Origin of the sequence: Paenibacillus sp. FSL H8-0537 (genome assembly GCF_038051995.1) — a bacterium.
Classification (GTDB): Bacteria; Bacillota; Bacilli; order Paenibacillales; family Paenibacillaceae; genus Pristimantibacillus.
This window is the reverse complement of the sequence record NZ_CP150290.1, coordinates 6,766,200-6,881,542: the sequence shown is the minus strand read 5'-3', so window position 1 is coordinate 6,881,542 and position 115,343 is coordinate 6,766,200. Positions and strand designations below refer to the sequence as shown.

The following is a 115,343-nucleotide window of genomic DNA, read 5'->3' as shown; positions in this document are numbered from 1 at the left end:
GGTCAAGCGGCAATACCCACTGATGCAGCAGATGGTAAAGTAGTATCGATCTCTGCAAACAGGTCGACTGCAATGGCCCTGAAAGCGGATGGGACTGTTGTTGCATGGGGAGAAAATGGTGCAGGACAGGCGGATGTACCTGCGGGACTGAATGATGTGGTTGCAATTACTAACGGCTGGTTTCATTCACTTGCTCTGAAAGCAGATGGCACAGTCGTTGCGTGGGGTTCTAATGGGAATGGACAGAAGAACATTCCGGCAGGCTATGCTTCCCCCATTAAAGGAAGCAGAATTGCTGCGGGCGGGTCCCATACGCTCGCCTTGAAATCGAATGGAACTCTCTCCGCATGGGGAGACAATGGCGATAGTCAAAGTGCGATACCGGCTGGACTGGGAAGTGTGGAGTCGATCGCTGGAGGAGCTAGTCATTCGCTCGCGCTGAAATCGAACGGCACCGTCGCTGCATGGGGAAGCAACAGCGATGGTCAAAGTACCGTTCCTGTCGGACTTGAAAATGTAACATCGATTGCGGCAGGAGCCAATCATTCACTTGCGCTGAAAGTGGACCGCACGATTACCGCATGGGGCAGCAATGTTTATAGTGAAAGCACGGTCCCGATTGGATTAGATAATGTGTTTGCTATTGCCGGAGGAGAATTCCACTCGCTCGCCTTGAAAGCGGACCATACGGTCATTGCATGGGGAAGAGATAATGATGGTCAAAGCACGGTGCCAGCTGGAGTGGATCAAGTCATGTCCATTGCTGCTGGGGACAACCATTCGCTAGCCTTGAAATTGGATAGCACGGTCGTTGCCTGGGGGAATAATGATAGTGGTCAAAGCACAGTTCCGGCTGGAGTGGACCAAGTCGTGTCCATTGCTGCTGGAGCTGACCATTCACTTGCCTTAAAAGCGGACGGAACCGTCGTCGCTTGGGGAAGCAATGCTAGCGGTCAGATTAGCGTACCGGCTGGCCTCCAAAATGTGGTGTCCATCGCTGCTGGAGCTGAGCATTCACTTGCCATAAAAGCAGATGGAAGCGTCATTGCCTGGGGGAACGACGATTATGGGCAAAGCACCGTACCGGGCAAGCTGATTGATTTGAAGCTGCAAGAAGGGGATTTTACGGAAGCCTTTGACGTTTCCGTCACATCGTACACCTATTATTATGATGGGCAATCGATATCCAGTGCCCATATAACGCCAACGATGACAGATCCAGATGAAATTTTGGTCTATGTGAATAATCAATCTATAACGAGCGGCAATGCGGCAACAATCAATGTGGCGGGAGCAATAGCGTATACAATTATTCCTGTTCGCGTCGAGCCTTATTTCTATCCTAACCAAGCGTACAAGATTACGGTAGAAATCGATTCATCTCCACCAGAGGTAGCATTCAGCATAAATGGAGGATTAACGCCAGCAGGAAGCGCCTCAAGCAAAGTCACAGTGAGTGATACGCAAAGCGGCGTGGAGCCTTCCTCGCTGCTGTATGCGTGGACGCAAGGCACAGCTGTTCCGACCGGAGGCTGGACGGCTTTCAGCAACGAGGATACATTAAGCCAGACCAATGGTAATGGCGACTGGTACTTGCACATTCGAGCCTTAGACAAAGTAGGCAATGTGGTCGATGCCGTATCTAATCCCTTTATACAGGATAATAACTCGAAACCCGTCGTTGCATTCAGTGGCTTTAACGATCAGCAGTCATTCGTTGTGCCGCCAGCCCAAGTCTCCGTGACTGTGAGCGAGTCGGTATATTGGATCCGTGATGGCGCTCTGCTTACTTCTGCAAATGCGCAGCCTCTGATCAGCATGACGAAGGAAGGGCAAGCCTTTTCCTCTTATACGACAACGTATGATGAGTCTTTGCTAACCTACACGTTGACGTTTAACAGCACGCTTAACACTGGCTTGTACAGCGTGCATGTGGCTGGGGGCGAGGTGGAAAATGAATATGGAAATGTGCTTGATGCAGCAGCTGCAAGCTTTAGCGTAGTGAGCGCAGCAACCACACCAACGTCACCTACCTCACCATCCGTAACGCGCTCTAGCAATGCAAATCTGGCGTACTTAAACGTTTTTGCAGGCGGTAAGGCTGTAGAGTTATCGCCAATATTTGCACCCGTGACTACGGAGTATATAACGAGTACGAATGCCAAAGAAGTCGAGCTGCAGATGGCACCTGCTCATGCCATGGCAACAGCTAGGCTGCTGGGAGAACTCGTAATTAAGACAAAGACTGTTCCTTTAGCAGTGGGAGAAAATAGTATCGCCATCACGGTTCAAGCTGAGGATGGAACGATAAAAACGTATACGTTAAAGATTAATCGCATTTCCGATAATGGGAACGCAGGCAATTCATGTACCTTTGAAGATATTAATAATCATTGGGCTTCATCAAATATTTGCGAAGCAGCGAAGCTTGGAATTGTGGAGGGTATGAGTGCCGAAACCTTCGTGCCTAATGGCTACGTAACTCGGACAGAGTTTGCTCTAATGCTGCTTCGCACCCTTCAAATCCCAGTGGGCAATGAAACGATTACGATGCCCTTTAGCGATAAGGACAGTATTCCAGTCTGGGCCCAACAGGCGGTTCAGACAGCAGTAGCTGAGGGCATACTCGAAGGGTATTCCGACGGGACACTAAGGCCGCAGCAAACGGTAAGCCGGGCCGAAATGGCCGCCATGGTCTCCCGGGCAATGAAGTGGGAGATTGACACTCAGGAAGGTGCTTCCTTTACCGATGATGCAAGCATTCCGGCCTGGGTTAAAGCACATGTTTACAATGCCCGTGCGAATGGGCTGATAGAGGGCCGGGAAGGCAATAAATTTGTGCCAGCCGGTTTGACAACTAGAGCCGAAGCTACTGCCTTGCTGTTGCGGCTTTGGAACATTCTTTATTAATCAAACAAATCTTTATTTAATAGGCTGCAGTACTCATCCCCCGATGCTGCAGTGCCCATCCCCCGATTTATAAATTAGATTGGCTGGGCCTATCATTAATTAATGATAGGCTCGGCCAGTCTTTTTTTGACTTTCTATATACGCTGAGGCCTCAGACCCCATCCCGTGCTGTCGAATAATTGGTTTATTTGTTGAAATAGGAGACGGCATATATTGCGCTCTATGGTTTCGTATTCGTATACTGTATGAAGAGAGTAGAAATTCATTATTCTATCTATGTCAAATATAGAAGGAACTTCCATATGGATTCCACAATAGAGCTAGTCTCTATGATTGCTTCATTGATAATGATGGGAATTATTTTATTATCGGAGTATGGTTTTAGAAGAGTGCGCGGAGTGGGCTATCTCATCGGTTTGACGGTATGCCGAATGATTTACTCTGGTGCTATCATTTTGGAGCAGAACCGTTCCCTCTTACTGGAAAAGCTGGTTTTTCGTAATATTCAGCATACGATGCTTAATTTAATGGTGCCTTTCTTAGTTTTATTTGTGTATTATTTAATCGGCTCCGACAAGGTTATTAAGCTTCGATGGAAAATGCTGCTGTTCACGGTATTCGTGCTATGGTCGCTGCTGGTATGGTTCGACCCCGAGCTTCACTTGATTTTTCGCACGATTGAGCTCTATAATGGCGAATTAATAACGACAAAAACCATTTATTCCATCCTATTTACGCTCTTTTGTTACAGCATCGTGGCTGTATGTATTTATTTTTTAATTCATTATGTGCGAAATATTCGAGATGATTTTCGCAAGCCAGGCATGTGGGTTCTAGGTCTAGGATCATTGCCGCTGGTGCTTGAGATTATTAAATTCGTGAATCCGGAAATGTCGTCATGGCTGCTAAGGCTCTCGGTTTATTGTGGATTTACAGGTATGATCATGATGATCATTGCCATGCGGTATAAGTTTTTCTCTATTGTTCCTTATGCCAGGGATGCCGTGCTCGATACGCTTCAGGAAAGTATATTGATTGCGAATGCTTCAGGAAAGATTATCGACAGCAATAAAAAGGCTGTTCAGTGGTTTTTTGAGCTGGGTCATGCCGAGATTTATGACCGGGGAATGGCGGAGCTGCTAGCACCATGGCCGCAATGGCAGAAGTTATGCATGTCTATGCAGCAGGGCAGTGTGGAGATTGACACTTGGCTCAATGGCGAGAGGAGAATTTACAGCATAAACGTATATCCGCTGCAAAAGCAGAGCAAGCATACGCAGGGCAGTATTTCCCTTATCTTCGATATAACAGAGAAGCAGCGCCATTTGGAACAGATCGCACAGCTTAACCAGCTGAAGGATCAACTGTTTACAATCGTCTCGCATGATATTCGCAGTCCACTGGCCTTGCAATTTCAACTAGTGGAGCTTCTAGAAGAAGACAGAAGCAGAATGGAGAGCGATCACCGGGAAATCGTTGAGGCGCTGGGTGGCCAGATCCGTAATACACTCGGCATAGCCAATAATTTGCTGGAGTGGTTTCGCAGCCAGCGGGAAGACGTGACCCTCCGGCCACAGCTGCTGGAGCTGTCTGAGATTGTAGAGGAATGCTTCCATCTGCTGCATATTACTAGCGAGGCTAAACAAATAAATGTACATCACACCATTGCTGCAGAGACTTATGTATATGCTGATCAACAGGTGCTTGGCTTAGTTATCCGCAATTTGTTATCCAACGCAATTAAATTTACTGGGCTGGGCGGGTCCGTTCATATAGGGGCCGAGTTATCGGAGGATATGGTGATCATTTCAGTCCGCGATGATGGAGTTGGAATGGATGAGGATCAGGTTCACAGGCTGCTTAGTGAGCAGCAGCTGGACTCATTGACGGGCACTTTAGGAGAAAAGGGAGCGGGATTAGGGCTGCTTGTAAGCCGGCAGTTTGTCAAATTAGGCGGGGGAAACTTATGGGTGGATAGTAAATTAGGACAAGGAAGCCTATTTCAATTCAGCGTGAGAGGCGGAACAGAGCGATGAAGGTGGTTATCGTTGACGATGAGCCGGCCATGCTGCTTGCTATGAAGCGGCTGTTGTCTACTATGGACGACGTAGAGCTTGTGGGAAGCTTCCAGAAGGCTGCTGAGGCGCTGGACTTCGTTCGGGCAAATGACGTAGAACTGGCATTTTTAGATATCAGGATAGCTGGGGATGACGGTCTCGAGCTCGCCCATAGCTTGCGTTCGCTTCGTGCTAAGCTGGATATTGTATTTACGACATCCCACTCTGAATTTGCCATTGAAGCTTACGATGTTTATCCATTGGACTATATGGTTAAGCCAATTTCCCGAAAGCGCTTGGCCAAGACCATTACACAAGCGGCTAGAAGACAGGACGCTTCTTCCCATCCTGCGGAGGATCTTACGACTAATCAACTAGTGGTTCGCGGCTTAGGGTGTTTCGAGGTAAGCAGCAGGCAAGAAGGTGACGTAAGATGGATTTCTAAAAAGAGCATGGAATTATTCGCTTATTTGCTCATCAATCATGGCCGCAGCACCTCTAAAACCCGTATTTTAGAGGATGTGTTCCCGGAAATGCCTCTTAAAAATGCAGAAACGTATCTCCGTACAGCGGCATACCAGCTTAGAAAAGTCTTGTCACCGCATGGGTTGAAAGAGGTGGTCATCTCAGCGCAAGAGCAGTATCGGGTTGATTTGGATCATGCCGATGTCGATTTTATCCAGTTTGAGCAGCAGGCGAAGGCTTTATATGAAATTCATGCTTCCAATGCAGAGACGGCTATAGAGCTGGAGAAGCAATTTGCTGGCGATTTGTTTGATGATAAATCCTTTGAGTGGGCAGCTGTGGAGCGGGAGAGACTAGCCATTATCTATGATTCCTTGGCTAAGCGCCTTGCAAGCTGGCTGCTGGACCAGAAGCGATTTAGAGAAGCGGCGCAAATAACGAGAAGAATCGTAGCGCGCAATGAATTTGAAGAGGAATCAAATCTGCTGCTGCTGAAAATTCTCGTGGCTATGGGGGATCGGCAGTCCATAAGCAGCTATTATGAGCACTATACGCAATTGTTGTTTAATGAGCTTGGCCTGCAGCCTTCAGAGGAATTTCTTCAGATTTATAAATGGTATCAGTGATCGCCTCCTCATCTATTGAGGGGGTCTTTTTTTATGGAAAAATACACGTAAAAAAAGGGCTGCTGGAAAATATCCCCACAGCCCTCTCCTCCCGAAATTCCTCAAAACGAGCTTAAAAACATATTAGGCTTGCTTCCCCTTAGGGCTGTTCAGCCACTTGTAAGCGGCAACGGCCAGTACCGAGCCGGCAAGCGGGGCAATAAGAAACACCCACACTTGGGATAACGCTTCGCCGCCAAGCAGCAATGCCGGGCCCAAGCTTCTTGCCGGATTGACGGACGTTCCGGTTAAGGCGATGCCAAGAATATGCACAAATGCGAGCGTCAGTCCGATAACGAGGCCTGTTACATTTCCATTGCCTTCAGTGGAGGTGACGCCCAGTATCGTATAAATAAATACAAAGGTTAAGATGATTTCGACTATGAATGCCATCAGCGCTGAAATCCCGATTCCGTATCCAGGGCCAAAGCCATTCTGACCAAGCCCCGTTGTGGGCAGGCCTGCGGACACAATAATTGCGTACAAAATGGCAGAGCCAGCAAGAGCACCAGCGATTTGCGAAACCACATACCCAATGAAATCCGCCCCCGTTAGCTTGCGGCTAATAAGCATGGCAAGTGAAACCGCGGGGTTAATATGACACCCGGATATCGGACCGATGACATAGGCCATTGCCACAATAGACAGACCGAATGCCAATGCAATGCCCAAATAGCCAAGCTCACCTCCCGCTGTAGCGGCACTGCCGCAGCCGAACAGAACAAGTACGAATGTTCCAAAGAATTCGGCAGCATACTTTTTGAATGACGCGTTCATCAACTTACCTCCCAATGATTAAATATCCTTTTGATTATAAAGGAGGCATATTTACAAAAACTGAACATCGAGCGGGAAAGGCAGAGCTCCCTATTTTCTCATATACAACCAAAGACGGTGCCTTATTTCATCCATGAGATGGATTTGGAATACTCGGCAGTGGAGTATTATGGAATAGGGGATATTAATTGAGGAGGGCTTTAAATATCTGTTACCTACCTTGACAATAAGCTGGAGCTGCCCTTCTATTTTGATAAGTGGATGGCGGATACCTTTCTAAAGTTAGAAAAATAACGAATAGGCTCCCCTTGCGGCAGACAGGTTTGTCATAAAACCTGTTGCTGTAGGGGGAGCTAAAGTCATATTGCCAATAACGTCTAGCCTTTAACCGCTCCAGCGGTCAAGCCTTTCATGAACGTTTTGGAACCAAGGATAAATAAAATCAGGACGGGAATCGTCGTCATTGTAAGTGCGGTCATTCGTGCCGCGTAATCAGTCCGATGCACGATGCCTAAATTCGAGATGAAAATCGGGAGCGTGTACCATTCGGATTTGTTGATTGTGACGAGAGGCAGCAAGTAGTTGTTCCACGACCATAGGAACACCAGTGTTGCCAGCGTTGCCAAACCCGGCTTCATAATGGGCAGCACGATGCGGACGAAGATACCAGGCTCCGAGCAGCCGTCAATGCGCGCGCATTCCAGCAGGTCGTTCGGAATCGAATCGCGCATGAATTGGATCATGAAAAATGCACCGAACGGGAATGCTGCCCATACGAGAATGACCGGCCACAGTGTATTGCCGACGCCGAGATGTCTCATTTCGATAATATAACCGATCAATCCAACCTGGGTCGGCACCATCATGGTGATGATAACGAAGGTCTGGAGCAGCTTGCGTCCGCGAAATTCAAACTTCGCCACGGCGTAGCCGATCAGTGTGCTTGTAAATGTCGCTAGCACGACGGATACAATGGATACGATTAAGCTGTTTCCGTATACTTTGATAAAGTCGGCCTGCAGTACCGTCTTCAGATTTTCCCCCAAATAGCTGCCTGGAAGGATAGGAATCCCTTTGAATAGATCCTCGCTGTAATGGGTTCCCATTACGATCATAATATAGAACGGAAATAGCGAGAGCAGGGAGATGACAATTAGACAAAACCACATGCTGGCTGCTTTCATCGTTTGTCCTCCTTAGGTGCGGTAAGTTTGTAGCTTAGAATGGAGAATAAGACGATTAGCAAGAACAGCGAGTAGGCAATAGCTGAAGCGTAGCCGAAACGCGTATTGGAACCGAATGACTCATCCACAAATTTCCAAATAATGGTTAGTGCTGTATTGTCAGGACCACCGACCTGGGCCGAGCCTGACCATCCGCCATAAAGCAGCTTCGGTTCATCGAATAATTGCAAGCCGTTAATAACGGATGTAACGACGAGAAATACGATAATGTTCCGAAGCAGAGGCATTGTAATTTTACGGAAGGTATGAAGCCCTGTAGAGCCGTCCATCTTAGCGGCTTCGTATACGTCTTGCGGAATGACCGTCATGCCGGCCATGAAAATAATCATAAAATACCCGAGATTGCGCCATATGACCATTAGAGCGATAATCGCTCTGGAGCCCCATGGGTCCTGAAGCCAGTAAAACGCTTCGTCCAGTAGTCCGACTTTCGTAAGGAGCAGGTTCACGATTCCCGTTTGCCAGTCGAACAAATAAGAGAAAATAAAGCCGATGGCTACCGGTGTCGTAATATATGGTAATACATTGATTGTCTGAAATAATCTCTTGCCACGCGTCAAATGGAAAGTCCAATACGCCAGCGTGAGCCCTAGAATCAAGGTTACTGGAATAAACATAGCCATCATGATCAAGGTGTTCCACAAGGATTTAATAAACAAAGGGTCATTCGTCCAAAGCTGTACATAGTTTTTAAAGCCGACATACGTCTTCTCACCTATGCCATTCCAGTCATGCAGACTGAGCACGAATGAGTAAAGGACTGGATACAATTGAAATGCCGCATACGTCAGCACGAAAGGCAGGGCGAAAAGATAGGGCCACATGCGTGGCCCCCATCTGCGTTTGCTGGATGCGGCGGAAGTCTTAATTATGCGTTCCGCATTCACGGTCATCCCTCGTTTTCCCAAAGTTTACTTAACGGTCGCGTCGGACGCTTTATTCTTCGTTTCCTGGATGAACTTCTGCAGCGCGGAGTCGGCAGTAACCGATCCGTCCTTCATCCACAGCGGGTACAGAGCGTTAAATACAGAGTCTACGACGGAATCGTATTTGGATTGTGCCTCGCCTTTCATATCGGGAACGATATTTTCGACAAAATATTTCGCGAGGTTTTGGCCACCGAAAAACTCGTCGTAAGGTCCTGGCGCGTCGATGAGCGCTTTTTGAGTTTCATAGAATGACTTGGAGCTGGTCATATTGCCGAATGTCTTAAAATTGAATGCGGAGCCTTCTTCGGACAAGTAGGCGTATTGGATGAATGCCCAAGCCGCATCCTTAACCTTGCTGTCCTTGTAGATACCGATCGCTGTTCCACCGCGGGTGAATCCGCCTTCTGGCGCTTTGAGGAGACCCCAGCGTCCCGAACCATCGGGATCATTCGCTGAAATATGCCATTTGGCTCCCCATGGTGCCATTGGATAGAACATGAACTCGCCTTTCGCCATGGAAGCCGACCAAGCGGGTGTCCACAATTCATTTTTGCCAATAATGCCAGCGTCGCGCATCTCAAACAAGCGGTTCAAAGGCTTTTGCAGCTTGCTAGTCAAATCGATTTCTGTGCCGTTTACGTAGGAACCAAAATTCTGTCCTTTTAAAGCAAGAAAGGCGTCGCCAAGACCAGGGAACATGAGCACCTTGTCAGCACTCTTCTCTTTAAGCTCCTTGCCGGCAGCGATGAAATCATCCCAGGTTGAAATCTTTTTCTCTAGCTCAGCTGGGTCGTCCGTGCCCCAATATTGCTTCGCCAAATCTCTCCGGTAAGCGAAGCCTGCGGGCGTTAGCGATTGATCAACGGCAATGACTTCGCCCTTGGAATTAGAGACGTAAGGCACGACGTAATCTAAAATAGTGCTTTTATCGAAGTTATAAGGCGCCGCTTCAAGGTTGTCGAGCACACCAAGATCAAACAGCTTGCCGCGGTAGGCCGACTCTCCAAGAATGACGTCGGGAACGTCAGAGCCGGAAGCGATGCCGCTTTGCAGCTTCTGCAAGTAATCGTTCGGATTAACGACGGTTACTTCGACTTTGATGTTCGGATATTTTTTATTAAATTCTACGATCATGCCCTTCTGGAACGCTTCATCCCAATCCCAGACTTTAACGGTGCCGCTAATCTGCGTCGGATCGGTGCTGGCCGCAGTCGACGCCGCAGGAGCAGCAGTGCTTCCGTTGTTGCCCGTACCGTTGTCTACAGTGGTGTTGTTGCCGCCGCAGGCTGCGAGCAGCCCAGTCAGCATCATCACAGATACGAAACCGCCCACCCATTTGCTCTTCTTTTTGATGTTCACGTTGGTGAGTCCCCCTAAAATAATTTTGTAAGTGCTTACACTGCTATCGTAACTCAGGACCCTATTAGCCGGTAATCAGCCAAAACGGCGATTTCGTATAAAATCCGGTGATCCCCTCAATTTCTACACGAAACGGAAGCTGTGCCGCCAGAGGATGGCGACAGCCGTTTACGCTTGAAATATAGGAGAGGATATGATGATTCCATCCTTTCTCTATATTTCTACGCGAAACGGAAGCTGTGCCGCCAAGGGATGGCGACAGCCGTTTACGCTTGCTCCGTCCAAGGAAGCTTAATTCGTATAAGGGTGCCTTGGCCCCATTCACTAGATACTTCCAGACGCGCTGATGCGCCAAAATGGGTTTGCAGCCGCTCTTGGATATTGGACAAGCCAATTCCTCTTGTACGCTCCGGTTCTTGTCCCACCTGCCCCATGTGCATCCTCCAGCCTTCTTCGGGAACCGTCATGCCTTGTCCGTCGTCCTCCACTTCCAAGACAAGCTGTTCTCCGTCCCGGTAAGCCCGCACAATAATCGTGCCCTCCTCTAGATCCGACGGAATGATGCCGTGCACAATCGCGTTCTCCACGAGCGGCTGAAGCGCCATTCGGGGAACCGAACGGTCAAGCAGTGCTTCGTCGATCTCCCAGATGAGCCGGAATTGGCCAGGATAACGCGTCTGCTGGATGACCGTATATTTGTCGATGATCCGTTTCTCCTCCGACAGAGGTGCGCGTACAGCTCCTTCCCCCGTCTTAATCGTATTTTGCAAAATGGAGATGAGCGCCTGCGTCACTTCGGCCGCTTCGGTCCCGCGATTGGCATGGGACAAGTAAATGACCGTATTTAAGGAGTTGTACAAAAAATGCGGATTGATCTGGGCCATCAATAAATCGATTTGCATTTGCCGTTTCACGGTTTCGTTCTGGACGGCAGTGTCCATCAGGCCTTTCAAGTCTCTGACCATCCGATTGAAGCCTGTGCCTATAATCTCAAGCTCGTCCCCACTGCGAATATGGACGCTTGTCCCGAGATCGCCGACCGCGACGCGCTTCATCGCATTCGTCAGCCGGATCAATGGCTTCATCAGATTGACAATAATGGGCAGCATGACGACCAGTGTTACAATAATCGCGGTAACAATGATGATGATATAGAAAAAGAACACGCGATTAATTTTCATAAATAATTTGCTCTTAGACAGCAAAGCCGCCTGTTTCCAGCCCTGGTTCATAGCATCGTCCATCAACACGATCGTGCGGGCATCCTCCGCGAACGGCTCGCCAGATTGCAAGACGCTCGTCATGAATGACCGATCTGCCTCCGGCAGCTTATCATTGGCCTCAAGCAGCAGGGCGCCTGAGCCGGTGAACAGCTCGATTTGCTCGAAATCCTGCGCGCTTTGCAAAAAGACGTTTGCTAATTCGGAATAGGCGATATCGATGACAAGATAGCTTTCCGCGTCCAATTCCTGCCCGAGGGGGCGATATTTCAACACATAACTAAAGACCTGACGGTTGCCGCTAATAAAAAAGAACGGATGCGGCTCGCTGTAGGCAGCGCGTGAATTTTTCATTTTCACAAACCAATCCTGCTTCAAGTACTCGGAGAAATAGTCCTCGTAACCGCTATAGTTGGAATAGGTTTCCTCCTTCGGCGTAACGATCACGACGTTCAGAATGAAGTTGCTGAGCGCCACAAACCGCCCGAGCTTCTCCTGCACCGCTTGCTTGCGGAAGTAATTCACCTCAATATCCTCGCTTGCTGGCGCGTTAATGAGAGCTGTTATTTCCTCGTCGGATACGATGTACTCCGCTGTCTTAACGACCTGCTCTTGAATCTTATTGAGCTGAAACGAAATTTGCGCGAGCTTCGTCCGGCTGTCCTTGATCGACTGCTCGCGAATAATATCCTTGGCGTAGTCGTAGATAAAAAAGCCGCTAAGAATAAGCGAAATGGAAACGACGAGAACGGTGCTGGCGATTATCTTGGTGCGTATCCTCATGCGCATTGTAAGGTCACCTGCGTTTCTCCATATATTCGAGCGGGGTCATGCCCGTCAGCTTGCGGAAAACTTGGCTGAAATACTGCCCATTGCGGAAGCCGACCCGGTCGGCGATTTCATAAACCTTGAGGTTTCCCTCATCCAGCAGCTGCTTGGCCTTCTCCATTCGGATTTCTGTAAGTCGGTCGAGCGCTGTCTTGCCTGTCTCGAGCTTGAACAAGTGGCGGAAGTGGTCGCGTGAAATGCCGAGCTGCCTTGCAAGCGTATCTGCGTCGAGCTCGGGATCGCCGTAATGTCGCTCCATCTGCTCCAGCGCTTGGCGCACCTTGCGGGATACTGTGGGCAGTCCGGCTGACATTTGTGCAAGCGTATCCAACTCTTGCAAAAACCAATCGCGAATACCCGCAAGCGAGGACCAATCTGCTCTCGTGCCTGGGCCAGCCGCCCAAGTCTCCGTTAGAGATGGCAGTCCACAAGTTGCGCGATAGCGGTTCAGCAGGTTGACCAGCTGTCGACACAAGTCCGTGAATCCGCTGACATCCTTTGCCACCAATGCTAGCGAAAATAAGGCCGAAACCTCGCGCGCAGCTTCTTCATATTGGCTATCCGACAGCCGTTCCTTCGTCTTCCCGAGGCCTTCTTCCCACTCCAGATGTGAGGGGGGCTTCTCGTCTTCACGCTGAAGCTCGTTCAATCGAAACAGGTGATTAGGGCTATGAATATGAAACATCGCCTGTGACAGCCATTTCAAAGCTTCAGCCAGTTTTCCGGGAACATCCGCCCGATTTGGCAAACCGTACGCCATCGCCATGGATGCAGGGTGGCCCGTCAGCTGTTCGATCGTACGCCGTGCCTCGGCCGCCTTTTCCTCAAGCAGCTCTCGCATCTTGCTCTCGCCCTTGATGCTCTTATCCCCGTAAATGAGAACAAAGCAGCTTTCTAGAAAGGGGATCGCCGCTAGCAGGCTGGAATCTCTCATATCGGGCCACTCCGTCGGCCATTCCGGTTTAATCGGCATCACACCGGGCAGCAGGGGCATTATACGAACAGGCTCGAGCACCAGCAGATGAAGCCGATCAAACGCTTCGACCATGCCCGCTGTCGCCGTCCTCCACTGCGTTTCCGACAGAGGTCTTCCGCCGAGCCAATCAACGAGCAGTCTGCCGCGATCATTTTTCTGGAGCCGCCTATCGGTCTCAATGTCCTCCCTTAAGCCGCCGAGCTCTCGCTTGACCGTTTCCGCATCCATCTCATGCTTAATCCAATAGTTGGACACGCCCAGCTTGAGCGCTTCTTTGGCGTACTCAAATTCCTTATGGGAGGTAAGCAGCACGATTTTCAGCGCCAGTCCCTCTGCCAGCAGCTCCTTGCTAAGCGCCAGCCCATCCTTGCCGGGCATGACGATATCCAGAATAATCAAGTCTGGGCGATGCTCTCTCGCCAATCTTATGACCTGAGACGGCTTGTTCGCCGTGCAGACGATCTCGTAACCGAGCTGCTGCCACGAAATTAGATTTTTCATATGCTCAATCGCCAGTACTTCATCATCCACGAGCATCACTTTAACCCAGTTCATCTGCTTCGTGCCTCCATATTCTTATTGCTTTCAATTTATTATTCTTTTGCGCCATGTATCTAAATACAACTGAGCCGGTCTTTTTCAATAAATGACAGATGATTTGAGAACCCAAAGGTGTTCTTAGAGATGGACTAACTTTCGCCAAGTATACGACGAAAACCTGAATATTTGTATTTTTTATATGACCGTTCCTCACCTGATTCTTTTCTGTCACTACCATCTCCGACAAATAAACCAATGATACGTCTTATATTTTGTCGGCTAGCCGACTTTTTTTGTTTTAACCTATGATTTATAATTGTAAATACCGATAGGTAAACTTTGAATTAGCCAACAGCTAGAGAAGGGTGGAACGACGATGGACCAAGAGGGTATGTCCTCCTATTGGGAAGAAACCGTAACGGATAACGGTGAAGCCGAGCAACTCGCGTTAGCGAAGCTCTTCCAGGAATTTGGCTCTTCTCGTGGCATGAAGAAGAACTCCTTTATTTTCAGGAGCGAGGAAGAAAGTCAGGAGATCTATTTCGTCCAGGACGGACTGGTGAAGATCTCGCAGTTTGCGCAAGAGGGCCAGAGCATTACCTTGTTCCTGAGGCACAAGGGCGAGGTGTTCGGTGCGGCCGAGGTTCTGACGGGGCAGAAGAGACAACGCTATGCGCGATGCATCACGGACAGCTTGATTCTCTCGATTCCGACTTCCCAATTCACCAGCTTGCTGAAGAGACATCCCAATGCCCTTTACGCGCTAACGGTGGTCAACGCCCGTCGTCTGCTGCAGACACAGCGTTACGTAGAGACGCTCATCTCACGGCCGGTTGCCTGGAGGCTGGCTCAGCTGCTAATGCAGCTCGGAGTTCGTGTGGGGAAGGAGACGGTCGTCACGCTTTCGCTTACCCATGAGGAGATCTCCTATGTCATCGGCTGCAGCAGGCAGACGGTTACGGAGACATTGGGTCGATGGCGGGAGGAAGGCATCATTCGCTATGAGAAGAAAATAGTTGTCATTCACGATACCAACGAGTTCCAACAGCACTTGTAACGATGTGGAAAGCCATGGGGGGCGGGAGCATGATACGGGTAGAAGGAGTAGGTAAGACGTTCGCGCAACGGGGTAGAGCGGGCTATACTGCGTTGGAAGACATTGACTTCGAGATAGGAAAGGGAGAGTTCGTCTCGATCCTCGGTCCTTCCGGCTGCGGCAAGTCCACACTGCTTAACTTGGTAGCAGGTCTGGAGCGGGCGGATCACGGCCGAGTAGAAGCGAATGGCAAGGAAGTCGCGGCCCCAGGGCCTGATCGAATCGTCGTATTCCAAGACCATGCACTGTATCCTTGGCTTAGCGTGCTGGAGAACGTCGCATTCGGTCTCAAGCAAAAGGGAATCAAAAAGAAGGAGCGCCGCGAGCGAGCCATGGAGCAGATCCGGGCTGTCCATTTGGGGAAGTTTGCGGACCGCTACCCCCACGAGCTGTCGGGCGGGATGAAGCAGAGGGTGGCGATAGCGCGGGCGCTCGTTATGGACCCGGAGATTCTGCTCATGGATGAGCCGTTCGCTGCACTGGACGAACAGACTAGGCTGCTGCTGCATAAGGAATTGGAGCAAATATGGCTGAACACGCGGAAGACCATTCTATTCATCACGCATAATATCCGGGAGGCGGTCATACTGTCGGACAGAGTGCTCGTCATGTCTACACGGCCGGGGCGGATTAAGAAGGAGTTCCGCGTACAGGCGGCACGGCCGCGGGAGCCTGGCGATTCACTTCTGCACCATATCGAGAGTCAGATTATGGATACGTTGGCTGCTGAACTGGAGAAGGTGGCGAAGGAGGAATATGGCAATGACTACACTTTGGAGAAAAGCCCTCTTTCTCATTCTACTGCTAATAATCTGGGAGACGGCATATAGGACAATGCATTGGGGCTGGCGCTTTCCATCGGCGCTGCAGACGATGCAGACATTCTACGATGGGATGGCAAATGGGCAACTACTAGAAGCGACGCTTAGCAGCTTGAGGCGAATCCTCATCGCGTTCGTCCTCTCATGCGGCATCGGCATGACACTCGGCGTCTTGTTCGCTCGGAGCCGGCTGCTGGACGAGACGTTCGGATTTGTCGTCGTCGCTCTGCAGACGGTGCCGAGCATCGCATGGTTACCTTTCGCTATCATATGGTTCGGGCTGAACGACTTCGCCGTTGTGTTCATCACGACGATTGGGGCGACATGGACGATGACGATTGCGAGTCGGAGTGGGATCAAGAACATTCCTCCAATCTATCTGTTGTCGGCGGAGATGTTTGGAACAGGCCGCGGGTTCCGACTCTTTTACCAAGTGATGATCCCTGCAGCCATACCACAGCTCATTACGGGCATGCGCATGGCCTGGGCGTTCGCCTGGCGGGCACTCGTCTCCGGTGAGCTCATTGCGCGCGGCATCGGTTTGGGGCAGCTGCTGGAGGAGGGGCGAAGTCTCGGCGACACCTCTCTTATGCTCTGCATCGTACTCGTGATCGCGATTCTCGGTACAATCTCCGACCACCTCGTCTTCAAGCGCATAGAGGAACGGATCTGGACCCAGTACGGTCTGAATGCTGCCAAAACGTAAGCTTAACCAGGAAAAGGGGAATGATGCATGTTTAGAAAAGTGGCTTATTCGAGTCTTATGATCGTCTTGATTCTGACTCTGCTTTCCGGCTGCGGGACCTCTGGCTCGCGGAGTAACGGAAGCTCCAAGTCGGTCGACCCCATTACGGTGAGGATCGGCTTGCTCAAGAACGTGACCCATGCTCCGGCCTTCGTATCGATCAAGAAGGGCTATCTGCAAGACCGTCTTGGCGCTAATGTGAAGATCGAAGTACAGGGCTTTAACAACGGCTCGGATTTCTCGACTGCATTGGCGACAGGCCAGATCGACATCGGCTACGTCGGGCCAAGCCCGATAATCAACCAATATACAAGGAGCAAGAATATCAAGATTCTGTCAGGAGCGAACAACGGCGGCGCCGTGCTAGTGACGAGGAAGGGCTCGGGCGTGACGAGCGTCAAGGACTTGGCGGGCAAGCTGGTCGCCATCCCGACAAAGGGGAGCACGAATGAGATCTCTCTGCGTCTGCTTCTTCAGGAGCATGGCCTGGAGGTGTCGGCGGATAATAGCGGGGTTCAGCTTATTGCGATGGCTCCGGCGGATACGCTGACGGCCATGAAGCAAGGCCAGGTAGAAGCGGCGTTATTGCCGGAGCCATGGGGGACGCAGATCGAGAACGAAGGCATCGGTAATATCGCCGTCGAGTGGGATCAGATTCCGCCGAACAAGGGGAATTATCCACTTACAATTATCGTAACTAGCGACGACTTCCTGAAGGAACACCGGAATTTGGCCAAATCCGTTCTTTTGGCCAACGAGGACGCAATCAAGTTTATCAAGGATAGTCCAGGCGACACGTATTCTCTCGTTAGCGACGAGTTGAAGGAACTGACGGGCAAGGGCTTGGACACCGAATTGATCAAGGCCACACTGTCTCATCTAAATCTGACGATGAACATCGACCAAGATTCCTTGAAGATAATGGCGCAGGTGGCGGTCGATGCCGGCTATATTAAGGGAGTTGGAGCAGATGGCTTGGATCTGGCAGGCTTGTACGATCTGTCGCTGCTGAAGGAGACGCAGGAAGGCAAATAAAACGAAGATGAGAGGGTTGACAGCGATGTATATCCAGCCACAAATGAATTTGAGGCCAGACTACCACCCAGATCTGACCGTCGTTCTGCTTGGGACGGGTTCTCCCCGTGCCTTTTATGGGCGAGCGAAGCCCGGTGCCGCGGTGCTCGCGGGAGACAAGACGTTCCTCGTTGATTGCGGGGGCTCTACGGTGGACCAACTAATCAAAGCGGGCATCATGCCTCAAAGGATATCCGATGTCCTGTTTACCCATCACCATTACGACCATAACGGAGGATTCTTCGACGTGTTCATCACGAGTTGGCGCACGCATATTACCGCAGAACGTGTCTTCGAAGGTCGTTCAGTGCCCATGCAAGTGTACGGACCAGAGACGACGAAGGAGATTATCGGTAAAATGCGGGAGTCCTTCGAGTTCGACGTCAAGCTCCGAATCAGCTATAATCTGTCGGATGAAGCGGGCTCGCTAATCGAGTATACGGAATGCAACGAGGGTGTTGTGTACGACAAGGACGGCATCCGAATTACTGCCTTCGAAGTGGACCATCGCCCTGTCTATCCGGCTATCGCTTACAAGTTCGAGTATAACGGCAAGACGGTCGTTATATCAGGCGATACGATTCCTGTGGCCAATATGGAGAAGCAAGCGACCGGGGCAGATCTGCTCGTTCACGAAGCGTACAACAAGTCGTGGCTGGATTCCTTGACCGCGCAATATCCGAAGCACGAGAAGGCGCTGTCAAACCCCGCGAAGTATCATACGACGACGCTGGAAGCGGCTGCAATCGCGCAACGGGCGGGAGTCAAGCATCTCGTGCTCACGCATCACATTCCCGCGCCAGAGGCGAATCCAGAGGCCGAGCAAGCGTATATTGAGGGGATGGCTGGCATTTACGCCGGTCCGATCACAGTAGGTCGCGACTTGATGGTCTTTGAATTAAAGTAGCGGACAAAGGGCTCCCTACCGAGATTTAAAGAAAGTCGGACTTATTGAATCTGAATAATAAATCTATCCGTTTAGAGTGGGGCGCCGGTTTGGGCGCCCTTTTTTTGTATGACAATCGGACTATCGATTGTTGTTGTGGCTATTCCCTGAGCAGGTTGCAACGGCGTACTTGTAAGGGATGTGCTATCATAAAAAGGGATATTATGAAAATAAGTCATGTGCAGGCAAGTAAGCTGGCATACAACGTAACGCATTAACTTTCAGAAGGCAGGATTCATATAAATGACCGTTAACCACACACAGCGCTATCGCTTTAGTGAAGCTCCTATATGGCATCTCCAAAGGGAATATTTCGAAGAAGAAGGCATGAAGGCCTGGAATAATGATCAAGTCCCTCAGTATATAACGAGTAATCCCGTGATTGCTTCGGCCTATGCCGAAATGATATTTGGGCTGCTTCAAGATCGGGCAAATCAGGGGAATTGCTCAGAGCCTGTATTTATTGTGGAGCTTGGGGCAGGAGCGGGCCGTCTCGCCTACCATGTGCTGCATGAGCTGTGCCAGTTGAGAGACTATGCGGGGATATCCCTTCCCCCTTTCCGCTATATTATGACCGATTTGGCCATGAAAAATGTTCTGGCCTGGCAGGAGCATCCTGCCCTGCAAGCTTTTATCGCCGAGGGCTTGCTGGATTTTGCGCGATTTGATGCGGTTCATGATACGTCGTTAAGCCTCGCCGTGTCTGGTACAACCATTAGAGAACAGGAATTAGAGCAACCATTGATCATTGTCGCCAACTACTTTTTTGACAGTATTCCACAAGAGCTGATTTATGTAGGCGACGGCCAAATATACGAGGCGGATGTTTTTGTCGAATATCCTGACAATCGGGATGCCCTTAAACCAGCCGAGCTATTAGATCAAATCGCTTTGCATTATGAGCACAGGCGGGCGCCCGAGTATGAGCAAGCCGACTATCCTTACCGCGATGTCATTGCCGTATATCAGGAACAGCTGGAGGATTCGCATATTTTATTTCCTGCCGCTGGTCTAACCTGCTTGGAGCGCTTGAAGCAATTGTCTCAGGCAGGGTTTCTATTGATAACCGCTGACAAAGGCGACCACCTGCTCGATAACTGGAAATTTGCCGAGCCGCCGGAGCTGTTCCTGCATGGCAGCTTTTCATTGACCGCCAACTACCATGCGATTCAGCATGTTTTTGAACAAAGAGGGGCTCAGGCGTTATTTCCACCCCATCATTATAAAAATATAAATGTCGGCTGTATTCTCCATATGGATCAACCGCTGGCCTACTCGAATACCAGATTGGCCTACCGCCGTTTTGTTGAGCGTTTTGGCCCGGATGAGTTTTTCAGCATGAAAATGTGGGTCGACCGCAATCTCGCCAGCATGGAGCTGCAACCATTGCTCGGCTTTTGGCGTTTGGGTGGATATGATGCGGAGTTTTTCATTCAGAGCACGAAGCAAATAGCCAGCCTGCTGCCAGATGCGAATGATGAAGAAATGCAGGACCTGCTAAGAGGCATTCAGCTGATGTGGTCATCGTATTACGTCATGGAGCAGCGTTATGACCTGGCACTTGATGCAGGCTTGCTGCTGTTTGAGATGGAAATGTACGAAGAGTCCAAGCAGTTTCTAGAAATATCGGTGCAGCAAGAGCAGGATGAGGTTGTTTCGACCGTATTTTATTGTCTCGCTATTAGCTGTTTTGAGCTGGAGCTGGACGAGCAGGCATTGGGCTATATTCAGCAATTCCTGGAGCTTGAGCCGGATCATGAAGAGGCATTGGCGCTGCTGGGCAGATTTGAATAACACTGAACCATGGTGCTACAGACTTTTCATTAATGAGTTTTTAAACTGAAACGTACAATCTAACTTTATATTTGTTTAGGAGACATTGGATCATCAAGTGTAACTATAATATATTACTGGCGAGTTGATATTCAGTTTTTCGTATTAAATATCATTTCATAAACACTTCGATCAATAAGCAACATAACACTAAATAGTAAAACAAAAAGTAAGAAGAAGATAGTTTTTTTGATGAATGCTAATGTCTTTTGATACTCCATATCATCATAGTGAAAATAAGTGATCTTATTAGTTATTTGTATAAAGTTTTGTCTATTTTCTTTGTCAACACTACTGCTACTACGATTTTTAGGTAGTAATATAATGTAATTATTACCGGCGGAATAGCCTTTGTAGAGATTGAAAAAAAAGAAAATTATTGGATTGATAAGCAAATTCCCGCTCCTATATAGAAATAAAGTCAGCATAAGAAAAATAAAGGTTATTTCAACTAATTGTTGTTTTATAGAATTTGAAGAGGTTAAATTGAACGTGAAAAAAGGAAGTAAAAAAAACGAAAAGAATTCACTCATTGTGTTATTAGCCAAGTTATCTGATTCAATATGAATATTGGATGAAGGTCTTTTTTTTAGAAGTAGTCGATTCTTTGTGAAGAATAATAAAATTACTAGTAGAGAAATGGAGAGTATGAAAAGGTAAATAAAAAGAGTATATGTAGAGGAACTATTTCTAACTATTAAAAGTAGAAAAAGGGGGAATTGAGCAGCTATAAGATAAAAAAAGTAAAATATAAAGTACATATACTCTTCCCCCTTTAATCAATCTAAGTATATGTAATTATACCATGACTAGAAATCAATGCAACAAAAAAAGAACGTATGTTCTATTTGTTTAATTTTTGTTCAAACGATTGAATGTTTTATAGTAAACCAAATCTCCAAGTATGTTTTGTGCGACTCTTTCTGAAAAAAGGTAGGTAATAAAAAGAGGAGCAATTGTTTCATCTGTAACAGTGAAAGTGTTTGTAGAGGAGTCGAATGCTACTCCAACTTTAAAATCTCTACAATAACTTGATATGACTTTTTTGTTTCTAGAAATAAACTGGGGTATTTCGCTACCACTTAAAGCAATTTTAGCAACCGAACGAGCCATATAACCTTTGTTTAATTCAGGCACAATTTTTTCAAGACCAATAATTGTTTGTGATTCGAAAAGAGATTCCATAGCTTGTGCTTTTTTTAGTTTTGTGTAATTTTCAAATGAGAATATTTTTTCGAAATAGGATATGTCTATTATGAAGTAATTTTTAGGGGATATTATGAAAGAAATATTGTTGTTGATTTTATATAGTTTTTCTTTTTCGACTATGGTTAATTTGTTATTTAAAATTGTTTTTAATGAAGTTTTCGATAATGATGTTCTGAGTTGATTGCAGAATACTAAAAAATCGGACTTATAATAACTCAATTTATGAACTATTAAGTTAACCTCATCGTTTGGGGGATAGCTGCTCCCATCGTAATTTAAAATTTTTAGATCTGTATGTGGATTTTTATCCGTAGATTCAACTTGATTTGTAATTGGGGTTACTAAAATATCTTTACTACTAGACAAAGGTATGACTCCATTAATAAAATAATCATTTATTTGATTTGTGATGGGTAACAATCCCGCAATATTATATCTATATATAAACTCTGGGTCACGATCCTCTGTTTTGAATTCATCTACATATGTTTCAAAATGGGCTCTTAAGTTTTTAATTAAATCAATTTGATCTATATCGGCCATTTCAATATTCTTTACTGTCCATTTTGTATTGTTTTGAGTGAGACTTACAAAATACGAAGTGATATATTCTAATTGAGGTTTTTCCTGCTCAACAGAATCTAGTAAAACACTGCAATCAGCATGTAATTCTTGTATTAATTTTTCCATGGGTGCCCTCCAAGAGTATGCCTTTATTTCATATTACTTTGTAATTGTCAATAAATCTACTTTTTTATATATTTTTATAATCAATTAGAAATTTTTATTCTATCCTTAGAGGTAGTGATTACAATTTTGCAAATATGGAATATAAAAATTCTTATCTTTATTATAATAGAAGGGCAAGATACTCTGCTGATCTCAACAATAAAAGACTTTTAGTTTTGTTTAATGTTTTTTTGTGAATATAAAATAAATTGATTTCCAACTGTGTTAATTTTGTGGGAATATATCTAATTTGGAAAGCTACCTTCTAAGAGGTATTTGACCTTTTGGATTTTTTGTGAAAAAAGTTCTATTAACTTCTAGAAATGAAGAGAGTTCTTTTAATTAACGCTAATTAAAAATAATAATTATTGTTATACTGTAATTATGTTTTGGGTTTGTGCAATCTCATTCCGATAAAGTTTGGAATCAATAATGAAAATGTTATATTGATGTTCATTCCTTTCAGGCATAACAGTTAGGGGGAGAAGTTTTGAGGCGTATTACGATTTTGGTCGCAGATGATGAGGTGGAAATCGCGGATCTGGTGGCCTTGCACCTGCAAAAAGAAGGTTATTACATTATAAAAGCATCCGATGGGAAGGCAGCTATGCAAGCTGTGCAATCGCAGACGATTGATTTGGCTATTTTGGATATTATGATGCCGGAAATGGACGGGTACGAGGTGACTCGTAAAATTCGGGAGCAATACCATCTGCCGATTATTTTCTTGAGCGCCAAAACCTCCGATCTGGACAAGATCACAGGGCTTGTTATGGGAGCGGACGATTACATGACCAAGCCATTCAACCCAATGGAGTTGGTGGCGCGTGTCAATTCGCAGCTTCGCAGGTCGCTGCAATTCAATCAGCCAGCCGTCATGAATAAAGCGGTGCTGGAGCTAGGTGGACTCGTGATTTCACCCGACCAGCATAAAATCACCTTGTACGGCGAGGGCGTCGAATTAACGCCGAAGGAGTTCGACATTTTATATTTGCTAGCGAGCCACCCGAAGCAGGTGTTTAGCGCGGAAAGCATTTTTAAACAGGTGTGGGGCGAGGCCTACTATGAGAGCGGCAATACGGTTATGGTCCATATCCGTACCCTGCGCAAAAAACTGGGAGAAGATACGACCAAGCGGAAATTCATCAAGACGATCTGGGGCGTGGGGTACACGTTCAATGATTAAAAGCAGAAGAAGCTTTCGGACCACGATGATAATGCTGCTGGGCTTAAGCATGCTGTTATCCGGTGCGATTACATACGGCATTTATAAGCTGCTGCAGCTTTATTATGTCGATGTCCGCGAAGGGGATCGATTGGCCCTGTACCGGAGGATGATGAGGGAGGTGGGGGATATATATGTGTTCCTCATTATTTTTATCCCGCTGGCTATTGTCTTTTTCTTCTGGTTTACGAAGCGATATGGGACTTATTTCAATGAAATTTCCAAGGGAATCCGCCATCTGGCTAATGGGGAATTTGATAATCGGGTCCTGATATCCTCAAACGATGAGTTCAGCAGCATTGCGGAGGATTTGAATTTGGCCAGCGAAAAGCTGCAAGCGGCGGTTGAAAAAGGGGATTTTGCTGAAAATAGCAAGGATCAGCTGGTTGTGAATTTGGCGCATGATCTTCGAACGCCGCTTACCTCAATATTGGGGTATTTGGATTTGATGATGAAGGATAATCAGCTAACCGATGAGCAGATCAAGCATTACACCATGATTGCCTTCAACAAATCGCAGCGTCTGGAGAAGCTGATTGATGGACTATTCGACATTACGCGCATGAACTATGGCAAGCTGCCCGTTGAGAAAGAGCCTATCGACCTCAGCGAGCTGCTCAGGCAGCTGAACGAGGAGCTGTATCCTGTTTTTGAGAAAAATCATTTAGCAGCCCGAATGGATGTGGCTCCCGAGCTGTATATTTATGGCGACGGGGAGCTGCTGGCCCGAGTATTTGAGAACTTGTTGACCAATGCCGCCAGGCACGGCAAAGAAGGTCTATACGTGGATATTAATGGGCGACTTGATACGGGGCATGTGGTCATTCAAGTCGCTAATTATGGAGGAGAGATTCCTCCTGAGGATTTGCCGCATATTTTCGAAATGTATTATACCGGCGACCGATCTCGGGCGCATCAAGAGGGCGGCACGGGCCTAGGCCTGTTCATAGCCAGAAATATTGTAGAGCAGCATGAGGGAACCCTCACGGCCGAGAGCAATGTGGTGCGGACGGTATTTGAGGTGCGATTGCCTGTACGCTCATAATTTAAGAAAAACTTTAAATTTGTCCCACTTTTTTTTAACTAGTTTTCTCTATCCTAGAAGTATAAGGAAAGGGGAGGACGCGTTAATGACGAAGTGGGGCATTTTTATATGCTTGGTTCTGCTGGGCTATGCAGCGACGGACAGAGAGCTTTATAAATAGAACGGCGAGATTATGACGATAAAGGAGGATGCCATTTGGAACAGAGGGCAAATAAAACGAATAAGTGGGAGCTTTTTATAGGATCGGCGTTTGTTGTGTATTTGTTTTTATTATTCAAAATCATTTTGCTCAAATGGAACTCCATTGGTCTCGATGCTTGGTGGTATCATTTCAAAACGTTTTTGTACCACCCGTATCTTATTTACGAGCGCCAAGCGAATCTAAAGCTATTCGATGAAATTTCAAGGGGGATTGATGGATTAGCGATCTCTGGCTCGATGCTGTTTACCAATTTAATTGGCAATACGCTGATCTTTATTCCGTTGGGTGTTTTTATCGCGGAGTTAAGCAGATCCCGAGGGGGATTAGGCATAAAAATATTCGTGTTTTCCCTGCTGTTAAGCTTATTTTTTGAAGGCAACCAGTTTTTTCTCGGTATTGGCATCTTTGATGTGGATGATTTGCTGTTAAACACCGTTGGCGGAATGATCGGGTACATAGCTTGGAAAATGGTTACGGTTGGCGTGAGAGTACTCCAGCCCGCAACGGCGAGAGGATTAAAGAGCACTTCTCATACATGAGCTGGGAAAAGCCGGGGACCTACAGGGGTTCCTGGCTTTTATGCGTCGAATTTTGCTTAAGTAAGGGCTCGTGTTCTACGAGCTGTCTACATTTGATCGGAATGGAGCCATAAGCAATAGCTGCTTGGCAAGAAAGGCAGGCGTATAGGGCATATCGTTGCGCAGCCATAAAACAATCGTGCCAAGAAAGGCTGAGGAGCCATACCAGGCTGCAATATCATTCGGAATTTCCGGCGTAATGGCTTTGGATGACGTATGGTGACTACTCATTTTACTTTTAATATAGTCCATCATAAGCACAGAAAGACGCTCCGTAAATAGGGGCAGACGCCTGGAGCCGAGCAGTATTTTGTAGGAGGTTGAATGATCGGAAAAATGCTGAATAAGCTTGACCAGCTCGGGCCATTCATGATCAGTCGAACCGGACGGTTCATGATCATTTTCTAGCAGATTACGAATATGCGTGTTCATATTGTCCGCCATCTGATTCAGCATATCCGGGATATCCTTGTAATGAAGATAGAAGGTAACCCGATTAATGGTCGCCCGCTCCGCAAGTCGATTCACTGTGATTTTCTCTAAATCGTACTCCTGAATCAGCTCAAGAAAAGCTTCTCGAATCAATTGGCGTGTGCGTTTAACACGCGGATCCATTTTTGGTGATTTTGCCTGCATGCAAACACCGATCCTTTCCATTTTCAAATCAATTGTCTATACGACGGTTTTAAGTGGATTTGTAGATTATCACGAAGTAAAACGACAGATTATAGATAGTTGTAAACTAATAAACAGTAATGAAAAAGGTGTCGCTTGTAATCATAAAACGAGACGCCTATAATCTTTTACATTAAGTAAATTATACTACAGACTGTCTATTAGTTGAAGTCGAAAGGATTGAGTAAGATTAGTACAAACCCTGTATTTGACAGCAGCTCAATTAAGAAAGGACCCCTATTGTTCGTTTTAATCGTAGGGGCATTTGTCGCCGTATTAAATCAGACCATTATGAGTGTCGCGCTTCCCCATTTAATGGTCGAGTTTTCAATTGAGGCTGCCGTAGCTCAATGGCTGACCACCGGGTATATGCTGGTTAATGGCGTGCTCATTCCGATTACGGCCTATCTCATGCAGCGTTTTACGACACGCGAGCTTTTTCAATCGGCCATGGTTATTTTTCTCGGAGGAACCATACTGGCAGCGATAGCGAATTCGTTTGAAATATTGCTCGTTGGACGGCTGATTCAAGCGGCTGGGGCCGGTATTATCATGCCGTTGTTGATGAATGTAATCCTTACCATCTTCCCTCCAGACAAACGCGGGGTTGCGATGGGAGTCGTTGGTTTAGCTATTGTTTTTGCACCTGCTGTTGGCCCTGCTATCACGGGTTATGTAATGGAGGAATACAGCTGGCGCACGATGTTCCAGGCGATTATTCCTGTTGCTGCTTTAGTCATTATTCTTGCTCATTTTTATTTGAAAAATGTAGCTGAGCGCTTGTTCCCTAAGCTCGACATTTGGGGAATGATTTTCTCAACCATCGGTTTTGGAATGGTGATTTATGGGTTCAGCAAGGCGGGCAGCCTAGGGTGGTCCAACACGGAAGTTATGATTTCGCTAACAGTGGGGATTGTTTCCTTGGCCGTGTTTACGTGGCAGCAGCTGCGATCTAGCAGTCCGCTGCTTGATCTCAGGGCATTCAAATATAATATGTTTTCCTTAACGACCATTATCAATATCGCTGTCACTATGGTGATGTATGCTGATATGATGCTGCTTCCTCTGTATTTGCAAAATGCGCGTGGATATACAGCACTTGAATCGGGCATGCTTATGCTGCCTGGCGCTCTGCTTATGGCACTGATGATGCCCGTATCCGGGAAGCTGTTTGACCGCTTTGGTGCAAAGTGGCTGTCGATTGTGGGCATGATCATTACAATCGGAACTACGATTGGATTTGTGAATTTGACGGACGCAACCAGCTATAACTACTTGCTGCTGATGTCTACGGGACGACGGATCGGGATGGCACTGTTCCTGATGCCTATTACTACAGCGGGCCTGAACCAGCTTCCTGCCAGACTGAATGCGCACGGAACGGCTATCTCTAATACGATTAAGCAGGTGGCTGGCGCGATTGGTACCTCCTTGCTCGTAACCGTCATGACGTCGAGCACCAAAACCCATCTGACAGATACGATGGTGAGTAGCGGCACACAGACGGCTTCCAAGGAAATGATGATACACGCTAACATTCAAGGCATTAATGACGCCTATCTTGTTATCGTTGGAATTGGCCTCATTGGACTTGTGCTTTCGTTCTTTATTAAACGGGTCAAGCAAAGTGAAGAGGAAGGCGTTAAGTTGCCGGTAATGAATAAAGTGCCAGTTGGATTGGCGCACCCGAAAGAACTGAAAAACACCTAATAGAAGAGAAAATCTTCTTATGGGTGAGAGGCATGTCATGCAAAAAAAAGGCCGGGAACCCACTGAGGGGTTTCCGGCCTTTCTGCGTACATCTTGCTTCCATTAAATCTAAACTCCTGCAGGCTGATCAGGAGATGGCGTTGGTGCGGAAGGTACCGTTGGTGGCACAACTGGCGTTGGCATTAGAACGGCTGCCGAAGGATCGGACAAGGCATTCGCACCGCTATTGGCTGCGGAAAGCACATATACACGATAGTTGGTGTCAAACGCTAGTGGCTGTCCGCTCACATCGAGTGTGCTTTTGGATAGCGTTAAGATAGCTTCAGCTGGCGACAACGTATAGTTGCCCGATGCACTCGCCGCAGCGAGGTTGAAGCTGCCAGCATCAGCGTCTTTAACGATAAATACGCGATATTGTGAGATATTTCGCCCATCAGCTGGTTTTGTGAAGGATACTTGAATATCCTGACCGCTTGCGAGCAGGGTTGCATTAACCGCTGTTGCTGCTGCTGCCGGAGGCAGCGGTACAGGCAGTGTAATAGGCGCAGAAGCGGAAGACAGCGCATTGGTGCCTGCTGAGCTGCCGCCGCCAATGGACAATACAAACACTTGATAGCTGACGCCAGCTTGGATGAACTCCCCGCCTGTATCGCGTGTGTTGCGAGTAAGCACTTTGCTTGGTGTATCGCTTTTATTGACTGCTGTAAAATAATCAGGCTGAGTAATCCGGTTCGCCGTGGTCAGATCAAAACCGCCAGCATTCGCACTTTTGACGATGAAAATCCGGTAATGATCAATATTCGTTTCATCCGCAGGTTTTGCGAAATCAACCTTGATATCTTGACCGCTATTGTATTCAACTGCAACGACATTAGCTGCCGCAGATACGCTCTTAGTAGTCGTCAGGGTAATAGCTGCTGAACCGAGGGACAGCGCATTGGTGCCAGCAGAGCTGCCGCCGCCAACGGACAATACAAATACTTGATAGCTGACACTATTTTGAATGAGATCGCCGTTAATATCTCGGGCAGTTGCAGCGAGCACTTGGCTAATATTGCCGCCTGTCTTAGCTACGGTCGTGTAGTTATTGGCGTTGCTCACGGCGTTAGCCGCCGCCAGATTGAAGCTGGCTGCATTAGCAGCCTTAACTACGAACACACGGTAGTGGTTCAGGTTGGTTTCATCAGCTGCTTTAGTGAAAGCAACGAGCAAATCCTGTCCATTGTTAAGCTCGTTTACGTCACTGACAGCAACATTCGCTGCTGCTGTTACAGCGCTAGCTGACAGCGTAATTGCTATCGAGCTGCTGGAAAGAGCATTATTGCTGGTCGAGCTGCCATTTCCAACCGACAAAACGAATACCTGATAGCTGACGCCATTTTGGATAAGCGCCCCATTAACGTCGCGCGCTGTCGCAGGCAATACTTGATTTATATTGCTGCCTGTTTTGGAAACGGTCGTATAATAGCTGGAATTCGATATACTGTTCGCTGCCGCTAGATTAAAGCTGCTTGCATTTGCCGTCCTAACGACGAAGATACGGTAATGGTTTAAGCTGCTCTCATCGCCAGCTCTCGTGAACGAAACGCGTAAATCCTGACCATTGTTATAGTCGCTCACGTCGTTTACGCCAACATTGGTTACACTGCTAACCCCTGTACTATAAAGAGCAATACTGGAGGAGGCAGTGGACAAGGTGCTGGAATTGGTGGAGCTGTTATTCGTAACACCCATAACGAACACGCGGTAGGCAACGCCATTAATAATGGAATTTCCCTTCACGTCTCTTGCGCTGGAAGAGAGGATTTGACTGTAGCTGCTGCTTCCATTTCTAGAAACATCGGTATATCTTCCCGACGCTACGTTATTCGCCTCTGATAAATTAAAGCTGCCATAATCGGCCTCTCTTACTACGAAGATCCGGTAATAGCTAATCCGGGACTCATCCGATGCCCGATTAAAGTTAACGCGCAAATCGCGCCCGTCCCCAAAGTTGCTCACATCGGTTACGCTCGTAATGGCCGGCGTGTATCCGGAGGAAGAAGCAAGCGTCACAGACGAAGAAGCCGAGGACAAGGTATTAGAAGTCGTGCCGACGCTGCTGCTCATGGAAAGCACATAAGCCGTATAGGCAACGCCATTTTTAATAAATTCCCCCGAACTGTCTCTTGCCGAGGAGCTGAAGCCTGTACTCATCGTACTGCTGCCGGTTTTGGAAACGGTCGTGTAATAGGAGCTGTTAAGCGTATTTGCTGCTGCCAAATCAAATTTGGACGCATTAGCGGTTTTCACAATGATAACGCGGTAGCTGGAAATGTTACTTTCATTGGAGGCCCGGTTAAAGCTGACCGAAAGGTCACGGCCATCGCCGAAGTCGCCAACATCGCTAATCCGTACATTCGATGCAGCATCAACCGTCGATTTGACGCTCAGGGTGATGGATGCGGAAGCGCTGGATAGCGCATAACGATCGTTATTGCCAACGGTCAAAATAAATACTTTATAAGGCAGATTAGAGCGAAGGAGCGCCCCGTCTGTATCTCTCGTTTGAGCCGTTAGTACATTGTTTTGGTACGCGGACGATGTAGGAAGTGCCGTATAATTCGTACTGCCTACAATTTGCGCCTTAGCCAAATTAAAGGACGCAGCTTTATCTGCCGGAACGACGAGTATGCGGTAGCTGTTCACATTCGTCATGTCGGATGGAGGTGTGAAATTAACTTGCAAATCTCTTCCGTCGCCATTTTGGCTAACCGTGGACACGCTCACCGAAGTAGCTGCGCCAACACTTACGGATGCAGCTGTAGTAATGCGTACACTTCTTGTTTTTGAATCCCATTTGACATCTTCGCCAAGCGACTCGCTGACGAAGCGGACAGGGACGACGGTTCTTCCTTTAATGGAACGGGCTGGGGCGTCCAGTGTAACGGTTGTATTGTTAATCGTAGCCGTTCTTGCACCCAGTTTAAGAACAACGGTCGTATCGCCTTTCGTGGCGGTTACCGTTTTGGTTTTTTGACTCCATAATACTTTGGCATCTAAAGCTTCAAAAATCCCGCGCAAGGGCACAAAGGTGCTGCCTGAAATAATAATAGCGGGTTGATCGGTTTGCAGCACTTGCCCATCGATATAAATTTTAATATCGGTTGTTGCTGCCTGCGCTACAGGCTGAAGTAACACCAAAAACAGCGTTGCAAAAGCAGCTAGAGCGGAAACCATTTTTCTCATAACGTTCATATCCCCTCTGGATCGTTCTTCCATCATTTTCTGGATCGATAATAAGACGTAGCAAGAAGGGTAAAAGTTTCTACTTATTCATATTTTGTTCATAAAAAGTCTGGAGCTGAGAATAACGGAAGTATGAGAGATTTGAGAGGTTTCACTTAGATAATGTTTTTTTGTCGGAGTTTGTCATTTTGCTGTCATTGGGGTGGATTATACTAAGCTGGAATCGTGAGCAGGAAGGTTGCTCATTGAACAGCATGTCGAAAACGAGAAAACACAGGGGAGTGAAAGATTCATGTTAAAAGGTTGGTTTAAAGTAAAAGCGCAAGGGAAATCTAGCTTCACCGTATTGTTTATGATGTTGGCGCTGGTCGTAGCGCTGTCTGTTGTGCCGAACGCGGCTTTGGCTGCACCAAATACGGTTCCGGTGGGCCAAGTTCTTAGTTCAGCTACCTTGGAGACAAACAACGGAATTGTTACACAGGGTAAAGTGAAAGTGACGGGCGTTAGTAATAGTACGGTCGTGTGGTCGACCTATGGAAAGGCGAGTGCAGAGGCGACACCTGAAGTAGGAACGTCGTTTAGCACGCTTGCCGATGTTTATACTTATAAGCTGAGTGACAATTTGTTTGTACCGGCTGCTGCTGGCGATACCATTTCCATGGTTGAAGTAAACGCTCTAAGCGGAGAAGTTGTAGGTTATAAGTCGCTAACGGTTGGAGCTAATCATATTGGTACGGTGACTCCAATGGTTGATCTGAACTATGTTTTCCCTGTAACAACAGTTGGTAATAATCAAATTGTGTATGGTCCCAGTATTTACAGTTCACCCTCTGGAGTAACGGTTAGCAATATCACAAGCTCAAATCCGGCTATAGCAACTATAAACAACCAAGGCTATTATTATTTTTATCTACAAGGTAGTAGTAAGGGCACTGCTACTGTAAGCTTCGATATTGCAGATAATCTGACAGGGGATAAGATAAGAATAACCATGCCTGTTTCGGTTGTGTCAAATCGCCAGCCATACCTAGGTAGTGATAATGAAGATTACTATTTTACTGGAAGGGCCTTAACAATAAGTGTTAATCCTCCAACCGCAGACTGGGTACCGGATTCCATTGAGGTAAATGGCGTGACTGTGCCAAGTGAAAGCTATACTTACACACCGCCTGGGGTTTTTGGTCAAGATAACGGCCAAATGGTGCTGCAAGCAGGCGTGCTATCGGAGGGCGAAAATAAAATTGTTGTGAAATCTTATGATACGATGGATGGCAGATACGAGATTACTCTTCATCAATCCGAACATTCCTATTATATGAGCGAGCCTCTTATTGACAGAGCGAGCGGCGGACTAACCGCATCCGTCAAATTCGTAAGATACATCACTAACAATAGTTATAATGATCAAGCGACAGTCATTTTTCAGCTTATGAATGGCGATGTACCTGTGGACACCGTTTCGGTGACGACTGACAGGTTGAATAGCTATCAGACGAATCGCGCACATTTCAATTTAGCGGATGCGGCAACAAACCCGAACTACGCGGTACGCGTATTTCTCATTACAGGAGACAATGCTGATCCGAGCAACCTGGGCTATAATCTTGTAACAGAAGTGGATGCAACTGAGTTTGAGCAGCGTTACCAAGAATGGCGCAACTGGGATTAATAAGGGATAGGAAGAGCGAGCAGCCGTTATTTTAATTGAATAGAAAAGAGGTATGTCTGAAGTGAGAATACGTACATGGAGCTTAACTTTAATCATAGGTCTATGCCTATCGCTGTTTCCCAGCTCCTTATGGGCTGCTGTCTCGGTAAATCCGGTAGCAGGCAGCATCCATCCGGGCAGCCCAATTAACATTACAGGAACCTCAGACCTGTCCGAGGTTATTATTAAAGTGTACCGTCCGGACCGCAGCATTCTGTACTTCAATGTTGCTAAGGTGAACAACGGCACGTACAACGATACTATTACGCTCGGTACAAATGAGGTAGTTGGAACGTATGAAATTAACGTTGGACAAGCCGACCAGATTTCATCGACTAATGTGGTGGTAACAGAAAGCCAAACGACGGCTAGCCCTGTGGCAAACCCAGCAAGTGGAGCGGTTGCAGCGGGAACAGGCGTGACGCTGAGCAGCTCAACAGCAGACGCGGCTATTTATTACACGACGAATGGCAGTCAACCAACGACAAGCAGTACGTTGTACAGCGGGCCCATTGTCGTTAGTAGCGCACTGACGATTAAAGCGATTGCGATTGCTGCGGGCAAAATAAATAGCGAAGTAATGAGTGCAAGCTACACGATTGCCGAATCCCCGAACACGGGCGGCGGTGGCGCTGTTGGTGGCGGCGGCTCGACGGCTGTACCTGGCACGGACAAGGTCATTTCTACAAACGGCAATTTGACGCTTCCAGTAGGCAGAACGGGCGAGGTTAGCTTGAATAGCGAAGTAATCGTCTCGATTCCAGCAAATGCGTCAGCGAAGGAACTGAAAATTACGATTGAAAAGCTGCAAAATGTACAAGGCCTGCTGACAAACCAAGAGGTATTGGCTAGCTCGGTCTTTGAAATTCTGAAAAACTTCACGGAGAACTTCAGCAATCCGGTTACATTGACGTTTACTTTCAACAAAGCCAGTCTGAAGAGCGGTCAGAAGGCTTCCGTATTCTATTTTGACGAAGGGAAGAAAACATGGGTAGAGGTTGGCGGAACAGTTAGCGGCAACCAGATTACAGCAAAGGTGGATCATTTCACGAAGTATGCGGTTATGGCTGTAGCTCAGCCTATCGTCGATCCTGTGAATCCAGCTCAGGAATTCAATGATATTGCTGGCCACTGGGCGGAAGCAAACATTAAGAAAGCGATAGGCGCAGGCATCGTCAGCGGCTATCCGGACGGCAGCTTTAAGCCGAATGCAACGGTAACGCGTGCAGAATTTGCAGTCATGCTGATGAACACGCTGAAGCCGGAAGCGGAAGGCGCGCCGCTGACCTTCACGGACACAGCGACCATTGGCGCATGGGCGCAAAAAGCAGTCGCGCAAGCGGTGCAGGCTGGCATTACGAAAGGCTATGCCGATGGCGGATTCCATCCGAATGCTCAAATTACGCGTGCGGAAATGGTAGCGATGCTGGCAAATGCAGCAGGCATTCCTGCTGATGTTAATGCGGCAACTAGCTTTGCAGATGATCAAGACATTCCAGCATGGGCAAAAAGCGGTGTGGCTTATGCGAAGCAAGCCGGCATTGTACAGGGGAAAGGCGATAACCAATTCGCGCCTCAAGCCAATACAACAAGAGCGGAAGCAGTAACGGTTTTGCTGAATATTTTGGCGTTGCAAAGCAAATAACGTGATTGAAGCCATAACATGTTAACAAGCAAGCAAGCAAGCAAACAAGCAAGCAAGCAAGCAAACAAGCAAGCAAGCACACAAACAAATAAGGCAGTCCCTCATATAGGGGCTGCCTTTTCTATTGGAATGGCAATACCTAAAGGTCATTAATCAACGGAAATTTGGATAATAGGGTTCAAAATCCGTTCAGAGCGGTTTGTTAATATTAGTTTAGCTGGAAGCTTATAGGCTTTTAAAGCTGGGAAAATGATTTGTTAATTGTATTAGCATAGCTTTCTGTAACTTAAAAAAAATTCAAGGAGGCGAAGGGATTGGCAACTGAAACAAATAACATAAGTGGAGACAAGCCTGTTCAAGAGCATGTCGAACGTAATTGGACAGCAAACCAAATGCAGTATTCGGACGTCCAGCGCGTACAGAAAGGAGAGACGGTTTACTTAACAGCTAATGATTTTACTTTAACCTCGCAATATTTATATGATTCGTCTGTCCACTACTTCATTCATGCGGATACTATTCACTTAGCGGGCAAGCTTGAGGTGAAGGGAAGAAATATTATAATTAATGCTCGTATGATTTCATCGGATGGGGAAGTCATTATTGATACATCGGCCGATAAGACGATACGGGTAGATGATTTTAAGCCAGGAGCAATTTTAGTTGAGAAATCTCAAGGTCTAGGTGAACATGGCAATAGTGGCTCCAATGGACGAAACGGCGGGCAGGGCCCGTCTGCTGGCTCTATTTCATTAGCAGCAGAGAAGTTCAATTTGGGCGGCCAGCTAAAACTCATTGCCAACGGTGGCAACGGCGGTCGTGGACAGGATGGCGGAGGCGGGGGCGAAGGAGCAGAAGGCTCAGAGGGAGCGGATGGCAAGGCAGGTTTTTCTGCTGAAGATGCCGCCGTAGGAGGTAATGGTGGCCATGGTGGTAATGGTGGAGATGCAGGCAAATCAGGTAATGGAGGCCATGGAGGAACTATTTTTGTAGGCTATGTCATTCCATCCAAAGAGCATTTCATTACAATGGAGAGCAAGGGCGGATTGGCTGGCGAGCTAGCAACTCCGGGAAAGGGAAACGTAGGGGGCAAGGGTGGTATAGGCGGCCGTAAATTGCGTTTGCCTCCTGCAATGGAGGAGAATAAGGATTTTTGGAATTCTTTGCCTCTACCAGCTTTTTCAAAATATATTCTAGGTAATGAACGCGAATCAAGCGGAAAGGAAGGAAAAGTAGGAAAGGATGGACAGCCTGCTGTTCCCGCTTCAGATGGACAACCAGGACTTTGCGGCATCAAAAATGATGGACAGCCTGCCGCTATTCAATACAAGCATTTCTATGGAGCTGTTGAAGCCGCGCAGCTGCTAGAGAGTAGTCCACATGTGGATCATCTTGAGCCTGAGCTGCAACCCATACGTTTAATGGATCAGCGTTTATTCGGGACATTGGAACAAAAAACACTTACCCTGCATACGGCTGGCATAGCGTATTTAGCGGGGAATGAAGATAAAATTGAAGAGTCAGCCACGCTGCTCGACTGGTTGCTAAAAACGCTTCCGGATGCCGCATGGTTTGATAAGCTTCAATATGTTATGGAGCAAGAGGAATTGAAAACAGAGCATGATGAGGAGAGCAAGTCATTCATTCATTTTGGTAAACAAATGCAGTCCACCTCACTCCAGTGGCTTGTATTGCGCAACAAGACCTCCCTTTTAGTGGCCCAGCTCAGTCAAGGTCTCGATTATTTTGGGCACCCATGGAACTGGGTTCCCCTGATGCCGCTTGACCGCTATTTGTTGCTGGGTAATAATCTCATTACTGCGGCTCAGCAGTCGGAGGATTTATACAAGGATTATTTGCGGTTCCAGTCTAGTCAGGACAGTCGGGTTGCTATTATAAAAAAAGCGCTGGATACCTCCATTAAAAAATATAAGGAGATAGAGAACCGCAGAGAGGAACTCGTTAATGAGCGAGAGAAGCTCAAGCGGGATATAGATACAAAGCTGGCTGATGTAAAAAGCAAAGGCGAAGCTCTCCAGAAGACCGCGACCGATTTTGTTGAGGCTTTGCGCAGAGAACTGCGATTGGATTCGTTAAAGCTCACAGTGGAATTAATCATAACGGGAGTCGCGCTGGCGACGGGTGCTGCTCCTGTAGTAGTCGCTCTAAAGTCTGGCGGAGCAATTGCCTCTGCTATTAGCAATTTGGGGAATGAAGGCAAGGCTACTGTCATTAATGAAGGCGATAAGAGTGATAGGGCTAGGGCAATCAAGAAAGAGAAAAAAGAGCAAGAGAAGGAGCTTTCGAAAGCGCTTGGCAATGTTAAAAAGACGGCGGCTGCCGGGTATGCGTTATATAAGCAGGGCGGAGGCCTTATAGATCTGTCCAATCAAATAGATGGCGCGAAGAAGGCGTTTGGATACAACTCAACCTTAATAGCAATGTCCCGTGAGGAATTCGAGGAAATGCTTGCGCCGGTATACAGCAAGGTTCCGAATGCTGCCGGACAGTATCGTAAGGATTTTAATGAATTTCTGAATGTAGTAGAGGATTATCAAAGCAAGGTGCTTGCGTACAATGGGCTTTATTTGGAGGATCAGAGGCTTGCAACGGAGCTAATTAGAATTCATGCCGAAGACGAGCGCTTACGCCAGAGGCTAGGGGACAATGACGACGAGAGCCTGCAGCTGTTCCATTCGTTTATTTATGACTTGTACAGTCAGGCTAAGCTTGCCTTAATTGATTTCCTCTATCAGGAGTATCAAGCTTACAGGTATATGGTGCTTAGCAATGTCCGCTTTCCTGAGATCAAGGGTAGTCATGTTGCGGAGCTAAGCATGGCCCATGCCGAGATTACTAGCCAATTAACAAAAGCACTCAATGCCTCGGAAGGCCCAACGCAGCCCTTTACCGATATCAAATTCATTTTTAACGAGGATAACTTCCCTGAGCAATTTCAAGCTTTGCGCGAGGGGAAAGCGGCGGTCTTCTCCATCTCGCTTAATAACCAGATCATTCGGGAAAAAATAGCTGGAAAAGCGCATTTGGTAGTGAGCGATTGCTCAATTGAGCTGCCAGGAGCACGCCTATCCCAAGGCGATGTGCATGTCCAATACACACACTCCGGCTCGACTGCATTCTTGGATCGGTACGCTAAGCGTCATGATTTTATTCATAATAGTACCCTCGGTTTCTACGAATACGAGGTTTCCTTTCAGAAGGGGCGCGGCGCAGGCGGTATGGTGGAAAAATATAAACCTAAAGCTGGAGGTGTAGTCGGGGACGATAAAAACCGAATTTTGCCGGGGCTGCTATCGGTGTGGTCCATTAAGGTGCCTACGATCGATTTGGCTAATATGCCGATGAATGAAGGGGTCAATCTGGACAACGTCAAAAAAATCGAGATGACGCTGAAGGGTAAATCAGAAGCTTATTCAGATAAAGCGCCGAATAACCGTTTGCGCGCATTTGAGCTTCCAGCTAAGCCAATACAAACGGTTCCTGATCATGATCTCTTTGCAGTGACCAATGTTCACGAGCAAGCTGACGAATGTATTGTAATTGAGCTATAAGGGGTAAGACACAAGCCAGCCCGTTCGCGGACTGGCTCTTTTTTTATATTCTTTTTCCGAGTCTTCTGATAAGATATGAAGTGCACCATAAATGAATAATCTGCTACGGGGGCATTCAGCCATGCACAACAACTTGTACTTATCCGCCATGCTCTTGGCAGCCACCTGCTGTTCGCTCATTATCTGCTATCTTTGCTTCAAAAGAAGAGAGCTTCCCATTGCCATTAGCTATGGACTAGGGATGGTGACGGGTACCTTGTACACCTTCGGCTATGCTTTTGAAATTGTCAGCGATTCTTTGGAGGATATCCGGTTTTGGCTGCATATTGAATACATCGGTATTCCTTTCGGTACCATCTTGTGGTTTATTATGGTTCTGCAATATACCGGTCGCCAAGCGCTGGTTACCAAAAAACTCGTCATCCTTCTTCTATTCATACCCTTCATTAATTTTCTAGCCCACCATACCAATGAATGGCATCACCTCTTTTATACAAGCATGACCCTAGATCTTTCGGAAGGCTTCCCGCTAGTTGTTTTGGAAAAAGGGCCGTTTTATAAGCTTCATGTCGTATACGCCTATTCGTTTTTTATTGTTGGCATGATTCTCTTAATTCAAATGTTTCTTAAAGCCGCTTCGCGCATGAAAAAACAAATCGCGCTCATGTTTATTGGATCGTGGGGGCCTTACGGCTTCACTCTCGTTTATTTAAGCGGTATTCTTAACATCCCGTATGATATTTCTCCATTTGGATTTCTGGTCTCCGGCCTATTCTATATGTGGGGCATTTACCAGTTTAATATGTTGAGGCTTGCTCCGCTTGCGCTGCAAAAGGTTTTCGCCTCCATGCAGGATGCCGTCATGGTCTTCGATCTGGATAACTCGCTAACCAGCTTTAATGAATCGGCAAAAAAAGTCATAACCGGCCTCCACAATAGCTGGATTGGACAGCCGGCCACCTACATATTCGCACAGTACCCCATTCTACTGGAAAAAATAGCTCAAGGCCCCGCTGTTGATCCTAAAGTCCAGCTTGCCAGGGAGGGCGATGAACGGTTTTATAACCTCCATCTCTCCTTCATACACGATAACCGGCGCAGACCTGCCGGCAAAATGCTGTTATTAAGTGATGTGACCGAAAGCGTCCGCAACGAGGAGCGTCTGCAAGAAAATGCAAAACAGCTTCAGGAACTTAATACGTTCAAGGATAAAATGTTCAGCGTAGTTGCCCATGATATTCGTGATCCGCTCGCCGTATCGCTGAATCTAGTGGAGCTGATGGAGGATGAGCTGCAGGAATACGGGGGCAAGCATGATGAAATCGTTCAGGAGATGGGACAGCAAATTCAGAAGACGTTTGCTCTCGTAGAGAGTCTGCTCGAATGGTTTCGCAGCCAGCGGGGCGGCATGGTGTTTAATCCGGTGGTGCGGGATCTTCACCAGACGGTACAGCTGAATGCGCGTCTCTTGCAGGTTCGCAGTGAAAGCAAAAGCATTCACATTATATCGGAAATTCCGCAGGAGACGTTCATTTTCGCCGATAAGGAAATGCTTGATCTCATTATAAGAAATCTGCTGTCCAATGCGATTAAGTTTACGGATTACGGAGGCAGCATTCGTTTAAGAGCGGAGCCGGCAGAGGGCAAAATAGTCGTCTCGGTTAGCGATACAGGTGCGGGAGTGCCAATGGAGCAGGTGGATTCGCTATTGCAGCAGGATGCCTATCCTGTGCCTTCGATAGGAACCGCGGGTGAGCGTGGCGTTGGATTAGGCCTTACTTTATGCCGGGAGTTCGTTCACTTGAACGGGGGCGAGATTTGGTTCGACACTGCGCCTCAGCAGGGGAGTACTTTTTATTTTTCATTGCCTCTACCTCCACTAGCACCAGCTTATCCCCATAAACAGTCGGAAAGGAGAGGGACAGGATGAAGGTCATCATTATTGATGACGAACTAGCCATGCATCTGATTATGAACAGAATGCTGGGCAAAATTGATGAAGTAGAAATTATGGGCAGCTTTCAGGAGACATCTGCGGCGTTTTCTTTTTTGCAGAATCAAGACATCGATATGATTTTTATGGACATTAGTATGCCAAAGGAGAGCGGGCTGGAGTTTGCTCAGCGGTTAAGGGAGCAAGGCTCGCGGGCGAAGCTGGTTTTTGTAACCTCGCATAAGGAATATGCACTACCTGCGTTCAGCGTCTACGCTTACGACTATATGGTGAAGCCTGTGGTACAGGAGAGGCTTAGACAGACCATCCACAAAGCATTGTCCGAAGGTACTTCAGTTGTGCTGCCCGAGGAACAGAACACCGTCACGGTCAAAGTACTGTTTAATTGTCTCGGTAGAATGGAAATTCGCAGCGCCAACGAGGAAATTATAAAATGGAAGACGAGCAAAAGCACGGAGCTGTTCGGCTATTTAGCGCTGCATAAAGGCCGGCTCGTTTCGAGGGCACGGCTAATTGAGGATATTTTTGGCGATATGCCCCGAAAAAATGCCGAAAGCTACTTGAACACAACCGCCTACCAGCTGCGCAAGCTGCTTGAAGCGAATGGACTTAAGGGGAGCTTGCACTCCGATGGTGTTCACTATGGTCTGAATTTGAATGAGGCGCGCTTCGATATGTTCAGCTTTGAAGAAGGCTGTAAGCAAATGGTGCTGATTCATGAAGGAAATATGGAGGAGGCGCTTGAGCTGGAGCAGCTTTATGTCGGGGATTTGTTCGGGGATCGAGCCTATCCTTGGGCATGGAGTGAGATTGAACGTTTTTCACAAATGTATATCGCCTTCTCCCAGCGGCTGTGCAGTGCCTTGCTCCATCGGGGAGATACGGCGTCAGCCATTCGGTTGTTAACCAAACAGACCGTTATGAATGAGCTGGAAGAGGAGACGATAAAGCTGCTGATGCGCGCCCACGCTATGCAGAAAAACAAAGAAGGATTAGTCCATCAATATATTAAATTTGTGGATATGCTGAAACGTGAAATGGGTGTCAGCCCGTCACTTGAGATAACTATGCTTTATGAGCGGCTGCTGAGGGAGCTGAACACCTACAGGAAGCAGCATAATGGAAAGGATATATAGAGAAAAATCTGAATTTTTTGTATAGATTGGAAGACGGTGTATTCATTGTGTGATACAATAAATCACTAAGCTGACCAAATTTATCTTGATTTATAAGAGGGGTATACAAATGAAAAATTTTGCTGATGTGCTCATTGAAGAAATCATACATAAAAACTCTGTATTAGTAGCAGGGTTAGATCCCGATTTGCAATACTTCCCGGATTATTTGTTGGATAGCGGTGAGGTGAGCGACCAAAAGGCTGGTGAGGCCATTTATCATTATAATCGAATTGTAATTGATGCAGTGGCCGAACATGTAGTAGCTGTAAAGCCACAGCTAGCTTATTATGAGGTTTATGGAAGCGAGGGAATTCGTGCATTAGAGAAAACGATTGCCTACGCCAAATCGAAAAATTTAATCGTCATCAATGATGCAAAACGTGGAGACATAGGCTCCACTTCAAGTGCATATGCAAAGGCATTCCTCGGGAATGGCTCCCTTGCAGGGGACATGGTTACCGTTAACCCCTTTCTGGGCAGCGATGGTTACCTTCCTTTCATAGAGGAAGCTGGAAGAAACGGAAAAGGATTATTTTTACTAGTGAAAACCTCTAATCCCTCTTCGCATGAAGTACAAGATGTAAGGCTGGAAAGTGGAGAATTGCTCTATATTAAAATGGCTGATGATATAAACAAATTAGCGCAGCAAACACTGGGAGAAAATAATTACTCCTTTATTGGTGCGGTTGTTGGGGCAACTTACCCAATGGATGCTGTGAAGGTGCGGAAAGCATTGCCGAGTTCTATTTTTCTAGTTCCAGGTTTTGGTGCACAAGGCGGAACAGCTAATGATTTAAAGCCCTTTTTTGATGCAAAAGGTTTAGGTGCCTTGGTTTCCTCATCTAGAGGCATCATCTATAACGGTGCTAAGGAAGAGAAGAAAACAGACGCGATCCTCTATGAATTTATTGCGAAGGCTGCTAGAGAGTCTAAAGATAAAATCAACGAGGTACGGCTTAGCCATTAATTATTTAGATGCTTATTAAATTTTATTATGAATTAAAGTGCAAGGACTTTGTCTCGGAAGCGGAGATAAAGTCCTTTTTTTGTTCATTAAAATACACCATAGGAAATCCTGTTAAATTGACCACTAATAAACATATGAAATATTAACCAATTGTAAAGGTATCTGTTTACATATTTTACGAATTATAATATTAAGAGTCATTTGGTGGAATAATCAGCGAAGAAGGGGTGAAGAATCGTGGTCAGTCATATTGTAATTAATCATGTAGTCAAAGGGAAGATTCATACCATCTTTGGAACGATGGACTTGTATCGTTTTAGTATAACAGATCTTTTGCAAGCGCCTTCACAATCCGTTGAACACCTAGCAGTAGTAAAACGCAATGGAGTAGATTGGGAAGGTCCAGTGTTATGTCGTTTTAACTCGGCTTGTATAACAAGCGAAGTGTTTAATTGCACTCGATGTGATTGTAAATGGCAGCTGGACAAGGCTATGGAGTTAATAAGTGCTGAAGGACAAGGGATTATTACCTATCATGCCTCTCATGAAGGACGAGGCTTTGGTCTGGCCACGAAGCTTCTTTCTTACAATAAGATGGATGAAGGACTTGATACGGTCGAGTCGTATTCCCAATTGGGAACGGGGATGGAGGATGCTAGAAATTACAGAGCGTCTATCGCAATACTCAATCATTTTAACATAACTGAGGTTAGGCTTATAGGGAATAATAGAAAGAAATACGAGGCCACACGCAACGCAGGTATTCAAGTCGTTGATAGATTTGCTTTAGTTTATGACGGAACCGATCAGAAAGTTCTTAAATACTTGAATAATAAGTCGAAAGAGCCTGAGCAAGATTTATTAAGAGATAGAATGAAAATAAATGTATAAGGGTGATATATTGGAAAAAATTTTAATAACGGGTTCTGGAGGGGGCATAGCTTCAGAGCTAATAAGGCAGTTAAAAGAGCGGGACGTTCAAGTAGTTGGTATTGATTTGAAGACTGGCTGTACAGCGGTGGACATTCCTATACATTGCGATCTAAGTGATGAGCAGCAAATAAGGAAAGCATTCGATTTATATAAAGATGATTTAAAAAACATAACGGGTATTGTTCATTTGGCAGGAATATATCCTAACCTCAGTCTTTCACAATACGATTTATCATTATGGCAGAAGGTTCACGCTGTGAATGTAACCTCTTTATTTATTATCGTGCAATTATTGCTAGAGCAAGGCTGTGATCGTTTACGCAACATTATTTGCACCTCAAGTACAGCTGCTAAAGTGGGAAGTCGCGACCCTGCATATGCCTCATCGAAAGCGGCACTTCTTGGTCTCTCAAAAAGCCTGAGCCTTTCGCTTGCTCCGAAGGGAATAAGAGTTAACTCCATATTGCCTGGAATTATAGATACAGATATGTCGAAGGTGCAAACCTCAGAGAGGCGCGACTATCATCGAAAAAAAACCTTGTCAAGCACAATTGGCAGACCTGAAGAGGTTGCTAATGTAATCGCTTTCTTACTTGGCGACTCCTCCTCCTATATATGGGGGGCTTCAATAGATATTAATGGAGGAATGACATTTTGAGTGGACTATTAATTGCAATGTGCGGGTTGGACGGGGCAGGGAAGACGACACAAATCGGTATGCTTACTAATTGGTTTAAACATAACAATGTGCAATTGTACAACACAAAGCAACCAACTGATCAATATAGAAATGATCCAAGAGTACGGTCCTATCTTGATAATGGGCAGGTCCATGACATGCGAGTGATTGCGATGCTGTCTGCTGCTGATCGAATAACCCATATGCATGATTTGGAGCAGCGTTTGGACTCGGGCGTTAATATTATATCTGACCGCTATATTTACAGTTCTTATGCCTATTTCAAAGTTCGGGGTATGGATATAAATGATATTAAAAACCTTTATGGTTCAATACGCAAGCCAGATTTAACTGTTTTTTTAGATATTAAGCCGGAAATAACCATTAAGCGAATACAGGCCCGAGATGGGCATCTAAAATATGAAGAAAAAGACCCTTCTATTTTTATTAATGTAAGGGAGGCTTTTCAAACGGTATTGCCTGAAGATGCTTTAATTATTGACGGGGAAAGAGATCCCCAAGATATTCATTCTGAAATTGTATTAAATGTAAAAGCAATGATTAGCGCAAAGGGAGGATATTCGTATGGAGTTAAATAAATTTGTTGAAGTTGTAGACCGTTCATTTACCTTAGAAAGCAAAACGGAATTAGAGCTAATGTGCGGCTTGCTAAAGGAACAGGTGAATCTACAGAAAGTTACAGAATGGCTTTCAGAATTGCGTCAAGAATCTGAGGATCAATTAGGCAATTTAGCGTCACTCATGGAAATTCATCCTTTGGGATTTGAAAAATATGTACTATGGAACAGCGAAGATTCCGGAATTCGTGGTCGCTTGCATTACTGGCCGCAAAATAAATGGCCTTTTGAAAGTATACATGATCATAGGTTTAATTTTGCAGTCATCCTATTATGCGGTGAATATACCCACGAAGAATATAAGGTCACGGAGCTTGAGATGGATAAAGTAGAGATTGAATTAACTCGCAGCTCTAAGGTAATAGAGGGTGACACTTATTTTTTTGAAGCTGGCAGCTTTCATCGCGTCATTCCAAGCAATGAAATGACGCTTTCCTTAATCGTTAGAAGCAAGGCGATATTACCTTTTTCAAGGGTAATAAACCCAGACGATTTAAAAATGAGAAAAGCTTATGGCAATGTGAAAAAGTTTAAAGATAGACTTCTAACCCTTGAAAACGCCCTAATATGACGGAGGAAATATGAAATTAACTAGAGAGCAAGCGGCATTATTAGAAGTGTCAAAAAGTGTGATAAATAATCAGCAACTAGCGGCTGATCATTTTCAGGATATAGATTGGACTATTTTAATAAATTTGTTACAGCAGCATAAAATTTTTGCCTTAACCTATGAAATTATAGCTCCTATCCTACCTGATAGCTTTAAAGAATTGTGTGAAACCATATACCAAAGCCATGTGGAAATTATCGATGAGAGAATGAATGAGATTAAATTATTATTTGATAAAGCCAGAGAAATGGAAGTGAATATTGTATTAAACAAAGGCATCGCTTTATCAATCCTCATCTATGACGATGCTTATAAGAGGGACTCTCGGGACATCGACTTACTCATTGATGAAAACGAGATGGATGAAATTAATGAGCTGTTAAATGTATGCGGCTTTTATTGTGCCATAGGAAATAAAAACACGTATCACATAAACAGGAAGGACCCAGACGATTTCTTTTATTTGGATAAGCCTATATTGAAAGCTCCGGATAGTCATGAATTTTTCGAGTTTTGGAAGCAGACCTATTCTGGAAGATACGTTGTACTAGAGACGGGAAGGCATTTGCATCAATCTATAAAAGAGATTACTTCCTTTCTGGAATCCACTCAATTTATTCATGTCCAGGGCAATGAAAATGTAAAAACCCTAGATCTCGAGCATAGCTGTATTGCATTGCTTGAAAATGCATTTAATGATGCCGAGGGGTTCGATGAGCGTATTCCAGCCCTTAAGAATTATATCGATATTGTCATGTTTATGAAAAAATATGAGCAAGCAATGAATGGGGATAACTTAAATAGATGGTTGGCTAAGTATGAATTGAACAGAGAGTCTGCTCTAGTTATAAGGCAAATTAAAGAGATATTTGCTGGCACCGATCTTTCATTTCTTGATTGTATAAAAATAGACGAGGCCATCCATCATAATCAATCCTTTTATGAATGGGATATCAGCATAACAGAGAGACTATTTCTTGATGCAGAGCAGCGTAAGAAAAAGATCGCTTTAATGAGTAAAAAAGCAGCTTTTAGCGGTCATAATAAAAATTATTGCGGGCCCATAAAAACAAACGATCAGCAGTGGCGACAGTTATTAGTAAACGATAATAAATTTGATCTGCACTATACCTTTGAATATGAGGAAAATCAACTTATACTCCGTTTGAACCTTTCCGAAGCAACATTAAATAGCCTTACTGAAAATCAGGAAATAATGATTTTTCTTATAAATCCGAATCCGGAATGCTCAGATTATTTCACCCATCAAGTTATTATTCGCAAAGAAAATAATAGGCTTCAACCCGTTGAAAGATCTAAATTTGCCCATGTGGGAGAAAAAGATGTTCTACAAGGCTGTTCTAATTTTCAAAGTGATAACGGGAGCTTGATCATTTATTTGCCTTATGACAACCTTGGAAGTGGCGATTATATTGGATATATTATAGGGGTCATAGATAATTTGCTAGGCAGAATCCCGCATTGGCAAACGGCACCGCCGTACCAGAAGGATTTTTGGACCCATATGCCCGTTTTAGAGGTTGTGAATCATTAAGTGGAAAAATGGGGGCGTAATAGTGGTATGGATATTATTTCTGTAAATGATATCACCAAAACTTATCGTCAGTATAGAAGATTCCCGGGGCTCCTTGGTTCCGTTAGGAGCTTATTTACGCGTGAGTATATAGAAGAAACGGCAGTTCGTCATCTTAGTTTTTCTATTAAAGAAGGCGAAGCGGTAGGTTATTTGGGTCCTAATGGTGCGGGGAAATCAACAATGATTAAGATGATGACCGGAATTTTGGTGCCTACTGCTGGAGAGCTGCGAGTACTTGGCAGCGTGCCTCATCAAGCGCGTAAAGATAACTCCCGGCATATTGGAGTGGTCTTCGGACAGCGAAGCCAACTATGGTGGGATCTTCCGGTCAAGGACTCCTTTGATCTGCATAAGTACATTTATAAGATACCTCCGATAACGTTTGAAAAGAATTTGGAATTTTGCGTTGAATTGCTAGCCATTAAGGATTTTATTCAAAAACCAGTGAGACAATTAAGTCTAGGGCAGCGGATGCGCGTCGAAATTGCAATGGCGCTCTTACATGAACCTAAAATTCTGTTTCTTGACGAGCCTACAATTGGCCTGGATGTGATCGCCAAGGACCAAATTCGGCAGTTTTTGCGTACTGTAAATCGTGATAAAAGAGTAACCATCGTTTTAACGACACATGATATGAAAGATATAGAGGAAATCTGTCCGAGAATGATTGTGGTGAATAAAGGGAGCGTCGTTTACGACGGGTCCGTTGTGGAGCTCCGCAATAGACTAGGGAATGAACGCCAAGTTGTTATTGATTTTCGGGAAGAACCAGGTTTAATAGATATGCCAGGCATAACACTGCTTCAAGAGGAAGGGTTAAGACGAACCTATTCTTTTGCAAAAAGTGATGCAAGCGTATTTGAGCTTGTGAGTCGAATTGCGGCTAAATATCCCGTTGAGGACGCTTCAATTGAAAGTGCGGATATCGATTCTGTTATCCGTAGGCTCTATCAACAACTGGCTGAAGCGGATTTAAAACGCCAAATTGGTTAAGGTGGATTAGGAATGAGAATGTATCTTATGTTCACAATGAAAGCTTTTTCTAACCAGCTAGCTTACCGTTCGGAGGTTTGGCTCCGTTTACTGGGCAACTTTGTCACGATTCTGATCCAGGTTGAAATCTGGCGAGCCGTTATTGGAAACGGCAGCGTAGCGGGTATTAAGGCCGAACAAATGATTACATACAGCATTATCAATACCCTGCTTTTTGCCCTGTTGTTAAATGGGGTAAGCAGTAAAGTAGATGGAAGCTTAAAATCGGGAGGGATTGCCTCTGAATTAATCAAGCCGCTATCGTACCCGTTATATTTACTTTTTGACGGGCTAGGCAACTCGCTCTATCAGCTAGCCTTCACCGTTGCACCGTCTCTCCTTATAGCGGGGCTGTTTTTCGGAATACTTCCACCTGCTACATCAACCAACTTTTTCGCTTTTTTATTGGCATTGATTTTAGCTCTTATTATTTCATTTCTTCTTGGTTATTTGATCTCTTTACTCGCGTTTTGGTTTATGAATCATTTTGCTCTTAGTTGGATGATGGGAGGCCTAATTACTATCTTCTCTGGCTCTTTTTTGCCCATTTGGTTTTTCCCCCCTACATGGGCTTCTGTAGCGAAAATGCTGCCATTTCAGTACATGGGTTATGTCCCGGCTGCCATATATTTAGGCAATATAACGAGCAGCGAGCTATGGCAGGTACTTGCCATTGGGGTAGGATGGATCGTTGGATTACTTGTCCTCGTTCAATGGCTTTGGACTAGAGCCGTGCGTCGCTTAGTTGTGCAGGGCGGATAAAGAGGAAGGCGGAAATTCATGACACTGCAGTTGTTTGGCAAGCTAGTTCGTTTATTATTAAAAGAAAGAATGGAGTATCGGGCTGATTTCATCCTTTCCGCTTTTGCTCAAATCATCGCATATGCCGGAGACTATATTATAATCTGGTTGTTTATCCAAAGGTTTAACACAATAGCTGGGTGGACTTGGCCTGAAATAGCCCTTTTGTATAGCATTGGTCTCTTTACATATGCATTAGGGGCATCCTTTTCTTTTGTACAGATGCGTGAATTGGAAAGCCAGGTTAGACAGGGCACGTTTGATATTTTGCTTATAAAACCTGTAAATCCTTATCTATACTTAGTAAGCAGAGGCTTCAACTTAGGGTACATCGCCCATATTTTAATCTCCGGTTCTGTTTTGATTTGGTCCATCTCGAAGTTGAATATGCAATGGACGCTGAGCGAGTACATATACTTAATGCTAGTCGTTGTCAGCGGTGCTATGATTTATGCTGGAATCCTCACCATCATCGGTGCTGTTTCTTTTATATGGATTAGAACTAATTTTATGTTCACCCTGTTTTTTAAATTAAAAGATTTTATTGCGTACCCTTTGCCGATATTCGGAACGTTTATTCAGTTATTGCTTACTGCCCTTGTACCACTGGCATTTGTTAGCTTTTATCCAGCGGCATTCCTTTTATCTAATGATGCCACCCTTTTGCCACAATGGGCAATGTGGATGGTGCCAATTGTCGGTCCCCTTTGTTATTGGGCAGGCTATAGGTTCTGGATGTATGGTGCGAACAAGTATCAAGGTGCCGGCGGCTGAGTTGTTGACCATGATGACATTTGTTTTAACATATACCAAGAAACGAGTAAAAGCAGTCCTTCCTTCGGAAAGGCTGCTTTTGCTCGTTCGAAGGGCCTTTTTTTTTTGAGGATTGCCGTGTCTCTATCGGATTTGCATACTCCTTGTCGGAGTTTGTCATTTTGCTGTCATTGGGTAGAGTTATACTTATTTATTAGTAGGAATAAAGAACCAATCAATAGTGAAGAAGAATTATTAGGAGGACTATCGTGAAGAACAAACTAGTCAAAAAGCTTGTATCATCAGCAGTTGCAGCATGTCTATTGTTGTCGTCGTTTGGTATGGCATTTGGTGCCACAGCAGCAGCGGCAACCCCAGCCGATATTGAAGGGCATTGGGCACAAAGCCAAGTTTCAGAGTGGATCGGCAAAGGGCTGATCACAGGCTATGAGGATGGCAGCTTTAAGCCGGAAAATCAAATTACAAGAGCTGAATTTATAACACTGGTTAATCGTGCATTCGGTTTTACCGAGCAAACGGAAATTTCGTTTAGTGATGTGCCATCTACAAACTGGGCTTATGCAGATATCGCGAAAGCGGTGAAAGCAGGCTACATTTCCGGCTATGCGGATGGAACAATCGGAGCCTTCAAGCCGATTAGCCGTCAAGAGGCTGCGGTAATTGTCATCCGTCTTCTGAAAATTAATCCGGCATCCAGCACTACGGCAGCAGCTTTCACAGATGCGAATCAGTTTGCCAGCTGGAGCAAGGATGCGATTGGCACAGTCGTGGCTGAGGAGATTATGAAAGGCTACAGCGCGGACAATACGTTCAAGCCAGCAGCCTTTATTACTCGCGCAGAAGCGGTAGTAACGCTGAACCGGGCAATGGAGTCGCAAGCTACCGTTTATGATACGGCGGGAACTTATGGTCCAGCTACTGGAGTTGAGACGGTTAATAAAGATGTCGTTGTTAGCACAGGCGGTGTGACGCTGCAAAACATGGTCATTAATGGCGACCTGTTATTGGGCGAAGGCATCGGCAACGGTGATGCGTTTTTGAATAACGTCAAAGTAACGGGAACAGTCACCGTTCAAGGCGGCGGCGAGAACAGTATCCATTTTAACGACTCGGTGCTTATTGATATTGTTATCGACAAAAAATCAGGCACGGGAACCGTACGTATCGTGTCGGAAGGCTCAACAACCGTTGCGCTTGTTATGATTAATTCATCTGCCATTATTCAGGAATCTGGCTCAGCAACGGGCTTTGGCAATGTAAACGTAAATGCTGCACTGCCAGCAGGCTCGAAAGTAACCTTGCAAGGCTCGTTCAACACGGTCAATGTCAGCGCTCAGCAAATTCAAGTTGACCTGCCGACAGGCACTGTTCAGCAGTTGAATGTCCAGTCAGGAGCAACAGGCTCGACAGTTAACCTTGGCCAAGCCAGCAGGGTTAACACGCTTGTGCTGGATACGGTTGTGAAAATGTTAGGCCAAGGTACAATCGTACTGGCTACAATTAATACGGGAGGCGCGGGGACGACTTTTGAAAATCCTCCAGCTACTCCAGCTCCAACAGCAACTACAACAACGGGATCAACTGGATCGTCAACAGCAACACCGACACCAAGCGCAACGCCGACGGCTACTGCAACGCCAGAGCCAACAGCAACAGCAACGCCGGAGCCGAGCGCAACAGCAACACCAGAGCCAACAGCAACGCCTGAACCGACAGCAACACCAGTGCCACAGGCTCCAACGGCATCCGATGTTTTTATTAGCGGGGCAGCGACTGTTGGGGAAACGCTAACGGGCAACTACACTTACCAAGATGCAGATGGCGACTTGGAAGATGGGACAGCTTACGGATGGTATCGTTCGGATGATGAGAATGGATCGAACTATACGCAAATTGACGGAGCAAATGACTCAACCTATGTGCTCAGCGAGGAAGATGCGGGGTATTATATCACCTTCGAGGTTACGCCAGCGAATGCAGCAGAACCAACAATTGGAGATACCGTTAAAAGTACAATTACGGGCGCAGTGAAAAACGCTCCCGTTGCTCCATACGTAGAAGGAGTTCAAGTTACAGGTGTACTTGCAGTAGGCCAAACGTTAACAGGGAATTATTACTACTGGGATACCGATGGGGATGCAGAAGAGGGAACAACCTATCAGTGGTATCGCTCAGATGACTACGAACAGACCATTCATTATACAGCAATTGATGGAGCGACAAGCTTAACGTATGTGCTTGGCAGCGAAGATGCTGGCAAATTTATTACTTTTGAAGTGACGCCGAAAAATGCAGCGGCTCCTACAACAGGACAGGCAGCGAAAGCTGTAAGTCAAGAAAGCGTAATGGGGCAGCCTGTTATTTCAGTAGACGGTTCGTATTCGAACCACTTGCCAATGATTACGATTGGCGAACTGACTGCTGGCAGCGTGGTGACGGTTTACGACACAGATGGAACAACAATTCTGGCCTCTGGCACGGCAACTACGGATACTCTGACGCTTGCACTGAATGCTTTAGCGCCGGGAACACATACGATAACCGCAAATGCAGCAGATTCATTGCGGGAAGCGAGTCTGGACTCTGAGGAACTGGAGTATGAAGTGAATGATATTGCTATTTTGCCGCAAAATCATTTCTCATTAGGATCGAACCATGCCATTGTGTTGGACGCGATAGGCCAAGTGCTCACATGGGGTGCTAACTGGAATGCGCAAATTGGCAATGGGACGACGACAGCTTCTCCTAACCGATTTACAGTGCCTAACTTGCCAAGTGATATTATTGCGGTACAAGCTGGCTTTGGCCATTCCCTGATTCTGACCTCGAAAGGCGACGTATGGCAATGGGGCCGGGGCTCAAACAACACACCAGTTAAAGTGAACGGGATTGATCATGCTATTGCGATTTCAGCAGAAGGCGGCACTAACTCACTTGTATTGAAAAGTGATGGAACGGTATGGACATGGGGAGATTATTCACCGCTTGTTCAAGTACCAGGCTTGGATCATGTGCTCGAAATCCAGGCTAGATACGCTTCCTCCTATGTTTTAAAAGCTGATGGAACCGTCTGGGCTTGGGGCGACAATACAAATGGTCAGCTAGGCAACGGCACGACAACAAGCAGCAATGTTCCGGTTCAAGTATCGGGACTAACTAATATTGTTTCCATGAAGATGGGCAACCAGCATGCTCTTGCCTTAAGCGTGACAGGAAGTGTATATGCTTGGGGCTTTAATCAAATGGGCCAAGTAGGCAACGGAACAAATGCCAATCAATTGGTTCCAGTTGAACTTGAGGATCTGCCGAAAATTACTCTGCTCGGTGCAGGGAATTATCAATCTTTTGCACAAGATGAAGCTGGAAATGTATATGCATGGGGCAGCAACCAAAGCGGCAAGCTAGGTTTTGGCCATACCAATAATACAAACACTCCCGGCATTGTTGGTGGCATTTCAAATGTCATCGCGATCAACGGAGGGGGCAGTAATACAACATATGCTCTAAAAGCAGATGGCAGCTTATGGGCTTGGGGCGACGGTGCTGACGGCATGCTTGGTGAAGGTGGCAGTGGTGAGCGCTATACACCTGGAATCGTCAATAATTTGAATTTGCTGTTTACACCATAAAAAGGAAAAAAGATACATGCAGGCTGCCTCGTGGCAGCCTGTTTTTTTTATATCCTTTGCAGGGAGAATATGGTTCATAATCCGTTCAGAGCGATTTGATAAGATGAATTTAGTGAAAGCTTACAAGCTTTTACAGGAATGTAGCCGATAGAAGGATGGAAGTAATCTGGTTTTTCGCTATTTTATGAGGAAAATACAGGGAGGCGAAGGAATGCCCACAACAGAAAGTAATATTGGTGAGAATAGACTTACGCAGCAGAATATGGAGCGGGAATGGCTCGCTAGTCAATTAAAGTATTCGAATGTTCAGCGCGGCAAGAGGGGAAATACGATTTATTTAACGGCTGCTGATTTTACTTTGACTTCTGAATATTTAAAGGATACGACATGCGATTATGTTATTCATGCGGATACCGTTTGCTTGTCGGGCAAGCTTGAGACAAAAGGAAAAGATATTACCATTAATGCCCGTATCATCTCCTCTGAGGGAGAGGCTGTAATCGATGCATCAGGTGAACAACCCGCAATCAACTTTACTAAGACTGACCATGCTGAAGAAGGTACAGGGGCAACCAATCCTGGCCAGCCAGGCGGGGATGGTACAGCTGGAAAATCTGGATCAAATGGCTACAATGGCGGCGCTATTACATTGGCGGCAGAGAGCTTCGAGCTGAAGGGTGAATTAAAGCTGATCGCTAACGGCGGCCAAGGCGGGCGAGGGGAGAATGGCGGAGACGGAGGCAAAGGCAAAGGCGGTAATAAGGGAGTAGACTACCAGGTTGGTATTTTCTTTGACGACGATCCAACGCCAGGCACCAATGGCAGCAACGGAGGCCGAGGTGGGAATGCTGGAGCATCTGGAGCTGGCGGCAACGGAGGGGATATTATAGTCGGATACGTCATCTCCGCCAATGAGCACTACATTACGATGGAGAACGAGGCGGGCAAGGCCGGTGAGCAGGCAAAGCCGGGCATGGGAGCAGCCGGTGGAAAAGGCGGTCAAGGCGGCTGGTTTTTTGAGACTGAAACTGTGCGAATGTACATGACAACTAGCAAAAGATATTACAAAAGTGAAACGCGTAGGGCGAAAGACGGAATAGATGGAACAAACGGCAACGATGGCGAGTATAAGGCAGCTGCGGCAGACGGCAGGCCGGGACGCTGTGGAATGAAAAATGACGGCAGACCTGCGCCTATTGAATATACCGACTTCTTTGGCAGCTTTAATGTAGTTCATCGGTCAGACGCTTCCAAACTGCTCGTTTTCGATCAGCGGCTGATGGGTTCCCTAGAGCAGAAAAGCCTCACGCTGCACAAAGCCAGCATTGCTTATCTGGCTTCGAGCGAGGAGCGTTTGGAAGAAGCGGCAGTTCTTCTGAGTTGGCTGCTTAAAACAATGCCGAATGCAGATTGGTTCGAAGAGCTTCGCTACGCGGTGCTGCATGAGGTGCATGATAATGAGGTGCATCGGTTTGAAGATTTCAAAAGCCGTATGCTGGAGGTTTCGCTTCAGTGGTTGGCTCTGCGTAACAAAGCGGCTATCCTGATTGCCCAGCTCAGCCAAGGGCTTGATTATTTCGGGCATCCTTGGAACTGGGTTCCGCTCATGCCGTTCGACCGCTATTTGGAGCTTGGCGGCAACTTAATAACGGCGGCTCAGCAAGCGGAGGATTTATATAAGGATTATTTAAACGTGCAGGGCAACCAAGACAGCCAGGTACGGGTCATAAAGGACGCCCTCGCTCAATCCTCGGACAAAGCAGCGGAAATGGAGAAACGCCGAGAATTGCTCGTTAAAGAGAGAAACGAGCTTAAGCATTATATCGACGCGATGCTGAAGGATGTAAACAGCAAAGGCGAGGAGCTGCAAACGAAAGCGACTGCGTTTGTCGAGGCGTTGAAAAACGAGCTGCGTGTGGAGTCGCTGAAGATAACCGTAGATATCGTTGTTACATGTGTTGCTTTGGCTACGGGTGTAGCTCCTGTAGTTGGAGCGCTTAGAGCTGGCGGTGCTTTGGCATCGGCGATTAGCAACCTGGCGACTGAGGGCAAGACGATTGTCATAGACGAAACCTTCAAGAGCGATAAGAGCATTAAGAAGGAGAAGAAAGAGAAGGAGAAGGAGCTGTCCAAATCGCTGGATTCGGTCAAGAAGACTGCGGCAGCCGGCCGTGCGCTGTGGGAGAAGGGCGGCGGCTTGATCGACCTGACGAAGCAGATCAACAACGCACAAGATCATTTCGGATATAATACGACCCTGATGACGATGTCGCGGGAGGAATTTGAGGAAATGCTGAAGCCGGTTTACAATAAGGTTCCCGAAAAAGCGGGGGAATACCGGAAGACATTTTATGAATTCCTTAATGTTGTCGAGGATTATCAGAATAAATCGTCAGCCTACAGTGCGTATTTCCTAGAGGACGAGAAGCTGTCGGCTGAACTGATTGAGCTTCATGCCAATGAGGATCGCTTGCGCCAAAACCTTGGTGATGGCATGGATGCAAGCTTGCCGCTGTTCCATAATTATATTTTTGAACGCTTCAGTCAGGCTAGGCTTGCCTTGATCGACTTCCTCTATCAGGAATATCAGGCATTCCGCTATATGACTTTGGGAGATGATCGCTTCCCGAAAATCAAAGACAGCCATGTCGCAGAGCTGAGCGGTATCCATGCCGATGTGGTCGTCAAGCTGAAAAATATGCTGAATGCCGCAGATAGCGCCATTCAGCCGTTTGAAAATATTAAGTTTATTTTTAAGGAGGAAACGTTCCCGGAGCAGTTTGCAGCGCTGCGCGCAGGCGACGCGGCTGTATTCTCTCTATCCCTTGACAACCTTCTCATCCGGAGCAAAATCGCCGGAAAAGCACATATGATGGTGAGCGGCTGCCGGGTTGTGCTGCCTGGAGCGCGTGAGACGGACGGGGAAGTATATGTTGATTTTATGCACTCTGGCTCTTCCACCTTCCTTGATCGGGAAGCGAGGCGCCATGATTTTATTCATAAAAGCAGCTTAGGCTTGTATCAATATGAAGTGAACCTTCAGCCCGAAGGAGAGAAGCGCAGCTTTATGGCAGGCGGCGTCGTAGGTGATGGCCGTACCCGAATTATGCCAGGACTGTTATCCGTCTGGTCTATTAAGGTTCCTACCGTTGATTTGGCGGGCATGTCAATTAACGATGGCGTTAATTTGCACAACGTCAACAGAATTGAGATGATGGTTGAAGGCAAGGCAGAGGCATACGCCTCGCAGCGGACAAATGACCGTTTGAAGGGATTTGTAGTATCCAAGCCAAATGTGGATAATGCGGGTGATTCCGAGCTGTTTGCAGCAGCTTCGGTCGAGGAGCAAGAGATTCGCTATACGGTCATCGAGCTGTAAGCGGCATTTAAAATGCAGGCATGAAATAGATGACTTATAGATTGTGAATGATTGTTGGGGCCAGCTCACGGATGAGCTGGCCTATTTATTTTTTCGAAGGGCATAATGATAAAAGGGGTAATAATAAGATGTAACACATGTGAAAAGGCAAAGGAGTGGGCTTATGTATAAGGTCGGAAACTTAGGATGGATGGTTTTGGTTGCAATCACGCTCATGATGACGGCCTGTGCAGTTGCGCCAAACACGGCTCCGAAGGCAGAAGAGACAGCTGCACCACAAGTGCAGCCGACAGTTGAACAGCTCCCCGAGCAGGGGCAGCCCCAGCAAGAGCAGGGGCAGGAACAGGAGCCAGTGGAGGGGCAGCCTCCGACAGCGCGGGAAGCGGCAGCGACCGTCATGAGGGCGATTAAGAATAGTGATATGCAAACCGTTGCAGCTTGGGTACATGCAAAGAAGGGAATTCGCTTTTCACCCTATGCTTACGTTGACGTAGAATCAGACCTTACCTTTAAGCAAGATACGCTAAACGGTTTAATGGAGGATTCCAAAACATACGTCTGGGGGACGTCTGCTGGATCAGGCGAGCCGATTCATTTGACCTATGCAGATTATTATAAACAATTTGTTTATGATGCGGATTTTGCAAAGGATGGCACAATCTCGCTGAACGAAGTCCAGGGGAAAAGCACAACGACCAATAATCTGAACGAAGTGTATCCGAAGGAAAGCTATGACTTCGTGGAATATTATATTGACGGTATTGATCCGGCAGTTGAGGGGATGGACTGGCGCAGCCTGCGTCTCGTGTTCGAGAAAATAGGGGATGATCGCGCACTTGTTGGCATTATTCACGATCAATGGACGCCGTAAGAAGGAGCTGCGGCAGATCATGGAAGTGCATAATCATAACGGGCTGTGTGGTCTCCACTTTGTTTGGGTTGTCCTCGTTAAGGGGAATAATATTGCAGCAACGGCTTGCAGTGTGTAATATCACTAACTAGTTAGAACGAGGAGAGCTGCCTGCAAGGATATGATCAAACTTGGAAGGGGTGCTTCACATGTCAAAATTAACGGTTGGATCTGAAAATAATGCTCCGATTGAGCTTTTTTATGAGGATCGGGGGACTGGAAAACCGGTGGTGCTCATTCACGGCTGGCCGCTGAGCGGACGCTCGTGGGAGTATCAGGTGCCAGCGCTGATCGACGCTGGCTATCGTGTCATTACCTATGACCGCCGCGGATTTGGACAATCCTCTCAGCCATGGGAAGGCTACGACTATGACACCTTTGCTGCAGATTTGCATAAGCTGCTTGAACATCTTGACCTGAAAGAGGCTGCACTCGTGGGGTTCTCAATGGGCGGTGGCGAGGTTGCCCGCTACATGGGCACTTATGGAACGGATCGGATTCAAAAAGTCGTCTTGGCGGCAGCTGTCCCGCCATACCTATATAAAACCGAGGGCAATCCAGAGGGCGGTGTCGACGATGCCCTGATCAAAGAGTTTGAGGACGGGGTAAAGCAAGACCGCCTGGCCTTCCTTGATGGATTTACTAAAAACTTTTTCGCCGCTGGGGACAAGTCGGATCTAGTAAGTGAGCCGGCTCGCTTATACAGCCGCGATATCGCCGCTTTTGCCTCCCCGAAAGGGACGCTAGATTGCATCAAAGCGTTTGGATTCACCGATTTCCGTGATGATTTAGCAAAAATAAATGTGCCGACACTCATCATTCACGGGGATTCGGATGCTATTGTGCCATTTGAAGTCAGCGGAAAACGGTCGCACGAAGCCATTCCAGGCAGCCGGCTTGCTTTAATTAAAGGCGGCCCGCATGGCTTAAATGCGACGCATCCCGAAGCCTTCAATAAAGCCTTGATTGCTTTTCTGAACGAGTAACAATAACAATAAGAATTAGGATTAGGATACGGTCTAGCACATAAAAACCGCTGAAAACCAACCAGCCCGTATAAGAGCTCGCTCTAGGCAGGTTGTGCGGACTGAGATTTCGCTATTCTTGCTTTTGATACGATTTTAGGCCGTAAGCGGACAGGAAATTCGTTATAGCCCTCCTCATCCCGGCAAAATGACGATTTGCAGCACATTAGCAGCGCCTGAGTCCGCAGCCTGCTGCATAACCCGTGATTTTATTGAAATAGGGTCTGCTGTGTCCGTCAAATTTATTTTTGTACAGGGAGCAGTCCTATGAAACGAGAAGCATACAACGAAAAGCAGGAAGCTGCCTTGCTTCAAGTTTTCATGTGATAGAGTAAATGGTATAATTTAGCTATAATGTGGATGAGGAGGATGGTGTGATCAAGATGAAAGCCTTGAAGGAGATTGGCAGCTGGGTAAGCACTTTCGGCATAGCAGTTGTACTTTCATTAATTATTGGTGTATTTGTTATTCAGCCTTATAAGGTTGATGGTCATTCTATGGACCCAACCTTGCAGGATAAGGAGCGAATTTACGTATCGAAAATCTCGCATACGTTGTCCAAGCTTCCGGAATATGGCGATGTGGTCGTGATCGACAGCCGAGTGAGCAGAGAACGGCATTTGACGGATGATCTAATGGAGCATCCGCTGCTTCAGCTATTTATGAAAAATAAAACGAATGATAACGCAGTATTTTATGTGAAAAGGGTGCTTGGCAAACCCGGCGATGTGCTGGAGTTTAAGGAGCATAAAACCTATCGCAATGGCGTGGCGCTGGACGAGCCTTATCTGAATGAAACGATGAATTTTGTTTCAGATAAACAATGGACTGTTCCTGAGGGGCATATTTTCGTCATGGGCGATAATCGCAATCATAGCAGTGACAGCAGGGAAATTGGATACATTCCGCTTAATCATGTGATGGGAGTTAAAAAGTTTCCTTAATTTTTTGTTTAGATCCTCTTCCTAATCGTTTAGCATCCATAACATAACTCTAAGGGCCCTCAAAGTGAGGGTTCTTTGCGATCTCCAAGACTTTGTCATTTTCCTGTCATTGGCAAGGGCTATACTAGAGCTAATGGGCATTTATCAAAATGATAAGGAATGAGGGAAAGCAATGAAAAAAGGTTCAATCATGAAATTAGGTTTGATTTTAACTTTGACTCTCAGTTTGTTAAGCGGTTGTATCACTTCGTCCAGCTCCATAACGGTCTCCTATAGTAATGGGCTGCCAGATACCTCGGAGCATGTATTTATACGTTATTCCGATGGAACGGTCACACAGGTACCGGATGTTAACGTAGGGGCAGCATCTGTAGCTGTAAATACCTATGCCAATAAAACCATGATGGGTGGTTATGTGACTGATGGTCAGGTTAGCTGGATTCCCACTCGTTCATATGGCAGCCAATCCATAACGTTATCAAACATTAGTACGTATAAACCGACAGAGGCCGTCGATTATATGACTCTGGCTGAGCCCCTGCATGCGGACGTCAATTTTCCGGATTATACAAGCGTCACTTTTTCTGTTTATGATGCGAATGATACGCTTGTGACGGGACGGACAGAAATATTTATTCAGACAAGCAATCCGAACTTCGTTTTTGTTGATATGGATACTGATCGTGCCTCAAGCGATACAACAACTGGAGGGATGTCCTCTAATACGACTAACGGACTTGTGAAGTTTTTAATTAAAAATAACAATGTTAATGTTCCTGTGAATTCGGCACAATTAGCGGTATACTCGGGTCCGAAATTGATTACGGACAACTTTTTTCATGTCGTAACAGATATTCAGGTCAGTGGGTCTGGAGGTATTGATTCAGTCGATGTGGGTCAATCCTTAGCGTTAAATGCGACAGTCCTTCCAGTCGATGCAGCTAATTCAGCGTTCGTCTGGTCTGTTGAGGACGGCACAGGCTCAGCGACGATTGATGCAAACGGGCTGTTGACGGCCGTATCGTCTGGAACAGTTACAGCGATAGCAACTGCCGTTGACGGTACAGGTATTGTAGGAAGCATGGACGTAACGATAAATGTGCCTGCAACACCGACGCCAACCCCAACCCCGACGCCGACACCAGAACCGACGCCAACAGCGACGCCTGTTCTGGTATCGACTATAGCTTTGACGGGGGAAGCCGTTGTTCAGACTGGCGGAAGCATTCAATTGGCAGCAGAAATTGCGCCTGTGGATGCAGCGGACAAATCGATCGTTTGGTCGGTTGAAAATGGTACAGGCACCGCAACCATTAATGCCAGCGGCTTATTGACGGGCGTGTCCGCAGGTACGGTTACTGCGAAAGCGACAGCGGCCGATGGCTCGGCTGTATATGGCTCGCATGCGGTTGTTATTCAAGCACCATCGAGCGGCGGAAGCAGTGGAGGCGGCTCTTCGACTACACCTGCAGCGACAGCAACTCCTACAGCCACGCCAGTGCCGACACCGGTGCCAGCACCTCAAATAAAGTTCAATGATAAAATCGTTAAGATTGATGATGTTATCACCAGCCTTACGAAGCAGGTAGAGGAAGTTAAAGCTAACCCAACAACCGTCCAATTTACGGATACGGGCTCCCACTGGGCCAACAAGACGGTAAACATTTTTGCTAAGCTTGGCATCGTTAAGGGCTATGAGAACAATGCCTTCCGTCCGAATGCAAGCATTACCCGGGCTGAATTTGCGACTATCATTTCCAAACTATTTGGCATAAATGGGCCTGCCTCAGGCAGCAGCGAGTTAAGCGATGTTGCGGGCCACTGGGCGGAAACAGCGATTGGAAGCCTGCAAGCGTCAGGCGTGATTTCGGGCTACAAGGACGGCACATTTAAGCCGAATCAGGAAATTAGCCGCGCCGAAATTATCGCAATCCTTGCTAAAATTATTGACCTTGATCGTGTGAATGCAGCAAATGCGCCGGCTTTCACCGACATTAATCAAGTGTGGAATAAGGAGCAAATTGAGAAAGCTGCGGCAGCTGGAATCGTCAGCGGGGCTGGCAACGGAACGTTCCAGCCGAATAATCAAGCGTCCCGCGCGGAAGCTTTGACGATGGTGCTGCATGTATTGCAATTGAATCCCGAGCTTAAAGCGCTTCTGGAAACCTTGTAGTTTATATATTAAAAAAGAAACCAAGCAGCGCGTGCCGATCCTGGATCAGCACGCGCTGTTTGCATGCGTAATAAGTGGGCGCAGCGATTTTCCTGTTGACCAAAGCCCTAGTTTCACTATATATTTGTAATACAGAACTTTAATTCTTATTACTAATATTTTGAGGAGGGTTATTATGAACCCCGCTTATCATTATGACGTTCACCTGCCAAAGCATGCGAGTGCAGGCCAAACATACCCTGTTATTTTCACCCTTCATGGGAAAGGTTCGAATGAGGCAAACATGCATGGACTTGTAGCACCTTTAGCGAACCAGTTCATCATCATTAATATCCGAGGCGACCTTAGGCTGGGTGCCGGATACCAATATTATGAGCTGAAGAGCCTAGGCAACCCGATTCGGGACATTTTTGACCGGGCGGTGCAGCAGCTTGAAGCATTTATTGAGTATGCGACGGAAAAATACCCGATAGATGCGAGCCAGCGTTATTTGCTGGGCTTTAGCCAAGGGGCGATTTTATCGATGACGCTTGCGCTTACGATGGGTAACAGGTTGAAAGGCATTGTTGCGCTGAACGGCTATGTGCCTGAGTTCGTCAAAACCGAATATGTGCTGCAATCGCTGACAGACGTCTCGGTTTTTGTGTCGCATGGGGAATTTGATTCCGTGTTTCCGATTCGGATTGGGCACGAAACAGCAGATTATTTTCAAGCGGTGACGCCGCATTTGACCTTTAAGACGTATCCGACCGACCATGGCGTATCGGAACAAAATCAACTGGATTTTCTAGGCTGGCTAACTAACGATAAGGGAGAACAAACACTATGATGCCTGCCTATTTTTTCGCCCATGGCGCACCGTCCATTGTATTAGAGAATAATGGCTATACGGCTTTGTTGAAAAGCTTTAAGGAGCAGACGCCAAAGCCAAAAGCAATTGTTCTTTTCTCTGCCCATTGGGAGCAGGCGGTACAGACAGTTGGCGCTGCCCCAGTGTACAGCACGATTTATGACTTTTCTGGCTTTCAGGATGAGCTGTATCAAATGACGTATCCGGCAGAAGGCAAGCGCCAGCTCAGCGAGGATATTCAAGCCTTGTTCGCTGAGCATGGCATTTCAAGTGTGCTGGATGAGGAAAGAGGGCTTGATCACGGCGCTTGGGCTGTACTTAAGCTTCTTTATCCGGATGCGGATATTCCCGTCATTGCGCTTTCGGTCAACCGCCATTTAAACAATGAGCAGCAATACGAAATCGGCAAGGCATTAGCTGCGCTTAGAGAGCAGGATGTGCTCTTAATTGGAAGCGGCGGCACCGTCCACAATCTCAGAAGGCTGAATTGGCAGTCGGAGGGGATTGACGAATGGGCAGAATCATTCGATAATTGGCTGCAGAGCAAGCTTGAGGCATGGGATCTCCCGGCGCTTTTCAACTATAGGGAACAGGCTCCCTTTGCGCAGGAGGCTGTGCCGACGAACGAGCATTTTATCCCGCTCCTGCTGGCTATGGGTTCGGGCGACAAGTTGCGTCAAGCATCCCTAATTCACCGCAGCTACCAGTTCGGCAATTTAAGCTTGAGCTGTTGGAAGTTTAACTAGAAAGCAGAAGCAGAAGAGAAGGCGAAGGTCATGACGGTTGGGACAAAGGCAGTGATCGACAGAGCGGTTATTTTCGCTCTCGCTGCCGTTTTTATTTTTCAGCAGCTTACACACTTTGAGCCGCTAGTTTATGTGCTGGGCGGACTTTCCTTTTTGGCGGTGCTCCTGCTGCTGCCTAAGCTTAAGGGAGTAGCCCTGTGGCTTACTCTCTTTTTTATGACTGGCGGAATGGCTCTAATGCTGGTGCAGCATCAGGCTGCCGCCTATTGGTTTAAAGCCGCGAGCATGAATGCGACGTTGGTGACCTTATTCGTATTTGCCCCCTTGTTCGGCATTCCAGTAAGGCTGCCGGACTATGTCGCAGCGCTGAAACGCTTCTATGAAACGCGTATGCGCAGCCATACAGCCCTGTTCATCGGCACACAGCTTATGACGCACATAATGGGCGGGTTCATTAACGTCGGATCTATTCCCGTCGTCTATCACTTGGTGTTCGTTAAGCCGCGTTCAGGGCGCTTATCCGGGCTGCTGGCGAATGCTTTAAATCGCGGCTTTGGAGGCGCGATTTGCTGGTCGCCCTATTTTGCCGCAATGGCGCTAGTTACCTCGGCGCTCCGGCTCAACTGGTCAGCGCTCCTGCCCTATTTAATAGGGCTGTCGCTGATCAGCCTGCTGGTAAGTGTGGTTGTTGATTTCAAGCGGCTGCGAGCGAAGGATGAGGTAAGCGAGCTTGTGGCTGCGGAAGCAGGAGAGTGGAGCAAGGAAGCCACGGAGGTGGTCGAGAGTCAGAATGGACAGAGCAGCGAGAAGGATAACGGCAGGCGGGCGTTCTTTCCGATTGGGCTCGGCATCTATTTGCTGCTGGCGACGGCGGCAATCCTTCTGCTGGAGCAGCTAATTGATCTTCCGATGGTGCTGATTACGTGCATGGCGGCGGTCGTTTTTCCGCTGCTCTGGTGCCTTGCGAAAGGCGCTCTGCCGACATTCCGGCAGGGACTGAAGAACCATTTAACCGTCACGCTGCCCGCTTTGCAAAAGGAGATTACGCTGTTTTTAGCCGCCGGCTTTTTCAGCGGATCGATCAGCGCTACAGGCTTTGGGAATGTGATTCCCTCCCTACTTGGGCATATCCCGCTCCCGATCGCATTATCGTTCACGATTTTCACAATCGTTCTGATTGCTTCGACCTCGTTAATTGGCCTTCATCCGATTGTATTAGTGACGATTCTCGTGAACAGCATCGATCCGGCCGCTGTACAGATTAGCCCGATTTATTTCGCCGTATTGCTGCTGGGAAGTTGGGGGCTGTCCAATCCGATTTCTCCCGCTTCGGCGGTGAATAATTTGCTGGCGGGGCTTTTCAATAAGTCGGTATTCGAGCTGGCGAGGCCGAATTATATATTTGCCGCGATTATGGGGCTGGCGCTGCTCCTGTATTTAATGATGATTTGAATGAAATAAGGCTTGAGACAATTTTTGAAGGAATAGCCTAGCGGAGCTGCTACTCCTTCAAAATCAACCCAAACAGTGCCACAAACACATAAGCCTGCTCCCGAGAAATAGTGCAATCCTTCAAATCCTCGGGGGCTACGGCAATCCCATTGAATTCGCAGGTGCTCAAATCAAGGCCAGCCAGCTTCGTATTTGAAAATTGGGCTTGGTCAATTTGGCATTGGGAAAGCTCAAGTTTTTGCAGCTTTGCAAAGCTGAAATCGCTTTTGCCCATCGAGCTATCCTGAAACGATACCTGCTTCATATCGGACATTCTAAAATTGGCGTAATCGGCCAAATTATCCTTCCAGACCATGTTTCGCAGCGTAGCGCCAGTCAAATTGATGCCGATCATTTTGCAATTTTTGAACACGGTCCGGTGGATAATGGCATCGCTAAAGTCGGCATTCGACAAATCGCATTTGTCGAAAATCACATCCGTCAATTCGACCTCGTTCAGCGCAGTCTCGGTAAAAGTGACATTTTTGAAAATGATTTTGTCGAAAATCACCTTGCGAGCCTGCTGCCCATCCCATACGCAATCCTGGATCATGCCCATTTCAAAAAAAGCATGAGATTGCAGCTCAGTCTGCTCCAGCACAGGCAGTTCAGCCGGCAGGATCGGTGCCTCAATCGCCATCGCTTTTTTCTTTTTACTCATACGATCATCTCCTAAACTTCTTCCAGCTGGTTTGTCCATATTCAACCTTTAAATATTCAATGGTGTCGAGTATAAAATATTGCGATAATCACTCGGCGTCATGCCCTCATAGTGCTTGAAGGTTCGCAGAAACAGCTTATAATCGGAAAAACCGCATTCTCCGGCAATTTCCTTTACGCTCAAATTTGTGTTCAGAAGCTTCAGCTTCGCCCGGCTGATGCGCTGCGTCAAAATATAAGCTTTAATGCCCAGCCCTTTCTCCCGCTTTACAACCTTCGAGATGTAATCCTTATTAAAGTTGAACACCTCTGCAATTTTACGGACATTAATGTCCAGATGCAAATGGGCATCAATCCATTTGCAAATGTTATCGACGATGGCGTGTGGGGCATGATTTTGCTGGTCAATCGTCCGTGTAAGCTCATTCAATAATAACAATAACGCGGCAGTTGCCTCCTCAGCCGAAAAAGAAGAAACATGCAGCAGCTGCTTAAACAGCTGATTAATCTTCGAAGGCCCTTCAATGGGCACATGGGTTGGATAGCTCCGATATTGCTCCACCATCGTACCGTAATGCACCCAATAAAAGCTGACAGGCGATTCGCTTTTCCGGTACCCATAATGAGTCAAGCCGTGTCTTAGAAGCAGCATATCTCCCGGACGGACGATATACTCCCTGTCTTCCTCGGCGATGTACATTTCGCCCTCCAGCATCATAATAACCTCATCATGGAGCGTATTTCGTCTCATGTGCGACCAGTTGCCTTCGGATATGAATTTACCGCATAGGTAGTGACTCAGCTTTTCATTCATATAGACTGATTTATCCACCTTTTCTTTGATTATGAGCCTGATTATTTCGATTTTTATTTGATAAGATACTACCATGAATGGTTCGTAAAGAATAGCAAATAGCTGATTTTAGGTCTAGGGAGGACTCGTAAATATGACAAAAATAAATCAAGGCTTCGTCAGCCAAAGCAACGTAAAGCTGCTTGACGGACTTTTTAAAACGTCACAAGAGGTTGGCGAGCGTTACCTGCACGCGCTTGATATCGACCGCTTCCTCGCCCCATGTTATGAGGCGCATGGTTTGACGCCCAAGCAGCCGCGGTACGAAGGCTGGGAAGCCAGAACGATCAGCGGGCATTCGCTCGGGCATTATATGTCGGCACTTGCCGTCACCTACCAGGCGACAGGCAACAAGACGCTTAAAGTGAAGCTGGATTATGCCGTATCGGAGCTTGCAGGCATTCAAGCAGCGACCGGAAGCGGATATGTTGGAGGCTTGGTCGAAACGCCTTTTATCGAAGCCTTTAAAGGAACGGATATTGGCGGTTTTAGCATGAATGGGTATTGGGTGCCATGGTATAGCGTGCATAAAATTTATCAGGGCTTAATCGATGCTTGCACATTGACGGGAAATGAGGAGGCTTTGCGCGTTGTCAAAGCCTTTGCCGATTGGGCGGTCGAGGGACTATCGCAATTATCGGAGGAACAAATCCAGCATATGCTGGAATGCGAGCATGGCGGCATGAATGAGGTGTTTGCACAGCTGTATGGCCTCACAGGACAAGACATCTATTTGGATGCCGCAGTTCAATTTACGCATAAAGCTATCATTTCGCCGCTGGAGCAGGAGCGGGACGAACTGCAGGGCAGGCATGCCAATACGCAAATTCCGAAGGTCATCGGTGTGGCTGGAATTTATGAACAGAACAAGAATTATACCAGCTATCGCACAGCAGCCGAGTTTTTCTGGCATACGGTGGCCGGCAGGCGCTCCTATGTTTTTGGCGGGAGCAGCCTCTCGGAGCATTATGAAGCGATGGATATGGAAAGCTTGGGCATTAAATCGGCAGAGTCCTGCTGTACGCATAATATGCTGGAGCTGACCCAATATTTATTTGGCTGGGAGCAAGACAGCGCGTATATGGATTATTATGAAAATGCCTTGTACAATCACATCCTCGGCGCGCAGGACCCGGATAACGGCAATAAAACCTATTTTGCCTCGACGCTGCCGGGCCATTTCAAAATTTACGGCACCCACGACTCCGCTTGGTGGTGCTGTACGGGATCGGGCATGGAAAACCCGGGGAAATATGCCGAGGCGATTTATTTTGAAAATCAGGATGATCTGTATGTGAACTTATATATCGCCTCCGAGCTGGAATGGAAAGCCAAAGAGCTAGTCATCAGGCAGGAAACAAGCTTTCCGTATTCGGACACAGTGAAGCTTGTTATTGCTGAGGGAACGGCAGAGGCTAATCTTAAGCTGCGCGTGCCATCCTGGCTTTCGGGTGAGATGGTAGCGGTCGTCAACGGTGAACGCAAATATGTTGAAAATCAAGCCGGCTACTTGACCATCAGTGGCACATGGAGCAAGGGGGACCAAATCATTCTCACGCTGCCGATGGCACTGAGAAAGTACACCGCCAAGGATAGCGCAAGCAAGATTGCCTTTCTTTATGGGCCAATCGTGCTTGCGGGCAAGTTTGGCAATGAGGGTCTTCCGCAGGATACAATCGTGGATGAGACGGCGTTAAGCACGAAGACGGCGGATGTGCCCGTGCTATGGACGGAAAGTGAAAATTTATCCGATTTCATCACCCTGCGGGATGCTGCTACGCTAACGTTTGATATAGCGAAAGAAGTGACCTCCGATGGAAAAGGGGCTACGCTTATTCCTTTCTATGCCTTGCATCATGAGTTTTATACGCTGTATTGGAACTTGAATGACGAGGGCGATGCGTTCGAGAAGAAGCTCAATGAGGTGACCATCGATAGCGTAGAGCCAGACGGTCAGCAGGATGAGATCGGGCATCAGCTTCAAGGCAACTGCTTGACGAGTGCCTATAATGGATCATTCACGGATAATCAGAACAAACTGCATATGTGGAGAGAAGCGTTTGGCGTAAGCGATGCATACTTCAGCTACCGCCTCGCGGTTGATGGCGCGAACAAAAATCATCTTTGCGTAGCTTATTGGGGCGGCGATTATTTCAGATTCGAGCATGAAGGAAAGTCGTATAATCGTGAGTTTGAGGTGCTGGTCGATGATGAGATCGTCGGAGAGCAGACGATCCATTGCAACAAAATCGGCCATATTTTTTATGTAACCTATGAAATAGCAGAGGCGCTTACACGAGAGAAGACCAGTGTCATTGTCACGTTTAAAGCAAAGTCGGCTGTGAGCTGTGCGGGCCGCGTTGCGGGAGTTAGAACGACAAGTGCGGTAGTCAGCCCATAAGGCTGCGGTACAAAAGCAAGTCAAGCAACCGGCGCCATAGGAGGCTCCGGTTGTTTTGTCGTTTTCAATGATTGGATCATAGATAAGCTAATTGTGAAAATAGCTCAGTGGAAACAGTTCGATGTAATTCGAACATTGAAACTTCGCCACCAGTATGTTATTTTCTTTATTACAACTACAGCTTTGTTAAGCAAAATTTTTATTGTAGCTCGGGCTACACGAATGCCGCCCGTTAAAATGGATATATTATTTTAAAACGAGGAAGAAGGTTTTCGGATCATGAACCAAACTTTAAATAACCAGATGATCGTTTTGGCAGCAAGGCCTGAGGGCATGCCGACAGAGCAGCATTTTTCGATGAAGGACGCAGCGGTGGAACAACCGGCAGAAGGGCAGGTTATCGTACGCAGCCTGTATTTATCTGTTGATCCGTATATGCGGGGACGAATGAATGACAGCAAGTCGTACATCCCTCCATTTGCCTTGGGCGAGCCGATTGTAGGCGGTGTTGTGGGCGAGATTGTCGAATCGAACTCCGAGCAGCTTGCAGTTGGGGACAAGGTGCTCGGCATGCTGGGCTGGAAGCTGTACAATGTCGTGGATGCCGCCAGCGTTCGCAAGGTGGATGATCAAGTAGCGCCATTATCGGCCTATTTAAGCGTTTTGGGGCTTACAGGGCTGACGGCCTATTTCGGTCTGCTGGATATTGGACAGCCTAAGGCGGGAGAAACCGTCGTCGTATCTGGCGCTGCAGGCGCAGTCGGCATGATTGTTGGGCAAATTGCAAAGCTCAAGGGCGCTCGTGTCGTCGGCATCGCGGGAACGGATGAGAAGACCAGCTATTTGAAGCAGGAGCTTGGCTTTGACGAAACGATTAACTACAAAACGGTCGGCGATCTAGGCAAAGCGCTGGAAGCGGCATGTCCGAATGGAGTCGACGTTTATTTCGATAACGTAGGCGGCGACATCTCCGATCAGGTGATGCTTCTGCTGAACACGCATGCGCGTATTCCGCTATGTGGAGCAATTTCCTCTTACAATAGCAAATCGGGCGACATTGGCCCCCGGATACAGACGCAGTTGATTAAGACGCGCTCGCTTATTAAAGGCTTTGTGCTTGGCGACTACGCCGACCGCACGGCGGAGGGCATTCAGGCGCTAGGACAGTGGCTTGGCGAAGGCAAGCTGAAATACGAGGAGACGATTGTCGAAGGCTTCGACAAAGTGCCTCAAGCGTTTCTGCAGCTGTTTGAAGGCAAGAATATGGGGAAAATGCTGGTTAAGATTCCTTAGGAAAAGCAGTGATCTATTAAAATGATGCATAAGCAGGCTTATCAAGCTCCGAAAAAGGCACTGCCAACGTATCGACAAGGCATCGACAGAAATGTCGGTGCTTTTGTTTAAGTTTTTTTCTTCGTCACGGTCTATTATGGGTAAATTTTACCTATAGGGGGGACGCTATGAGTTTAGTGTTAGCATTAATAGTCTCTATTTTGTATCCAGTACTAATTTTTAAATTGTTTGGTCTAGTCCAAACAAAGCTGAGCCTTAGACTACCCTGATGGGTTATTTCCGGGATACTTAGCATGTATAACTCTCTGAAAACAGCTGGAATATCCAGGATGGCAACACCGATGTTATCGTCACATTTGCAAATGGGACAAGCTGGGTCGCCTCTTTTTACACTTACGAAAGAACGCTCAGCCGTAGTATTCACACTTGCCCCATGCTATCATGAAGAAGAAAAGAAGCACTTATACAGCAATACCATACTAACGGAGGTGTTTTATGAAAGCGCTATTTATTGGAGGAACGGGCACGATTAGTTCTGCCATTACGAAGCAGTTAGTAGAGAGTGGATGCGAGCTTTATCTTTTGAACCGGGGAACTAGAAATGCTGATTTGCCGGCAGGTGTACATAGCATTAAAGCCGATATTAATAATGAGGAACAGGTAGCCGCGCTTATTGCCGATCTTTCATTTGATGTAGTAGCGGATTTCATCGCCTTTAAGCCTGAGCAACTGGAGCGCGATTACCGCTTATTCAAGGGGAAAACCAAGCAGTTTATGTTCATCAGCTCCGCTTCAGCCTACCAGACACCGTTGTCGGATTATCGCATCACCGAAGGAACGCCATTATCCAATCCCTATTGGGAATATTCCCGCAATAAAATAGCATGTGAGGAGTATTTGACCAAGCAGTACCGAGAGCATGGCTTTCCAATCACGATTGTAAGGCCAAGCCATACGTATGACGAGCGCTCGATACCGCTGGGCGTGCATGGCAATAACGGAAGCTGGCAGGTCGCAAGGCGTATGCTTGAAAATAAACCGGTCATCATCCATGGCGACGGCACTTCCCTTTGGACGATGACGCATAACAGCGATTTTGCCAAAGGCTTCATCGGCCTGATGGGCAATATTCATGCCATTGGCGAAGCCATTCATATTACGTCGGATGAGTCGGTTACCTGGAATCAAATTTATGAAATCATCGCGGATGCGCTCGGCGTGAAGCTGAATGCGGTGCATGTGTCTTCTGATTTTCTGTCTGCGAGCAGCAAGTATGATTTCCGAGGCGGCTTGCTGGGCGACAAGGCGAACTCCGTCGTCTTTGACAATGCGAAGCTGAAAAGACTCGTTCCTGAATTTGTAGCTACGACGCGGCTTGATCAAGGCATCAAGCAGACGGTTGCCCACATTCTGGCCAATCCTGAGCATCAGAAGGAAGACGAGGAATTCGATCTCTGGTGCGATAAAGTAGTGAATGCTCTGGCTGCTGCCGAGAAGGCTCTAGCCGAATAGCTCAATTGAAGCGGCTGCTTCAGCATGATGCTTGTTTCTCATGCTGGAGCAGCCAATTTTTTCGAGTTAGTCCGCCTCCGTAGCCGCCCAATTCACCGTTTGAATTAATAACGCGATGGCAGGGGATGAGGATGGCCAGCTGATTGGCTCCATTGGCCTGAGCGACCGCACGAAAGGCTGTCGGCTTTCCAAGTGCGACGGAAATGTCAGCGTAGGAGCGGGTTTCACCCGGCGGTATCTGCACCAGCTGTGCCCATACGCTTTGCTGAAACGGCGAGCCTAATAAAAATAGCGGCGTCTTAAATTCCGTCAATTTCCCGTCAAAATAAAGCGCCAGCTCCCGTTCAATAGACTGAATGGATGCTGTAATGCCGGGAATGATCGCGGATTTGGTTCTTTTGCGGAGCCGCTCGACCTCGCGCTCAAGGCCTCTCCGATCGACAAACTCCAATAAATACAAGTGCTGCTCGTCGCCAATGGCCATCATTGGACCGAGCCGTGTATCGATCCAAGCCGCTTTCAGCACCTTGCCATCCTCCAACAAAGTAGGAGCAGCCCCCATAATGCGGGAAAAAGCATCGCGAAAGCCGCTGCTGGATTCATAGCCGGCGTTAAGCTGCGTATCCATAACCGATTGGCCAGATCTAATGTTCTTCAAGGCGATTCCCATACGGCGGGCGCGGGCATATTCGACGAAGGTCATGCCGAAGCGCTGCTTAAATTGGCGGCGCGCTGTTGATTCATCGACGGATAAGTTTTTGAAATCTTGACCCTTCCAGCGTTTTTCTGGGTTTTGTTCTACCGCCTCAACGAGCAGGCGAACAACATCTGACACCTGATTCGGATGGGAAAGCGGCTGGCAGCGCTGGCAAGGACGGAAAGATGCAAGCAGCGCCTGCTGCGCCGTTTCATAAAACTCGCAGTTTTCAAACTTGGGCTTGCGAGCCGGGCAGGTTGGCCGGCAAAATACTCCGGTCGTTTTGACGCCAACATAAAAAACACCCTCATATTCAGTATTTTTCTCCACTAAGGCCTGATAGCATTCGGGATAACGTTCAACAGGTATCATGGCGCTCGCCCCTCCCTTTTCTGATGGATTTTATTATATAGCTTCAAGGCAGCTGTTGCAGCCGAAAATCAGGCATTGATTTTTCTATGCAGAGGTGCAGCATGGTTTTTTGAAATATAAGCATTTATAAGTTGTAGCTTATAAATAGGACTTATATTTCACCGCGAAACGGCAGCTTTACCGCCGGAGGATGGCGTCAGCCGTTTACGCTTGCTATTTTCCCGTTTATAATAAAACTTCAAGGTAAAGTCGTAACGATTATAGTAACAGGAATGGAGGGCATGAATACATGTCTAGCTTGCCAAATTGTCCACAGTGTCAGTCAGAATATACATATGAGGATGGGCTGATGCTCGTTTGCCCGGAATGCGCGCATGAATGGAATGAGAATGCACAGGATAATGCCAGTGAAGATGAGAAGGTTGTAAAGGACTCGAACGGCAATGTGCTGAGCGATGGTGATTCAGTCACGGTCATTAAAGATTTGAAGGTAAAAGGCAGCTCGCTCGTTGTCAAAATTGGCACCAAGGTCAAAAACATCCGTCTCGTCGACGGCGATCATGATATTGATTGCAAAATTGACGGTTTTGGCGCAATGAAGCTGAAATCGGAGTTTGTTAAAAAAATATAGAGTGGAAGCAGGAGGGATCTTACGATGGAAATAGGGATTAGTACGTTTGTTGAAACCTCGCCCGATGTAGAAACAGGAGAGGTGATGAGCCATGCCCAGCGTATACGCGAAGTCGTTGAAGAAATCGTGCTTGCGGATCAGGTGGGGCTTGATGTTTATGGAGTAGGGGAGCATCATCGCGAGGATTATGCGGCCTCCTCTCCAGCCGTTATTTTGGCTGCAGCTGCCGCACAAACGAAGCAGATTCGTTTGACGAGCGCGGTTACGGTGCTGTCTTCTGCTGATCCTGTGCGCGTATTTCAGGATTTTGCTACGCTGGACGGCATTTCAAATGGTCGTGCGGAAATTATGGCGGGACGCGGCTCCTTCATTGAATCGTTCCCGCTGTTCGGCTATGATCTGGACCACTACAATGAGCTGTTTGATGAAAAGCTGGCGCTGCTGCTGAAAATTCGCGAATCCGAGAAGGTCACCTGGGCAGGTGGGCATCGCCCAGCCATTAACAATCTGGGCGTTTACCCGCGCCCTGTTCAGAACCCGTTGCCCGTGTGGATTGGCAGCGGCGGCAACCAGGAATCGGTTGTCCGTGCCGGCCTGCTCGGCCTGCCGCTGGTTCTCGCTATTATCGGAGGCAGTCCGATGAATTTTGCGCCGCTGGTGCAGCTGTATAAGAGAGCCGCTACTCATGCGGGGCATGATGCCTCGAAGCTGCCTATCGCTTCGCATTCGCATGGCTTTATTGCGGAGACGACGCAGCTTGCAGCGGACACGTTTTTTCCTTCGACCCAAGCGGTTATGAATGTGCTCGGCAAAGAGCGGGGCTGGGGGCATTATGACCGTTCCAGCTTTGACGCTGCTCGCAGCATTGAAGGTGCGCTTTACGTAGGCGATCCCGAAACGGTTGCCCGCAAAATCATTAACCTGCGCAAGCATGTCGGCATTACAAGGTTTTTGCTCCATACGCCGCTGGGCACAATGCCGCATGAGGACGTGATGAATGCGATCAAGCTGCTTGGTACGGAGGTTGCACCGCGTGTGCGCGAAGAAATTGCCAAGTGGGAAGCGGAAAACGAAGGAAAGACGAACTAAAAGCGAACGAAAGCCACATCAAAGGGACATGCATAAGGCAAGAAGAGAAGGAATCCAGGGAAACCTGGGTTCCTTTTTATGTATAGATTCCCATTTTTCGAACATATTAAAATCAGCAAACCTATAAGGAGGCAGGAGCTTTGACGAATCCAAAAGCATTTCCAACGTTTCCAGAGGCGTATTGGCAGGCTTCTTGCGACACGCTTCAAGAATTCCCTGCGTTAAAGCACAATCACGAAACAGATGTTGCTGTAATTGGCGGCGGGATCTCGGGTATCACCACGGCATATGTTCTAGCGAAAGCTGGTTTTAAGGTTGCATTGATTGATGCTGGCAGGCTTCTGAATGGCACAACGGGCCATACGACGGCCAAAATCACCGCCCAGCACGACCTGATCTATGATGAATTAATCCAGCGTGAAGGAAAAGAAAAAGCCTTGCTCTATTACCAGGCCAATACGGATGCGCTGCATTTTATTCAATCAACGGTCGAACAGCTTCATATCGATTGTGGTTTTGAGGAACAGGACGCCTGCATATACACGAACACGGACAGCGGACTCTCTCAATTGGAGAAAGAGCTTGAGGCCTATAATACATTGGGCATTCCCAGCTCTTATCAGAAAAGCATCCCACTGCCCATTCCTGCGCTAGGCGCCCTAACGATGCCTCATCAAGCACAGTTTCACCCCCTGCGTTATTTGGCTGCTCTCGTAAAGGAGTTTGTGGACACAGGCGGAGAGGTTTTCGAGTATACAACAGCCGTTGATATAGAAAATGGATCAATTGCAAAGGTCGTCACAAGAGATGGCCATCATGTAAGCTGCCGGTATGTGGTTAGCTGTACCCATTTCCCGTTCCATGACGGAGGCGGGTTTTATTTTGCAAGAATGCACGCTGATCGCTCCTACGTTCTCGGTGTTAAATTAGACGAAGCGTATCCGAGCGGCATGTATTTGAGCGCTGATGAGCCCAAACGTTCTATTCGCAGTGTGCAAACCGGCAATGGGGACAAATTGGTTCTTATTGGAGGCCAGAGCCATAAGACGGGACAAGGCATATGCACCATTAATCATTATGAAGCCTTGCAGCAGTTTGCCGCGGAACATTTCAAGCTCAAGGAGATCAGCTATAGATGGTCTGCGCAGGATCTTGTCACAGGAGACAAGACACCATTCATTGGACCGTTAACAAGCTCCGTTTCCAATGTGTATGTCGCCACGGGATATCGTAAATGGGGAATGACAACGGGAACGGCCGCTGCTCTCCTGCTTAGAGATTTGCTGCAAGAGAAGGAGAACCCCTATATAGAGCTGTATTCTCCTTCACGATTGATTAGCTGGCACACGGTACAAAAACTGGTCTCTGACAATGCCGATGTAGCCAAGCATTTAATAGCAGGCAAGCTTGAAATGGTTTATAGAAAGCCAGAAGACCTGCTAAAAGATGAAGGGGGAGCTATCACGCTCCATGGCCGAAGAGCGGGTGGTTATCGAGACAAGGAGGACAAGCTTCACCTGGTCGATACCACGTGTACGCATATGGGCTGTGAGGTCGAGTGGAATGATGGGGAACGCACATGGGACTGTCCATGCCATGGCTCGCGCTTCTCCTATGAAGGCGATGTTATGGAGGGGCCTGCCAAGCAGCCGTTGACACGACTGCACTTGTAAACGGCAGTCCATCAAACAAAGCAAATTCAGCACTGGCCGATCCAATACAGGTCGGAGCCCTAAGAGTCTTTGCCGTTCGCAGCGGCAGAGGCTCTTTTTAATATGCTGCAGAAAGCCGATGTGAAAAAAAGCCCCCGCGCAGGAGATGGCAGTCCGGCGCGAGGGCTTGGTGTGTGGCGGTCAACCTTTGACCGCGCCAGCTGTAAGGCCGCTGACGATGTATTTCTGTGCGAACAGGTAAAGGACGAGCACAGGGATAGAAGTCATAACCAGATCGGCGAAGATCAGGTTCCAGTCCCGGCTGTATTTTCCGTAAAAATTGTAAACGGATAGCGGCATTGTCCAGTCGGAGCTGTCCGTGAGGAAATAAAGCGGAATCGTAATATCATTCCATACCGACATAAACACCATAATCGCTACAGTCGCATTCACCGGAACAATAAGCGGTGTAATAATGCGGAAGAATACAGCAAGCATGCTTGCGCCTTCCAGGAAAGCTACTTCATCGAGCGCTCTCGGTATGGATTTGATAAAGCCGCTATATAGGAACACACTGAACGCGACATTCAAAGCGGCGTAAATGAAAATAACGCTTGTAATGCTGCCGTAGAAGCCCAGCCATTGTACGACACGAATCGTCGTAATGATTGACATAGGAGCGATAAGTCCCATAAAGAAAAACATATACAGGAAGCTCGACAGCTTCGATTCTCTCCGCACCAGAATGAAAGCGGCGGCTGAAGAGGTAATAATATTGACGATGGAAGATACGCCGGTAATCAGCAGGCCATTCAGGAAGGCACGGCCGAGGCCGCCTTCTTTGAAAACTTGCGTATAGTTGGAGAACATCCACTTGTCCGGAAGTGCGAGCTTAAAGCGCAGCACCTCGGAGCTGGTCATAAAGGAACCGAAAATCATAATGAGCAGCGGCACAATAATGATCAGGGAAGCGACCAGCAGAAAAATTTCGACGATATAGTTGCGAAGCGCAAGTTTTCGTGTATAACTCATTATTCAGCAACCTCCTTACGACGCATGAAGATCAGCAGCGGAATGGAAATAACGGTAACCGCCGCGAACAGCAGCGTATTGATTGCCGTACCCATGCCCCAGCTGCCTTCTCCAAAAGAACGGAGAATAATCGTTCCGACAACCTGTGAAGCGTTGCCCGGTCCGCCGCCAGTCAGGACGAAGACTTCGGAAAACACTTTCAAGCCGCCGATGAGCGTCAGCATGAGATTGATATTGATGGCGGGCAGCAATAACGGGAGCGTAATTTTGCTGAAGGTACTCCATGCGCCTGCACCGTCAATCGTCGCTGCTTCATAATACTCCTTCGAAATGGACTGGAGTCCAGCCAGATAGATGGCCATTTGGAATCCGGTGTGCTGCCAGATGGAGACCAGGGCAACGGTCCATATAACAATAGTAGGATCGGTCAGCCATGATTGGCCAATGACACCCAGACCGATTGCTTCCAAAAATTTATTGATAGTGCCATCTGTGCGCAGCATTGGTGTGAACACAATACTGATAACCAGAACGCTTAAAATCGACGGCGAGTAAAAAATCGCGCGCAGCAAATTTTTGGATTTCAGTCGCATGTTCAAACCAATGGCTAAAGCGATACCGAGCACGTTTTTTCCGATAACCGTAACAATCGCAAAAATAAAAGTATTTTTAAGGGCTAGAACGAGCGTCTTGTCTGAAAAAATTTGTTGGAAATTGTCCAAGCCGATAAATTTAAGCGTTTCGCGGTCAAGCCGCCAGTCCGTAAAGGAGTAAAACAAGCCGATGAGGGCGGGCAATACGAAAAAAATACAATAAATGAATAGGGCCGGCCATATTAGATAATAAGGATATAAGCTTTTTGTCTTCATCTGTAATCACGCTCCATAACAGCTTGGAGCAGAATAAAGCCCGAAAGGACCTTATTCTGCCTATTCTGCCTAGTGTTCCATCAATTAAAATCCGGCAACGCCTTTATCTTTCATAAGCTGTGCAAACTTGTCGTTCCATGCAGACAATACTTCTTCCGGTGTTTTGGCGCCGGCAAACTGATCCTGCAGGTTTCTGTAAAGCTCACTGCGGTCAACCAGCATATGCGCATCTGTAGTCAGAACGGTTTTCTTCGGTGTAATGTAGTTATCTACGATTTCTTGCTTGTAGTCCGGCAGCTTAGGTGTCGTCACATCGTTGAAGTTGGAAACATACCCTTGAGCATCAACCATTTTTTGTGCTTGCTCTTTGGTTGCGATGAACTCAAGGAATTTTTTAGCTTCAGCCATATGCTTCGCTTTTTTAGGAATGAACAGCTGTCCACCGAGCGGGCTTGCGCCAAGGCTTGCATCTTTGGAAGAAGGAATCGCGAACAGTCCAAGGTGGATGCTAGGATCTTTTTCCGCTACGTTCTCAATCAGCCAGTCGCCCATGAACATCATCGCTACTTCTTTGTCCAAAAACTTACCAACGGCCATATCGTAGCTGTCGCTCAGAATATCAGGGTTGGTGTAGCCTTTTTTGAACACTTGGTACTGCTGGTCCAGCAGCGCTGCGAACTCAGGGATGTCTGTCCATTTTTTCTTGTTGCTGTTCAGATCATCGAACAAGGTGGGATCATTTTTCGCTGCATAATCCGCGAATGCTGCTCCCGGCCAGATGTTGGCTGCCCAGTTATCCTTGAAAGGCATGAATACCGGTGTAACACCGCTTGCTTTAATCGCTTCGCATACCGCAAGAAACTCCTCGAAGGTTGTCGGAATCGACAGGTTCAGCTCCTTGAACATATCCTTGTTGTACACAACGCCTTGCATGCCTGTGTCTTGGCTGACATGGAAGCTGTATACATGATCATTAGCCGACAGTACGTCTTTGTTCAATAGGCGGCTAACCCATGGCTCGCTATCCAAAATTTCAAAGTTGCGCTCCAAGTTCAGGTCGGTTACGGCGCTAGCCAGGTTGTACTGAATAATATCTGGAGTTTCATCAACAGCCAGCTTGGTTTGCAGCACAGTTGCTGTCTGCTCAGCTGGAAGCAGTTGAAGATTAACTTTAATATTGGTCTCTTTCTCAAAAGCATCAAGAAGGTCTTGCGCTACAAAAGCGGAGTCCTGCGAGCTTTTCGAAATCGCCAGCTCCAGCGTTACTTTACTGCCGCTGCTGCCGCTTCCTCCGTTGGTTGCTGTACCGGCTGGGCTATTGCTGTTTGATCCGCATGCCGCCAGTGACAAAGCCAGTAAGCTTGCGATGACGCCCGTTGCAGCTTTTTTCATCTTGTGATTCATGTTTAAATCCCCCCGTATTGAATTGTATGTGAATCATTCTGAATGCGGTTACAGGTTCGATTATAGACTTTAAAGCGGGGTAGGTACATGTTTGCCATTTACCTTTCATGTGTAATATTCTGAACCATTCCCCGCTTGTCCGCCTGTATCCGTAAATGGTACAGTAGGAGCATTAAAGCGTGTGAGGGAGGAATATAGCTGGCTATCATGAATCGCAAGTTCGGTAAAAACCCATTCCCAGCGAGTCTGCAAACCAAGTTTTTTCTAACGTTCGTGGTGCTGCTGCTTATCGTGCTTGGCAGCTTTCTGGTCTATGTCAACCTCGTCGTCATTCAACCGCTTAAAGAGAAAACGGAAAATGAAAAGCTGATGTCAGCAGAGAAGGTCAGCGATCAGCTCGATATTTATATCGATAGCCAAAATCAGCTATCTCAACGTATTTTGTCCAATAAAGATGTTTATATTTTGCTTGCCGATGATGCCGCATCCCAAACCTTTGAAGGCTTGTCCCGCAGCCGCAAGCTGAAGGATATTATGTTTCAGGCGATCGGGCCGAGCTTGAACATTCAGGATATGATTATTTACAATCTCGAGGGCTCTGCCCTGGTCTCTTATATTGGCTACGACCGGACGCCGCCTTCTTTAAAGCCGCTGCTGGAAGACGACGAGACTTTAGCAATCTGGAGCAGAAGCGGTTATTTGCTCAATCGTGAGCAGGCAGGTAAAGTCTCCTTTATTCGCCCGATTATCAATCAAAATGGGGAAATTTTCGGTTATTTATCAATCCAGCTGGACCAAGCTTATTTGCAAAAGCCTGCGGAGGGACTAGCTGACAGCGAGGTGTTTGTTTTAGGGCAGGACGGTCAGCTCATCTCAAGCTCCCAAAATGCCGAGGTTGATAAAAGGCTGTCTACACTGGAGCCGCGATCGGGAGCAAGCGGCATGTATATGGATCATGAGCAGAACTATGTTACTTATTACAAATCCAGCAGCTCAGAGTGGACAACCTATATTGTCACGCCAAAACAAGCGGTGCTCGGCCCCGTCAGCTCGATCAGCAACATTTCCATCCTGCTCATTACTTCGCTGATGCTGTTTTCCTTTTTTTACATTTATTTTTCCGCAAAAAATTTATTGCTGCCGATTCGCAAGCTGCGCAGTCAAATTTTGCGCGTCAACTACAGCAATATGAATGTGAAGGTGGATAGCCGCTCGCATAATAATGAGCTGATTTTGCTCAATGAGGCATTTCAGGAGCTGCTGGAGCGGCTGCAGCAATCGATTGAGCGCGAGAAGCTGGCGCTGCATGAGGAAATTAAAGCGCGAAACTCCGCGCTGCAAGCGCAAATTGCGCCTCATTTTATCCATAATGTGTTGTATTTGATTAGCATTGCTGCTCAGGAGGGCAAGGATCAGGTCGTACAGGATATGTGCAAGCAGCTGTCGGACAGCCTGCGTTATGTCGTATCCTCGCCCTATCAGCATGTATCGCTGTCGGACGAGCTGGCGTATACGCGAAATTACTTGTCGCTCGTCCAACAGAAATATGAGGATGATCTGGAGTGGGACATGGAGTCCGATGATTCAACAGGCTTGATCCAGCTGCCAAGACTCGTTATCCAGCCCTTTGTTGAAAATTGTATTGAGCATGCTTTTAAAAATATTGACCCTCCTTGGCGAATTTCGATTCGCTTCAAGCTGTATAACGGCCTGTGGGCGATTGAGATAAGTGATAATGGAGAAGGGTTCTCCGACGATAAAATCAAAGAAATACTCGGGAATATTCATGATTCCGATTCGGGGGCGCTTGAGCTGCAAACGAACAGCACGGGCATTGGCAATATGGGCATGGTGAATACGGTTAATCGGCTCAAGCTGATGTACAAAAACCGCTTGTTTTTCAATGTTTACAACAATGCAGATACCGGCAAAGGCGCAACCATTCAGATTATCGCATCACTGACGAAGGATTTTTATTAATGAGGAGGGCTAAGCGATGTTCCATGCTTTAATTGCAGAAGACAGCAAGCCGATCCTTCGCAATATTAAAGCGCTGCTGCAAGCGACCGAGCTGCCGATTCATATTGCCGCAACAGCGGCGAATGGGGAGGAAGCACTGGCATATATGCAGCAGCATCGCATCGACATTTTGCTTACGGACATTCGGATGCCTAAAATGGATGGACTGGAGCTTATCGAGCAGGCGAAGCTGCTTCATCCGCAGCTCAAGGTTGTGCTGATCAGCGGCTATAATGATTTTGAATATACGCGCAAAGCGCTGAATTTGCAGGTATTTGACTACTTGCTCAAGCCTGTTGAGCGCCATCAGCTGCAGGAGGTTATGGAGCGGGTCATCGTCCAACTGAAGGAGCAGCAATCGGGTGAGGCCGGGAGCTTCAAGGATATTGTTGCTCCCGATTTTCATGCAGAGCTCAGGCTGGGGCCGGAGTTTCGGGAACAGATGAAAGTGCCCTTTCTCATCCATAAGCAGCCCTTCTCCCCGAATAAGGAACACTGGAAGCTAAACGTGCTGCAGGCAAGTTTGACGGAGGTTTATGCCCCGCATGGCTGTTGGGTTTTTCCAACGCAGCAGCCCTATCAGTTTTTTGTGCTCATTAATCTTTCGGTTAAGGATAAATACCCTTCTGCTTATGAATGCATGGAGGCGGCACGCAGCGGCTTGCTGAGGGAAGGCTTATATGCCTCGCTATGCGGCCAGCTGCAAGCGGTTCAGGATGGCGGCTTGGCGGATTTTTATCAGCAAATGTCGCGGCTCATGAAGGAGCAGCTATCCGTAGCAGGCCCGCTGCTGCTGGATAACGGTCTCGCTGCGCTGCCTCTGAACACCGATTCAGGTGTAACCGAGCTGCTCTCGAACAGCTTCGTGGACATGATTCGCCAGCGCCAGAAGGAGCGCTTCGCCTTAAAGCTGGCCGAGCAGCTGCAAAAATGGCCGAGCAGCAACGTTCGCCTGGCGGAGCTGGAGCGTTTCCTGGCGCTGCTGACCGAGGCCTTCGGCAGCTCTCTCTCCGAGCAGGACCCATGGAACAAGCTCAAGCTGACGGAGCAGGCGAATGCGCTGCTGGAGCTGGGCAGCTTTGCAGACTTTACCAAGCAGCTGCTGCTCTGGGCCGAGCAATGCTTTGAGCTGCTGCACAATCAAAATCGCAAAAGCGGCTCCGAGCTGTTCCAGCAAATTGACGAGTATGTGCGGATGAACATGTATTCGCATGTATCCATTGCCGATCTCGCGCAGCGATTTCATGTCAGTCCCTCCTATATCAGCCGAATTATGAAGAAATATGCGGAGAAAACATTCGTCCACTACTACTTGAATTTGAAAATCAAGGAGGCGTGCCGGCTGCTGGAAACGAAGCCGGAGATGAAGATTAAAGAGCTGTCTGATGTGCTATCGTTCAGCGACCAGCACTATTTTTCCAAGGTATTCAAGGAGTATGCAGGGTGCAGTCCGACGGAGTATAAGGAGCAGCTCAAGGGCTTATAAGGAATGTTTAAAGGGCAGGCGCAGCCCTTGTCATCCAATATGGAACTAGGAGGATTTGCGATGAGGACAAGCTGGCTTTATGAATAAAACAGAGCGAATGTTGGCGATTTTATTGGAGCTTCAGCGTAAAGACAAAATGCGTGCCGAGGATTTGGCCGCGGTATTCGAGACGAGCGTCCGTACGATTTATCGCGATATGCAGGCGCTCAGCGAATCCGGTGTCCCGATTGTCGGAGAGCCTGGCGTCGGCTATTCGCTAATGGAGGGCTATTTTCTGCCGCCTGTTAGCTTTACCGTAGAGGAAGCAGTGACCTTGTTGATCGGTACTGTGTTTGTCGAGCAGCAGTTTGATGAGGGATATACGTTGAAGGCGGGCGCTGCCCGCGGGAAAATCGAGGCTATATTGCCGGAGCATGTCCGTGAGGAAACTCAGCGTGTCCGCGCTTCCATTAAGCTGCTGGCACCCTATGACCCGCTCGCAGGGGGAGTGGATAAGCAAAATATCAATCTATTGCGTACCGCTATATTGGAGCAGCGAAAAATACGTCTCCACTATAAGAAAACGTATGCGGAAGAGGACAGAGGCCGGCAGAGCACCCGGGTAGTCGCGCCATATGGACTCGTACTATCGCAGGGGAATTGGCTGCTGCTGGCCTATTGCGAGCTGCGGGCAGCACTGCGTCATTTCCGCTTGTCGCGCATGGAGCAGCTTGCCTTGCTCGATGAGCGTTTCAAGCTGCCGCAGGATTTTGATCTGCATGCTTATGCGCCCGAAAATGACCGCAAGCTGTCCGTACGCATTTGGGTGAATCCTTCTATCGCGGATAAAGTGAAGGAGCAAAATAACTTTTATATGGAATCATTGGAGGAAACAGAGGACGGCCTGTACGTGAATTTTCTTGTTCGTGTGCAGGAGGAGCTGTTGCACTGGATACTCGGCTGGGGTTCTGGCGTCCTTGTGCTGGAGCCAGAATCGCTGCGCCAGCAAATTCGGGCGGAGGCCGCTAAAATATTGGAAAGCTACTGACATGCAGCTGTCAGTAGCTTTTTCTTATAATGGTCCTATCTTATCTAAAGGGGCTGTGTAAATTGATAAATACGTTACAATCTTTGAAGCAATTTAAACCATTGAAGGAGCAATATGAACGGGAGCTGGACTTGTTCACGCTTGAGCAGCTGCAGCAGAAGCCAGCCGAGGATGAATGGTCGATCGGTCAGGTATATGTCCATCTGATCAACAGTGCGCTATACATGCAGCTAAATTTCGCTAAGCAATGCTTGAGCGATGAATCGCAAGCACCCGTTAGCCTAAGCGATTCAACAAGCGAAATGAATGCGAGGAAAAATGCCATTTTTGCAGCGGGCAGTCTGCCGCCAATGCGTGTACAGGTGGAGCCCTCCCCTGAGTACACGCCTAGCCAGCCGAAAAGCAAAGATGAGCTGGTACAAGGAATGAGCGAGGTACTGCGCCGGATGAAGGAACTGGAGCCAGCGCTTGCGGGGGCGCCGGAGCATCGTACAATTCCACATCCGGGTTTAGGTGAAATGAACGCCAAGGAATGGTTTTTGCTCATCGAAATGCATTTCCGTCATCATCTTCGTCAGTTGGAGCGTTTGAAGCCTTTTGCAGCTTCGATGTAACTGTTACAGGATGGACTGCGACTGCGGGAGCTGTTCAACATTGTGCTTCCGCAGCTTGCGCTCACGCTTAAGCTTATACATCGCTTTATCTGCACGGTTCAGCAAGGAATCCCCGTCCAGTCCGTCTCGCGGATACAGGCTGATCCCCATACTAAGCTTGGCGAACAGCTGCTCATTGCCGTAGCGCAGTGAACGGCTCGCGAAGCGTTCCTCAATCTCAGGAATAATCTCGTAAACGCAATCGGCAGCAGGGAGCGGGCTGATGAATAGGACAAATTCGTCGCCGCCCAGCCTTGCTGCCATACCTTGACCGCCGACGCTTTCTTTAATGAGTCCTGCGGTGTGCTGCAGTAGAGCATCGCCTGCATCATGCCCGAAGCGGTCATTCGTTTCTTTAAATTCATCCAGGTCAATCAGTACAACAGCCAGCTGTTGCTGCTTCCGCTCGGCTTCCGCAATGGCTGCCGCCAGCCTTTCGTAGAAGAAGCGGCGGTTCGGCAATTCGGTCAGTGCGTCATGGTAGGCGAGAAAGGCAATCTGTTCCTGATGCTCCTTGATGAGCGTAATATTGCGGAAAATAAGAATGACATGCGGTTCATTATCCACAGTCACATAGTCCCCATCAATTAGCACCGTGAGTTCTCTTTCTCCCTTATGAATTTTAGTCTCCAGCTCTTTAATTTCCAATTGGTTTCGGAGGCGTTTTTTCAGCTCGGTACTGGCTAATGCGTCGAGTCCAGCATGCTCCAGCTGTAAATGATCAAACATCTGCTTCGCACTTGGATTGGCTTCTTTAATAGTGCCGGAGCTCTCAACGAGCAGAATAGCGGCTGGGTTCAAATTAAACAGTCGCTCATATCGCTGTTTATTGGAGTTGAGAAACTCAAATCTTTGCATAGCGAGCCGCAGCATAAAGCACCAGACGAGACCGCCGTATAAATATGAATAAGGAGGCAGCGTATTTTTGAATTGAAAATAGCCAAAAAAAACAACCCAAAGCATCGTTATAATGGTGCCTGCAATCATAAGCCGATAAATAGGCTCCCGTTCGCGATCCTGAGTGGCTCTAACCCGAGCTTGTCCAAGCAATAGAAACACAAGATACACAATGGCAATCAGAATGCTGCCCGTCATGGCGGCGAAATAAGGGAAATTGTAAACGGGGTATTTCCAAATGCCGACTTGAACGAACTCTTGCGAGGAGATGTATTTTTGATTACTAAAAATATTGAAGGGAATAATCAGCAGCGGTAAGTAGAAAATATACGGGTAGACAAAGCGCGGAAGCCGCTTGTCCATGCCGGAAAATTTGGAGATAAAATGTACGCCAATTCCAGGCATAGCGATGCCAACGTTAGAAAACCACAACGCTGTGAGAGCCGGGCTATATTCAATGGGAAGCAGAAAACGAACGTACTCCTCCATAAACATTATAAAATAACAAGCAATAATAAGACTGACGAGCTGATGCTCAATCTTCTTCGGGTTGCGGTACAGGACATCCAAACCCATATAGAAAAATAAAAGCATGGGGAGCAAATAAGCACCCAATGAAACTATTACTTCCAATAGACTCAAGGCCCCTCTGCCCCTTCCGGATTTATCTGATCTGCATGCTGCACAAGCATCTAAACTCATTTTAGACAGTTCGTCGCTATTTGTCGATTTGAAATATATTTAAAGCTCCATGTGAAAATATGACAGCATAAAAGAAGAGGCGAATGAAAGGGGGAATTTTATAATTATTGAAACATTCCCCTTCTTTTGAGAGTCTGTAAGGTAGAGGTGGAGGAGCAATCAATAATTGGATCAACTTAAATATTCATTAGAAGGTTTGATGAATTATGGTCGTTTAATCGATGATTGAAATAGTGTTATTCAACATGTTGAAAAGAAAGGAAGGATTACATCTGAGGAGGTCAGAACAGTTATTATGTTTAAAAGCAAAAAAGTATTCTTATTATCCTTTCTTGGCTTTCTACTCATAGGGTTAACTATCATTTTTACTTTGATACAAAGCAATAGAGAGTTCCTTTCGCAATTTCAAAGTTATTCAGTCACTATTGATAATCAATCCAGTTATGATGTTGTCTCACTAGAGCTTGGGGTGCTGACCGGAACAGACACATACGATAGTGTGAAAGAGGAGAATAAGCATATTTTTAGTAATGTTCTAAAAAGTGGTGAAAAAAAGAAAATAAAACCTAATATATCCTTGGGGGGAAAAGAGGGAGGGGTTTATTTAGGTTATGTTAACTCAGAAGGAGCTGTTTTTAAAAAAGGAATATGCTCTTATACTGAATCATTAACAGGATTTTCGGAAGTAATCATCACGGATAACGGAACTGAAGTAATAGAAAATTGCTGGTAATATTTAAGAATAATAATGAAGAAAAGATGATGTTTTTTAGGGCATCATCTTTTCCAATGGGAGTCTTTATTTGAATAGCTGTAGGATGTGCTTTAACGGTAGATGTAACCTCGTTAAGGTAAGCAATCAATATTTTATTTGTAAAGAAAGCTGCGTTAAAAGCATCCATAACATTGTTTTGATGACTTGTGCTAGATATCGATTTAGAAATCAAAGTTGTCCGGATCTGGACCGACGCGCACATTTTGATTCAAGCCGTCGATTTGTGCGATTTCTTCTGCGGAAAGCTCGAAGTCGAAGATGGCGGCATTTTCGATAATCCGATTTTCTTTAATCGATTTAGGGATAGTGATGATGCCATTTTGCAAATCCCAACGCAAAATCACTTGAGCCGTCGATTTTCCATGCTTGTCGGCAATGGCTTTCAAAATGGGCTCATCGAGCAATTTTCCCTGCATGAGCGGTGACCAAGCTTCAATAACAATACCATGCCCGCTAGCGAAGCTTCTAATTTCTTGCTGCGTAAGGCGGGGGTGAAGCTCAATCTGATTGACCATAGGCTTGATTTCCGCATCCTTCAGGACATCCTCCAGATGATGAATCTGGAAGTTGCTGACGCCGATTGCTTTCACGCGGCCTTCTTTATACAACGTTTCCAGTGCACGCCAAGCTTCTTTATATTTGCCAGCCTTAGGCCAGTGGATTAAATAAAGGTCCAAATACGCTAGTCCAAGCTTTGCTAGGCTAGTCTCATATGCGGCAATCGCCGTCTCATAGCCGAGATCGGAATTCCACACTTTGGAGGTGACGAACAGATCTTCACGGGCGACCCCGTACTGTTCCATCGCTTCTTTGATTGCTTGACCCACGCCTTCCTCATTCTGATATACAGCTGCGGTATCAATGCTGCGGTAGCCATTTTTAATCGCTGCTTTAACCGAGCTGACGACTTCCTCGCCATCCTCTACTTTAAATACGCCAAGTCCGAACCAAGGCATTTTGACGCCGTTATGAAGCGTGACCGTATCCTGCAAATGTTGTGCTGTCATAAATGAACTCTCCTCCTGAAAAAAAGTATAATTGAGCCGCAATATAATTTGCAGCATTTAACTCATTGCTCACTGACAACTGTAATTATGCACCCTTGCATGCGGAAAGAACAGTACGCACTTTAAAGTACCCATATTGCCAAAAAGTAATCTTTTCCTATGTCCGCCGCACAGCCATTTTCTCCACGCCCCTTGTGTTCGGGTAGTATTTTTGGGACAATAATGTTAAAGAAGAACGGATCGGTCGTTCAATGCAGTGGAAAGAGGAACAATCATGATGAAACCATCCATTTATGGATTAACCTTCGAGCAGCTAACCGCTTGGCTGCTGGAGTATGGACATAAGAAATTCCGCACGACTCAGGTGTGGGAGTATTTGTACCGGAAACGGGTCACGTCCTTTGAGGAAATGACGGACGTCAATCCGGAATGCTTGAAGTTGCTGGCAGAGCATTTTGCCATCCAGACGCTGGCAGAGCATACGCTTCAGGAGTCGGCGGATGGAACGCGCAAATTCCTGTTCAAGCTCAGCGACGGCAATCTGATCGAGACGGTGCTGATGCGGCATAAGTTCGGCTTGTCCGTCTGTGTGACGACGCAGGTAGGCTGCAACATCGGCTGCAGCTTCTGTGCGAGCGGGCTGCTGGCGAAGAGTCGCGACCTGACAAGCGGCGAAATCGTTGAGCAGGTGATGAAGGCGCAGCTGTATCTGGATAAGGAGCAGCAGGGCGACCGCGTCAGCCATCTGGTCGTTATGGGCATTGGCGAACCGTTCGACAACTATACGAATCTGGTCGATTTTCTGCAGGTCATCAAGGATCAAAAGGGGCTGGCGATTGGCCCGCGGCATATTACCGTTTCGACAAGCGGCTTGACCAAAAAGATTATGGATTTCGCCGACAACGATCTTGGCGTCAATCTGGCGATTTCGCTGCATGCGCCGAATAATGAGCTGCGCACGCGTATTATGAAGATCAATCGCGCATTGCCGATTGAGAAGCTGATGGAAGCCATTGATTATTATTTGGCCAAGACGAAGCGGAGAATTACGCTCGAATATATTTTGCTCAAGGATATGAATGATCAGGTGGAGCATGCGCTTGAGCTGGTCGAGCTTGTAGCGGATAGAGGGTCACTCGTAAATGTGAACCTCATTCCTTATAATCCGGTCGATGAGCATAGCCAGTATCAGCGCAGCGAGCCGGAGTCGATCCGGGCGTTCTATGATACGATTAAGAAAAATGGCCTTAGCTGCAGCGTTCGACTGGAGCATGGTACGGATATTGATGCGGCCTGTGGACAGCTTCGCAGCAAGCAGATCAAGGCATCCAAGGATCAAGTGCCGCAAGAAAGCGCGGCTAGATAGCACATAGCAGGTTGGGCAGCAGCAAGGCATACGGGCATCTCCGACTGCTTTTTTACAGGCGGCAGGGGATGCTTTTTCTAAAATATAAGCATTTATAAGCGCCACGCCGCCAAAGAATGGCGCCAGCCGTTTCACCTTGTAAAGCGGCGTTGGACATAAGGCAGTCTTCGCATGTTGAGGCGAATTAGGTTAGAATGAACAATAGAATGCTGGACAGGAGCTGTTAAGATGTCGAAAGATAGAGAAGAAATTATATTAACGCAAGAGGGGCTTGCCCAGCTGGAAGCGGAGCTTGACGATCTCAAATATGTGAAGCGCAAGGAGCTCGCAGCCCGGATCAAGCTGGCCATCAGCTACGGCGACTTGAAGGAAAACAGCGAGTACCATTCAGCTAAAAACGACCAGTCTTTCATGGAAACTCGGATTATTATTTTGGAAAAAATGCTTAAGAAGGCACGCGTCATTGATGTGGAAGCGCTGGATACGAGCCGGGTCAACATTGGCTTCACCGTTATTTTGAATGATGTGGAATTCGCGGAGAAGCTGGAATACAAAATCGTTGGCACAGAAGAAGCCGATGTAGCAAGCAATAAAATATCCTACGAAAGCCCGCTTGGCAAAGAGCTGATGGGCAAGGAAGTAGGCAGCATTATTAGCGTGAATGCACCGATGGGCATCATTAAATATGAACTGCTCGAAATTAAGGCTTAGCGCAAGAGCTTATTCGTGGTCAAATAGAGGAGATATGGACAATGGCTAGAAAAAAAATCATTCATACAACGGTAGAAGACAAGCTGAATCATAAACTAACGGTGCTGCTCAAGGAATGGGCGGGACAAAGCGGCTTTTTTGGCTACAAGGATATGGATTTTGAGCAGGTGCTGGCTTTGGTGAACACAGCTGGCTGGAAGACGGAGCTGGATGATTCCGATCCGGCGGTTCGTGCTGTCCGCATGGTCAAAGAGGATACGGTTAAAAAAGCGAAGTTTATTTTGGATGAAAAAGGCCGCGTTATAAAGATTGACTAAGCCAATCGAGCTGTAATGGGCTGCTTCAACCTCGCACTCTACAAACCGAGTTGCCGTGTCAAAAGCCCGGCGTGCAGAAGGCCTTCCCATGAGGGGAAAGCTGCCTGTGCACCGGGTTTTTTCCCATTTCATCTCCGATATGGAGCGGGTCTCCATATTTTCGGGAAAATCGGCAATGCTATGCTTATGCAGCGAAGTTTACAAAGCATTTACCGTACTTTAATACAGCTATAAACTTTCAAGCTTATACTAAGGACAAATAATGAAATGAGGCGTTCTATGACAGTCGATCCGATGGCTCAATTTGAGAAAAAGATGATCATCCGCAATATAGAAACGGCAGATATCGACCAAATTATTTCGCTGCAGCTCCTTTGCTTTCCTAATATGGCCCCATGGAAAAAAGTTCAGCTCGAAAGCCATCTACGCATATTTCCTGAGGGGCAAATTTGCGTGGAGCTGGATGGCGAGATTATTGGCTCCTGCTCCAGCCTGATCGTTAACTTCGACGACTATTTGGAGCAGCATACGTATTCGGAAATTACGGATAAAGGCTTTATCCGCAACCATAACCCGCGAGGCGGGAGCCTGTATGGGATGGAGGTTATGGTGCACCCCGATTATCGGAGGATGAAAATCGGCAGACGGCTGTACGAAGCACGCAAGCGGCTGGCCGAGAAGCTTAATTTAAAAAGCATTATTGTCGGGGGGCGCATTCCCGGCTATCACAAATACAGCGACAAGCTGACGCCGCGGGAATATGCGGAGGAAGTGCTGCAGCAGAACATCTATGATTCGGTGCTGACGTTCCAAATGATGAACGGCTTTACGCTTAAGCGGATTTTGACGAACTATTTGCCCGATGATGATGATTCGATGAGCTATGCCTCCTTGCTGGAATGGAACAATATCGACTACAAGCCGAGCAGCAGCAAAATCCATTACAAGCTTTCATTTCCAGTGCGTATTTGCGTCGTTCAATATATGATGAAAAAAATTGACTCCTTCGAGGAGTTTGCGACCCAATGCGAGCATTATGTCGATGTTGCGGCCGATTATAAATCGGATTTTGTCGTATTTCCGGAAAATGTGACGATGCAGCTGCTCTCTTTCCTTGATGACCGCTCGCCCAGCCTTGCGGTGCGCAAGCTGACGACATTTACAGTGGAATACGTGGAGCTGTTCACGGAGCTTGCTGTTAAATACAATGTGAATATTATCGGCGGCTCGCATTTTGTGGAGCGGAATAACCGCATCTACAATGTAGGGCATTTATTCCGCCGCGACGGGACGATTGAGCAGCAGTACAAGCTGCATATTTCACCAAATGAGCGCAAATGGTGGGGCATCAACGGTGGCGACAGGCTGGAGGTGTTCGATACCGACTGCGGCAAAATTTCCATTCAGCTGAGCAGCGATATTGAATATCCGGAGCTGTCGCGCGCCGTGGCGGAAGCGGGTGCGCAGTTGATTTTTATCCCTTTTTGTGCGGAGGATCGCCAGACTTTTCTAAGGGTTAAATATTGCGCGCAGGCGCGGGCGATTGAAAATCAGGTGTTTACGGTCACCTCGGGAACGGTCGGCAATTTGACCCATGTGGACAATGTCGATATTCAATATGCGCAGTCCGGCGTATATACGCCAGCTGATTCCTCATTCCCGCGCGATGGCATTGCCGGAGAATGCAGTGAAAATACAGAGACGATTATTATGGTCGAAGTCGACATGGAAATTTTGCAGCGCTACCGCAAGTCCAAGGATGTGCTGACGTTCCGCGACCGCAGGACGGACATCTATTCCTTGCAAATTCATTCGTAGCATTAGGAGGCGCCTATGAGCCCATTTATGGTAGCAGCTGTGCAGCATAGCTTGACGGGCATCACAGCCGAGGCAGCATTTTGGCAAAAAATTACGGTTACTATTCAGGAGGCCGCAGAACGTGGCGCGGACCTTATCGTGTTTCCCGAATATATGACCGCACATTTGCTGGGCTTTACGGAGGAAATGGATCATGAAGCAGCCTGCCGTTACTTAGACAGCTATACCGAGGATTATATAGCCTTGATGCAAAGAAACAGCCGCGAGCAGGGCCTGATGATTTTGGGCGGCACCCACATTTGCAAGGAAGATGGGAAGTTTTTCAACAAGGCATTCCTGTTCTTCCCGGACGGACGGATAGAAACGCAAAGCAAGCTGCATCTAACGCCTGAGGAACAGACACGCTGGCCGCTGACGGCAGGGGACAGCGTCAATATTGTGGAGACAAGCTGGGGAAAGCTGGCGATACTGACCTGTTATGATATCGAGTTTCCCGAGCTGGCAAGGCTTGCTGCCGATCAAGGCGCGGAGCTGCTGTTATGTCCGTCCTACACGGATACCTCCTTCGGCTATTACCGGGTGCGCCTCTGCGCGCAGGCTCGGGCGATTGAGAACCAGTTGTTCGTTGTGCTTAGCGGCATCGTTGGGGAGCTTAGTGAGGATCGTCCGCAGGTTGACCGCGGCTATTGCCAAGCGGGGCTTTTCACGCCCTGCGATGTGCCTTTTGCCGAGGATGGCATATTGGAGACAGGTGAGCTGAATCAGGACATGTTCGTGATGGCGGAGCTGGATTTTTCCATGCTGCGTACGAATCGGGAGCAGGGGCTGGTCGCTCCTTTTTATGACCGCCGTCCTGACCTTTATAAACAACAAGAAAATAGGCTGCTGAGGGAGTGCTGAAGATGGAATATTCAACGTATGGCCGCCATGTCGCAATGGACGCGTGGGGCATTGCATTCGAGCATTTGAACGCCGCTGATCTATTGAGTCAGCAGATGGTACAAGCAGCAGAGGCGAGCGGCGCGACGATATTATCCGTGCAGGCTGAGCAGTTCGAGCCGCAGGGCGCGACGGTGCTCGTCATGCTGTCCGAGAGCCATATGTCGATCCATACGTATCCCGAGAAGGGCTTCGCCGCGCTCGACTGCTACACCTGCGGCGACACCGTCGATCCGCATGTTGCTATTCAAGCGATGCTCGTGTTCCTTCAACCGCAGAAAACCGCTGAGGTGAAAATAACGAGGGGGATGGGCGAGCTCGTTATTCACCGTTACCCGCTAGCGAATCGAATGGAGTCTGACGCGAAAGTTCCGGCTTCCGTCCTTGGGAGCGAGCAAGGGGAAGGGAAAATGAAGCCGTAGTCGTATCCAAATGATTTCGCCGAATTCCTACAGTAGCCGGACACCAGCGACGTTATTTCGGATAAATGAACGACTTTTGGACTTAGGCGGACACCAGGGGCCTTATTTTGTTATTATCCTATTGTGTATATTCCGTTTAGACTAATAACGGATTTGTAGTCCGCACAATTAGATCTAGCCCCTCTATTCCTCAAATAGCGGATCTCGTGTCCGCTAGAAACCAAAATGAGCAAGCGATCTGGTGGCTCCGCTCATTCGAGATTAATACGAGTAAGCTCTTAATCAACAAAAAGCTCAAAAGCTCAAAAGCACAAAAAGCACAAAAAGTTCAAAGATCAAAAGCTCAAAACACAAAAGCTCAAAACACAAAAGCACAAAAAGCGTCAAGCCAGCAGGCTTGGCGCTTTTTGTGCTGTGCATATGCATATGATTCAACAGCCTGTTGGGATTGCTAGCTGATGTGGCTATGAGTAGCTTGTGTAGCTATCACTAGACCGTGCGGCAGAGATACAGTGACCACGGATACCGTATCGTTAGCAGGAGCAGCAAGGGCTGACAACGCAGGGTCATTGCGGCTATGAGAAGACTCATTGGCAGCTGTCTGGTAGCCGATGAAGCCGATCTGGAGCAATACAACTGCGGCGATGAGCCAGCTCCTTTTTCCAACGAAAAATTCGATTTTAACGCTTGCCTCATGAGGATCTCCACCCTTCAACAGGCGGCGTGCAAACCAGTAGGAGACGCCGAGTGCGACAATGCCGAGCAGCGCAAGCGTGACCGATTTGTTCAGCAGCGTCCACAAATAATCGTAATACTTGATCGCGAGAAAGAGGAGCCAGAAGAAGAAGCTTTCCGCTGTTTCCAGCGCTTGCTCGCGTTTGATGAATAGGAACACCGCAGCTGTCAGCACAATGAAGGCCAACACATTGAATATCGCTACTGAAAAAGTAAATACAGGGTCCAGAGATGTCAGCCATAGGAGAAAAATAAAGCTGAACAGCAGGCTGCCTTCCCTCAGATGGGCGAGCCGCTCGCCATTCGATCTGGCGAATGAGCTGCCGTATACCGCCGTATTAAGCACGGTCAAGGAAATGATGATGCTGGAATATGCATCGTGCATGTTTTGGAATAGCTGATAAAGCACAATGGCAGCGGCAATATTCATCAGCGTATAGGTGATCAATTGCTGCATGCGCCCTTGCAGGCGAAGCCAGCTGATGATCGCAATAGCTAAGAAGATGATGCTCAGCGGCGCTTTTTCGATCCAGGCAATGGACACGAGCCCCATAGCGAAGCCAACGGTAAACACCGTATAGCGAACGACCGTATTTACGCGTGGCAGCAGAAGCATTGGCACGATGAACAGCAGCGATAGAGCATACAGGGCGTGCTGCGTCTTCAGCGGTCCATGTTCATCCGTTAGCAGCACAACAAGGCCAATAACGGAAATGCTGCCGATGATGATGCCGACAATTGTAATGACCGTAGAGACGATGCTGCCCAGCAGATGATGGTCAGTGGTCCGACTCGCGGCGCCATTCACTTGCTGAGGGACAGCTTCCACAGCAGACATATCAGACTCTTTAACCTCTTCTGCCGTTTTCTCTCCAGTTGAGGTTTTATTGCCTAGCTTGTTCATATAGCGGAAAAACAGCACGTTTGCTGTAAGCAGCACGATAACGAACAGGATGCCGAGAACGAAACGAAAGACGGATTCGGTTTCCAACGAGAAACGGATGAATTTTGCCACCGTATAAGCGGATGCCGCTAATGCGGTAAGGGTTAGCATCGTTTTATCAAGACGAATGCGCATGAAATAATAGAAGCAGGCCGCTATGACGGCGATATCCAAAACATTCATGAAGAGCGACAGGCCAGCATGGTCAAAGGCGCCAGCAAGGTTAAGCAGCGAAATGTGAAGCATCACAAAGCTCGCCAGCCGAACGATTTCAGAAGCTAGCCGCTTCGTCTGTGCTAGCAGAAATAAAGCTAGATTAAATATGACAAATGTGGAATCAGCAAGCAGGGTGTTCATTTCCACATTCGGTGTAAACAAACGATAATCGAATAAAAAATAAAGCGTGAAATGCGCCAATATATACGTCAGCACATATAGCGGCTTGTATCGCGTAATCCATGCGAGCAGCAGGCTCGGCAGAAATGAAATCAGACAAATGATGAAAGGTGGCTGATGCAGGTTATAAATTTGGTCAGCAAGCGCTGCAGCTGCTCCAAAGGCGATGCAGCCTCCGACGAGGAATATGCCGCTTAGAAAAGCGGACAAGCCAAGCGGAAGCTTGCTCCGGGAGAAGCCGAAGGACAGCACATAGAAAAATAAAACGAATCCGGCGGAGGTCAGCATCTTCTGAGAGCTGCTAAACCCGTCCCAATTCGCAGCGAATAAATAGAAGATAGCCGCAAGCAGCAGTGCAATGCCCATCAGGGAGCCCATTCTTATCATGTTTGTACGCAGCATAGCGTTCACTTGCCTTTCCTTGGGAGTATACGTCTCATTATATTCTCCTGTTTCCCCTTGAACTAGTACTCACTTTTTGTAGTACCGAAGCACTCAGCTGCGGATCGAAACTATTTTCCTGATTTTGGCGTTTAGATCATAGGAGTAGAAGAATCGAGAGAAGAGGGTGGTTTATTGTGATTCTGAAAATAGTGCAGGCGGCAGCTGTTTGTCTCCTGCTGCTCACAGGCTGCTCCGCAGCCGAGAATGCGCCGCAGCAGTTAGAGTCTTCCGCGGCTTCAAGCCCGAGTGAAACGGCTAATGCGCCCGCCAACACGGCCGCCGATTTTGAACCGGGGATGGATATTGATTGGGAGGCTTCTCAATCCGAGCTGAAGGAGCAAGGGATGGCGGAAATGCTGCAAACGAATTTGAAGGCGCTGTTGAAGCAGGATCAGACGGCATTTAACAGCAGCTTTCTTGACCAAGCGCATTCGGATCCGTTTCAGTTTTATTTGAGCTATTATCAATATTATTTTACGGGAATTGAAGATGTCACTTACTTCGAGTCGGGCAATATCAATGTAGTTGTCAGGGTCGATTTATTGTCTGAGGCAGGTTTCGAAGAGAACAGCGCAATGACCTACACCTTCCAAAAAAGCAAAGAAGGCGGCTACAAGATCGCCGTTATAGATTAGATGGTTTATATCCATGGGCTTGCTTTTTCACGGAAAAACGCAACTTCATCTGGATAAGGAGCGTCTATATTTTCAGTGTATTCAGAGGAAAAAATGACTAAAAAATCTGGAGGTTTTAAGGAAATGAGATTCAAACGGGCGCTTCTGCTCTCCTTATTATTGATTCTATTGATCCCGGCAGGCATTGCGCCTGCTTCTGTACAAGCTGCGGCAGCGAAGGCGATTCAAATTGTTCTGGACGGCGATGTGGTGAGCAGCGATGTTCCTCCCTATCTTCGTGAGGATTTGAACGTAACGATGGTGCCGCTGAGGGTTATTAGTGAAAGTCTTGGCGCACAGGTGAGATGGTCACAGGCAGCCAAGCAGGTAACGATTAGTCAGGACGATACGATTATTACGATGGTTTCGGGGCAAAATAGCGCTTTTGTCAACGGCAGCGTCATTACGCTTGATGCGACGGTACAGACCGTGAGCGGGCGAGTAATGGTACCGCTCCGTTTTGTCAGCAATCAGCTGGGTGTTGCCGTGAGATGGGATAATGAAGCCAAGGTTGTTAATTTGTACAAAGATACCGTTAGCCCGGTGCCAAGCACGCCAGCGAGTCCGGCCGCAACGCCTGCTCCTACACCAGCGGCCACAACGAAGCCGAGTCCAACGGCGACTCCGGTACCCACTGCTATCCCGACCCCAACGCCTGCTGCTACAACAGAGCCGCTGCCGACGGTTGTCGTACCGACTCCCGCCGCGGGCACCGAGCTAAGAGGGGTTTGGGTATCGACGATTTACAATTTGGACTTTCCTTCAACAGCTTCCTATGGAAAACAGGCCATGCAAGAGAAGGAATTTAAGGCATTGCTCGATGATGTACAGGCGATGGGGATGAATGCCGTATTCGTACAGGTTCGGCCATCGGCCGACGCTCTTTACCCATCGGATCTTGTTCCTTGGTCGAAGGTGCTTACAGGCAAGCAAGGGGTGGCGCCTACCTACGATCCGCTGCAATTTATGCTTGATGAGACGCATCGCCGCGGCATGACGTTCCATGCCTGGTTCAATCCTTTCCGGGCGAATACGGATACAGATACGAGCAAGCTCGCCTCCAATCATGTGGCGGTGGAGCATCCCGACTGGGTGCTGACCTCCGGCTCGCAGCTGCTTATTAATCCGGGCGTTCCGGCAGCTCGTCAGCATGTAATTGATGTCATTATGGAAGTGGTTAACCATTACGATATCGATGGCGTACATTTGGACGATTATTTTTATCCGTCCAACATTACGCTGAGCGATGATGACACGTTCAAGACCTATAACAGCAAGAAGCTCGCGACCAAAGCGGAATGGAGACGCAGCAACATTGATGAATTCGTAAGGCAGCTTGACGAGTCGATTCACAGCGTTAGACCAACGGTCGATTTTGGCATCAGCCCATTCGGTGTATGGCGCAACAAATCGCAGGATGCGAACGGCTCCGATACGAATGCTGGAGTAACCGCATATGACAGCATGTCAGCAGATGTGCGCAAATGGGTCAAGCAGGGCTGGATCGATTACGTCGCTCCTCAAGTGTATTGGAGCATGTCCCTCTCGGCAGCGCGTTATGATAAGGTGGTGGATTGGTGGGCAGCCCAAGTGGCGAACACGGATGTCGATCTTTATATCGGCCATGCCGCCTACAAGCTGGGAACGAAAGAAACAGGGTGGCAAACCTCGGAGGAAATCATCAAGCAATTGAAATACAATACGAAGCATCCTGAAGTGAAGGGCGATATTTATTTCAGCGCCAAAGACCTGCGCAAAAACCCGCTCGGCATTATAGACGCATTGAAAAGCTATTATGGAAAGTAAGCGGGAACAGCATCTAAACGCACTTCTATATTTATAAAATATAGCCAAAACAGCAGCTGTGCCCTTTTTTAGGAAAGGGACCAGCTGCTGTTTTTTATCTGCCTCTTCTACTGAAACGCGGCTATGCGGTTTTGGGAATGGGCTTTTTCAAGAAGATGCCGTAGGAGACCGCTCCAAGCAGCAGCAGGCCTGCTCCCAGCAGAAATACATTATTGAAGCTTCCAGTCGTATCCAAAATGTAGCCCGTTACGATTGGTGCGCATGCGGCTCCTAGAAATCCGCCAAAGTTTTGAATGGCGCCCAAGGAAGCGACCTGCTCGCCTGGTGCTATATCTGCTGCCAGTGTCCAGATAACGCCGGAAGGCAGCTGGGATGCAAAATAACCGATCGACAGCATGACGATGCTGAGTGTTGGGATACGTTTGTCCAGGGTATTAAAGAAAAACAATGCTTATGGGAGGACGTTGCAGTTAGGGAATACGATAATAGCCATGAAGAGATCGATGTCGAGCAGCTTCATTTCTTGCTGCGGCTGGACCCCTCGCATAAAGATATAACTGCTGGCTAGCTGGACACAGCATTTAGATGACTGCTAGGCAAGCGCTATTGGTGCTTGAAGAAGAAAAGAGCTGGCTCCAAGCGATAGTTGCTTGTGAGCCAGCTCTTATTCTTGTGTTTATATTTCAGCGTGAAACAGGGAATTGTGGCTTTAAGGTCAGCGTTTATAAAAGGTCCTGGCGTGCCTGCTTCAAGGCATCCTCAAGCCCGCCCTCAACCATCGTCAGCGGGACAGACAGCATAAGGTTGGTTGGCAGCTCGAAGTTCTCTACCTGCATGCCATCCTGATACAATCCAGTTTGCGAATCGGTGCCGGGCAGCAGCTTCTCCGCCTGTGTGCGCTTATCGCTGACGAAGCCGTACAGCTTCTTATTCATCGCGTAGCCAAGCCCGCACTCAAATACCGTGCCGGAATCCGGCTCATGTCCGCGAAAAGGGTTCAAGTTGGCGATGATAATATCGGCCTTCTGCACAAGCTTGACGTTGCCGGCGAAAATCGCCTGTGCCGTCTCCCATTTTGTCGGTGAAGGCTTAATATCTTTATCCAGCGGAAAAATACCTTCAAAGCCGTATGCCTCGCAAAGCTCCTTCATTTGCTTGCCCAGCTCCACAGCATCGGTGCGAAACACCTCGAAGCCTGCCATGTATACTTTTAGTTTTCCAGTTGTCGTCTCGTCCATTTCCATTCTCCTTCGTGCCTGTAGCACGGTTTTAAACTTAATTCTACTACGTCTCTAAATAAACAAGCAATAAAAAGGCGACTGCCCGGCTTGACTGGCTGGTCTTCCAAGTCTATACTGGAACTAATTTGAAGAAGGAGGCTGATGTTATATGAGCACAATGAGCAGAGAGTTAATTGTTATGGCGTCGGTCTCTACGGACTTAAGCTAAGAAGACGGATAGAGCATAAGGCTTCTGCTGGGGGAAGTGCAGCAGGGCTGGGCCGTTTTTGAAGCTTTTTTGTGTCCGCAGGAGACCAAGTTGGTGTCCTGCGGACTTTTTTAAAATATAAGCCTTTATAAGCTTCACGCTTATAACCGGCTTATATTTCACCCTCGAAATGGGCTTTGGCCGCCGAAAGGTGGAGACTGCCCTTTGCGTTTGTGCGTACAGATGCTGCTCCTTGGCATCGCTGTGCGAGAAAAAGACCGCAGGATTATGCTGTGGTCTTTTTTGCTTTACCTAAATAAATAATCATCCAACAAATGGAGGAATACGATTTGACATTGAATAAGGAAAATCAAGAAAACAAGCAACAACCGGAAACACAGGAACACAAAACGCTGCTGCAGGCCTATGGCTGGAATGAGCATTGGGAAGTCGAGCTGCAGCGCATAGCAGCAGGAGGTGTGCCGCTGGTGCCAGCGCGCGTCGTAGCGCAGTTTTCACATCAGTACCGAATTGTGACGGACGCAGGCGAGCAGGCGGCCGTTGTCACCGGAAAATTCGAGTTTGAAGCAGTCAATCGCGGAGATTTTCCAGCGGTAGGCGATTGGGTGCTGGCGCAGCCGCTCCCCGGTGAGGCGAGGGCCGTTATTCATGCGCTTCTGCCCCGCCGCTCGGCGATGGTGCGCAAGGAGGCAGGGCAGCGGGTCGATGTGCAGGTAATCAGCGCCAACCTGGATTATGTTTTTATTACGAATGCCTTGAATCAGGATTTTAATCTGCGGAAAATAGAGCGGTATTTGCTCGCCGTGTGGGAGAGCGGGGCGAAGCCGGTTGTGCTGCTGACCAAGGCCGATCTTTGTGATGACCCCGATCATTATACCGCGCTGGTGGAGGGGATAGCTCCCGGCGTTCCCGTCCATACCGTGAGTGCTTTTGAAAATCAGGGGCGGGAGGCGTTAGCCGAATATTTGCTCCTTGGGCAGACGATCGCGATAACCGGCTCCTCCGGTGTCGGCAAGTCGACGCTGCTTAACTGGCTGGCGGATGAAGAGAAGCAGCGCGTCCAGCAAATTCGCGAAAGCGACGCCAGAGGGCGGCATACGACGACACATCGTGAAATGTTTGTCACGCCGAGCGGTGCGATTATCGTTGACACGCCGGGTATGCGGGAGCTGCAATTATGGGAGTCAGATGAGGGTATGGATACGACTTTTTCCGATATTGGGGAGCTGGCTGCGAGCTGCCGTTTTCACGATTGTCGACATGTTAAGGAGGAGGGCTGTGCCGTCAAGCAGGCGATTGCGGATGGAACGCTGGAGCAGCGCCGCTTTGCCAACTTCAAGAAGATGGAGAAGGAGCTGGCGCATATGGCGCGTAAAGAGGAATCGGTAAATAGGCGCACGAAAAAACAGGCCGAGAAGCGCGTGTCCGCCAAATCGCGGGAAGGCAGACGGTCGGCTTCCGCCTATGTGGCCGATATGGGGGATGATGAGTAACTAGCAGTAACTAGCTCACTAGTGTTAAGAAATAGGTCGGAATTAGGTTAAAGCTAAGCTCGGCAAATGCGAAAACCGCCTGCTCCCGGAAGCCCGGAGACAGGCGGTTTTTCGTGTCTAGTGTAAGCTGAATCTATGATTTAAAAATCCCGTTCAGCGTCAAAAATATCGAACAGCTGGTTCAAATCGATCTCGATGCCGGATTCGGCGAGGTTCGGCTTCGTATTTTTCAGCAGATCATGCAGCACCTCGTAAACCTCCTCGCGTTCAATCGTCTCGATGAAGCCGCTGCGGCTGTCCATTTTATTGAGTGTTGCAGTAAAATCCGTTACGAGCGCGCCCAGAGCAGCGTGTACTTCCGCGGCATTCAAGCCCGAAGCGGCTTGCTTCTCCAGCATGCCAAGCTCGCCCAGCATTTTTTTATAGAGATTCATCGCTTTTTTGGCGTTGGTGCTCGTAATATGCTCACGCCCATCCCAGTCGCGGAATGGATTGGTCAAATTTTCAGCCATCCATTCAGGCTTGCGGGGCTTGGTGACGGAGAGGTCGAGGCCGTCTGCTGCCGCCTTTTTGTAGCGGGCTTTGATCGTCTTGGCGGCATCAGCAGGAAGGCTGTCCAGCCAAAGCATGCCGAGCTGCGGCAGCGTGTCTGGCAGGGGGAACTCCTCGCCGGAGAAGCCGAACAGATCATAGGTTGTGAAGGTGTGCAGCCCCTTGAGCTTGGCGATTTCGCCCATATTTGCAGCGTACCCTGGAGCCCCCCAAATGCGCAGCTCGTGCAAATGAGGAAACTGCCCGGCGAGCTCGGCCAAATCGATGTCCGCTACCCCGCGAATATTCAGTGCCCCTAACTGGCTTAGTCCATAATGGCTTGTCGCTTGCTTGTCCATCATAAGCAGAAGCTCCTTGCCATCATGTTCTGCATGAATCCGCAGCTTATCGGAAACGGGACCGACTAAGGAAAGCTGGCTCAGCCCTTTAGGAAGCTTTAGCGATTCCACTTGCTCAGCCTTCAAGATAAGGCGGCTTAAGCTCGTTCCCGTGAAATCCAGCTCTGTGGCACGGGGATCGTCCAAATGCAGCTCATTCACGAACGGTGTGCTTTGCAAATAGGCGCTAAGCTCAGGCCTATAGGGGTGCGTGGTGTGAATCTGAGTCAAACAGGGCAGCTTATGCAGCTCCGACCAGTCCTCCAGCTGCTCCAGCGCCCCCTGGCGTAACGTGCTTGTCGACAGCTTTGCCGGGAATCCGGCAATGTCCACCTGTTCGTTGGAGCCCGCTGCTGCTTTGAAACGGGCGCGAAGCTCGGCGGGAATCGCCTCCCACTGGAGCTGCCGATATAAGCTGCCGCCCGTCCGCCAGCCGCCATAGCTGTTGCATTCCGCTTCAATAAGCGGGGGAATGTTGCCGACTAGGCGATAATGCTGGGGCACATTGGCGTCCACAAAGCAGTAATCCCAGCGGTCATTCCAAAAATAATAATTGCAAATGAGCGGCTTTATATGCCCCAGCTCGTCCTCGGTCGGCAGCTGGTCGCTGTGCCAATCAAGCTCCAGCACGGCGATTAAGTCTTTTTGACGGCTCGAAGCCTGCTCTTTAATCCTAATAACCTGGCAGGCGGCATATTGCTGAAGCCGTTCTTCATATACAGCAAAAATATCTCCAATCTTGGCGATCATACTATCATCCTTTCGGTACGAGACACAGGTATAAGAAAATTATACCAAAGCGGATGAAGGCAGCCGTCCACCGAAGGGGCTGTTCTTGCTTGAAACAGCTAGGGCTGCGGGCTTAAATCCCGCTCACATAGTCGTTATATTATCGTCATGTGGCCGTTATGCTGGTGCTTATGCGCTGACTAATACGCCATTTTTTAAATGTAAAATGCGGTCGCATAAATGCAGTACACGCTCATCATGCGTAACCATAACGGCGGCTTTGCCCTCCGTTTTCACCTCGCGAGCGAGCATCGCCACAACCTCCTGCCCTCGGCTTGCATCCAGACTCGCCGTCGGCTCATCGGCAAACAAAATGGCCGGGTCATTCATCCAGGCCCGCGCAATGGCAACGCGCTGTTTTTCCCCGCCAGACAGCTGATTCGGATAGGCTGAACGGCGATGCAGCAGGCCCAGGCGCTCCAGCAGCATGGCTGATCGGGCATGAGCGGCCCGCTTATCCCTATCCGCCAGTTTGGCGACGAGCATCAACTGCTCCTCTACCTTCAAATAGGGAAGCAGATTAGCGCTTTGAAAAATAAAGCCGATGTTATGCAGCCGCAGCTTGCTGAGCTGCTGCCCGTTTTTGCCGGCAAGCGATTCGCCGTCGATGAGCACTTCGCCGCTGGTCGGCGTCAGAAGCGCTCCTGCAATCGATAGAAAGGTGCTTTTGCCAGAGCCGGAAGGCCCCATTACCGCGACGAGCTCCCCTGCTTTTACTTCAAGCGAAAGCTTATCCAGCACGGTCAGCTGGGTATCGCCATCATGATAAACCCGCGTAATTTCATTCAGCATAAGCTTTGTCGTTGTCATCCTGCTGTCCTCCCTATTGCTTCTAGCGCGTCAGTTCGCGCCACTTGAATGACGGAAATAAGCGAGCCAAGCAGCGACATGGCGATAAAAAGCAGGCAAGTATACAAGGTCGTTGCCGGCGATAACTGAAACGGCATCGAAGCGGGCAGAGCCGCCTCCATAAGCGCAACCAGCAGGCAGCTTACGGCTAAGCTGGCAGCAGCAAGTACGAGCGCTTGAGCCACAACGCTGCGCGCTAAATAGAATGTCTGGGTGCCAATCGCTTTGAGAATGCCGAATTGGCTCGTCTTCTGAATGGTGATGACGTAGAAGAAGACGGCGAGCACGAAGGCGGAGATGACGAACAGGAAGCTGATCATCATCATCAGCGAGCCTTGCTCTTCTTTGTAGCCGGGAATGCTGGCTACCGCTTGCTTTTGCGTAATAATCGCCGCATCTTCAAGCTGCTGTGAAAGCAGCTCTGCTTCTGTATCCGTTGCTTGTATGGCTATGGCATTGAATGGGGCGGCGAATGCGGGATCAACTGCTGCGCGGCCGGCCATTTGCTGCTTCAACTGCTGCCAGTCGCTTAGGTTCATAAATACGGCAGGCGTATGGCTGAACGACTGATTTTCCGTAAAGCCGCTAACGGTCCACGTGAGTCCTGTCGTTTGGTCATGCAGCAAGCTGCCGACGGTTATGCCTTCCTCCGCCAGCTTGCGGTCTACGACAACCTCGCCTGCCCCCGTATTGGAGACGGCTGAGCCGGAGACGACAGTCGGTGCGAGCCAGCTGCTCATGTCCACGCCGAATAACGTAATATCTGTTTTCATTCCGTCCGTTCCGCCTGTTACCGTCGTCATTTGCACGCCAAGCCGCTGGGCATTTGCGTCGCCAACGACCGAACGGGCTTTGTTAAGCTCCTTCTCCCCAACGATAGAGCGGGCGAAGCGTTGACTCGCATCCTGCTGCATAAGGAAATGGGTGGCGGGCATATTTTCGACAGCGGAGGCATTCGCATAAGCGAGCCCGCCCGCAAGTCCGGTTACGAACAGGACCAGAAAGGAAACGAGCAGCATAATCGCCATAATGAGCAAATAACGGGTTTTGGCAAAACGCATTTCTCTAAGGGCCAAATACATTCTCATTCCTCCTACTTGTGATGCCACAAGTGTAAAAAGTGAAAATGAACGGCGTATGAACGGCAAATTACAAATTTGGATAAGCAAAAACGAATTCGTCGTCCTTCTAGGACGAGCGAAGAGCTTTGTCGGAGAATTCTAAGCGGATATAAGGATCAAACTTATACATTCTTAGAATTCAAGGTGAAACGGCTATCGCCGTCCTTTGGCGGCGAGGCTCGTTTCATTCCGCTTATATTTTTGAAAAAAGCGATCCGTTAGGGCTGTGGAAGCGTCACGGTGAAGGTCGTGCCTTGACCGGGCTCGCTGGCTGTCTCAATCGTCCCGTTATGCAGGTGGACGATTTTTTGGGTAATGGCGAGCCCTAGTCCTGAGCCGACGGAGTCACCTGGGCGGTTGTTTGGGGGAAAGCTTCCCTCGGTTCCTCGTTCTCTGGCCCGATCGGCGCGGTAGAAGCGATCAAACAGAAACGGCAGCTGCTCCTTGCTGATGCCGTCTCCCGTATCGGTGACCCGAATAACACAGCGCCCTCGCTCCAGCTTGGCTCCCACCTCAATCGCCCTTCCTGATGGGATGTATTTAGCGGCATTGGACAACAGATTCATCCATACCTGATACAGCAGCATTTCATCGCCATCAAGCATTAGAGAGCTGGGGACAGCGATTCTGAGTGCAATTTCCTTCTCTGTAAGCTGCCATTCCATCACTTGTGCAACCTGCCGCAGCTGAGTGCGCAGATTGAAGGGCTTACGCTGAAGCGCCTCCGCAGCTTGGTCCAGCGATGACAGCAGCAGCAGCTCCTTGGTGAGTGCCGCTAGGCGGCGGCTTTCCTCGCCAATGATAGCGGCATAATGGGTACGCTCACCGGTGGGCAATTCTTTCTCCGCCAAGGCGTGCGCAAAGCCTTGAATGGAGGTAAGCGGCGACTGGATTTCATGCGAGACGTTGGCGACAAACTCCTGCCGTGCTTGCTCTACCCGCTCAAGCTCCTGGCTCATCGTCATAAAATGGGCAGCGAGCTGCCCGATTTCATCTCGCCGCTTCGTATTCAGCGACAGGGCGTAGTTTCCCTGAGCGATCCGCTGCGTTGCTTCTGTCAGCCTCGTGACGGGCTTCACCAAATAGCGGGTGCTGAGCAGGAAGCAGAGCAGGCTGAAGGCAACGGTCAGCAGCCCGATCATCGCAAAGAAGCTGCGCAGCTCGCCAAATTGCAAAATAACATCCGGGCGTATGAACAGCGCATACCGTTTGCCTTCCAATTGCAGCGGAACGCCCACCGTATTGCTGAGCGTGTTGTCGAAAAAGCCGGTAATAAACAGCTGATTGGGAAACTCCGCGATGCCGTGGTATTGCCCGCCAGCGAGTACGGTGCGCAGCACGTCATCCGCCAGCTCTTTTTCCCGAAAAGCTCGTCCGAAGTAACGCTCGGCGCCTTGATCGTCCGCCAGCAATATTTCATAGCCGAGCTCGGCCGCATTGGCGAGATAAGCAGTAGCCAGCTCCGGCTGTGCTTCGGCGAACTGCTGCATTTGCAGGGCAATGCGGGTCAGCTTGGCATCGTTATAAGGCTTGAGCTTATTATGATAATAAAGATTAGACACCAGAAAACCGAGAAAGCTGCTGCCAATAATGGCTGCCATTGCTACTAGAAAAACCCTAGAGTAGAGCGACTTCATGGCGCTGCCAGCTCGATTTTGTAGCCGATTCCCCGCACTGTCGTAATGCGGAAGTCTTGTTCATATGCAGCAAAACGCTGCCGCAGCCGTTTAATATGCACATCCACCGTTCGTTCATCTCCTTCATAATCCGCCGCCCATACGAGCCGAATGAGCTCCTCGCGTGAAAACAGCCGTCCCGGATATTCGGCAAGCTGCGCCAGCAGCTCAAACTCCTTAAGCGGCAGCAGAAGCATCGCATCTCCATCGGCAATCTCGTAGTTTTTACGGTCGATGGTAAGGCGGCCGAGCTGGATTTTGTCACTGGAGGAAATAGAATAACGGCGAAACAGCGCCTTGATGCGAAACAGCAGCTCCTCCGGTTCAAATGGCTTAGTGACATAATCGTCAGTGCCGCGCAAATAACCCTGCTCCTTATCCGTCAGCTGCTCCCGCGCCGTCAGCAAAATAATCGGGATATCGTAATTCGTCCGAATATACCCGCAAAGCTCTAGTCCATCCATCCGCGGCATCATGACATCTAATATCGCAAGATCAATCGGATGCTCCTTCAGCTTATGTACGGCATCCTCTCCCTCTTTTGCCTCAACGACGCGATAGCCTTCTTTCGTCATAAAGTGCCTCAGCAGCGTGCGGATATGGGCATCATCATCGACTACAAGCAGGGTTTTCATAGCAGCCTCCTAAAATAGAGTGAATGAATTAGAATTTCCTTATATTTCTAACTGTAGTATTTGCGATAATGATACAATACAGGAACTATACGAAAATTCAAAGTGTTGGAGGTGCTGATAGGTGAAGGTATTGATTCTGGGAGGAACGCGGTTTTTCGGAAAAAAGCTTGTGCAGCGTCTTATTAACCAGCAGGCGGAAGTGACGATTGTTACTCGCGGCATTAAGCTTGACCCTTTTGGCGACGCGGTAAAACGCATATGTGTCGACCGAACCGACGCGGCCGCACTAGCTAAAGCGCTTGGCGGGGCAAGCTTCGACGTCATCTACGACAACATTTGCTTCTCGCCTAAGGAGGCGCGGGAGGCCACTTGCCTATTTAGTGGGCGTACGGGCAAATACATCGTCACTTCTTCTATGAGCGTATATCCATTTGGTGAGGAACCGCTAACGGAGCAGGTTTTTGATCCTTATACTTGCGAGCTGCCCGAGCCGGATACCTTCTCCTCCCTCAGTTACGCCGACGGAAAACGGCTTGTTGAGGCGGTTTTTATGCAGGAAGCGTCGTTTCCAACAGCAGCTGTGCGCATTCCGTTTGTGCTCGGCCCGGATGATTACACCCGCCGGATGCACTTCCATATTGAAAATGTGCAAAAAGAAGTAGCGATTTCCATGCCTGCTCCTGAGGCTGAGCTATCGTTCATTCACTCGGATGAAGCAGCTGAATTCCTCGAATGGCTTGGAAAGTCTGATATTACAGGGCCAATTAATGCTTGCTCTCAAGGGAGAATTGGCTTGAATCAAATGATGTCGATTATTGAAGGATTTGTGGGTAAAAATGCAAAAATTGTTGAAGAAGCATCCGAAGAACATCAATCGCCGTTTGGCGTACCTGTTTCTTGGTATATGGATACAAGTAAGGCGGAAACGGCAGGATTTGCATTTAAGCACATAAAAGATTGGCTGCCAGAATTGATCGGTGAGCTGGCGAAAACGAAGCAATAAAGCGATTTTATAAAGAGGAGAGAGGCTGATGCTGGAAAGGTTTGAATGCGATGATTCGGTGCTGCAGAAGGGTTCTTTCCTTGCCGATGAGGTCGCCTATAATATCATTTACCGCATTTGTGATTCGGAAACGAAGCTCTGCTGGAAGACGGCGGATGATACAATGATTTTTGCAAAAACGCCCGGAAATAGCGGCTGGCTGTGGATGGCGCCAGAACTGTCCGACGCGGTTCGTGAGGGAGTGGCTCGAAATCTGGCGGGGCAGCTGTATAGAGAAGGCATTGAGGTAACGGGGATATCGGGCAGCCCAGAGCTGACCGGACTTTTCGCCAGAGTGTATCCGCCGTTAACAGGGCAGAGCCATCGCCTGCATATAAAGCTTGCGGCCTATCGGTGTCCAGTCGTACGGCAGCCTACAGGTATAGGGGGAGCCATAAGAAAAGCGGGAAAGGAAGATATTAAGACGGTGGCGGGCTTCATCGCTGCCTTTACGCAAGAGGCATATGGTCAGCAGGTGGAGGTAGCAAGCCAAATTCCGGCTGCCGCGGAAATGGTGGAATCAGGCGAATTATATGTGTGGGTTGAGGCGGAGAGAATTGTATCCATGGCAGCGATAGCTCATCGTACAGCAAGGCATGCTAGAATTAATGCGGTTTATACGGCGCTGGATGCGAGAAATCGCGGATTTGCCAGCGCTGTGGTTGCAGAGGTAAGCGCCATTATTGTGGAAGGTGGTTTAGAGCCGATGCTGTATGCGGATGTTCAAAACTCAGCCGCAAACAAAGCGTATCGCAATATCGGTTTTATCCCTAGCGGGCAAATTTCTGAATATCGCTTCTCCTAGTACGTTCATTAACTCGCCTCTCATTGCTCGCAAGTATGTTAACCTTCGTGATATAATTTGGTTAACATTGAAACGGAGAGTGGGAGGAGCATCATGAACATTCGTTTGCGGGGCCATCATTTATTTTGTCTGCTCGGTTATCGGGGCAAGGGCTACTCGGAGGGCTTCTGCGTCAATATGACAGCCGTATATGAGCAGCTGCGCCAGCAGCCTGATACCATCATTGAAATCATTGATGGTCCTGACGATATTTGCAAGGCGTTCCCGGCGGATAAGCCGTCCCATTGCGAGAATAAGAGCGTCTATCAGAAGGACCAAGCCATTTTGCAGGAAGTCGGATTAACGATAGGCAGTGTGGCAAAATGGTCTGATGTGTGCGAGTCCGTCGCAAGCCGCATTGTGCCTGGCGACATTAACCGCTTATGCTCGGACTGCCCATGGCAGCCATACGGCATGTGCCAGGAGGGTATCGGCCATATCCGCGAATCTCGGGAGCTAAGAGCGCTGCCAAGCTAGGTGGGTTAAAATGGGGGCTAAGACTTGAGCTAGTAACCAAAAAACCAATAAGGGGGAGGAAGGTGCCGCTAGACCTACCAAGTACATGTTTTATTTAGTTATATATTAACGGTGGAGATTAATATGGTTCACGCAATTAAATTGGGGTGAGCTTTTAAGGCTAGGTCAGTCAAATTATAATAGAAGATGATATGAGGATTTTTGAAATATGTTAATCCTGCGCGCCTGCTATTTGCTAATTGCAAAAGCGGGCGTGTTTCCTTTTATATGAATATTGAGGTGTAACTGTAATAATGATTCTAGCTTGAAGTGCAAATGATTGCGCTTTATGAAAGAGGGTTTACTTACAGACGTTCACAAACAAAACATATTTATTTTGGTAAATTATACATTTTAATAATTTATGTGTTAAATTTAATTCCTATAAACGGAAAAGGAGTTGTACTATGAGATTCAAGAAAACGATCGTAACACTCTCTTCTTTTGCAATGCTATGTGGGAGCATTGTTCCGTCCGCTGCTTTTGCTTCGGACGTCCCTAAAACTGTAAAACAGTTAGATGTAAAGGTTGCATCTAATCAATCCCACATTTTAAAGGTGAAAAGTAGCGAGTTAACAGAGGAAATTGTCCAAGCTGGTGAAACAATTACAAAATATATTAAACTTGGTGAAGACAATCTATATTACATTGATCCAGCAGCAGAACCATTGTATAGTAGTGAGGTGTATCAATCGTACTCTAGGGCTGTTGACAGTGTTAACGATGCTATTGATCAAAAGTTACTGAAAATCGAAAATGGTGAACCGGTAGCCAATATTGAGGTAGCTCAATCTTCTAGCAACATTGATAGTTTTAAGCAAGCTGCAAACAAAAAGCTACTTCAAAATACTAATGCAAACTCTACAAGCCTTTCATTTCCTCAAAAAAGTATCGAAGGTGCACAAAAGTATGTTTTTGCTAATCTCTATTGGTGGGGAGTGGCTGTAACTTTTAATAATCAAGAAACAATTGATCAAGTTTATCAACTAAATCAATCTGGTCAGGTGTGGGTCTTAGTAGCAGTTGTTGGTGGAGCTATTGCAGTTGTAAATCCACCAGTAGGTCTTTCCGCCTCCGCAGCAGCTACAATTGTAGCTGTAGGATCATTTATGATTGCAAATTCGATGTCACATAATAATAAGGGAAGAGGAGTGACATTGAACTTACATTGAACTTACATTGGCTCCCGCTCCCTTACTTTGAATCTACGTCTAACTAGAAAGTTGCGGGCTATATGATATTGGGTAATATTCTAATTTATGGGTTCCTTTTATTTTATGTTGTTATATTTCTTTTGATCACACTTATAATAAGAAAAAAATCAAAAAGTAAAATAACACATACTGGTTATTGGATTTTAGCAGTTTTGATCCTATTGTTAGGTATTAGTACTTGGCTACTGTTGGATGGTGCTAATAAGGCTGTAGCTGTACTCATTCCTGTGCTCATGCTGTCAATAATTACTGTAATTAGAACGATGAGGGCAAAATAAAAAAGAAGCAATCCCAAGAGGCTAACTACTCGGGATTGCTTCTTTTTGAATCAATATTAATATTTGTAATGGTATTAAGTTTAAGTTCGGTTCATAACACGCCTGTGCACTATAATTAAAGCGGTTCTCCGCTAATTTCCATGCCCCGAACGCCATCCATGGAGGCCATCATCAGCGTTAGGTCGCTGAAAAGGCTTGTTCCTTTGAATTTCACCTGAATAATGACATTCATCGTCTTCGAGCCACCCATTTGCTCAGATGAATCATCGTCATCATCTAATATGGTCAGCTTATGAATTTTCATGCCGTGTTCATGGAAAGTAGCTACTATGTCCTGCAAGCCGGAAGTGTGCTTCGCCAGCTTGAATCTAATTTCATGAATGCGTTTTGTTCGCGAAAATGTTTTTTCCAGTTTGTTGAATACAAACAAAGATATCACCGCCAATGTAGTAGAGATAGCTGCTGCCACATAAAATCCAGCTCCAACCGATAGACCGATGGCTGCTACCACCCACAAGGAAGCTGCCGTTGTCAGACCCGAAATGCCAGTGCCCTTGCGGAGAATCGTACCGGCTCCCAGAAAGCCGATGCCGCTAATAACCTGTGCGGCTAGCCTTGCCGGATCGAGAGTAACACGAGGCTCATTCGCGAATGCAGCGAATCCGTACATGGATAGCAAAACGACGGTAGAAGAGCCTAGAGATACGAGGATATGTGTGCGGAAGCCTGCGGAGTGGCCGCCGAATTCGCGCTCAAGACCGACGAGTCCGCCCAGCACGACTGCGAGCAGCAGGCGAATGGTCAGCTCATAATAGCTGATTTCCCACACGGAAGAAACGGCATTCGTCATGTTAATCTCCTTTCCCGAAGAGTGGCGTCAGCGGCTGCAGCCGAGCAATCGAATAAGGTTTATTTTCCAAGCTAAAATGAAAATCTAGACGCAAGTACGCTTCCTCCCCATCTTATGCAAATAATAATGCCGTCAACACTGCTGCGGTTTATCAACGATAATACGATCGAATGAACGCTACGTCAATAGCTGGAAATTTTGCAAAGCAAGTGGAATGAAAGCGCTATACCTAAGATCAGTTTAGCAGAAAGAGCATCCCCACGCAGTACAATGGCGCAAAATAAATGAAATAAAGAGACGGAAAAATGAAATATAAAAACGTTTTAGTGATTTATTTGATCAAAAAATACCATAGAATCTACTCCTTTATAATGCCAGACCGTTAATGATCCAATACGGGGATTAATTCAAGCGAAACTTATAAATACTATTTGTTAGAAGGGTATAAAGCATATTTTGCGGCTAAAAAGGGTACGCTGGCTCGTATAGGGTGGTGGTCGCAAGTGGTAATCCCGTTTCATCAGCGAATGGCAGAGCTGTGGCTGCACAGCAAAAAACGGCAGCTTTCGCCAAGCGAAGCTGTGGAGCTGGAGCAATGCCAGCAGCTCAACGTGAATTATGTCAGCGAAGCCGCTTATTTGGCGAATATGTCGCTGCTTGCCTCAATGAGCAAGGATATAAATTGGCAGCATGAAATATGCAAGGAAATCGAGCAGTTCCAGCTGACGGGCAAGCGGAGAAAATCCGGCACGGCAGGTGCGGAATAAATGCTAAATTCAATAAGCAGCGCAAAATACCGTTTCTCCGGGCGATCGTTTGGAGGAGTGGTATTTTTCTGTTTTGGCTGCGTAATACGTTCGTGGTCATGGCCTCCAAAGAATGGGAAATCCATATATCCTTGCAGGAGCCATTAAGGGTAAAATAGAGAGAGGAGCGCTAAATTTTTTTGAAATATTAGGAAAGGATATGATTTTTTCATCCATTCTCTATATTTCACCCTCGAAACGGTAGCTTTGCCGCCAGAGGATGGCTTTCGGCCATTTACGCTTGGGAAAGTGGGGGAGTTTTGATGGAAACGGAATGGGAAGAGCGTATGGTGCAAGCTTGCAAGAGCGGGAATATTGAAGTAATCAAAACGCTTATTTCCGAAGGCATGGATTTGAATGATTTAAAAAATCCAGCAATCGTTACGGCTTCGAAGCAGGGCAAGCGCCCAGTATTCGAGTTTTTGCTGGAGCAGGGCGCGGACATTAATGCGGTATCTCATGTGGGCAGCTCTGCCTTGTCTCATGCTGTCAGCTGGGAAAATGCTAAGGCGGTAGAGGCGCTGCTGGCGCTCGGCATTGATGTGGCTCTACATGGCGGACTTGCTTTGCGAGGAGCAGCGGGCGGACGTCTGGATTTGGTTAAAATGCTGGTGGAGGCAGGCGCTCCCGTTAATTTTAATGAGCCGGATATGGTGCGCCCATATGGCGGAACGCCGCTGCAAGCGGCTGCTGGCATCGGGCATTTGCCGATCGTTCGTTATTTGCTGGACGCGGGCGCTGATCCATCGATTAAAGACAGCTATGGAGAGCGGGCTTACACGGACGCGAAGCGCTATAAGCACAAAGAAGTGATGGAACTCATCTATTCATACGAGCCGAAGGAGCTGCATGATTTCGATAACCGAGCGGCTCAATTGAAAAAAGCAGGCCTTCCTGCCGCCATTATCCGCGATCTGGGAGAGACGAGCAGCCGGGTTGAAATACCGGATTGTGAGCAGGTATCCTATATTGAGTTTGGTTCGGTTTTGGACGTCTCTGAACTGGAGTATCAGGGGCTCAAGCTGCTTAATTTACTTGTAGATATGGACAATTATTCGCCGCTGGGCATGTTCGTCTGGGTGCCGGCACATAAGAAATTCGCCAGCTACGATGTGGAGCATAAGGAGCTGATGATGCTGCCTGACGCGACATGGGCGAAGCTGAGGAAAAAGCCGGGGGCGTTCATCGACCGCATACTGGATGGTGAGTATGAGCCGCTCGTGCTTACGGACTAACTGGGAAACACAGTTGGTCCGGTTGCATGTAAATCAATAAAGAGACTTCTGTTCAAGCTGCTGAGGCTTATGGAAGTCTCTTTGCTTTCAAACTCATGGAGAAAATTGGATTTACCAAAAAGTGCTGCGTTAAGCTGTTGCTTTCCCTTTTCTCAGACTCATGCCTAACCAAACGCAATGCACCGCAAGGATCGCGATACTGAGCAGATCTGGGCCGATGGCGGTACGCTCATTGCCAAGAAACTGAATTAGGTTATGCACAAAATGAAACAAAATCAGCGGCACAATGTTGCGATTTTTCACCATTAATAACGCAAGGGAAAGGCCGACCGCTAAGGAATAGACGATTTGGATCGTCGTATCAACCGCATTTTGCCCCGATAAAGCATTCAAAATATGCGTGACACCAAACAGCATATGATTTGTAAGTTTTATTTATTATTTTGACAACTTTAGTTTACATTATGTCGTGCATCCTGTATATTAGTCACATGGAGGTGGACGTATGAAGCTCGATAATCGGGTTCGCGAATTAAGGGCTCGTTTTCGAATGAGCCAGTCGGAGCTGGCTGAAGCCATTGATGTCTCTCGGCAAACGATCAGCTTAATTGAACGGGGCGACTATTCACCATCAGTGGTTCTGGCGTTAAAGATGGCGAAGCTGTTTAAGGAGCCTGTGGAATTTATTTTTATATTGGATGATGAGGGGGAACTTCAATGAGCAAGGGGAAATCGCAGAAGCTGCAGTGGGTGCTTATTATTGTTATAGGTGGATTATTAGGTTTTGGAGTAAGTTATTTTGGGATGTCGAATGCAGGGAAGCTGAATTTCGAGGGGATATCGGTGGGCTTTTTTCGCCTTGATGTCATCCATATGCTGTTTCTGCTCGCTTCTATTGGAACTTGGGCAGCCAGCGTAAGGTATTGTCTGAAGTTCAACCAGGAGGAGGATAAGGAGAAGGGGGAGAGGCTGCTCAGCTCCAGCATGATGCTGAACACCTTTGGCACGTATACGGCGATCGTTGGCAGCATGACGCTGCTTTCACAAATGATTATTGAGGACATACACGGCAAGCCTGTGCTTGCCCTTCTAATTATTTCGATTTTACTGGTGCTGGCACACATTCGGCTGCAATCGCTGCTATTTAAAGTGTTTAACCGCAATTTTCCGAAGCGGGTTTTTGACACCGGACGCCCTTTTGGAGCAAAACAGGCCTATATGGACAAGCTGGATGAGGCGGAGAAATTCATTGTGTATAAAGCGTCGTATCGCGCCTTCAACATGATTAATAATACGCTGTATGCGCTCGTATTTGTCACCTTTGCCTATTCCGCGCTAAGCAGCTTTCAATTGTTTCCGTTCCTCCTCCTGTTAGTTTTGTTTATTGCGAACAATTTGGCATATTTCAAGGAGACTCAGAAGTACCAGTAGCAAGCGGGTCCGCTTTCAGTCCGCCTTGTGTCCGCTAGATGTCCTTTAATAAGCTCCTATAATTGTTATAATTATCCTAACGAATGAGATGATTATAACGATAGAGGAGGTTTTAGTAGATGGATGAAGCGAGGACGGTTATTGATTTTTATAAAAAAGAACTCTACCGCATCGGCTGGCGCATCCAGTATCAGGCGAAAAAGCAGCGCAAGCATGAATGCTCGCTCACTTATGAGCCCGTCCGGCCGGATAGCGATTCCGAC

The 115,343-nt window shown here is 47.6% G+C and carries 92 protein-coding genes (2 of these 92 cut by a window edge); 65 read left to right on the top strand and 27 right to left on the bottom strand.

Annotated elements, in window-relative coordinates; translation table 11 throughout:
- The 3 genes from MHB80_RS29100 to MHB80_RS29090 form a co-directional block, all read left to right on the top strand.
- Window positions 1-2,910, top strand: partial view of an S-layer homology domain-containing protein gene (locus MHB80_RS29100; RefSeq protein WP_341280189.1) — the 3' portion only. It extends 681 nt beyond the left edge of the window; 2,910 of the gene's 3,591 nt are visible here — the last part of the coding sequence; its start codon lies off the left edge, out of view; it ends in the stop codon at window positions 2,908-2,910.
- Window positions 2,911-3,212: 302 nt separating this feature from the next.
- On the top strand, window positions 3,213-4,946 hold the full coding sequence (locus tag MHB80_RS29095; protein WP_341280188.1) for an ATP-binding protein: 1,734 nt from the start codon (window positions 3,213-3,215) through the stop codon (window positions 4,944-4,946).
- Window positions 4,943-6,058: a response regulator gene (locus tag MHB80_RS29090; RefSeq protein ID WP_341280187.1), complete on the top strand. Its 1,116-nt coding sequence runs from the start codon at window positions 4,943-4,945 to the stop codon at window positions 6,056-6,058. Before MHB80_RS29095 ends, MHB80_RS29090 begins: the two co-directional genes overlap by 4 nt.
- A gap of 123 nt (window positions 6,059-6,181) precedes the next feature.
- Here MHB80_RS29090 and MHB80_RS29085 read toward each other — a convergent pair whose 3' ends face one another.
- The 6 genes from MHB80_RS29085 to MHB80_RS29060 all read right to left on the bottom strand — a co-directional run bounded on the left by MHB80_RS29085 (window position 6,182) and on the right by MHB80_RS29060 (window position 13,985).
- Window positions 6,182-6,874 carry an aquaporin gene (locus MHB80_RS29085; RefSeq protein WP_341280186.1) on the bottom strand — a complete coding sequence of 231 codons (693 nt, stop codon included), beginning with the start codon at window positions 6,872-6,874 and terminating at the stop codon, window positions 6,182-6,184.
- Window positions 6,875-7,251: 377 nt separating this feature from the next.
- Window positions 7,252-8,058, bottom strand: coding sequence for a carbohydrate ABC transporter permease (locus MHB80_RS29080; RefSeq protein ID WP_341280185.1), 807 nt, complete (start codon window positions 8,056-8,058; stop codon window positions 7,252-7,254).
- On the bottom strand, window positions 8,055-8,942 hold the full coding sequence (locus MHB80_RS29075) for a sugar ABC transporter permease (protein WP_341280184.1): 888 nt from the start codon (window positions 8,940-8,942) through the stop codon (window positions 8,055-8,057). Before MHB80_RS29075 ends, MHB80_RS29080 begins: the two co-directional genes overlap by 4 nt.
- An 87-nt stretch (window positions 8,943-9,029) precedes the next feature.
- Window positions 9,030-10,406: an extracellular solute-binding protein gene (locus MHB80_RS29070; RefSeq protein ID WP_341280183.1), complete on the bottom strand. Its 1,377-nt coding sequence runs from the start codon at window positions 10,404-10,406 to the stop codon at window positions 9,030-9,032.
- A 266-nt stretch (window positions 10,407-10,672) separates the two neighbouring features.
- Window positions 10,673-12,415 carry a histidine kinase gene (locus tag MHB80_RS29065; protein WP_341280182.1) on the bottom strand — a complete coding sequence of 581 codons (1,743 nt, stop codon included), beginning with the start codon at window positions 12,413-12,415 and terminating at the stop codon, window positions 10,673-10,675.
- 7 nt (window positions 12,416-12,422) lie between these two features.
- Window positions 12,423-13,985 carry a response regulator gene (locus MHB80_RS29060; protein WP_341280181.1) on the bottom strand — a complete coding sequence of 521 codons (1,563 nt, stop codon included), beginning with the start codon at window positions 13,983-13,985 and terminating at the stop codon, window positions 12,423-12,425.
- Window positions 13,986-14,346: 361 nt separating this feature from the next.
- Here MHB80_RS29060 and MHB80_RS29055 point away from each other — a divergent pair, with 361 nt between their 5' ends.
- The 6 genes from MHB80_RS29055 to MHB80_RS29030 all read left to right on the top strand — a co-directional run bounded on the left by MHB80_RS29055 (window position 14,347) and on the right by MHB80_RS29030 (window position 20,446).
- Window positions 14,347-15,027 (top strand): Crp/Fnr family transcriptional regulator, encoded by a 681-nt coding sequence (locus tag MHB80_RS29055; RefSeq protein WP_341280180.1) that lies wholly within the window; start codon window positions 14,347-14,349, stop codon window positions 15,025-15,027.
- A gap of 29 nt (window positions 15,028-15,056) precedes the next feature.
- Window positions 15,057-15,896, top strand: a complete 840-nt coding sequence (locus MHB80_RS29050) for an ABC transporter ATP-binding protein (RefSeq protein WP_341280179.1) — start codon at window positions 15,057-15,059, stop codon at window positions 15,894-15,896.
- Window positions 15,897-15,900: 4 nt separating this feature from the next.
- Window positions 15,901-16,593: an ABC transporter permease gene (locus tag MHB80_RS29045; protein WP_341280178.1), complete on the top strand. Its 693-nt coding sequence runs from the start codon at window positions 15,901-15,903 to the stop codon at window positions 16,591-16,593.
- 27 nt (window positions 16,594-16,620) lie between these two features.
- Window positions 16,621-17,667 carry an ABC transporter substrate-binding protein gene (locus tag MHB80_RS29040; RefSeq protein ID WP_341280177.1) on the top strand — a complete coding sequence of 349 codons (1,047 nt, stop codon included), beginning with the start codon at window positions 16,621-16,623 and terminating at the stop codon, window positions 17,665-17,667.
- A 25-nt stretch (window positions 17,668-17,692) separates the two neighbouring features.
- Window positions 17,693-18,613, top strand: a complete 921-nt coding sequence (locus MHB80_RS29035) for an MBL fold metallo-hydrolase (protein ID WP_341280176.1) — start codon at window positions 17,693-17,695, stop codon at window positions 18,611-18,613.
- 282 nt (window positions 18,614-18,895) lie between these two features.
- The gene (locus MHB80_RS29030) at window positions 18,896-20,446 is read left to right on the top strand and encodes an SAM-dependent methyltransferase (protein ID WP_341280175.1); all 1,551 of its coding nucleotides are present in this window, start codon (window positions 18,896-18,898) and stop codon (window positions 20,444-20,446) included.
- An 891-nt stretch (window positions 20,447-21,337) separates the two neighbouring features.
- Here MHB80_RS29030 and MHB80_RS29025 read toward each other — a convergent pair.
- Entirely contained in the window at window positions 21,338-22,384 is a 1,047-nt protein-coding gene (locus MHB80_RS29025) for a Kiwa anti-phage protein KwaB-like domain-containing protein (RefSeq protein WP_341280174.1), read from the bottom strand.
- Between the two features lie 529 nt (window positions 22,385-22,913).
- Between MHB80_RS29025 and MHB80_RS29020 the strand changes: the two genes are divergently transcribed.
- The 3 genes from MHB80_RS29020 (at window position 22,914) to MHB80_RS29010 (ending at window position 25,434) form a co-directional block, all read left to right on the top strand.
- On the top strand, window positions 22,914-23,609 hold the full coding sequence (locus tag MHB80_RS29020) for a response regulator transcription factor (RefSeq protein ID WP_341280173.1): 696 nt from the start codon (window positions 22,914-22,916) through the stop codon (window positions 23,607-23,609).
- Window positions 23,602-24,693: a HAMP domain-containing sensor histidine kinase gene (locus MHB80_RS29015; RefSeq protein WP_341280172.1), complete on the top strand. Its 1,092-nt coding sequence runs from the start codon at window positions 23,602-23,604 to the stop codon at window positions 24,691-24,693. Before MHB80_RS29020 ends, MHB80_RS29015 begins: the two co-directional genes overlap by 8 nt.
- Before the next feature lie 195 nt (window positions 24,694-24,888).
- The gene (locus tag MHB80_RS29010) at window positions 24,889-25,434 is read left to right on the top strand and encodes a VanZ family protein (RefSeq protein ID WP_341280171.1); all 546 of its coding nucleotides are present in this window, start codon (window positions 24,889-24,891) and stop codon (window positions 25,432-25,434) included.
- 75 nt (window positions 25,435-25,509) lie between these two features.
- Here the strand turns inward: MHB80_RS29010 and MHB80_RS29005 are convergent, their stop codons facing one another.
- Entirely contained in the window at window positions 25,510-26,109 is a 600-nt protein-coding gene (locus MHB80_RS29005) for a TetR/AcrR family transcriptional regulator C-terminal domain-containing protein (RefSeq protein ID WP_341280170.1), read from the bottom strand.
- 219 nt (window positions 26,110-26,328) lie between these two features.
- On the opposite strand from MHB80_RS29005, the gene MHB80_RS29000 reads away from it, so the two are divergent.
- Entirely contained in the window at window positions 26,329-27,858 is a 1,530-nt protein-coding gene (locus tag MHB80_RS29000; RefSeq protein ID WP_341280169.1) for a DHA2 family efflux MFS transporter permease subunit, read from the top strand.
- A 108-nt stretch (window positions 27,859-27,966) separates the two neighbouring features.
- On the opposite strand, the gene MHB80_RS28995 is transcribed toward MHB80_RS29000, so the two are convergent.
- Window positions 27,967-31,086 (bottom strand): copper amine oxidase N-terminal domain-containing protein, encoded by a 3,120-nt coding sequence (locus tag MHB80_RS28995; protein WP_341280168.1) that lies wholly within the window; start codon window positions 31,084-31,086, stop codon window positions 27,967-27,969.
- A gap of 292 nt (window positions 31,087-31,378) precedes the next feature.
- Here MHB80_RS28995 and MHB80_RS28990 point away from each other — a divergent pair, with 292 nt between their 5' ends.
- From MHB80_RS28990 to MHB80_RS28880, 23 genes are all read left to right on the top strand, one after another.
- Window positions 31,379-32,755, top strand: coding sequence for a hypothetical protein (locus tag MHB80_RS28990; protein ID WP_341280167.1), 1,377 nt, complete (start codon window positions 31,379-31,381; stop codon window positions 32,753-32,755).
- Window positions 32,756-32,816: 61 nt separating this feature from the next.
- Window positions 32,817-34,439 (top strand): S-layer homology domain-containing protein, encoded by a 1,623-nt coding sequence (locus tag MHB80_RS28985; protein ID WP_341280166.1) that lies wholly within the window; start codon window positions 32,817-32,819, stop codon window positions 34,437-34,439.
- Between the two features lie 314 nt (window positions 34,440-34,753).
- A complete protein-coding gene (locus MHB80_RS28980; RefSeq protein ID WP_341280165.1) occupies window positions 34,754-38,011 on the top strand; it encodes a hypothetical protein in 3,258 nt (1,085 codons plus the stop codon).
- A gap of 121 nt (window positions 38,012-38,132) precedes the next feature.
- Window positions 38,133-39,941 carry a histidine kinase N-terminal 7TM domain-containing protein gene (locus MHB80_RS28975; protein WP_341280164.1) on the top strand — a complete coding sequence of 603 codons (1,809 nt, stop codon included), beginning with the start codon at window positions 38,133-38,135 and terminating at the stop codon, window positions 39,939-39,941.
- Window positions 39,938-41,101, top strand: coding sequence for a response regulator (locus MHB80_RS28970; RefSeq protein ID WP_341280163.1), 1,164 nt, complete (start codon window positions 39,938-39,940; stop codon window positions 41,099-41,101). Before MHB80_RS28975 ends, MHB80_RS28970 begins: the two co-directional genes overlap by 4 nt.
- Window positions 41,102-41,210: 109 nt before the next feature.
- Window positions 41,211-42,110, top strand: a complete 900-nt coding sequence (gene pyrF, locus MHB80_RS28965) for an orotidine-5'-phosphate decarboxylase (RefSeq protein WP_341280162.1) — start codon at window positions 41,211-41,213, stop codon at window positions 42,108-42,110.
- A 237-nt stretch (window positions 42,111-42,347) separates the two neighbouring features.
- Window positions 42,348-43,001, top strand: a complete 654-nt coding sequence (locus MHB80_RS28960) for a hypothetical protein (protein WP_341280161.1) — start codon at window positions 42,348-42,350, stop codon at window positions 42,999-43,001.
- Window positions 42,994-43,701, top strand: coding sequence for an SDR family oxidoreductase (locus MHB80_RS28955; RefSeq protein WP_341280160.1), 708 nt, complete (start codon window positions 42,994-42,996; stop codon window positions 43,699-43,701). Before MHB80_RS28960 ends, MHB80_RS28955 begins: the two co-directional genes overlap by 8 nt.
- The gene (gene tmk / locus MHB80_RS28950) at window positions 43,698-44,321 is read left to right on the top strand and encodes a dTMP kinase (protein WP_341280159.1); all 624 of its coding nucleotides are present in this window, start codon (window positions 43,698-43,700) and stop codon (window positions 44,319-44,321) included. The genes MHB80_RS28955 and tmk overlap by 4 nt, the downstream gene beginning before the upstream one ends.
- Entirely contained in the window at window positions 44,308-44,931 is a 624-nt protein-coding gene (locus tag MHB80_RS28945; RefSeq protein ID WP_341280158.1) for a hypothetical protein, read from the top strand. Before tmk ends, MHB80_RS28945 begins: the two co-directional genes overlap by 14 nt.
- 10 nt (window positions 44,932-44,941) lie before the next feature.
- Window positions 44,942-46,525 (top strand): nucleotidyltransferase family protein, encoded by a 1,584-nt coding sequence (locus MHB80_RS28940; RefSeq protein ID WP_341280157.1) that lies wholly within the window; start codon window positions 44,942-44,944, stop codon window positions 46,523-46,525.
- A 27-nt stretch (window positions 46,526-46,552) separates the two neighbouring features.
- Window positions 46,553-47,560: an ATP-binding cassette domain-containing protein gene (locus MHB80_RS28935; protein ID WP_341280156.1), complete on the top strand. Its 1,008-nt coding sequence runs from the start codon at window positions 46,553-46,555 to the stop codon at window positions 47,558-47,560.
- Window positions 47,561-47,572: 12 nt separating this feature from the next.
- Complete coding sequence (locus MHB80_RS28930; RefSeq protein WP_341280155.1) at window positions 47,573-48,361, top strand: ABC-2 family transporter protein; 789 nt, start codon at window positions 47,573-47,575, stop codon at window positions 48,359-48,361.
- Window positions 48,362-48,379: 18 nt separating this feature from the next.
- Window positions 48,380-49,174: an ABC-2 family transporter protein gene (locus MHB80_RS28925; RefSeq protein ID WP_341280154.1), complete on the top strand. Its 795-nt coding sequence runs from the start codon at window positions 48,380-48,382 to the stop codon at window positions 49,172-49,174.
- A 248-nt stretch (window positions 49,175-49,422) separates the two neighbouring features.
- The gene (locus tag MHB80_RS28920) at window positions 49,423-52,803 is read left to right on the top strand and encodes an S-layer homology domain-containing protein (protein ID WP_341280153.1); all 3,381 of its coding nucleotides are present in this window, start codon (window positions 49,423-49,425) and stop codon (window positions 52,801-52,803) included.
- A gap of 211 nt (window positions 52,804-53,014) precedes the next feature.
- The gene (locus tag MHB80_RS28915; RefSeq protein WP_341280152.1) at window positions 53,015-56,182 is read left to right on the top strand and encodes a hypothetical protein; all 3,168 of its coding nucleotides are present in this window, start codon (window positions 53,015-53,017) and stop codon (window positions 56,180-56,182) included.
- Window positions 56,183-56,345: 163 nt separating this feature from the next.
- Window positions 56,346-57,053 carry a hypothetical protein gene (locus MHB80_RS28910; RefSeq protein ID WP_341280151.1) on the top strand — a complete coding sequence of 236 codons (708 nt, stop codon included), beginning with the start codon at window positions 56,346-56,348 and terminating at the stop codon, window positions 57,051-57,053.
- A 188-nt stretch (window positions 57,054-57,241) separates the two neighbouring features.
- On the top strand, window positions 57,242-58,078 hold the full coding sequence (locus MHB80_RS28905) for an alpha/beta hydrolase (RefSeq protein WP_341280150.1): 837 nt from the start codon (window positions 57,242-57,244) through the stop codon (window positions 58,076-58,078).
- A gap of 422 nt (window positions 58,079-58,500) precedes the next feature.
- Window positions 58,501-59,061: a signal peptidase I gene (lepB, locus tag MHB80_RS28900; protein ID WP_341283113.1), complete on the top strand. Its 561-nt coding sequence runs from the start codon at window positions 58,501-58,503 to the stop codon at window positions 59,059-59,061.
- A gap of 172 nt (window positions 59,062-59,233) precedes the next feature.
- Complete coding sequence (locus MHB80_RS28895; RefSeq protein WP_341280149.1) at window positions 59,234-61,234, top strand: S-layer homology domain-containing protein; 2,001 nt, start codon at window positions 59,234-59,236, stop codon at window positions 61,232-61,234.
- 175 nt (window positions 61,235-61,409) lie between these two features.
- A complete protein-coding gene (locus MHB80_RS28890; RefSeq protein WP_341280148.1) occupies window positions 61,410-62,063 on the top strand; it encodes an alpha/beta hydrolase-fold protein in 654 nt (217 codons plus the stop codon).
- Window positions 62,060-62,830, top strand: a complete 771-nt coding sequence (locus MHB80_RS28885; RefSeq protein WP_341280147.1) for a class III extradiol ring-cleavage dioxygenase — start codon at window positions 62,060-62,062, stop codon at window positions 62,828-62,830. The genes MHB80_RS28890 and MHB80_RS28885 overlap by 4 nt, the downstream gene beginning before the upstream one ends.
- A gap of 30 nt (window positions 62,831-62,860) precedes the next feature.
- Window positions 62,861-64,282: a hypothetical protein gene (locus tag MHB80_RS28880; protein ID WP_341280146.1), complete on the top strand. Its 1,422-nt coding sequence runs from the start codon at window positions 62,861-62,863 to the stop codon at window positions 64,280-64,282.
- A 49-nt stretch (window positions 64,283-64,331) separates the two neighbouring features.
- On the opposite strand, the gene MHB80_RS28875 is transcribed toward MHB80_RS28880, so the two are convergent.
- Both MHB80_RS28875 and MHB80_RS28870 read right to left on the bottom strand, forming a co-directional pair.
- A complete protein-coding gene (locus MHB80_RS28875) occupies window positions 64,332-64,982 on the bottom strand; it encodes a pentapeptide repeat-containing protein (RefSeq protein WP_341280145.1) in 651 nt (216 codons plus the stop codon).
- A gap of 48 nt (window positions 64,983-65,030) precedes the next feature.
- Entirely contained in the window at window positions 65,031-65,795 is a 765-nt protein-coding gene (locus MHB80_RS28870; RefSeq protein WP_341280144.1) for an AraC family transcriptional regulator, read from the bottom strand.
- Between the two features lie 133 nt (window positions 65,796-65,928).
- Here MHB80_RS28870 and MHB80_RS28865 point away from each other — a divergent pair, with 133 nt between their 5' ends.
- From MHB80_RS28865 to MHB80_RS28855, 3 genes are all read left to right on the top strand, one after another.
- Complete coding sequence (locus MHB80_RS28865; RefSeq protein WP_341280143.1) at window positions 65,929-68,235, top strand: beta-L-arabinofuranosidase domain-containing protein; 2,307 nt, start codon at window positions 65,929-65,931, stop codon at window positions 68,233-68,235.
- Between the two features lie 279 nt (window positions 68,236-68,514).
- Window positions 68,515-69,528: an NADP-dependent oxidoreductase gene (locus MHB80_RS28860; RefSeq protein ID WP_341280142.1), complete on the top strand. Its 1,014-nt coding sequence runs from the start codon at window positions 68,515-68,517 to the stop codon at window positions 69,526-69,528.
- 495 nt (window positions 69,529-70,023) lie between these two features.
- The gene (locus MHB80_RS28855; protein WP_341280141.1) at window positions 70,024-71,040 is read left to right on the top strand and encodes an SDR family oxidoreductase; all 1,017 of its coding nucleotides are present in this window, start codon (window positions 70,024-70,026) and stop codon (window positions 71,038-71,040) included.
- 19 nt (window positions 71,041-71,059) lie between these two features.
- On the opposite strand, the gene MHB80_RS28850 is transcribed toward MHB80_RS28855, so the two are convergent.
- On the bottom strand, window positions 71,060-72,109 hold the full coding sequence (locus MHB80_RS28850) for a trifunctional transcriptional activator/DNA repair protein Ada/methylated-DNA--[protein]-cysteine S-methyltransferase (protein ID WP_341280140.1): 1,050 nt from the start codon (window positions 72,107-72,109) through the stop codon (window positions 71,060-71,062).
- Between the two features lie 289 nt (window positions 72,110-72,398).
- Between MHB80_RS28850 and MHB80_RS28845 the strand changes: the two genes are divergently transcribed.
- The 3 genes from MHB80_RS28845 (at window position 72,399) to MHB80_RS28835 (ending at window position 75,502) form a co-directional block, all read left to right on the top strand.
- Window positions 72,399-72,740 (top strand): zinc ribbon domain-containing protein YjdM, encoded by a 342-nt coding sequence (locus MHB80_RS28845; RefSeq protein WP_341280139.1) that lies wholly within the window; start codon window positions 72,399-72,401, stop codon window positions 72,738-72,740.
- A 24-nt stretch (window positions 72,741-72,764) separates the two neighbouring features.
- Complete coding sequence (locus MHB80_RS28840; RefSeq protein WP_341280138.1) at window positions 72,765-73,829, top strand: LLM class flavin-dependent oxidoreductase; 1,065 nt, start codon at window positions 72,765-72,767, stop codon at window positions 73,827-73,829.
- A 140-nt stretch (window positions 73,830-73,969) separates the two neighbouring features.
- Entirely contained in the window at window positions 73,970-75,502 is a 1,533-nt protein-coding gene (locus MHB80_RS28835; RefSeq protein ID WP_341280137.1) for an FAD-dependent oxidoreductase, read from the top strand.
- Window positions 75,503-75,682: 180 nt separating this feature from the next.
- Here the strand turns inward: MHB80_RS28835 and MHB80_RS28830 are convergent, their stop codons facing one another.
- The 3 genes from MHB80_RS28830 to MHB80_RS28820 all read right to left on the bottom strand — a co-directional run bounded on the left by MHB80_RS28830 (window position 75,683) and on the right by MHB80_RS28820 (window position 78,786).
- On the bottom strand, window positions 75,683-76,513 hold the full coding sequence (locus MHB80_RS28830; protein ID WP_341280136.1) for a carbohydrate ABC transporter permease: 831 nt from the start codon (window positions 76,511-76,513) through the stop codon (window positions 75,683-75,685).
- On the bottom strand, window positions 76,513-77,382 hold the full coding sequence (locus tag MHB80_RS28825) for a sugar ABC transporter permease (protein ID WP_341280135.1): 870 nt from the start codon (window positions 77,380-77,382) through the stop codon (window positions 76,513-76,515). Before MHB80_RS28825 ends, MHB80_RS28830 begins: the two co-directional genes overlap by 1 nt.
- Before the next feature lie 84 nt (window positions 77,383-77,466).
- Window positions 77,467-78,786: an ABC transporter substrate-binding protein gene (locus tag MHB80_RS28820; protein WP_341280134.1), complete on the bottom strand. Its 1,320-nt coding sequence runs from the start codon at window positions 78,784-78,786 to the stop codon at window positions 77,467-77,469.
- A 207-nt stretch (window positions 78,787-78,993) separates the two neighbouring features.
- Here MHB80_RS28820 and MHB80_RS28815 point away from each other — a divergent pair, with 207 nt between their 5' ends.
- The 4 genes from MHB80_RS28815 (at window position 78,994) to MHB80_RS28800 (ending at window position 83,932) form a co-directional block, all read left to right on the top strand.
- Window positions 78,994-80,766: a histidine kinase gene (locus tag MHB80_RS28815; RefSeq protein ID WP_341280133.1), complete on the top strand. Its 1,773-nt coding sequence runs from the start codon at window positions 78,994-78,996 to the stop codon at window positions 80,764-80,766.
- Window positions 80,767-80,782: 16 nt separating this feature from the next.
- Window positions 80,783-82,291 carry a response regulator gene (locus tag MHB80_RS28810; protein WP_341280132.1) on the top strand — a complete coding sequence of 503 codons (1,509 nt, stop codon included), beginning with the start codon at window positions 80,783-80,785 and terminating at the stop codon, window positions 82,289-82,291.
- Between the two features lie 79 nt (window positions 82,292-82,370).
- A complete protein-coding gene (locus tag MHB80_RS28805; protein WP_341280131.1) occupies window positions 82,371-83,318 on the top strand; it encodes a YafY family protein in 948 nt (315 codons plus the stop codon).
- Between the two features lie 65 nt (window positions 83,319-83,383).
- Window positions 83,384-83,932, top strand: a complete 549-nt coding sequence (locus tag MHB80_RS28800; protein ID WP_341283112.1) for a DinB family protein — start codon at window positions 83,384-83,386, stop codon at window positions 83,930-83,932.
- 3 nt (window positions 83,933-83,935) lie between these two features.
- Here the strand turns inward: MHB80_RS28800 and MHB80_RS28795 are convergent, their stop codons facing one another.
- Complete coding sequence (locus MHB80_RS28795) at window positions 83,936-85,501, bottom strand: sensor domain-containing diguanylate cyclase (protein ID WP_341280130.1); 1,566 nt, start codon at window positions 85,499-85,501, stop codon at window positions 83,936-83,938.
- A 364-nt stretch (window positions 85,502-85,865) separates the two neighbouring features.
- Here MHB80_RS28795 and MHB80_RS28790 point away from each other — a divergent pair, with 364 nt between their 5' ends.
- Window positions 85,866-86,303: a hypothetical protein gene (locus MHB80_RS28790; RefSeq protein WP_341280129.1), complete on the top strand. Its 438-nt coding sequence runs from the start codon at window positions 85,866-85,868 to the stop codon at window positions 86,301-86,303.
- Window positions 86,304-86,506: 203 nt separating this feature from the next.
- Here MHB80_RS28790 and MHB80_RS28785 read toward each other — a convergent pair whose 3' ends face one another.
- On the bottom strand, window positions 86,507-87,352 hold the full coding sequence (locus MHB80_RS28785; protein ID WP_341280128.1) for an aldo/keto reductase: 846 nt from the start codon (window positions 87,350-87,352) through the stop codon (window positions 86,507-86,509).
- A gap of 274 nt (window positions 87,353-87,626) precedes the next feature.
- Between MHB80_RS28785 and rlmN the strand changes: the two genes are divergently transcribed.
- The 6 genes from rlmN to speD all read left to right on the top strand — a co-directional run bounded on the left by rlmN (window position 87,627) and on the right by speD (window position 92,925).
- A complete protein-coding gene (gene rlmN / locus MHB80_RS28780; protein WP_341280127.1) occupies window positions 87,627-88,718 on the top strand; it encodes a 23S rRNA (adenine(2503)-C(2))-methyltransferase RlmN in 1,092 nt (363 codons plus the stop codon).
- Between the two features lie 228 nt (window positions 88,719-88,946).
- Entirely contained in the window at window positions 88,947-89,429 is a 483-nt protein-coding gene (gene greA, locus MHB80_RS28775; protein ID WP_046232757.1) for a transcription elongation factor GreA, read from the top strand.
- A gap of 41 nt (window positions 89,430-89,470) precedes the next feature.
- Window positions 89,471-89,746 carry a hypothetical protein gene (locus MHB80_RS28770; protein ID WP_341280126.1) on the top strand — a complete coding sequence of 92 codons (276 nt, stop codon included), beginning with the start codon at window positions 89,471-89,473 and terminating at the stop codon, window positions 89,744-89,746.
- 279 nt (window positions 89,747-90,025) lie between these two features.
- Window positions 90,026-91,564, top strand: a complete 1,539-nt coding sequence (locus MHB80_RS28765; protein ID WP_341283111.1) for a bifunctional GNAT family N-acetyltransferase/carbon-nitrogen hydrolase family protein — start codon at window positions 90,026-90,028, stop codon at window positions 91,562-91,564.
- Between the two features lie 15 nt (window positions 91,565-91,579).
- Window positions 91,580-92,464 carry a carbon-nitrogen hydrolase family protein gene (locus MHB80_RS28760; protein ID WP_341280125.1) on the top strand — a complete coding sequence of 295 codons (885 nt, stop codon included), beginning with the start codon at window positions 91,580-91,582 and terminating at the stop codon, window positions 92,462-92,464.
- 2 nt (window positions 92,465-92,466) lie between these two features.
- Entirely contained in the window at window positions 92,467-92,925 is a 459-nt protein-coding gene (gene speD / locus MHB80_RS28755) for an adenosylmethionine decarboxylase (protein WP_341280124.1), read from the top strand.
- 451 nt (window positions 92,926-93,376) lie between these two features.
- Here speD and MHB80_RS28750 read toward each other — a convergent pair whose 3' ends face one another.
- Window positions 93,377-95,401 (bottom strand): DUF2157 domain-containing protein, encoded by a 2,025-nt coding sequence (locus MHB80_RS28750; protein ID WP_341283110.1) that lies wholly within the window; start codon window positions 95,399-95,401, stop codon window positions 93,377-93,379.
- 176 nt (window positions 95,402-95,577) lie between these two features.
- Between MHB80_RS28750 and MHB80_RS28745 the strand changes: the two genes are divergently transcribed.
- Both MHB80_RS28745 and MHB80_RS28740 read left to right on the top strand, forming a co-directional pair.
- Window positions 95,578-96,078 (top strand): hypothetical protein, encoded by a 501-nt coding sequence (locus MHB80_RS28745; protein WP_341280123.1) that lies wholly within the window; start codon window positions 95,578-95,580, stop codon window positions 96,076-96,078.
- 123 nt (window positions 96,079-96,201) lie between these two features.
- Window positions 96,202-97,923 (top strand): family 10 glycosylhydrolase, encoded by a 1,722-nt coding sequence (locus MHB80_RS28740; RefSeq protein ID WP_341280122.1) that lies wholly within the window; start codon window positions 96,202-96,204, stop codon window positions 97,921-97,923.
- A 121-nt stretch (window positions 97,924-98,044) separates the two neighbouring features.
- Here MHB80_RS28740 and MHB80_RS28735 read toward each other — a convergent pair whose 3' ends face one another.
- Together MHB80_RS28735 and MHB80_RS28730 are read right to left on the bottom strand one after the other, a co-directional pair.
- On the bottom strand, window positions 98,045-98,320 hold the full coding sequence (locus MHB80_RS28735; protein WP_341280121.1) for a hypothetical protein: 276 nt from the start codon (window positions 98,318-98,320) through the stop codon (window positions 98,045-98,047).
- Window positions 98,321-98,645: 325 nt separating this feature from the next.
- The gene (locus MHB80_RS28730; RefSeq protein WP_341280120.1) at window positions 98,646-99,161 is read right to left on the bottom strand and encodes a nucleoside 2-deoxyribosyltransferase; all 516 of its coding nucleotides are present in this window, start codon (window positions 99,159-99,161) and stop codon (window positions 98,646-98,648) included.
- A 540-nt stretch (window positions 99,162-99,701) separates the two neighbouring features.
- Between MHB80_RS28730 and rsgA the strand changes: the two genes are divergently transcribed.
- Window positions 99,702-100,865 carry a ribosome small subunit-dependent GTPase A gene (gene rsgA / locus MHB80_RS28725; protein WP_341280119.1) on the top strand — a complete coding sequence of 388 codons (1,164 nt, stop codon included), beginning with the start codon at window positions 99,702-99,704 and terminating at the stop codon, window positions 100,863-100,865.
- 140 nt (window positions 100,866-101,005) lie between these two features.
- Here the strand turns inward: rsgA and MHB80_RS28720 are convergent, their stop codons facing one another.
- From MHB80_RS28720 to MHB80_RS28700, 5 genes are all read right to left on the bottom strand, one after another.
- Window positions 101,006-102,544 carry a hypothetical protein gene (locus MHB80_RS28720; RefSeq protein ID WP_341280118.1) on the bottom strand — a complete coding sequence of 513 codons (1,539 nt, stop codon included), beginning with the start codon at window positions 102,542-102,544 and terminating at the stop codon, window positions 101,006-101,008.
- Window positions 102,545-102,712: 168 nt separating this feature from the next.
- A complete protein-coding gene (locus MHB80_RS28715; RefSeq protein WP_341280117.1) occupies window positions 102,713-103,393 on the bottom strand; it encodes an ABC transporter ATP-binding protein in 681 nt (226 codons plus the stop codon).
- Window positions 103,390-104,514, bottom strand: coding sequence for an ABC transporter permease (locus MHB80_RS28710; protein ID WP_341280116.1), 1,125 nt, complete (start codon window positions 104,512-104,514; stop codon window positions 103,390-103,392). Before MHB80_RS28710 ends, MHB80_RS28715 begins: the two co-directional genes overlap by 4 nt.
- Before the next feature lie 257 nt (window positions 104,515-104,771).
- Window positions 104,772-106,190 carry a HAMP domain-containing sensor histidine kinase gene (locus tag MHB80_RS28705; protein WP_341280115.1) on the bottom strand — a complete coding sequence of 473 codons (1,419 nt, stop codon included), beginning with the start codon at window positions 106,188-106,190 and terminating at the stop codon, window positions 104,772-104,774.
- Complete coding sequence (locus tag MHB80_RS28700) at window positions 106,187-106,864, bottom strand: response regulator transcription factor (RefSeq protein WP_341280114.1); 678 nt, start codon at window positions 106,862-106,864, stop codon at window positions 106,187-106,189. Before MHB80_RS28700 ends, MHB80_RS28705 begins: the two co-directional genes overlap by 4 nt.
- A 121-nt stretch (window positions 106,865-106,985) precedes the next feature.
- Here MHB80_RS28700 and MHB80_RS28695 point away from each other — a divergent pair, with 121 nt between their 5' ends.
- From MHB80_RS28695 to MHB80_RS28680, 4 genes are all read left to right on the top strand, one after another.
- Window positions 106,986-107,867 (top strand): NAD-dependent epimerase/dehydratase family protein, encoded by an 882-nt coding sequence (locus MHB80_RS28695; protein ID WP_341280113.1) that lies wholly within the window; start codon window positions 106,986-106,988, stop codon window positions 107,865-107,867.
- A gap of 28 nt (window positions 107,868-107,895) precedes the next feature.
- Entirely contained in the window at window positions 107,896-108,711 is an 816-nt protein-coding gene (locus MHB80_RS28690) for a GNAT family N-acetyltransferase (RefSeq protein ID WP_341280112.1), read from the top strand.
- Window positions 108,712-108,804: 93 nt separating this feature from the next.
- Window positions 108,805-109,227, top strand: coding sequence for a DUF1284 domain-containing protein (locus MHB80_RS28685; protein WP_341280111.1), 423 nt, complete (start codon window positions 108,805-108,807; stop codon window positions 109,225-109,227).
- A gap of 446 nt (window positions 109,228-109,673) precedes the next feature.
- A complete protein-coding gene (locus tag MHB80_RS28680; protein WP_341280110.1) occupies window positions 109,674-110,438 on the top strand; it encodes a hypothetical protein in 765 nt (254 codons plus the stop codon).
- A gap of 435 nt (window positions 110,439-110,873) precedes the next feature.
- Here MHB80_RS28680 and MHB80_RS28675 read toward each other — a convergent pair whose 3' ends face one another.
- A complete protein-coding gene (locus tag MHB80_RS28675) occupies window positions 110,874-111,608 on the bottom strand; it encodes an MgtC/SapB family protein (protein WP_341280109.1) in 735 nt (244 codons plus the stop codon).
- A gap of 503 nt (window positions 111,609-112,111) precedes the next feature.
- Between MHB80_RS28675 and MHB80_RS28670 the strand changes: the two genes are divergently transcribed.
- The gene (locus MHB80_RS28670; protein ID WP_341280108.1) at window positions 112,112-112,375 is read left to right on the top strand and encodes a hypothetical protein; all 264 of its coding nucleotides are present in this window, start codon (window positions 112,112-112,114) and stop codon (window positions 112,373-112,375) included.
- 302 nt (window positions 112,376-112,677) lie between these two features.
- The gene (locus tag MHB80_RS28665) at window positions 112,678-113,649 is read left to right on the top strand and encodes an ankyrin repeat domain-containing protein (protein WP_341280107.1); all 972 of its coding nucleotides are present in this window, start codon (window positions 112,678-112,680) and stop codon (window positions 113,647-113,649) included.
- A 129-nt stretch (window positions 113,650-113,778) separates the two neighbouring features.
- Here MHB80_RS28665 and MHB80_RS28660 read toward each other — a convergent pair whose 3' ends face one another.
- A complete protein-coding gene (locus MHB80_RS28660) occupies window positions 113,779-114,066 on the bottom strand; it encodes a CPBP family glutamic-type intramembrane protease (protein ID WP_341280106.1) in 288 nt (95 codons plus the stop codon).
- Between the two features lie 88 nt (window positions 114,067-114,154).
- Between MHB80_RS28660 and MHB80_RS28655 the strand changes: the two genes are divergently transcribed.
- The 3 genes from MHB80_RS28655 to MHB80_RS28645 all read left to right on the top strand — a co-directional run.
- Entirely contained in the window at window positions 114,155-114,370 is a 216-nt protein-coding gene (locus tag MHB80_RS28655; protein ID WP_341280105.1) for a helix-turn-helix transcriptional regulator, read from the top strand.
- On the top strand, window positions 114,367-115,080 hold the full coding sequence (locus tag MHB80_RS28650; RefSeq protein WP_341280104.1) for a DUF3169 family protein: 714 nt from the start codon (window positions 114,367-114,369) through the stop codon (window positions 115,078-115,080). Before MHB80_RS28655 ends, MHB80_RS28650 begins: the two co-directional genes overlap by 4 nt.
- 119 nt (window positions 115,081-115,199) lie before the next feature.
- Window positions 115,200-115,343, top strand: the beginning of a protein-coding gene (locus tag MHB80_RS28645; RefSeq protein ID WP_341280103.1) for a sigma-70 family RNA polymerase sigma factor. It continues 198 nt past the right edge of the window; only the first 144 of its 342 coding nucleotides appear in the window; the start codon lies at window positions 115,200-115,202; the stop codon falls past the right edge of the window.

Excerpts from the sequence above, each read along its gene's own strand:
- lepB (WP_341283113.1), top strand. The coding sequence starts at position 58,501 with ATGAAAGCCTTGAAGGAGATTGGCAGCTGGGTAAGCACTTTCGGCATA.
- MHB80_RS28870 (WP_341280144.1), bottom strand. The coding sequence starts at position 65,795 with ATGAATGAAAAGCTGAGTCACTACCTATGCGGTAAATTCATATCCGAA.
- MHB80_RS29085 (WP_341280186.1), bottom strand. The coding sequence starts at position 6,874 with ATGAACGCGTCATTCAAAAAGTATGCTGCCGAATTCTTTGGAACATTC.
- MHB80_RS28865 (WP_341280143.1), top strand. The coding sequence starts at position 65,929 with ATGACAAAAATAAATCAAGGCTTCGTCAGCCAAAGCAACGTAAAGCTG.
- MHB80_RS29050 (WP_341280179.1), top strand. The coding sequence starts at position 15,057 with ATGATACGGGTAGAAGGAGTAGGTAAGACGTTCGCGCAACGGGGTAGA.
- MHB80_RS28885 (WP_341280147.1), top strand. The coding sequence starts at position 62,060 with ATGATGCCTGCCTATTTTTTCGCCCATGGCGCACCGTCCATTGTATTA.
- MHB80_RS28730 (WP_341280120.1), bottom strand. The coding sequence starts at position 99,161 with ATGGACGAGACGACAACTGGAAAACTAAAAGTATACATGGCAGGCTTC.
- greA (WP_046232757.1), top strand. The coding sequence starts at position 88,947 with ATGTCGAAAGATAGAGAAGAAATTATATTAACGCAAGAGGGGCTTGCC.
- MHB80_RS28690 (WP_341280112.1), top strand. The coding sequence starts at position 107,896 with ATGCTGGAAAGGTTTGAATGCGATGATTCGGTGCTGCAGAAGGGTTCT.
- MHB80_RS29055 (WP_341280180.1), top strand. The coding sequence starts at position 14,347 with ATGGACCAAGAGGGTATGTCCTCCTATTGGGAAGAAACCGTAACGGAT.
- MHB80_RS29090 (WP_341280187.1), top strand. The coding sequence starts at position 4,943 with ATGAAGGTGGTTATCGTTGACGATGAGCCGGCCATGCTGCTTGCTATG.
- MHB80_RS28685 (WP_341280111.1), top strand. The coding sequence starts at position 108,805 with ATGAACATTCGTTTGCGGGGCCATCATTTATTTTGTCTGCTCGGTTAT.
- MHB80_RS28850 (WP_341280140.1), bottom strand. The coding sequence starts at position 72,109 with ATGATACCTGTTGAACGTTATCCCGAATGCTATCAGGCCTTAGTGGAG.
- MHB80_RS28680 (WP_341280110.1), top strand. The coding sequence starts at position 109,674 with ATGAGATTCAAGAAAACGATCGTAACACTCTCTTCTTTTGCAATGCTA.
- MHB80_RS28895 (WP_341280149.1), top strand. The coding sequence starts at position 59,234 with ATGAAAAAAGGTTCAATCATGAAATTAGGTTTGATTTTAACTTTGACT.
- MHB80_RS28945 (WP_341280158.1), top strand. The coding sequence starts at position 44,308 with ATGGAGTTAAATAAATTTGTTGAAGTTGTAGACCGTTCATTTACCTTA.
- MHB80_RS28935 (WP_341280156.1), top strand. The coding sequence starts at position 46,553 with ATGGATATTATTTCTGTAAATGATATCACCAAAACTTATCGTCAGTAT.
- MHB80_RS28820 (WP_341280134.1), bottom strand. The coding sequence starts at position 78,786 with ATGAATCACAAGATGAAAAAAGCTGCAACGGGCGTCATCGCAAGCTTA.
- MHB80_RS28845 (WP_341280139.1), top strand. The coding sequence starts at position 72,399 with ATGTCTAGCTTGCCAAATTGTCCACAGTGTCAGTCAGAATATACATAT.
- MHB80_RS28655 (WP_341280105.1), top strand. The coding sequence starts at position 114,155 with ATGAAGCTCGATAATCGGGTTCGCGAATTAAGGGCTCGTTTTCGAATG.
- MHB80_RS28665 (WP_341280107.1), top strand. The coding sequence starts at position 112,678 with ATGGAAACGGAATGGGAAGAGCGTATGGTGCAAGCTTGCAAGAGCGGG.
- MHB80_RS28830 (WP_341280136.1), bottom strand. The coding sequence starts at position 76,513 with ATGAGTTATACACGAAAACTTGCGCTTCGCAACTATATCGTCGAAATT.
- rlmN (WP_341280127.1), top strand. The coding sequence starts at position 87,627 with ATGATGAAACCATCCATTTATGGATTAACCTTCGAGCAGCTAACCGCT.
- MHB80_RS28975 (WP_341280164.1), top strand. The coding sequence starts at position 38,133 with ATGCACAACAACTTGTACTTATCCGCCATGCTCTTGGCAGCCACCTGC.
- MHB80_RS28785 (WP_341280128.1), bottom strand. The coding sequence starts at position 87,352 with ATGACAGCACAACATTTGCAGGATACGGTCACGCTTCATAACGGCGTC.
- MHB80_RS29030 (WP_341280175.1), top strand. The coding sequence starts at position 18,896 with ATGACCGTTAACCACACACAGCGCTATCGCTTTAGTGAAGCTCCTATA.
- MHB80_RS28705 (WP_341280115.1), bottom strand. The coding sequence starts at position 106,190 with ATGAAGTCGCTCTACTCTAGGGTTTTTCTAGTAGCAATGGCAGCCATT.
- MHB80_RS28825 (WP_341280135.1), bottom strand. The coding sequence starts at position 77,382 with ATGAAGACAAAAAGCTTATATCCTTATTATCTAATATGGCCGGCCCTA.
- MHB80_RS28910 (WP_341280151.1), top strand. The coding sequence starts at position 56,346 with ATGTATAAGGTCGGAAACTTAGGATGGATGGTTTTGGTTGCAATCACG.
- MHB80_RS28875 (WP_341280145.1), bottom strand. The coding sequence starts at position 64,982 with ATGAGTAAAAAGAAAAAAGCGATGGCGATTGAGGCACCGATCCTGCCG.
- MHB80_RS28740 (WP_341280122.1), top strand. The coding sequence starts at position 96,202 with ATGAGATTCAAACGGGCGCTTCTGCTCTCCTTATTATTGATTCTATTG.
- MHB80_RS29005 (WP_341280170.1), bottom strand. The coding sequence starts at position 26,109 with ATGCAGGCAAAATCACCAAAAATGGATCCGCGTGTTAAACGCACACGC.
- MHB80_RS28930 (WP_341280155.1), top strand. The coding sequence starts at position 47,573 with ATGAGAATGTATCTTATGTTCACAATGAAAGCTTTTTCTAACCAGCTA.
- MHB80_RS28770 (WP_341280126.1), top strand. The coding sequence starts at position 89,471 with ATGGCTAGAAAAAAAATCATTCATACAACGGTAGAAGACAAGCTGAAT.
- MHB80_RS28970 (WP_341280163.1), top strand. The coding sequence starts at position 39,938 with ATGAAGGTCATCATTATTGATGACGAACTAGCCATGCATCTGATTATG.
- MHB80_RS28855 (WP_341280141.1), top strand. The coding sequence starts at position 70,024 with ATGAAAGCGCTATTTATTGGAGGAACGGGCACGATTAGTTCTGCCATT.
- MHB80_RS29060 (WP_341280181.1), bottom strand. The coding sequence starts at position 13,985 with ATGAACTGGGTTAAAGTGATGCTCGTGGATGATGAAGTACTGGCGATT.
- MHB80_RS29095 (WP_341280188.1), top strand. The coding sequence starts at position 3,213 with ATGGATTCCACAATAGAGCTAGTCTCTATGATTGCTTCATTGATAATG.
- MHB80_RS28880 (WP_341280146.1), top strand. The coding sequence starts at position 62,861 with ATGACGGTTGGGACAAAGGCAGTGATCGACAGAGCGGTTATTTTCGCT.
- MHB80_RS28940 (WP_341280157.1), top strand. The coding sequence starts at position 44,942 with ATGAAATTAACTAGAGAGCAAGCGGCATTATTAGAAGTGTCAAAAAGT.
- MHB80_RS28760 (WP_341280125.1), top strand. The coding sequence starts at position 91,580 with ATGAGCCCATTTATGGTAGCAGCTGTGCAGCATAGCTTGACGGGCATC.
- MHB80_RS28700 (WP_341280114.1), bottom strand. The coding sequence starts at position 106,864 with ATGAAAACCCTGCTTGTAGTCGATGATGATGCCCATATCCGCACGCTG.
- MHB80_RS28890 (WP_341280148.1), top strand. The coding sequence starts at position 61,410 with ATGAACCCCGCTTATCATTATGACGTTCACCTGCCAAAGCATGCGAGT.
- MHB80_RS28805 (WP_341280131.1), top strand. The coding sequence starts at position 82,371 with ATGAATAAAACAGAGCGAATGTTGGCGATTTTATTGGAGCTTCAGCGT.
- MHB80_RS29045 (WP_341280178.1), top strand. The coding sequence starts at position 15,901 with ATGCATTGGGGCTGGCGCTTTCCATCGGCGCTGCAGACGATGCAGACA.
- pyrF (WP_341280162.1), top strand. The coding sequence starts at position 41,211 with ATGAAAAATTTTGCTGATGTGCTCATTGAAGAAATCATACATAAAAAC.
- MHB80_RS28735 (WP_341280121.1), bottom strand. The coding sequence starts at position 98,320 with ATGCTGTCGATCGGTTATTTTGCATCCCAGCTGCCTTCCGGCGTTATC.
- MHB80_RS29065 (WP_341280182.1), bottom strand. The coding sequence starts at position 12,415 with ATGCGCATGAGGATACGCACCAAGATAATCGCCAGCACCGTTCTCGTC.
- MHB80_RS28815 (WP_341280133.1), top strand. The coding sequence starts at position 78,994 with ATGAATCGCAAGTTCGGTAAAAACCCATTCCCAGCGAGTCTGCAAACC.
- MHB80_RS28840 (WP_341280138.1), top strand. The coding sequence starts at position 72,765 with ATGGAAATAGGGATTAGTACGTTTGTTGAAACCTCGCCCGATGTAGAA.
- MHB80_RS28720 (WP_341280118.1), bottom strand. The coding sequence starts at position 102,544 with ATGATCGCCAAGATTGGAGATATTTTTGCTGTATATGAAGAACGGCTT.
- MHB80_RS28905 (WP_341280150.1), top strand. The coding sequence starts at position 57,242 with ATGTCAAAATTAACGGTTGGATCTGAAAATAATGCTCCGATTGAGCTT.
- MHB80_RS28955 (WP_341280160.1), top strand. The coding sequence starts at position 42,994 with ATGTATAAGGGTGATATATTGGAAAAAATTTTAATAACGGGTTCTGGA.
- MHB80_RS28765 (WP_341283111.1), top strand. The coding sequence starts at position 90,026 with ATGACAGTCGATCCGATGGCTCAATTTGAGAAAAAGATGATCATCCGC.
- MHB80_RS29035 (WP_341280176.1), top strand. The coding sequence starts at position 17,693 with ATGTATATCCAGCCACAAATGAATTTGAGGCCAGACTACCACCCAGAT.
- MHB80_RS28660 (WP_341280106.1), bottom strand. The coding sequence starts at position 114,066 with ATGCTGTTTGGTGTCACGCATATTTTGAATGCTTTATCGGGGCAAAAT.
- MHB80_RS29080 (WP_341280185.1), bottom strand. The coding sequence starts at position 8,058 with ATGAAAGCAGCCAGCATGTGGTTTTGTCTAATTGTCATCTCCCTGCTC.
- MHB80_RS28675 (WP_341280109.1), bottom strand. The coding sequence starts at position 111,608 with ATGACGAATGCCGTTTCTTCCGTGTGGGAAATCAGCTATTATGAGCTG.
- MHB80_RS28715 (WP_341280117.1), bottom strand. The coding sequence starts at position 103,393 with ATGACAACGACAAAGCTTATGCTGAATGAAATTACGCGGGTTTATCAT.
- MHB80_RS28915 (WP_341280152.1), top strand. The coding sequence starts at position 53,015 with ATGCCCACAACAGAAAGTAATATTGGTGAGAATAGACTTACGCAGCAG.
- MHB80_RS28790 (WP_341280129.1), top strand. The coding sequence starts at position 85,866 with ATGTTTAAAAGCAAAAAAGTATTCTTATTATCCTTTCTTGGCTTTCTA.
- MHB80_RS28995 (WP_341280168.1), bottom strand. The coding sequence starts at position 31,086 with ATGAGAAAAATGGTTTCCGCTCTAGCTGCTTTTGCAACGCTGTTTTTG.
- MHB80_RS28990 (WP_341280167.1), top strand. The coding sequence starts at position 31,379 with ATGTTAAAAGGTTGGTTTAAAGTAAAAGCGCAAGGGAAATCTAGCTTC.
- MHB80_RS28860 (WP_341280142.1), top strand. The coding sequence starts at position 68,515 with ATGAACCAAACTTTAAATAACCAGATGATCGTTTTGGCAGCAAGGCCT.
- MHB80_RS28810 (WP_341280132.1), top strand. The coding sequence starts at position 80,783 with ATGTTCCATGCTTTAATTGCAGAAGACAGCAAGCCGATCCTTCGCAAT.
- MHB80_RS28925 (WP_341280154.1), top strand. The coding sequence starts at position 48,380 with ATGACACTGCAGTTGTTTGGCAAGCTAGTTCGTTTATTATTAAAAGAA.
- MHB80_RS29040 (WP_341280177.1), top strand. The coding sequence starts at position 16,621 with ATGTTTAGAAAAGTGGCTTATTCGAGTCTTATGATCGTCTTGATTCTG.
- MHB80_RS28750 (WP_341283110.1), bottom strand. The coding sequence starts at position 95,401 with ATGCTGCGTACAAACATGATAAGAATGGGCTCCCTGATGGGCATTGCA.
- MHB80_RS29075 (WP_341280184.1), bottom strand. The coding sequence starts at position 8,942 with ATGTGGCCCTATCTTTTCGCCCTGCCTTTCGTGCTGACGTATGCGGCA.
- MHB80_RS28710 (WP_341280116.1), bottom strand. The coding sequence starts at position 104,514 with ATGTATTTGGCCCTTAGAGAAATGCGTTTTGCCAAAACCCGTTATTTG.
- MHB80_RS29025 (WP_341280174.1), bottom strand. The coding sequence starts at position 22,384 with ATGGAAAAATTAATACAAGAATTACATGCTGATTGCAGTGTTTTACTA.
- MHB80_RS28650 (WP_341280104.1), top strand. The coding sequence starts at position 114,367 with ATGAGCAAGGGGAAATCGCAGAAGCTGCAGTGGGTGCTTATTATTGTT.
- MHB80_RS29015 (WP_341280172.1), top strand. The coding sequence starts at position 23,602 with ATGATTAAAAGCAGAAGAAGCTTTCGGACCACGATGATAATGCTGCTG.
- speD (WP_341280124.1), top strand. The coding sequence starts at position 92,467 with ATGGAATATTCAACGTATGGCCGCCATGTCGCAATGGACGCGTGGGGC.